Origin of the sequence: Streptomyces sp. NPDC020489, assembly GCF_044386545.1 — a bacterium.
Lineage (GTDB): Bacteria > Actinomycetota > Actinomycetes > Streptomycetales > Streptomycetaceae > Streptomyces.
Genome location: NZ_JBIRUZ010000005.1, coordinates 454,496 through 568,441, shown reverse-complemented (window position 1 = coordinate 568,441; position 113,946 = coordinate 454,496). Strand labels below are relative to the sequence as shown.

The window sequence follows — 113,946 nt, the reverse complement described above, 5'->3', positions numbered from 1 at the left end:
GACCTCGTAGACCACCTCGGGCGAGGCGTCGACGTGGATGTCGCGCTCGATGCTCCCGTACTCCATTTCCGTTCTCCCATTCGCAACCATCGGTTGCGTTTCAGTCTATGGCGGGGTCGAGTGTTGTGCAACCATCGGTTGCAGAAGGTTGGATGTCGGCGGGAGTCAGTTCCGGTTCAGGGTGCGGGTGATCCCGGCGAGCACCGCGGTCGTGAGGATCCAGCCCGCCGCGATGAGGGCGTACGACAGCCAGGCGGCCGTACCGCCCTCCCAGTACCAGGAGGTGCGCTGGCCGAGACCGCCGATGGGGATCAGCAGGTCGAGGGTGTAGACGAAGGGGTTGAACGGCGGCACCTGGCCGGGGTCGGTCGCCTTCGGCGTGTGCGCGGCGAAGACCGTGCTGCCGAGCAGGACGAGCGCCGCGAGCCACACACCCGCGCGCCAGGACCGGTAGCCGTAACCGACGGTGGCCTCCAGGAGGTAACCCCACAGCTGGGCGGGCGGGTTCAGCGTCCTCCTGCGGTGGCGCTGCTTGGCCAGCAGGACCCGGCGGGCGTCGTCGTCATGGCCGATCTGCCGGTACCAGGCCGCCAGTTGCTCGTACGGCTGGGCCGCGTAGCCCGGATGCCGCCCTATCCACGCCAGGCGGCGGTCCACGCCGGATGCCTGGTGTTCGCCGTTCTCGTGCAGGGACCCGTAGGTGAAGCCCTGGAGCCGTAGCGTCCGCGGCCAGGCGTCCGCGCGGTCGTGGAGGGCCGTGGCCCGGGCATCCTCCAGGTCGACCACGCCGGACGGCGGTTCTGCCGGAGTGAAGACGAACCCTCCCGCCTGCATACGGGCGCAGTCCAGCGCCATATCGGCGGCGCGCAGGACGGCACCGTCGAAGGTCACGTGGTCGGAGATCTGCGTGTCCCGCAGGCTGACCGTCCCCTCGGCGGTGAATTCCTCGGCCAGGGAGAGACTGCGGATCACGGCATGATCGGCGAGCAGGGCGACCCCCTCCGGGTGGTGCAGCCGCGCCCGTTCCATGTGCAGGCCGCCGGGCAGCTGGGCCCCCAGGAGTCGTATGCCGCCGTGCACCGTGGTCCGGCGGCAGAACATCGCGCCTTCGGTGACGAGCCCGCCGGCGAGGAGAGCCCAGCCGCCGGGGTGGGAGAGGACCGCGTCGGTGAGGATCACCTCGCCGGACACGCGGGCGTTGAGCAGCTCGACCCTGCCGTCGACCACGGTGCGGCGCAGGGAGAGCCTGCCGTCCACGCGGGCCGTGCTGAGGTCGAGCCCCGGCAGTCTGCTGCCCTTGACGGAGATCGTGCGGGTGGCGGCGTCGGCCAGCCCGACACCCTGCTCGAACCAGCACCCCTCGAACCGCATCGCATGCCCGATCTCGGCCCCGCCGAGCTCCAGCGCCCCGATGATCCGCGCGCCCGCGACTCGCAGCGCCGGCACGTGCCCCGGCTCGGCCGGGATCACCCCGAGGAGGAGCGCGGCCACGACGCCCGCCCTGACGGTCCGGTCCTCGCCCCACCCGTCCCCGTGCGCGGGGTCGTCCTCCGGGCCGCCCGTACGGAAGTCCACCGTGCGGCCCTTGGGATAGGCGTCCCACAACTGTCGTTCCGGCGCGGTGAGTTCCTCGTACACGTGCACGCCGGAAGAGTAGCTGGCCGGGACGTACGTGTGACCGAGCGGGCGCGCGGTCGGCCGGGTTCGGGCCCCGGACCCTGCCGTCGGCGGCGCGCGCGGGCGCGGGATGTGTCAGGTCAGGTTGAGTCCGCCGTCCAGGATGATGACCTCGCCGGTGAGGTAGGTGCTGGCGATGACCGAGGCCACGAGCCCCGCGACGTCCGAGGGCTGGGCGGGCCGGCCCATGGGCGCCCGGTCGCGCCACAGGGCGTGGGCGTGCGCCCAGTCCTCGGTCATGGGGGTGTCGACCAGGCCCGGGGCGATGGCGTTGACCCGTACGTCGGGGGCGAGGGCGGCCGCGAGGAGGCGGGTGACGTGGTTGAGCGCGGCCTTGCTCGCCGCGTAGGGCACCGAGGAGCCCTTGGGTCGCACCCCGGCGTGGCTGGTGATGTTGACGACGCTGCCACCGCCGGGGGAGCGGCGCAGCGCGGGGAGCGCGGCCGTGCAGAGCACCCAGGGGGCGATCAGGTTGACCTCCAGCACCTGCCGCCACTCCGCGGGGGTCGCGGCGGCCAGGTCGTCGTGCGGGATGGGCCGGCTGATCCCGGCGTTGTTGACCAGCACGTCCAGCCGGCCGCAGTGGTCCAGGGTCTGCTCGACCAGGGCGCGGGCCTCGTCCTCGACCTCCAGGTCGGCCCGCACGTACACCCCGTCGAGCTCCGCCGCCAGCGCCCGGCCCGCGTCCGCGCTGCGCCGCGAATGCACGACGACCCGCATGCCGTCCGCCGCCAACCGCCGCGCCACGGCCTCCCCGATGCCCGAGGTGGAACCGGTGACCAGGGCGACGGGGCGATCCGTGGATTCAGTGCTGCTCATGTCTGCGGATCCTGCCATGTTGATCAACACCGGGGGCAGGCGGCTCCTGCGGATGCGGGCGTCGAACGGCCGCACCAGAGGTGCGGCCGTTCGTGTGTGTGGGCGGCACGACCAGTACGTACGCCCGGCCGGGGGTCACTCCCGACGGCCGCCCACGGTGACGATGCCGGTGATCTTCGAGCTGGTGGCGTTGTCGTAGACGACGTCACCGCCGGACTTCTTCCAGATCCTGAGGCGGAAGCCGTCCGGGGCATCGGTGGCGGTCACGCGGAAGACGTAGCCGCCGGTGCCGTTGACGGTCCCGGAGCCCTGGTAGACGGCCTGGGAGCCGGTCACCACGAGCCAGTCGGAGCCGGTGGAGCGGAACTTCAGCTTCGCCGGGGCGAAGTCGAAGGTCAGCTGTCCGAGGGGAACGGAGCCCCACGTCGTGTAGAAGGCGGTGAAGAAGAAGCCGGCCGTGCCGGTCAGGGTCGGCTTGGCGGGGAAGGCGCCGGCCGGCGAGGTGAGGATGCCGGTGCCGAACGCGGGTCCGGCGGCGCGGTCGTAGGCGATCAGCTCGGGCAACGTGCGGCTGTCCGAGGCGCCCTCGTCGTCGGTGAGGGTGATCACCGGGTGCCGGATGCCCGCCTTGCGGTAGGTGTGTTCGGCGCGGCAGCCGTTGGCGGTGACGGTCCCGGCGCTGGGCTGGGTGCCGTCCTTCCAGTCGACCGCGCAGGTGTGGGTGTCACGGGTGCCCGGGTCGGTGAACCCGGCGGTGACGACCACCTGCTTCCCCACCGCGACCGGGGACTTGGGACCGGTGGCGGTGGTGATGGCCGGTGCCGCGTTGGTGACCTCGACGGTGGCCGTGTCGCTGCTGCGGCCGCCGGTCAGGGTCACCTCGAAGGTGCCGTCGTCGGCGCAGGTGACCGTGGTGCTCGCGGACCCGGCGTCGGCGAAGGTGCAGGGTGCCCCCTTCGCGGCCGTCCACGTGGCCTTGCCGGCGCCGGAGAGCGTGCCGTTCAGCCGGATCGCGTCGCCCTCGGCGCCCTTGGTGTCGGGGCCGGCGTGCACGATGGTCACCGGGTCGACGCCGGTCAGCGTCGGCACGACCTTCTTGATCAGGCCGTCCGCGTCGAACTCCAGCTTGTCGATGGTGGTTTCGCGGTGGGTGCCGTCACCGCCGGGGATCGCGAAGCGGTGGTAGGCGACGTACCAGTCGTCGGTGCCCGGCACCCGGACGATCGAGTGGTGGCCGGGACCCTTGACGCCGAGGGAGAGGTCCTTCTCCAGGATCACGCCCCGCTTGGTCCACGGGCCGGTGGGCGAGGGGCCGGTGGCGTAGGCGACACGGTAGTTGGGGTCGCGCGTGTCGTTCTCCGACCATGTGAGGTAGTAGGTGCCCTGGCGCTTGATGACGAAGGTGCCCTCGTTGTAGCCGCTGGGGGTGATGTCCTTCATCCTGGTGAGGTCGAGCGAGGTCATGTCGTCGTTCAGCGGGGCCACGTAGGCGTGGCCGTTGCCCCAGTAGAGGTACGACTGGCCGTCGTCGTCGGTGAACACCGCCGGGTCGATCATCTGGCCGCTGAACTGGCCCGCCTTGAGCAGCGGTTGACCCAGCGCGTCCTTGAACGGGCCCGTCGGCGAGTCGGAGACCGCGACGCCGATGTTGGCGTCGGCGCAGAAGTAGAAGTAGTAGGTGCCGTTCTTCTCGGCGATCGTCGGCGCCCAGGCCCTGCTGTCCGCCCAGGAGACGTCGGGACCGAGGTCGAGGATGACGCCGTGGTCCTTCCAGTGGACCAGGTCGGTGGAGGAGTAGGCCTTGAACTGCGTGCCGCTCCAGCCCTCGAAGCCGTCGGTGGTCGGGTAGAGGTAGAAGGTGTCGCCGAACCGCACGATGTTCGGGTCGGCGTTGAGACCCGGCAGTACCGGGCTCTTCATGACGAGGGCCGACACCGTCCAGGTGCGCTTCTTGCCGTCGGACCCGGTCACCTCGTACGTCACCGGCTTGCTGAAGTCGTGCACGCTGCCGGAGGCGGGGCTGATCGCCGCGCCGTGGGCGAGGGTGAACTCCGGTGCCAGGGACGTGAGATCGGTGCCCTCGGTGAGCGGCAGGGTGACCTTGCCGGCGGTGGCGTCGACGATCGCGTCGACCTTCAGGTCCGGGTGCGTGGCCTTGGCGATGCCCGTGGTGTTGCCGCTGAGTTCCATGACCTCCGAGGCCGACAGGGCGCGGTCGTAGATGCGGAAGTCGTCGACGTCGCCGCCGAAGTAGGGGTCGGCGGAGTACAGGGAGCGGCCGATGTAGCCGCTGTAGTCCTTGTTCGCGTCGTACAGGTCGGACGGCCTGATGGTGGTCGTGGTGCGGGCCGCCTCGATGCCGTCGACGTAGAGGACCATCGTGCCGGTCGCCCCGTCGAGGGTGACGGTGACGTGCTCCCACTCGCCCGGGGTGAGCTGCGCGCCGCCCGTCAGCTTGGACTCCGCCGACCAACTCGCCTTGGTGATGGCCGAGTAGAGGGTGGAGCCACCGTTGGAGGGGGTGGCGAACAGGTACTTGTCGCTGTCGGGGCCGAGCCCGAACAGCCACTGGAAGCTGCTGCCGCCCTTCCACTTGGCGTACGTCGAGACGGTGACGCTGCCGGCGTCCTTCAGCACGCCGTTCGGGATCTTCACGTACGGCGAGTCCGAGGCGCCGGTCATGGCGAGCGAGCCGCCGTGCACACCGGTGCCGAAGGCGGGCGTACGGACGTAGGTGCCGTGGTAGCCGTGTCCGCTGGTGTCCCGGGCGATGTTGCCGCCGGTCTCGTCGAAGTCGTACTCCAGCAGCAGGTCGGCCGGAACGTCCGGACCCTCCTCGGAGACGGTGACCTCAGCCTGGACGGGGATCGCGGCGCCGTCGGGCAGGGTGCCGGTGACCGTGAAGACTCCGGCCTGGGCGTACGCGGATGCCGGTACGTCCGCCCAGTCGACGGAGACGGGGCGCTTGACGCCGTCGGCGTACTCGGCGATCACCGTGGCCGGCAGGACCGGCGCCTGGCCGATCCTGGTCTTCACCGAGATGTCCTCGACGCCGCTCACGATCTGGTCGGGCTGGTAGGCGCGCAGCAGCCGGTCGTACTCGGCCTGCGTGACCGGCAGGACCGTGCCGTGGCGCGGCTTGGACGGCAGGTCGTAGCCGGTGGACGGCGTCCAGGTGCCGGAGTCGAGGTCGGTCGTCTCGAAGGGGATGTAGCCGCGCCCGCCGAACTCGTCCAGGAACGCGTACCACTTGTCCTCGGTGTTGGACTTGAAGACCAGCGGCCCCTCGGCCGCGCTCATCGCGCCCTTGCCTATGCCCTCCGCGACCGCCGTCCACGACGGGTCGAGAATCGAGTGGCTCTTCTCCTCGAAGATGAACTTGCTGTTGGGCGTGGAGGAGGTGTTGTTGCGCTCGTCCTTCGACAGACGGTAGTAGGTGCCGTCGTGCTGGATCATCGTGGAGTCGATGACCGAGTAGCCGCGGTCGATCCAGACCTTGGGCTCGCTGAAGGTGTAGAAGTCACGGGTGGTCGCGTACATCATGCGGTTGTACGTGTCGCCCGAGTGGGCCTCGTTGTCGTACAGCTTCGACGCCCAGAAGACCACGTACGCGCCGAGCTTCGCGTCGTAGAAGGCCTCCGGCGCCCAGGTGTTGCCCGCGCTGTCGGGGGAGACCTTCACCAGCCGCTGGTTCGTCCAGTGCACCAGGTCGGTGGACTCCCAGACCATGATGGACTTGCTCCCGGTGCGCTGGGAGGCGTCCCAGTCGCCGTTGCCGTAGATCCTCAGGTCGGTGGCGATCTGGTAGAACTTGTCGCCCTCGGGGGAGCGGATGATGAACGGGTCGCGCAGGCCCTTCTCGCCGAGCGTGGAGGTCAGGACCGGCTTGCCGTCGTTCAACTCCCGCCACTTCAGTGGGTCGTTGCCCTTGCTGAGGGCGGCGTAGAGCTGTTCGCCGTCCGCGGTGCCCTCGCCGGTGAAATAGCTGAACATGTAGCCCTTGAGGGCTTCCTGCCGCGGGAGTTCGGGAACCTTCGCGGTGAAGGACCGGCTCGTCGTCGCGGCGCCCTTGCTGACGGTGGCGGTCAGCTCGACGGTGGCGGCGCCGTCGCCGTGCGCGGGTCGGTGGACGACGCCGGCGGCGGTGATGACGTCCGGGTCCGCGGAGGCCCAGGAGACGTCCGTGCCGTAGTCGCCGCTCGCGGGGAGGGTGAGGTTGCCGCGGACGTCGTCGAAATTGTGGACGGTGAGGGCTTCGGCGGCCCGCTCGGTGGCGGTCCGGTCGTCGAAGGCGGCCTTGACCGTGACGTCGAAGGACTTGGTGTCGGTCACGGTGCCCTTCTTCAGGGTCGCCGTGAGCGTGACGTGGGCGTCCGGTTCACCGGCGGCGGGCCGGGTCACCTCCCCGGCGTCGGTCACCACGTCGGTGTCGTCGCTGGCCCAGGTCAGGGCGGAGCCGCCCGCGGTGCCGGTCCTCGGCAGGTCCAGGTCGGCGGCGACCGCGCTGGTGTCGCCGAGGCTCAGCGCGGCCTTGTCGTCGGCGACACCCTGGGTGGCCACGGGTAGGGCGAGCAGCTCGACCTCGTCGGCGTCCAGGGCGCGGTCGTAGACGCGGAAGTCGCGCATGCGGCCCTTGAAGAGCTTGTCACCGGAGTAGACCGACCTGCCCAGGTAGTTGGCGGTCGTGGTGCCGGAGCCGATGGCGCCCGGGGTGGTGGTGACCGAGGTGTTGCGGCCGACCTCCACGCCGTCCTCGTACAGCACCCCGGTGTTCCCGGTCTGGGTGTAGGTGAGGTGCTTCCAGACCGAGCGGGTGAGGTTGTGGGAGTCGGCGGGCTTGGTGGTCTGCTCCGTGGACCAGTTGCCGGTCGCGATGGAGGTGCGCAGCGAGTTGCCGGTGGTGAAGAGGTAGCCGTTGCCGTTGCCGCCGCTGGAGTTGCCGAAGCCGTAGAGGAAGTACGGCGTGCTCTGCGTCGCGTCGATCAGGACGTCCGTGGAGACGGTGATCGAGGCCATGCCCTTCATGACGTCGTTCGGCGCCTTGACGTAGGTGTCGGAGCCGTTGAAGGCGAGCCCCTGACCGGTGTCGGACCAGTTGGCGGTGCCGACCACCGTGCCGTCACGGCCGTTGCCGGAGGCGTCGGTGACCGTGCTGCCGGAGGAGCCGTCGAGTTTGTACCAGAGGGCCAGTCCGTCGGTGACGTCCGCGGCGCCCGCCGCCTGCGCGGGGAGGACGGGCGCGAGGAGGCCCAGGAACAGCGACGCGACGGTCAGGCCGGCGAGTCGGCCCGCCCGGCGTCTCGCGCGGGTGCGCGGACGTGCGAAGTACGTCATGTGGGGATTCCCTGCTGAGGCATGGCTGACGGGGGAGCGACGGCATGGGGGAGCAGGCCGGCGACGACGGGGGTGTCCGCGGCCGTGGACTCCTCGCCGTTTCGGCTGTGTGACGTCGTGTTGCGAGAGTGTCAAACGGGGTGTGGGGCAGCGTCAAGAGTTTTCGAACAATGTCCGACAGGTCGAACGGCTTTGTCTCCTGGTCAACGGCCCGGACGCGGCGCCCCGTTGCCGGCCATCGCGCCACGAACCCGCCGCACCCCTACCGGTGCTCGTCCTGCCCCAGCTGCCGCCGGCGCTCCTCGCGGTGGAGGTACCGGCTCATAGGGTCCGCGGTCGACTGCTCCCCCGTGTCCGGGCCCTCCCCGGTGAGGGCTGGGAAGGGCTGGGTGTCCTCCAGGGGATAGGCAGAGGTGGTGCTCGCCTCGACGGGCGCTTCGGCCGGCGCCGAGGACGTGATCGTGTGCGGCAGCATGATCAACGACGTCGTGCCCGACTGCGCGCCCGAAGGCCGCAGTTGGACCCGGATGCCGTGCCGGTCGGAGAGCCGGCCGACCACGAACAGGCCCATCTGCCGGGATATGTCGGCGTCGACGGTCGGAGGATGGGCCAGCTTGTGGTTGATGGCCGCGAAGTCCTCCGCCGTCAGACCGATACCGCTGTCGTGGATCTCCACCATGACCCGTCCGTCGGGCAGCCGGCCCGCGGTGACGTACACCCTGGTCTGCGGTGAGGAGAACGTGGTGGCGTTCTCCAGGAGTTCGGCCACCAGGTGCACGAGGTCGCTCACGGCCCGGCCGTGGATCTCGGCCTCCGGGATCCCGGTCAGCTCGACGCGCTCGTACTGCTCCACCTCCGAGGCGGCGGCGCGCAGCACGTCGACCAGGGCGAGTTGCTGCATGCCGTGGTGGTTGGACTCCTCACCGGCCAAGACCAGGAGGTTCTCGCCGTTGCGGCGCATCCGGGTCGCCAGATGGTCCAGACGGAAGAGGTTCTCCAGCTGGTCCGGGTCGGCCTCGTTGTTCTCCAGGTAGGTGATCAGTGCCAGTTGGCCCTCGACGAGGGACTGGCTGCGGCGCGAGAGGTTGGTGAAGATGACGTTGATGTTGCCCCGCAGCGCCGCCTGCTCGACGGCGAGCCGCACGGCCTCCCGGTGAACCTGGTCGAAGGCGCGGGCGACCTCGCCGATCTCGTCGGTCGACGTGATGGGGATCGGCGCCACCTGCGTGTCGACGCGTCCGGGAGTGGCCCGGTTCAGCTGGGCGAGCAGTGCCGGCAGCCGCTGCTCGGCGATCTGGAGGGCCGAGCCCCGCAGCGCGCTCATCCGGCTGCTCATCGACCGCGCCACCCCGGCGGCGATCAGGAACGCGGCCAGCGCCGCACCGAGGACGACGGCCGACAGGACGATGGCGTCCCGGCGCGCGCTGTCGGCGATGTCCTCGGCGTTGGCGAGCGCGGTGTCGCTCAGATAGACCTCGACCTGCCGGTAGGCGTCGAAGGACAGGGTGGAGGCGCCGAAGAAGGAGTCGGTGGTGATGCCCTGCTCGGCAAGGTCCGCGGCGGACTTCCCCGACGCGATCTCGCTGATCATCGTCGTCATGCTCGGCGGGGCGACGTACTCCTCACCGGCCTCCTCGGCCCGCGCGGCCGCCGCGGCGACCTGTCGCTCACCCTTGGTCCTGGCCTCTGCCAGCGCCTTCTTCAACCGCGCCGTGTCCTGACCGGTCGCGGCGCCGTCGAACTCCACCAGCGCGACCCGCTGGAGATAGGCGTACGAGCGGAACGAGGCCAGCTGGGAGGCGAGTTCACCCTTCTTCAGCGCGTCACGGTCCTCGGCCAGGATGTGGGTGCCGATGGCCCGGGTCAGCGACTCGGCGGCCTGGGTCAGGGAGATGGCGTACAGGGCCCGGCCGAAGCTCGCCTGATTGCTGCTGCCGAAGCCGAGTTCGTTGGACAGCTCCATCAACGGGTGCTGGATGAGGTGGTACTGCTCCTCGGTCCGCACACCCGGCAGGGCGGACGTGAACGCGGCCTTGCGGATGCCGGCGAGCCGCTCGCCCCCGCTCTGGACCACGGCCACCCGCCGGAGCAGACGCGCGGTCTGCGGCATCCGCTCGACCGCCTTGTCGAAGGCCGCCCGGTCCTGGTCGGTGACCTTGCGTGCCTCGGCCACGACCTCGGAGCCGGTGTCGCCCTTGAGCAACGGGACGACCGAGAGATCGCGCTCGTTGATCGCGTCGCTGGCGTACTTGTTCGCCGTCTGCACCAGCTCCGCGACCCGGACCGCGTCGTCGGCGCTCCGCCAGGTGTCCACGGCGCGCGCCACCCGGAACCCGCCGAGCACGAGCGTGACGAGGACCGGGATGAGGAGGATGGCCCGCAGTCGCCGGGCCACCCGCCAGTTGCGGGTGAAGGACCAGCGCCCCGAAACCGCCGCCTCGGGCGCCGCTCGCCTTGCTTTCCTCACGTGAACGACCGACCTTTCGACGGCGGTACCTTCCTGGCGGGCCGATCAAGGCCCTTCTGAAGCGTTACGGAGAACGAGCGCTCCGTGTTCAGTCCATGACAGAGGCGAGTGGCTCGGCTGGCCTGTGGCTCAGCTGCCCGCGGCTCAGGCTCAGCTGCCCGTGGCTCAGCTGCCCCGCGGGGTCGCGGCCGAGGCCCTGCCGCTCAGTGACCCGGCGCCGGAGGCGCAGCGCGCCGGAGTCCCCGCCCCTTCGCCCCCGCCCCACCGGTTTGCGGCCTCCGCGCAGTGCGATCACCATGAGGAGCAGGTAGCCCATGGAACCCGTGCCCCCGCGCACCTGGCTGCGCGCCCTCGCCTTCGCCGTGGCAGCGCTCTGCACGGTGATCGTCACCATGGCGGCCACCGCCCGCGACACGGTGGTCTCCGCGCCCTTCTACCAGTCGGTCCTCGACGAGGAGTCGGCCTACGACCGGCTCTACGACGAGGTCCTGGTCGACCCGGGAGCGGCCGACGTGACCCGGGGTCTGCTGGCGGGGCTGCCGGTTCCCGAGGCCGTGGTCACCTCCAACGTCACGCTGGTCCTGCCGCCGGCGACCGTTCGGGAACTCGCCCACGAGCAGATCGAGAGCGTCACCGGCTACCTCGCCGGTGACCGCGACGACCTCACCCTGACCGTCGATCTGCGGCCGGTGCTGGCCAACATCAACGACCTGGTGCACATCTACTTCGGTGACCTGGTCGCCGCTGTGCAGCAGCGCCCCGAGCCGGACTTCGCGGCGTTCTCGGCCGACCTGTCCGCCGCGCTGAAGAAGGTGCGGGCGGGACAGGCCCCCGGCGCGCTGCCCGCGCTGCCGCTCACCGAGGAGCAGGCGGCGAAGGCGGCCGAGGGCGTCGTGAACACCCTGCCGGAACGGGACCGCGAAGCCCTGCGCGACGAGGTCGAGGTGGCCCTGGCCGACGGGGACGCGGCGGGCGCGCTGGCCGCCGTGGCCCCCCTGGCCGTCACCGAGCGCACCACGGACGCGACCGCCCGGCTGCGCACGCTGGTCGGGGGCACCGGCTGGAACCTGGAGAAGGTGCTGGAGACGTCCGGCAACGACCTGTCGGCCCTGCACCGGGCACGCACCGGCACGGCGGTCGGCCTCGGGATCGTGGAGGCGGTCGCCGCCGCCCTGCTCGTCGGCGCGCTCGCGGCCCTGTGGCTGACCACGTCCCCCGCGCCGGGCCGGCGGCCAATGCTGCTCGGCTGGGCCCTGGCCGCAGGCGGCGCCCTCACCGCGCTCGTCGTCGTCCTGGTGCGCGTGGTGCACGGTGACCGGCTGGTCGACCCACCGGCGAGCTGGCCGTCCGGCCTGGCCCGGCTGGTCGACGACCTCCAGCGCAGGGCCGTCGACGACATGGTGACGGCGGCCCTGTCCACGGCGCTGGTCCCGGTGGTCGCCGGCGCGCTGCTGACCGGCTTCGGCTGGGCCCTGCGGACCCGGCCCACCCTGCGGACCCCGGCGCCGTATGTGCGGATGGCGGCGGTCGGGACGAGCGCGGTGACCCTGGCCGCTCTGGTCCTGGTGCCGCTCGTCGCGAGCCCCTCCGCACCGCGCCGTTGTCAGGGCAGCGTGGCGCTGTGCGACCGGCCCTACGACGAGGTGGCGTATCTGACCTCCCACAACGCCATGTCGACCACCGTGGACCGGTTCATCGGACCGCTCCAGGACCCGGCCATAAGCACCCAGCTGGACGACGGGGTTCGTGCCCTCCAACTCGACACCTACCGCTGGGAGAAGCCCGAAGAGATCGCCGCGCGGTTGGCCGAGTCCGACTTCACCGCCGAGCAGCGGGCGTTCGTCGCGGCGGCCGTGAACAAGGTCAACCCGCCCCGCGAGGGCCTGTGGCTGTGCCACGCCGTGTGCCGCGCGGGGGCGATCGAGCTGGTCCCGGCCCTGCGGCAGATCGGCGACTGGCTGCGGGACCATCCGACCGACGTCCTGACCCTGATCGTCCAGGACGCGATCAGCGCCGAGGACACCGCCGGGGCGTTCGGCGAGGCGGGCCTCTCCGACCTGGTGTTCACCCCCGACGAGGATCCCGGGCAGCCGTGGCCGACGCTGGGTGAGATGATCGACAGCGGTCGCCGCCTGATCGTCTTCGCCGAACAGGCCGACGGCCCCGCCGCGTGGTACCGCAACTTCTACCGCTACGGCATGGAGACGCCGTTCGCGTTCCGCAGCCCCGGCGAGATGAGCTGCGTGCCCCATCGGGGCGGCACCGGCAAACGGCTCTTCCTGCTCAACCACTTCATCACCGCGGGCGGCGGCAGCAGGCTGGACGCGGGCGAGGTCAACGCCCGCCGTTACGTCCTGGACCGCGTGGAGCGCTGTGAACGCGAGCGGGGCCGACCGGTCAACTTCATCGCGGTCGACTACACGACGGTCGGTGACGCCCGGGGCGCCGTGGACGCGCTCAACGCCCGCCGGTAGAGCGCGCACCTGACTTCCGGGGGTGTGACCGGAGCCTTGACCGGTCGTCGGCGCTCCACGATGCTGTGTTGCGGTTCATGGAATCCGTGCCGCAATGAGCAACTTCGACTTCGTCTCGCAGCAGCCGAGGAGTGGCCATGTCTCACCAGGTCTGTGCTGTCGTCGCGCAAGGGAAGAACGCCCCTGTCAGCCTGGAGACGATCGTCGTGCCCGACCCGGGACCGGGTGAGGCACTGGTGCGGATCGAGGCGTGCGGGGTGTGCCACACTGATCTGCACTACAAGCAGGGCGGGATCTCTGACGACTTCCCCTTCCTGCTGGGTCATGAGGCGGCCGGGGTCGTGGAGTCGGTGGGGGAGGGGGTCACGGACGTCGCCCCGGGGGATTTCGTGATCCTCAACTGGCGTGCGGTGTGCGGTAATTGCCGGGCGTGTCTGCGGGGTCGGCCCTGGTACTGCTTCGACACCCACAATGCCGAGCAGAAGATGACTCTCGCGGCGACCGGCCAGGAACTCTCGCCCGCGCTCGGTATCGGGGCGTTCGCGGAGAAGACGCTGGTGGCGGCCGGGCAGTGCACGAAGGTGGATCCGTCGGTCGCGCCCCAGGTGGCCGGTCTGCTGGGCTGTGGGGTGATGGCCGGTATCGGTGCCGCGATCAACACGGGCAGTGTCGGGCGGGGTGACACGGTCGCGGTGATCGGCTGCGGCGGCGTGGGGGACGCGGCGGTCGCCGGTTCGCGTCTCGCGGGCGCGGCGCGGATCATCGCCGTGGACATCGACGACCGCAAACTCGACACGGCGAAGAAGGTGGGAGCGACCCACACCGTCAACTCCCGGAAGACGGACGCGGTGGAGGCGATCCGTGAACTGACCGGCGGGTTCGGGGCGGACGTCGTGATCGAGGCGGTGGGCCGTCCGGAGACGTACCGTCAGGCGTTCTACGCCCGGGACCTGGCCGGTACGGTCGTGCTGGTCGGTGTCCCGACCCCGGAGATGAAGCTGGAACTGCCGCTGCTGGACGTCTTCGGGCGGGGTGGTTCACTGAAGTCCTCCTGGTACGGCGACTGTCTGCCCTCCCGTGACTTCCCGATGCTGATCGACCTGCATCTGCAAGGCCGCCTGGATCTGGGGGCGTTCGTGACCGAGACCATCCAGCTCGACGAGGTGGAGAAGGCCTTCGAGCGGATGCACGGCGGCGACGTCCTGCGCTCGGTGGTGGTGTTCTGATGAGCGCCCGTATCGAACGCCTCGTCATCGCAGGGCAGTTCAGTCTCGGCGGCGGCACCTGGGACGTCGAGAACAACGTGCGGAGCGTCGGCGACGACCACTAAGTGATCGTCATGGGCGCCGCGCCCGAACTCGCCGAGCGCACCGGGCCACTGACCGGCCCTCCCGACCACCGTCATGAAACGCCTGATCCGCCTGTTTCCGCAGGTGATTCGGGTGTTTGAGGCTGCCCGGGGGCTGCCCCACAGCGGCTCGGCGGCTGACCGGCCGAGCGGTGCGAACGGGGCCTGGGGACGCCTTGACAACGCTTCAGAACCGCCCCCAGACTGACGTTGCGCTTACCGCAATCCGTTTCGCTATACGCACCGAGGTGTCATGATGATTCCCGCGTGCCGTCTCGCGGACCTTCCGCGAGGCGAGGCTCTCAGGCTCGACATCGACCCGCCCGTCTCGGTGTTCCACACCGATGACGGCGAGGTCCTGGCGATCGACGACACCTGCACCCACCAGGACGCCTCGCTCGCCGACGGCTGGCTGGAGGGTTGCGAGGTGGAATGCCCGCTGCACGCCTCGAAGTTCGACCTGAGGACCGGTGCCGTCGACGCCCCGCCGGCGAAGCTCCCCGTCCGGACGCACGAGGTCGTCGTAGAGGACGGCATGATCTACGTCCGGGTGTCCACGGACGCCCCCAACCTGCCGCCGTGCGTGACCGCCCGGCTCGCGGGTGGTCACGCGTGAGGACCGTGGCCGTCGTAGGCGCCTCGCTGGCCGGTCTGTCGGCGGCGCGCTGCCTGCGCAAGCAGGGTTACGACGGTCGGCTCGTCGTCATCGGCGACGAGACCCACCGGCCCTACGACCGGCCGCCGCTGTCCAAGGAGTTCCTCGCCGGCACCCTCGGCGAGGCGGACCTGGCGCTGGAGACGGACGGCGAGGATCTCCGGGCGGAATGGCTGCTGGGCACCCGGGCCACCGCACTGGACGGCGCCGAGCGCGCCGTCCGCCTCGCCGACGGCCGCGAGGTCCGCGCCGACGGTGTGGTCATCGCGACCGGCGCCGCCGCGCGCACGCTGCCGGGCGGCGAAGGGCTCGCCGGGGTGCACACCCTGCGCACCCTGGACGACGCCCGCGCCCTGCGGGACGAACTGGCCCGCGGTGGACGGCTGGTGGTGATCGGCGGCGGCTTCATCGGCGCCGAGGTCGCCTCCACGGCGTACGCCCTCGGACTGGACGTGACGGTCGTCGAGGCCGCCCCGACACCGCTCGCGGGACCGCTCGGCGAGACCATGGGCGCCGTCGTCGCCGCGCTCCACGCGGACCACGGCGTACGGCTGTTGTGCGGGACGGGTGTCAAGGGGCTGAGCGGTGAGCGGCGGGTGGACGCCGTGCTCCTGGAGGACGGGCGCGGCGTCCCGGCCGACATCGTCGTCGTCGGCGTGGGCGCGAAGCCGTGCGTGGAGTGGCTCGCGGGGTCCGGCGTCGAGCTCGACAACGGCGTCAAGTGCGCTGCCGACGGCCGCACCAGCCTCGCCGGAGTGGTCGCGGTCGGTGACTGCGCCAACTGGTACGACCCCCGTGCCGGTGCCCACCGCCGCGTGGAGCACTGGACCGGCGCCCTGGAACGTCCCGCCGTAGCCGTCGCCGCGCTGCTGGCGGGCGGCGCGGGGGAGTCGGGGGTGCCCCGGCCGCCGTACTTCTGGTCCGACCAGTACGGCGTGAAGATCCAGCTCGCCGGTCACGCCGCCGACGCCGACAGCGTGACCGTGGAGGAGGGCGCCGTGGACGGCCGTGACGTCCTGGCCGTGTACCGCCGTGCCGGGCAGCCGGTCGCCGTGCTCGGGATGAACCAGCCCCGGCTGTTCACCCGTTGGCGCAAGCAGCTCGCCGCCGCGCCGTCCTGACCCGTACCCGACGCTGCGGCCCGCCGCGGTGCCACCACCTGCGGCACGCCGTCCGACGTCGCTCTTCCCGGTGCCTGAACGACCCCTCAACGACGTTTCCCGAGGAGTGCCCCGTGACCTCGTCCAGCCTGCCGGACAGCCTGATCGCCACTCTCCCCGGGTCCGCCTACACCGATCCCGGGGTCTTCGCCCAGGAGCAGGAGCGCATCTTCGAGACCATGTGGTTCTGCGTCGCCCGCGCCTCCGAGCTGGCGAGGCCCGGCGCCTTCCGGACCGTCGACGTGGGCCGCGAGAGCGTCCTCGTCACCCGCGCCCGCGACCACTCGACACGGGCGTACCTCAACGTCTGCCGGCACCGCGGCGCCAAGCTGTGCACCGAGCGCTCCGGCGAGGTCAAGCGGGCCTTCCAGTGCCCCTATCACGCCTGGACCTACGGTTTGGACGGCAAGCTCGTCGCGGCGCCCAACCTCACCAAGATGCCCGACGTCGACCGCGCCGAGTACGGCCTGGCCGGCGTCGCCGTACGCGAATGGCTCGGCTATGTATGGGTGTGCCTCGCGGAGAACCCGCCGTCCTTCGAGGAGGACGTGATGGGGGAGGTGGCGGGCCGCCTCGGGGACCTCGAGTCGATCGAGCGCTACGACATCGACAACCTCTCGGTCGGCAGGCGGATCACGTACGACGTGAAGGCCAACTGGAAGCTCATCGTCGAGAACTTCATGGAGTGCTACCACTGCGCCACGATCCACCCCGAACTCACCGAGGTGCTCCCCGAGTTCGCCGACGGCTACGCCGCGCAGTACTACGTCGGCCACGGCGCCGCGTTCGGCGAGGACGTGCAGGGCTTCACCGTCGACGGCTCGGCGGGCCTGGACCGCATACCCGGGGTGGCTCAGGACCAGGACCGCCGCTACTACGCGATCACCGTCAAACCGCAGGTGTTCATCAACCTCGTGCCCGACCACGTCATCTTCCACCGCATGTACCCGGTGGCCGTCGACCGCACGATCGTCGAGTGCGACTGGCTGTATCTCCCGCACGTCGTCGACGGCGGCAAGGACGTCAGCCGGTCCGTGGAACTGTTCGACCGCGTCAACCGCCAGGACTTCGAGGCGTGCGAGCGTACCCAGCCCGGCATGAGTTCCCGGCTGTATGCCAAGGGGGGTGTGCTGGTGCCCAGCGAGCACCACATCGGCGCCTTCCACGACTGGGTGACCGAGCGACTGGGCGGCGCCCAGGGCCGGTTCAGCCCAGGTAGCCCATGCGGTGGCTGATCTCCTCGGCGCCCTTGAGCAGCACCGGGGCGAGTTCGTGCAGCCGCTCCTCGGTGAAGCGGTAGGAGGGCCCGGAGGCGCTCAGCGCTGCGACGACCTTGCCGTCCCGGTCGCGGATCGGGGCGGCCATGGCGTGCAGGCCGATCTCCAACTCCTCGATGGTGTAGGCGTAGCCGCGCTCGCGTGCCTCGGCGAGGTTCTTCTCCAGCTTGGTCTTCGCGGTGATGGTGTGGGGGGTGACCTTCTTCGTCCCGGTCTCCGTCAGCAGCGCGGCACGCTGCTTGGCGGGCAGGTGCGCCAGCAGGATCTTGCCGCTGGACGTGGCGTGCAGCGGGGTCAGCTGGCCGACCCAGTTGTGCGCGGTGACGGCGCCCGGGCCGCGCACCTGGTACAGGTTGATCGCGTAGTGCTCCTGCATGACGGCGATGTTCACCGTCTCGCCGATCTCCCCGGCGAGGCGCTCGCAGACCGGGCGGCCCTGCTGGGTGATGTCGATCCGTCCGGTGACCGCGCCGGCGAGCCGGACGATACCGAAGCCGAGCCGGTACTTGCCGCGCTCGCCCGCCTGCTCCACCAGACCGCGTGCCTCCAGGGCGCCGAGCAGCCGGAACGCGGTGGACTTGTGAACGTCGATCTCGGCGGCCACCTCGCTGACGCCCGCCTCGCCACGCTGGGCCAGGATCTCCAGGACGCTGATGGCGCGGTCGACCGACTGCACTCCGCCGGACTGCGAAGGTGACGTTTCGGGGTCTTGGCTGTGGTTGCTCACAGCAAAACTATACGCGTAGTAAACAACGCGGCCGTATGAAACGCCGTGGAAACGAAGACCTGCAAGGTTGCGCGGTTCGCAACCTGGTGCGTATCGCGGGACCGGTACTAGCATGCCTCGCGTATCTCCGGCGCGAGTGAGACGAGGGACCATGGCTCCTCTGCACTACGACTTCGTCATCGTCGGCGGTGGGTCGGCCGGCAGCGCACTGGCGAACCGGCTCTCCGCGGACCCGGCCAACCGGGTCCTGGTCCTGGAGGCCGGCCGCTCCGACTACCCGTGGGACGTCTTCATCCACATGCCCGCGGCGCTGACCTACCCGATCGGCAACCGCTTCTACGACTGGAAGTACGAGTCGGAGCCCGAGCCCCACATGGGCGGCCGGCGCATCTACCACGCCCGCGGCAAGGTGCTCGGCGGCTCCAGCAGCATCAACGGCATGATCTTCCAGCGCGGCAACCCCATGGACTACGAGCGCTGGGCGGCCGACCCCGGCATGGAGCGCTGGGACTACGCGCACTGCCTGCCCTACTTCCGGCGGATGGAGAACTGCCTCGCGGCCGACCCCGACGACGAGTTCCGCGGCCACGACGGCCCCCTCGTCCTGGAGCGCGGCCCCGCCACCAACCCGCTCTTCACCGCCTTCCAGAAGGCCACCGAGGAGGCCGGTTACGCCCCCACCGACGACGTCAACGGCTACCAGCAGGAGGGCTTCGCCAAGTTCGACCGCAACGTCCATCGCGGCCGGCGCCTGTCCGCCTCCAAGGCCTACCTCAAGCCCGCGATGAAGCGGCCGAACCTCACGGTCACCACCCGCGCCCTGGTCACCCGCGTCCTGTTCGAGGGCAAGCGCGCCGTCGGCGTCGAGTACCGGCGCGGCCGCGGCGCCCCGCGCCAGGTGCGCGCCAAGGAGGTCATCCTCTGCGGCGGCGCCATCAACTCCCCCCAGCTGCTCCAGCTTTCGGGTGTCGGCAACGCCAAGGAGCTCGGCGCGCTCGGCGTCGACGTGGTGCACGACCTGCCGGGCGTCGGCGAGAACATGCAGGACCACCTCGAGGTCTACGTCCAGTACGCCTGCAAGAAGCCTGTGTCCATGCAGCCGTACATGGCCAAGTGGCGCGCGCCCTTCATCGGGCTGCAATGGCTCTTCCGCAAGGGGCCCGCCGCCACCAACCACTTCGAGGCCGGCGGCTTCGCCCGCAGCAACGACGAGGTGGACTATCCCAACCTGATGTTCCACTTCCTGCCGGTGGCGGTCCGCTACGACGGCTCCTCACCGGCCGGCGGCCACGGCTACCAGGTGCACGTGGGCCCCATGTGCTCCGACGCCGTCGGCTCGGTGAAGATCAGAAGCAGGGACCCGCGTGAACACCCGGCGCTGCGCTTCAACTACCTCTCCACCGAACAGGATCGCCGCGAGTGGGTCGAGGCGATCCGGGTCGCCCGCAGGCTCCTCAACCAGCCCGCGCTCGCCCCGTACAACGGCGGGGAACTCTCGCCCGGCCCGCAGGTGGACAGCGACGAGGAGATCCTCGCCTGGGTGGCGCAGGAGGGCGAGACCGCCCTGCACCCGTCCTGCACCTGCAAGATGGGCACCGACGACATGGCCGTCGTCGACCCGGCCGACCTGCGGGTGCACGGGGTCGAGGGCCTGCGCGTGGTGGACGCCTCGGTCATGCCGTACGTCACCAACGGCAACATCTACGCACCGGTGATGATGATCGCCGAGAAGGCCGCCGACCTGATCCTCGGCAAGGAGCCGCTCGTGCCGTCGAAGGCCGCGTACTACCGCCACCGCGACGCCCGGCAGGCCGGGTAGCCCGGACGACGCCGAGCCGGGTGCGGGCCCGAATCGGTAACGCAGGGTTTTCACACCGGCGTTCGGATCGGAGACGTCGAAGTGGACCCTCATGAAGAAGGGACCCGCCTCTTGACGCCGGTCCGTGGCGTTCGCCATGGTGTTCCACCACAAGCAAAAGAATGCATGATGCGCAACGCATTCCGGCTGAAGGGCTCGGCGCGTGGCAGATCTGTACGTGGGTGGCGCGTGGCGGGATCCGGTCGCCGGAGGCCGCCGGGAGATCCGCTGCCCCGCGGACGGCACGCTGAGCGCGACCGTATCGGAAGGAACCCGCGCCGACACCGAGGCGGCGATCGCCGCCGCCCGCCGCGCCTTCGACGAGGGCCCCTGGCCGCGCACCCCCGAACGGACGCGCGGCGCACTGCTGTTGCGCACCGCCGACCTGATCGAACGCGACGCCAAGGACTTCGCCCGCGCCGAGTCGCTGGACACCGGCAAGCGGCTCGTGGAGAGCGAGTACGACATCGCCGACGTCGTCGCCTGCCTGCGCCACTACGGCGGACTCGGCGGCACCGACGCAGGACGCGTCATCGACACCGGCCGGGACGACGCCGTCAGCCGCGTCGTGTACGAACCCGTCGGTGTCTGCGCACTGATCACCCCCTGGAACTACCCGCTGCTGCAAGCCAGTTGGAAGGTCGCCCCGGCCCTCCTCGCCGGCAACACGGTCGTGCTGAAACCCAGCGAACTCACCCCCTCCACCTCCATCCTGCTGATGCGGGCGTTGGAGGAGGCCGGACTGCCCGCGGGCGCCGCCAACCTCGTCCTGGGCGCCGGCCCCGAGGTGGGCGCCCCGCTCTCCGAGCATCCGGGCGTCGACATGGTCTCCTTCACCGGCGGCCTGGAGACCGGCAGACGCGTCATGGCGGCCGCCGCCGCGACCGTGAAGAAGGTCGCGCTGGAACTCGGCGGCAAGAACCCCAACGTCGTGTTCGCCGACGCCGACTTCGAGACGGCCGTGGACTTCGCCCTCACGGCCGTCTTCCTGCACTCCGGGCAGGTCTGCTCGGCCGGCGCCCGGCTCATCGTCCAGGACCCGCTGCACGACGCCTTCGTCGACGAGGTCGTCCGCCGCGCCCAACTGATCCGCCTCGGCGGTCCCTTCGACCCCGAGGCCGACACCGGCGCCCTGATATCCGCCGGGCACCTGGCGAAGGTCGAGGCCTGTGTCGCGGCGGGGATCGCCGAGGGCGCCGTCCTGCGCTGCGGCGGCGAACGCCCCACCGAACCCGCCCTCGCGGACGGCCACTACTACCCGCCGACCGTGCTCGACGAGTGCCGGCAGGACATGCGCGTGGTGCACGAGGAGTCCTTCGGCCCCGTGCTCACCGTGGAGCGCTTCACCGACGAGGACGACGCCGTACGCATCGCCAACGACACCGAGTACGGACTCGCCGGGGCCGTGTGGACCCAGGACGCGGGCAGGGCCCAGCGGGTCGCCCGGCGGCTCCGGCACGGCACGGTGTGGATCAACGACTACCACCCCTATGTGCCGCAGGCGGAATGGGGTGGCTTCGGGCATTCGGGCGTGGGCCGGGAGCTGGGACCGACCGGCCTCGACGAGTACCGCGAGCCCAAGCACATCTGGCAGAACATCCAACCCCGGCCGCAGCACTGGTTCCGCGGCTGAACGCCGAAGAGAGGTCGCTCGTGACCCCACCACAGACCGAGATGCCGCAGCGGCGCGGCACGCCCCAGGACGCGGACGGCACGCCGGTCATCTCCGTGCGCGGGCTGTGGAAGGTGTTCGGGCCCAAGGCCGAGAGGGTGCCGGAGTCGGAGGAACTGTGCGGCCTGACCCGCCGCGAACTGATGGACCGCACCGGCTGCACCGCCGCGGTGCGCGACGTGGACTTCGACGTCCGGCAGGGCGAGGTGTTCGTCGTCATGGGGCTGTCCGGCTCCGGCAAGTCCACGCTGGTGCGATGTCTGACCCGGCTGATCGAACCCACCGCCGGCGAGATCGTGTTCGAGGGCGAGAACATCCGCGAGGCGGACGCCCGACGCCTGCGCGAGCTGCGCCGCAGCAAGTTCTCCATGGTCTTCCAGCACTTCGGGCTGCTGCCGCACCGCCGGGTCGTCGACAACGTGGCCTTCGGACTGGAGATCCGCGGCATGAGCCGCGCCGAGCGCGGCAAACGGGCCTTGGACGTCGTGGAGTTGGTGGGGCTGTCCGGCTACGAGAACTCCTACCCCGACCAGCTCTCCGGCGGTATGCAGCAACGCGTGGGTCTCGCCCGGGCGCTGGCCGGCGACCCGGACGTGCTCTTCTTCGACGAGCCCTTCTCCGCGCTCGACCCGTTGATCCGGCGCGACATGCAGAGCGAGGTCATCCGCCTGCACCGCGAGGTCGGCAAGACGATGGTGTTCATCACCCACGACCTCTCCGAGGCCCTCAAGCTGGGTGACCGCATCCTCATCATGCGCGACGGCAGGACGGTGCAGTGCGGCACCGGCGACGAGCTGGTCGGGGCCCCCGCCGACGACTACGTTCGCGAGTTCGTCAAGGACGTCCCGCGCGGTGACGTGCTCACCCTGCGCTGGATCATGCGCCCGCCGGCGGACGGCGACGCGCTGGACGGCCCCGAGCTGGGCCCCGACGTCGTGGTGAAGGAGGCCACCCGCGCGGTCCTTGCGGCCGACAGGCCGGTCAAGGTCGTCGAGGACGGCGAACTGCTGGGCATCGTCGGCGACGAGGAGATCCTCGCGGTGGTCGCCGGGGAGGGCGGTGCGTGATGGCCGTCGCCCTGGAGAAGACGGCGTCGCCGGCGGGCGTACGGCAGATCAGCCGGCGCGCGGTGGTCGCGGCGATCCTGGTCGCCTGGCTGGTGCTCTTCGCCCTTCTGCGCGGCAGGCAGACGCTGACCCTGGCCGCGGCCGACCTCACCGACCTGCACCGGTGGTTCAACGACGTCAACGACTCCATCGGCGCGAACCGCGACTCCAACCCGCTCTTCCTGTACTTCTTCAACGAGATCCGGCTGGCCATCGACACCCTGGTCACCTTCGTCCAGGAGCTGATCTCCCAGCCCGCCGCGGGCCGCCCCGTGCCGCAGATCGGCTGGCTCGGCGTCGTCGGGATCGTCGGCTACGTCTCCTGGGCCGTCGGCAACTGGCGGGCCGCCCTGCTGGCCGTCGCGGGTTTCACCTTCCTCGGCCTGCAAGGCCTGTGGCAGGAGAGCATGGACACCCTCGCGCTCACCGTCTCCGCGGTCCTGGTGGCGCTGCTGTTCGCGATCCCGCTGGGCGTGTGGGCGGGGCTGTCCGACCGGGTCGACCGGATCATGACGCCCTTCCTGGACTTCATGCAGACGATGCCGACCTTCGTCTATCTCGCCCCGCTGACCCTGTTCTTCCTCATCGGCGGCGCCTCCGCGACCATCGCCACCGTCGTCTACGCCGCCCCACCCGCGATCCGCATCACCGCGCACGCCATCCGGACCGTGCCCGAGGCCACCGTCGAGGCCGCTGACTCCCTGGGCGCGACCCGGCGGCAGACGCTGCTGAAGGTCCTGCTGCCGATGTCCAAGCGGACCGTGGTGATGGGCGTCAACCAGTCGATCATGGCGGCCCTCGCCATGGTGACCATCGCCGCCCTCATCGACGCGCCCGGTCTCGGCAAGACCGTCATCCAGGCCCTTCAGTCGCTCGACGTCGGCACCGCCTTCAACGCGGGCCTCGCCATCGTCGTCATGGCGATCGTCCTGGACCGGGTCACCACCGCGGCCGGCGCCCGCCAGGACACGGCCCGGCGAGCGGGTGGCCGGTCGCTGAAGTGGCGGCGCCCGCTGCTGGGCGTGGGCGGTGTCGTCGCGGCGGTCCTGGTCTCTCTGTCGCACACCTATGTGTGGGCGGCCGAGTTCCCCGGGGACGGCGACCTCGGCAGCTCCCTCGCGAGCGGGGCCGACACCGCGACCACCTGGACGCAGGACCACGTGTCGGGCCTGACCAACGCCTTCCGTGACGCCCTCACCAACGGCCTGCTCAACCCGTTCCAGTCACTGTTCACCGACTCGCCGTGGTGGCTCGTCGCGGCGGTGCTGATCGCGCTCGGCACGGTCCTCGGCGGCTGGCGCGCCGGCGTCACCACGGCGGTCTGTGCGGGCCTGCTCGTCGGCACCGGTCTCTGGTCGGACGCCATGACGACCATGGCCTCGACGCTGGTGGCCACCGTGCTGGTCATGGTGCTCGGCGTGGTCGTCGGGGTGTGGATGGGGCGCAGCGTGCTCGCCGACCGGCTGGTGCGGCCCACCCTGGACGCCGCGCAGGTCATGCCGCCGTTCGTCTACCTGGTGCCGTTCCTGGCGCTGTTCGGCGCGACCCGGTTCACGGCCATCGTCGCCGCGGTCGTGTACGCCGCCCCGGTCGCCATCAAGATCATCGCGGATGGGGTGCGGTCGGTACCGGCGGCCACCGTCGAGGCGGCCACTTCGGCGGGCTGCACCACCTGGCAGATCATCACCAAGGTCCAGCTGCCGATGGCCCGCAGCGCCCTGACGCTCGCCACCAACCAGGGCCTGATCTATGTGCTGTCGATGGTGGTGGTGGGCGGCCTGGTCGGCGCGGGCGCCCTCGGCTACGACGTCGTGGCCGGCTTCTCGCAGGGCCAGCTGTACGGGAAGGGTCTGGCGGCGGGCCTCGCCATCGTCCTTCTCGGCGTCATGTTCGACCGGATCACTCAGGCAGCGGCGCGACGCGTGAGCGCCTAAAGGAGCACTGACCATGGCAACACACATACGACGGTGGAGAGTCGGCGCGGCCGGCACCGCGGTCCTCGCCCTCGCCCTGACCGCCTGCGGCGGCGCGAAGGTTGGTGACAGCTCGTCAGACACGGGCAGCCCGGGCACGTGCGGCACCTTCAACCTGGCCGTCAACCCCTGGGTGGGCTACGAGGCCAACGCGGCGGTCATCGCCCACGTCGCGGAGCACGACCTCGGCTGCAAGGTCACCAAGAAGGACCTGAAGGAAGAGATCGCCTGGCAGGGCTTCGGGACCGGCGAGGTCGACGCCGTCGTGGAGAACTGGGGTCATGAGGACCTGAAGAAGAAGTACATCACCGGCCAGAAGACCGCCGTCGACGCCGGCCCCACCGGCAACGAGGGGCTCATCGGCTGGTACGTCCCGCCGTGGCTGGCCGAGGCGCACCCCGACATCCTCGACTGGAAGAACCTCGACAAGTACGCGGCCGAGTTCAAGACCTCCGAGTCCGGCGGCAAGGGCCAACTCCTCGACGGTGACCCGTCGTTCGTCACCAACGACGAGGCGCTGGTCAAGAACCTCCAGCTGGACTACAAGGTGGTGTACGCGGGCAGCGAGACCGCGCTCATCCAGGCCTTCCGCAAGGCGCAGAAGGACAAGGAGTGGGTGATCGGCTACTTCTACGAGCCGCAGTGGTTCATGTCCGAGGTGCCACTGAAGAAGGTCAAACTGCCGGAATACAAGGCGGGTTGCGACGCGGACGCCGAGAGGATCGCCTGTGACTACCCGGTCTACAAGCTGGACAAGGTCGTCAGCGCGAAGTTCGCCAAGTCGGGCAGCCCGGCCTGCGACCTGGTCAAGAACTTCACCTGGAGCAACGACGACCAGAACACCGTGGCGAAGTACATCGCGGTGGACAAGATGACGCCCGAGGCGGCGGCCGAGAAGTGGGTCGAGGCCAACCGCGCCAAAGTCGACGCCTGGCTCAAGTAGCCCTGGCGGAACGGCTTTTCCGACTGCCCGGCGGGTGGTGCGCGAGCGTGCGCACCACCCGCCGGGCAGCGCCTTTCCCGGGCCGTTCCCGGCCGCCACGGCCCCCTTGACACCCCTCCCGGGGGCGGGCACATTGAGTTGCGCAGCCCGAAGCATGTTGCGCAGAAAGCAACTCGACTGGCTTTGATCGCGGAGGTGCGGCGATGGCGGGACCCCGAGTGGTGATCATCGGAGCGGGTGTCGTGGGAGCGGCGCTCGCGGACGAGATCTCCGCACGCGGCTGGACCGAGGTGACCGTGGTCGACCAGGGCCCGCTGCCCGCCACCGGGGGCTCCTCGTCACACGCCCCGGGCCTGGTCTTCCAGACCAACTCCTCCAAGACGATGACCGAACTCGCCCGCTACACCGTCGAGAAGTTCTGCTCCCTCGACGTCGACGGCGAGCCCTGCTTCCTCCAGGTCGGCGGCCTGGAAGTGGCCACCACCCCCGAGCGGCTCGCCGAACTCCACCGCCGCCACGGCTGGATCACCGCCTGGGGCGTCGAGTCACGGCTGCTGACCGCCGACGAGTGCGTCAAGCGGCACCCACTGGTCAACCGCGACCGGATCCTCGGCGGCCTGCTCGTACCGACTGACGGAATCGCCAAGGCCGTCCTCGCCGTGGAGGCGCAGATCCGCCGCGCCACCGCACGCGGCGTGCGCTTCCTGCCCCGCCACGAGGTCCTCGACGTCCAGAAGGCCGACGGCACGGTGACCGGCGTCCTGACCGACCAGGGCGAGATCCCCGCCGACATCGTGGTGTGCTGCGCCGGCATCTGGGGCCCGAAGATCGCCCGCATGGCCGGCATGCACCTCCCGCTCACCCCGCTCGCCCACCAACTCGCCTGGACCGGCCCGATCCCCGCGCTCGCCGGCCAGCGGGAGGAGGCGATCCGCCCGATCCTGCGCCACCAGGACGCCGACCTCTACTACCGCGACCGCTTCGACACCCTCGGCATCGGCTCGTACGGCCACCGCCCGATGCCCGTCCCGGCCGACGAGATCCGCGCCTTCGACGAGAACGACGAGATGCCGTCGGTCCTGAAGTTCACCGAGGACGACTTCGCGCCCGCCTGGACCGAGACCCGGTCCCTGCTCCCCGCGACCCAGGACGCCAAGATCGAGGAGGGCATCAACGGCCTGTTCTCCTTCACCACCGACAACTTCCCGCTGCTCGGCCCGTCCCCGGACCTGAAGGGCTTCTGGGTCGCCGAGGCCGTCTGGGTCACCCACTCCGCGGGCGTCGGCCGGGCCATGGCCGAGTGGCTGGTCGACGGCCACTGCTCCTCCTTCGACCTGCACGAGTGCGACGTCAACCGCTTCGAACCCCACCAGCTGTCCCCGGAATACGTCCTGGCCCGCGACTGCCGGAACTTCGTCGAGGTCTACGACATCCTCCACCCCCTCCAGCCCTCCGGCGACCCGCGCCCGATCCGCACCAGCCCCTTCCACACCCGCCAGCAGGAACACGGCGCGTTCTTCCTGGAGGCCAACGGCTGGGAACGCCCCCACTGGTACGAGGCCAACGCCCCCCTCGTCGAGGGCCGCACCATCCCCACCCCGAACGACTGGGCGGCCCGGTTCTGGTCGCCCGTCGTCGGCGCCGAGGCCCAGGCCACCCGCGAGACCGTCGCGCTGTACGACATGACGGCCCTCAAACGCCTCGAGGTCACCGGCCCCGGCGCCGCCGGCTTCCTGGAGGGGCTGGTCACCGGCAAGGTCGCCAAGTCCGTCGGCTCGGTCACCTACACCCTGCTGCTCCACCACGACGGCGGCATCCGCAGCGACATCACCGTCGCCCGCCTCGCCCCTGACCGCTTCCAGATCGGCGCCAACGGCAACCTCGACCTCGACTGGCTCACCCGCCACCTCCCCGCCGACGGCACCGTCCAGGTCCGCGACATCACCCCCGGCACCTGCTGCATCGGCCTGTGGGGCCCCCTCGCCCGCGAGGTCCTCCAGCCGCTGACGGACGAGGACTTCTCCGCCGACGGCCTGAAGTACTTCCGCGCCCAGCACGCCTACATCGGCACCGTCCCCGTCACCGCGATGCGCCTGTCCTACGTCGGCGAACTCGGCTGGGAGCTCTACACCACCGCCGACCAGGGCTTGAAACTCTGGGACACCCTCTGGCGGGCCGCCCGGCCACTCGGCGGCGTCATCGCGGGCCGCGGCGCCTTCAACAGCCTCCGCCTGGAGAAGGGTTACCGCTCCTTCGGCACCGACATGACCTACGAGCACGACCCCTACGAGGCCGGCCTCGGCTTCGCCGTCAGGCTCGACAAGGGCGACTTCATCGGCAAGGCCGCGCTGGAGCGCCGCAAGGCCGACGTCCGCCGCAGGCTGACCTGCCTCACGATCGACGACCCGAGGTCGGTGGTCCTGGGCAAGGAACCCGTCTACGACGGCGCCCGCGCGGTCGGCCACGTCACCAGCGCCGCCTACGGTCACACCATCGGCAAGGGCATCGCGTACGCCTGGCTGCCGACCGAACTCACCGCCCCCGGAACGGCGTTGACCATCGGCTACTTCGACCGACGCGTCGAGGCCGTCGTCGCCGAGGAGCCGTTGTTCGACCCCACGATGTCCCGACTCCGCAGCTGACGGGGCAGCGGCCGTGACCGGGCGTACCGCCGACGGCAAGGCAGCCGCACCCGGGGGATGCCCCTGAGCGCCCGGGGGGATCCGCCCCTCCGCTCCTCCACGGAGGCTGGACGCCGCCGCGGAATACATCCGAGGCGGGTGGGGAAGGGGTGGTGCGTGTGAGCGACTGGGAGCTGGCCGAGACATTCCGCAGCACGTCCGGTGAGGTGCGCTGGCACACCCTCGGCCCGCCCGGCCGGGACCCGGTGGTGCTGCTGCACGGCACACCCTTCTCGTCGTACGTCTGGCGCTCGGTCGCCCGGGCGCTCTCCCGTGACCACCAGGTGTTCGTGTGGGACATGCCCGGCTACGGGGCATCGGAGAAGCACGTCGGCCAGGACGTGTCCCTGGCCGCGCAGGGAAGGGTCTTCGTCGACCTCCTGGCGCACTGGGGCCTCGACGAACCCCTGGTGGTGGCCCATGACGTCGGGGGCGCGGTCAGTCTGCGCGCCCATCTCCTGCACGGAGCCCGCTACCGGGCGCTCGCGCTGGTCGACCCGGTCGCCCTGGCCCCCTGGGGCTCACCGTTCTTCCGTCTCGTCGGCGACCACCCGGCGGTCTTCGAGCGCCTGCCGCCCGCCCTGCACCGGGCCCTGGTGCGCGAGTACGTCAGCTCGGCCAGCGAGCCGGGTCTGCACCCAGTCGTCCTCGACCGTCTGGTCGAGCCCTGGCTCGGCGACCAGGGCCGGCCGGGCTTCTACCGCCAGATCGCCCAGGCCACCGAGCGCCACACCGACGAGATCCAGGACCGCTACGCCGACCTCACCCTGCCCACCCTGATCTGCTGGGGCGAGGACGACACCTGGATCCCCGTGGAGCGGGGCCGCGAACTCGCCGCCCGCATCCCGGGCGCACGGCTGGAACTGTTCGCCGGCGCGGGCCACCTGGTCCAGGAGGACGCTCCGGCCGAACTCACGGCGACTCTGGCGGACTTCCTCCGCCGGGCACACTGAAGGGCGCGCAGACCGATGACCGACTACTTCGCCGACGACCCGCGCACCCACCTGGAACGCATGCTCGCGGGTGACCTCTACATCGCCGACGACCCCGAGATCGCCCGCAGACAGCGGCACGCGATGCGGCTGGCCGCCCGCTACCAGGCCGCCTTCGTGGACGACCCCGACACGGCCCGGACCCTGCTGGCCCAACTCCTCGGCTCCGTGGGGGAGGAGGTCGAGGTGCGGCCGCCGCTGTACGTGGACTACGGCACCAACATCACCATCGGGGCCCGCACGTTCGTCAACTACCACCTCACCGCGCTGGACGTGGCCCCCATCACGATCGGCGAGGACTGCCAGATCGGCCCGAACGTCCAGCTCCTGACCCCGACGCACCCGGTCGAACCCCAGCCCCGGCGCGACAAGTTGGAGGCCGCTCGGCCCATCACCATCGGCGACAACGTCTGGCTCGGTGGCGGCGCCATCGTCTGCCCCGGGGTGTCCATCGGCGACAACAGCGTCATCGGCGCCGGCGCCGTGGTCACCAAGGACGTCCCCGCGAACGTCGTCGCCGTCGGCAACCCCGCCCGGCAGGTCCGCACCCTCTGAAGCCGGGCGCGCCGAGGCGTCCTCAGGGCAGCTCCGGGCCGCCGTACTCGCTCATCGCGTCGATGAGCCGGCGGGCGAGATGGTCGGCGAAGGAGGAGCGGGGCAGCAGGCGGTACGTCGGTTGCTCGTCGACCTGCCACAGCAGTACGGCGACGGGGCCCACCGTGGTCTGCATCGCCTGGCCGGGACCGAAGACCCGGGGGTGCAGATCCAGCGGGCAGCCCTTCTCCAGGACCTGCCGGGCGGAGGGGCCGCTGAGCTCCAGGGTCGTCCGGTGGGCGGAGACGTCCACGACGGAGCCGGGGGCACCCGCGAGAGCCTCCCGCAACCCGGCGAGGACGCCTTCGTCGTGGGACACCACGAGCCACTCGTCCGGGCCCAGCCAGCAGACCGTGTGAGGGCCGGACGCCGCCGTCTGCCCGCACCGGCCGGGCAACGGCGCCCCCAGAGCCAGACCGATGCGGTCGGCCGCTTCGGAGGCGGGGGCGACCCGCACGTTCACCATGGTGAGGAACGGCCGCTCGGTGAGCGCGACACCGCGGGGCCCGGTCACCGCGGCGGCCCGCATCCGCTCCTCCAGGTGCGCCAGCGGGCTCACCCGTGCGTCGATCGTCAGCTGGGGCTCAGCCATCGCGCTTGGTCCCTTCGGGGTCGTAGAGGACGCAGTCGGCCACCTCGACGGGCACCAGGTCCTCGCCCACCGGGGCGAGCAGGGTCTGGCCGAGCCGCGCCCGCCCGTCGGCGACCAGGGCGAGCGCGAAGGGGCGGCCGAGGGCCGGGCTGTGGTAGCTGGAGGTGACGTGGCCGAGCATCGGCACCGGCACTGTCGCCAGGTCGACGTCCGGGGCGAGGAGTTGGGTGCCCTCGGGCAACCGGGTCGCGCGGTCGGCCGGGAGCAGGCCGACGAGTTGCCTGCGGTCGCTGCGGGAGGTGTCGGCGCGGGCGTGGGACCGCTTGCCGATGAAGTCCTTCTGCTTCGACACCACCCAGCCCATGCCCGCGTCCTGCGGGGTGACCGTCCCGTCGGTGTCCTGGCCGACGATGATGTAGCCCTTCTCGGCCCGCAGGACGTGCATGGTCTCGGTGCCGTACGGGGTGATGCCGTACGGCCGGCCGATCGCGTCGACCTCCTCCCAGACCGCGAGGCCGTACCAGGAGCAGACGTTGACCTCGTAGGCGAGTTCGCCGGAGAAGGAGATCCGGCAGATGCGCGCCGGGATGCCGGCGGCGAGGGTGGTCTCGCGGAACGCCATGAACGGGAAGGCCTCGTTGGACAGGTCGAGCTCGGGGGCGAGCTGAGCGACCACCTCCCGGGACCGCGGTCCGACGACGGCGACGGTCGCCCACTGCTCGGTCACCGAGGTGCAGTGCACGTCGAGTTCGGGCCACTCGGTCTGGAGCCACTCCTCCAGCCAGTCGAGCACCGCGGCGGCGTTGCCGGTCGTGGTGGTCATGAAGTAGCGGTCGTCGTCGAGCCGGAGGGTGACACCGTCGTCGAAGATCATGCCGTCGGGTTTGCACATGACGCCGTAACGGGCCGTGCCGGGCTTCAGCTTCTTGAAGGCGTTGGTGTAGACGCGGTTGAGGAACTCGCCCGCGTCCGCGCCCCATATCTCGATCTTGCCGAGGGTGGAGGCGTCCATGAACGCCACCGCCTCGCGGGCCGCGCGGCACTCGCGGTCCACGGCCGCGTCCATGTCCTCGCCGGGCCGGGGGTAGTACCGGGGGCGCTTCCACTGCCCGACGTTCTCGAACACCGCGCCCTGTGTCACGTGCCAGCGGTGGATCGACGTCGTGCGCTCCGGGTCGAACAGCTCGCCGCGCTCCCGGCCGGCGAGGGCGGCGAAGGCGATCGGCGTGTACGGCGCCCGGTACGCCGTGGTGCCGATCTCGCCCGGGGTGCCGCCCAGGAGCTCCGCGATCACCCCGATGGCGTTGACGCCGGACGTCTTGCCCTGGTCGTTCGCCGTGCCGAGCGAGGTGTAGCGCTTGACGTGCTCGACCCCGCGCATGCCGGTGCCGGCGGAGCGCCGGACGTCGGCGACGGTGACATCGCGCTGGAGGTCGACGAAGTGGGTGTCCCAGCCGTCGTCGGGGCCGGGCACCAGCCACAGGGCCCGTGTGGGACCTGGTGCGGGCTGTGGGACGTCGGCCGGTACGGCGACCGGGAACCCGGCCCGCGTCGCGGCCACCGCGCCCGCCCGCGCCCCCTCCGCCCGACAGGAGTGCAGGTCGTACGTGCCCCGCGCCGCCCCCACGACCTGCTGGTCCCGTACGGCCCCGTCGGGCACGAAGGCGACCAGCTCGGCGTCCCACCGCAGCCTGCCCTGGCGCTGGCTGTGCAGGTGCACGACCGGGCTCCAGCCGCCCGAGACAGCGAGGAGGTCGCAGTCGAACCGGCCGGGGTCGCCGACGAGCCGGTCCTCGGCGTCGAGGCCCCGCACGGTGACTCCGGTGATCCGACGGTCGCCCGAGGTGTCCACCACCGCACTGCCGGTCAGGACCCGCACGCCGGTCGTGGCGGCGATCTCGGCGGCCCGGGGGGACAGTTCGGCGCGCGCGTCCACGACGGCGGCCACCGTGACGCCCGCCCGGTGCAGGGCGGCGACCGTGTCGTAGGCGCTGTCGTTGGTCGTGCTCACCACGGCCCGCGAACCCGGCACCACGGCATACCGGTCGAGGTAGATGCGGACGGCCCCGGCGAGCATCACGCCGGGCCGGTCGTTGCCTGCGAAGACCAGGGGGCGCTCGTGCGCGCCGGTCGCGAGGATCACCTGGCGGGCCCGGATGTGCCACAGCCGCTGCCGGGAGACGCCCTCGGGGGCGTCGGCGCCGAGGTGGTCGGTGCGGCGCTGGAGGGCGAGCACGTAGTTGTCGTCGTAGGACCCGAAGGCCGTGGTGCGGTGCAGGACGACGGTCTCGGGGGCGGCGTCGAGGGCCGCGTGCTCGGCGGTCCGATCCCCCTCGGCGGGCTCGGGCTGCTCGTCGACGAGGATCACGCGGGCGCCCGAGCCGGCGGCGACCGCGGCGGCCGCCAGCCCGGCCGGTCCGGCGCCGACGACCAGGACGTCGGTGTGGGCGTACTTCTTGTCGTAGAGGGCGGAGTCGGGGGTCGGGTCCAGGGGGCCCATGCCGGAGAGCGTGATGGCGGACAGGCCGTCGTAGAGCTCCACGGTCGTGGCGGGGAGCATGCTCTCCGCGCACGAACCCTCGGTCCGGACCAGGGCGTTGGGCTCCTCGACACCCGCGGCGACGACACCGCGCGGGCGGCCGCGGTAGAGCGAGGGGGCGACCTCGACGAGGCCGTTCGCCAGCATCGCCGAGGCGAGGGTGTCGCCGGGGTGGCCGGTCAACTCCCGTCCGTCGAGGGTGAATCGCAGCAGGCGGGTCCGGTCCACGCGGCCGCCCTGCCGGAGCCGGAAGCGCTGGTCGGTCATCGGGTCCCTCCGGACCGGGGGAGTTCGGGGCGGGGCTCGTCGGGCCGGTAGGAGGTCAGCACCTCGTGGGTGGCGGTGTCGCGCAGGACGTTGAACCAGCGGCGGCAACCCACGCCGTGCATCCACCGTTCGGCGAAAGGGCCCTTGGGGTTGTCGCGGTAGAAGACGTACGCGGCCCACTGCTCGTCGGTGAGGTCGGCGGGGGACTCGGGGTAGGGGACGTGGGCCTGTCCGCCGTAGTGGTACTCGGTCTCGTTCCGGGGCCCGCACCAGGGGCAGTCGATCAGCAGCACGGTGTCCTCCTCAGTGGGCCACGGCCGCGGCGCCGTGTTCGTCGATCAGCGCGCCGGTGGTGAACCGGTCCAGCGCGAAGGGGGCGTTGAGCGGGTGCGGTTCACCGGTGGCGAGGGTGTGCGCGAAGGTCCAGCCGGCCGACGGAGTGGCCTTGAAACCGCCCGTCCCCCAGCCGCAGTTGACGAAGAGGTTCCCGACGGGCGTGGCGCCGATGATCGGCGAGGCGTCCGGGGTGACGTCGACGATGCCGCCCCAGGTGCGCAGTACGTGCGCGCGGGCGAAGACGGGGAACAGCTCGACCGCGGCGGCCATCTGACGCTCGATCACGTGGAAGGAGCCGCGCTGCCCGTAGCCGTTGTAGGAGTCCACGCCCGCCCCCATCACCAACTCGCCCTTGTGGGCCTGGGAGACGTACACATGGACGTGGTTGGACATGACCACCGTCGGGTGCACCGGTTCGTGCAGCTCGGAGACGAGCGCCTGGAGCGGATGGGACTGCACCGGCAGCCGTACGCCCGCCCGCTCGGCCAGCACGCTGCTGTGTCCGGCGGCGGCGAGGCCGACCAGCCCGGCGAGGATGCGGCCGCGGTCGGTCTCGACGCCCACGACCCGGTCGCCGTCCTTGAGGAAGCCGGTGACCTCGCAGCCCTGGATCAGGTCCACGCCCAGCTCGTCCGCGCGGCGGGCCAGCGCCCAGGCGACGTGGTCGTGCTTGGCGATGCCGGCGCGCGGCTGGAAGGTGCCGCCCAGGACCGGATACCGGGTGCGGGGCGAGACGTTGAGGATGGGGCAGACCTTGGCGACCTCGTCCGGCTCCAGCCACTCGGCGTCGACCCCGTTGAGCCGGTTGGCGTTGACGCGGCGCACGCCCTCGCGGACGTCCTGAAGAGTGTGCGCGAGGTTGAGGACACCGCGCTGGCTGAACAGGAAGTCGTAGTCCAGCTCCTCGGGGAGCCGTTCCCACAGCTTGAGCGCGTGCTCGTAGATCGCCGCGCTCTCGTCCCAGAGGTAGTTGGAGCGGATGATCGTGGTGTTGCGGGCCATGTTGCCGCCGGCCAGCCAGCCCTTCTCCAGAACGGCGACCTTGGTGATGCCGTGGTTCTTGGCGAGGTAGTAGGCGGTGGCCAGGCCGTGCCCGCCGCCGCCCACGATGACGACGTCGTAGGACCGCTTCGGCTCGGGGTTGCGCCACAGGAAGTCCGGGTGCTCCGGCAGGGGTTCGGCGCTCATGCTGGGGCTCCGTCCAGGGGGAGGGGAGAGGCGGCCGGGGTGGACGACGGGTCGGTTGCCATCGGTGCACCGTCCTGGGTGTCAACTAATCCGCAACTGATATATCAGGCTGTCCGGTAAGGTATGGGAGTTCGCCAGGACCGGTCAAGGGGACATCGCATGCAGCATTCGGCGGCCGAGCCCGGGGGCGGGGAGCCGTCCCTCGCTGAGCGGGCCTACCGGGCCATCCGCGACCAGCTCGTCATGCTGGAGATCCGGCCGGGCGCGCCGATCAACGAGGAACACCTCGGGCAGTCCCTCGGCGTCGGCCGGACCCCCGTGCGCGAGGCGCTCAAGCGGCTCCAGTACGAGCGGCTCATCACGACCTACCCGCGACGCGGCACCTTCGCCACCGAGGTCAACATCACCGACCTGGCCCACATCTCCGAGGTGCGCCAGGAACTGGAGCCCCTCGCCGCCGCCCGGGCCGCACGCCGCGCCACGGCCACCGACCGCGCGACCCTCACCGAGCTGCGGCGCGAGCTGGAGAGCGCGGACCCCGGCCGGCGGGACGCGACCGAGCTGATGCGCCTGGACCTACGCATCCACCGTGCCCTGTACGCCGCCACGCACAACCCGTACCTCCAGGACACCCTCGTCCGCTACGACAACCTGGCCACCCGCATCTGGTGCCTGTTCGTCGACCGGCTTCCCGACATGGCCGGCCATGTGCACGAGCACCAGCCGCTGGTGAGCGCCGTCGTCGACGGCGACGCGGAGAAGGCGGCGGCGCTTGCCGCGAGCCATGTGCGGGGCTTCGAGACGGCGATCCGCGGGCTCATCTGACCGGCGCGCCCTCGGGCGATCAGGGGGCGGATGGACGTGGCGCTCGGCCCCTGGGGAGGGGCCCGTGCGTCGGCTGCGGGCGGCCCGCGACGCGGACCTGATCAGCGCGCGCGGAGGTAGGCGTCCAGCTCCGCGGCCCCGGTCAGCATCGCGCGACCCCGGGTGGCGAGCCGGTCGCGCCAGTCGCGCAGGACGACCTCCAGCGGTTCCGTCCCGCCGGCCGCCCGCACCTGGGCGATCAGCGGGGCGATCTGCTCCAACAGGTAGCCGCCGCGCCGGAGTTGGTGGGCCATACGGGCATCGCGCACGTCAGCCTCGTCGTAGACGCGGTATCCGGTGCGCGGGTCGCGGCGCGGGCGCACCAGCCCGGCGCGCTCCCAGGCGCGCAGGGTCGCGGGGCGCAGGCCGAGCCGCCGCGCCAGCGGTCCGATGAACAGGTCGGCGGGCGCGGGGTCGGGACCGGGATCGGGCTCCAGGTCCCGGAGGGCGCGCTCCACGGCGTCGAGGGTCCGCCGGTCGTCGAGGAGTTGGGCGTGACTCTCGTCGACGAGGCGCAACGCCCCCTCGGCGTCACCGCCGTTCACCGCCCGCATGATCGAGGTCGCAGTCCGGTGGCCGTGGGCGGGCACCAGGGCGAGGAACGTGCGCAGGGCCCGCGCGTGCAGCGGGGTGTAGGTGCGGTAGCCGTGCGGGGTGCGGTCGGCGGTCGGGAGGATGCCCGCCTCTTCGTAGTTCCTGACCGCCTGCGTGGACAGGCCGTGCCCGCGAGCCAGGTCGACCGGCCTGAGCCCTCGCGTGGTTTGAAGGTTTCGTCCCATCGCACCGCTGATTTCGTACAGAAGTTTCAACCGGGACTTCAACGATAGCGTTGAAGGCATGGCAACCGACCTCACATCCGCCGTCCGTCCCGTCGAAGCGGCCGCAGTCATGGGGCTGTTCCCGAGCCGGCCGCGGGTGCTCGCGCTGGGGGAGCCCACCCATGGCGAGGACCTGCTGCTCGACGTGCGCAACGACCTCTTCCGGCAGCTCGTCGAGCAGGAGGGCTACCGGACCGTCGCCATCGAGAGCGACTGCCTCATGGCCCTGACCGTCGACGACCACGTCACCTCGGGCACCGGCACCCTCGACGAGGTCATGGAGCGAGGGTTCAGCCACGGCTTCGGCGCCTCCGCCGCCAACCGCGCTCTCGTGCGCTGGATGCGTGCCCACAACGAGGACCGCCCCGCGTCCGAGCACGTCCGCTTCGCCGGTCTCGACGGCCCACTGGAGATCACCGGCGCCGCGAGCCCCCGCCAGGCCCTCACCGCACTCCACGACCACCTCTCGGCCCGGCTGGACCCGGACCTGCTCCCGTGCACCGCGGACACCCTCGACCGGCTCATCGGCACCGACGAGCGCTGGACCGAGCCCGCCGCGATGACCGACCCGACCCGCTCAATCGGACGGTCGCCCGAAGCCGCCCAACTACGTCTGCTCGCCGACGACTTGGTGGCACTGCTCGACGCCCGGACCCCGCACCTGATGGCCACGGGCACACCGGACGAGTGGTACCGGGCGCGCCTGTACGGACGTACCGCCGTCGGCCTGCTGCGCTACCACCACTGGATGGCCGACCCCACACCGCGGCGCATGGCGCGTCTGCTGAGCCAGCGGGCCCAGTTGATGGCCGAGAACCTCCTCGCCCTCGCCGACCGCGGCCCAGTCCTCGTCCACGCGCACAACGCCCACCTCCAGCGTCACCTGAGCACGATGCGCATGTGGGACCAGCCCCTGGTGGAGTGGTGGAGCGCCGGCGCGATCGTGAGCTCCCGCCTGGGCGAGGAGTACGCCTTCCTGGCCACGGCCCTCGGCACCCTCCGGCGCCAGGGCGTCGACACCCCGCCCCCGGACACCGTCGAGGGCCTGCTGTACGCCCTCCCGGAGCACCCCTGCGTCATCGACGCGCCCCGCCTGGCCACCACCCTCGCCCCGACACCGCCCGCCGCCCGGGTGTCCCCGTACTTCGGCTACGCCCCGCTCGACCCGGCGCACCTGGCCGACCAGAACGGGATCGTGTTCGTCGGGGACGTCCCGCAGACCTGACCGCGCCCTGACCGGTGTCGCTCTGCACGCGGCGTACACCCTCTGTGCGGTGTCACTCCGTACGCGCGCGCAGGCGGCGCAGCATGCGGGGATCCGTGAAGCCCACCGAGCGGGCCGCCGCGTCGAGTGTGGCGCCGTGGCTGATGAGGTGCTGGGCGCGTTCGAGGCGGAGGGCCTGCTGGTAGCGCAGCGGGGTGAGTCCGGTGGCGCGGGTGAAGAGGCGGGTGAGGGTGCGTTCGCTGACGCCGACGGCCGTGGCCAGGGCGGGCAGGGGCAGCGGCTGGTCGAAGCGGGTGTCGATGAGGTCCTGGGCGCGGTGCACGGTGTCGTCGAGGTGGGCGCGGTGCCGGAACATCGCGCTGGACTGCGGCTCGTGACCATTGCGGCGGGCGTAGACGACCATCTCCCGGGCGACCTGGGCGGCGACGGCGGGGCCGTGCCGGTCGGCGACCAGGTGCAGGGCCAGGTCGATGCCGCTGGCGATGCCGGCCGAGGTGATCACCCGGTCGTCGGAGGTGAACAGCACGTCGCGGACGACGAGCGCGCCGCGATGGCGCCGGGCCAGTTCGTCCTGCACGTCGTGGTGGGTGGTGCAGCGCCGCCCCTGAAGGAGTCCGGCCTGCCCGAGCGCCTCGGCCCCGGCGCAGACGCTGGCCACCGTCCCGCCCCGGGCATGGTGGTCCCGCAGCATCCCGAGGGCCGCGGCGCCGATGACGGGCGAATCGGCCAGCGTGACCGCACGCCAACCGGGCACCACGACCAGGTCCTCGGGCCCGAGCCGGGGCCACTCCAGCCCCGCCACCAACGGCACCCCCTGAGCGGTGGGGACCTGCGGCTGCTCGGCGACGTAGGACAGCGTGTAGGGGTGCCCGAAGCCGGCGGCCGTGGAGAAGACCTGCGCGGGGCCGGCCAGGTCCAGCAGATGGACTCCGGGCACCAGGAAGAAGACGACGTGGCTCACGATCCGGTCATCATGCCGTACGGTCGGCCGCGGCTTCCAGCTCGTCGACCGTGGCGATGGTGGCGAAGCGCCCGGCGAGGACGTACTCGGTCCGCCGGACGACCTCCTGGGCGGGCAGGGTCCGGGGGTCGGCGAGGAGTTCGGCGACGCTCTGGTCCTCGGGGGCGTCGCGGTGCGGGATCGGGTTCGTCGCGGTCGCGTCCACGACGAAGGTGACCTGGAACCCGAGGTCGCTGCCCACGCGCGCGGTGGTCTCCACGCACTGCTCGGTGCGGATACCGCAGACCGTGAGCTCCCGGACACCCCGCTCGGTCAGGAGCTGGTGCAGATTGGTCGTGGTGAACGCGTTGTGCGAGGTCTTGTGGAGCAACGGCTCGCCGTCGGCGCGCTCCAGCTCCTCCAGCAGCCGCACCTGGCCGAGCGCCGGGTCGAAGACGCCGCCGCTGCCCGGCTCGGAGTGCAGCACCCACACCACCAGGTCCCCGGCGCGGCGCGCGAGCCGGACCAGACGGTTCACCTTGTCGGCGATCTTCGGATCGGAGATGGCCTCCCACAGCGGCCGGGCGCGGAAGGACTCCTGGACATCGATGACGATCAGTGCTCGGGTCATGTCCCCAGCCTGGCCCGCCCGGGCCCGCCGACGACAGGCCGCATCGGGTCCGGAGGCGGACCGATCCGGTCACGGCCGCTCCTTCCGGGGACGGGGCGCGACACGGACCCCCGCGCCCTCGGCGTCCTGGAGGTCCCGGGTGAGGTCCGCGATCCTGCGCCGCTTCGCCGCGATGGCGCGGGCGAGCAGACGGACGTGCGTGGCGGACTCGGGCACGGCGGCCTCCAGCTCCGCCAGGCGCCGTCGCTCGACGGTGAGGCGGGTCCTGGGACGCGAGGCGGGATCGGGCGGCGGAGGCGCGACGGGGCCGTTGAACACCACGTTGTGGCGCGGCTGTTCGGCGCGGACGGCTCGACGCTCGGCCGCCTCCGGGTCGTCGGGGTAGTCGATCCGGACGGCGATGACGCGCGAGCCCCAGGGCTGTTCGCGCAGATGGGTGCGGATACGGGTGAGAGGACAGATCGTGATCCCGACGTACAGCAGGCCCTCGGGCCCGTAGAGCCGGTACAGCGCGGTCCGCCCGGCGGTGTGCAGGCTCCCTTCCTCGTCGAACAGGCTGCGCAGGAACTGTGCGTCCACGTCGGCCATGACCGGCCCTCCTACGACAGAGCGATATACCGATGTGTCGATGTACGACCGCTGCCCTGCCCCCACGGTGGCACGGGGGTCTGACAACGGGACGTCGACGGGTCTGGCGCGTGGCAACGGGCCGGGCGCGGATAATCGCTGCCCGCCGGTGAGCGCGGTGGGTGCAATGACCGGCATGATCAGCCAGGTGCGCCTGTCGCGGCGGGGCGGGATGTACGCGTACGAGCGGACGGACGCGGCGTACGCGGGCGTGCGGCGGGGCGGGAGGACGTACATGTACGTGCGACGGGGCGGGACGACGTACGCCTACGGTCGGCGGGGCGGGGCGACCGCGTACGGTCGGCTCTCGTCCGGCGGCGAGCCGGGCAGCCTGCGACCCAAGCGCCACTCGGGAGACGCCGTATGAAGACGCCCTCATCGCCCCCGGAGCGCGGCGGACCGACGGGGCATCCGTCCAGGTCGGCGTGCTCGCCCCGCTGACGCGGCCCGGTTGGGCCGAGGCCGGCCGGCATCTGCTCGGCGGCCTCGAACTGGCCGTCGGTGAGGTGAACGACGCCGGGGGCATCCTCGGACGCCCGCTGGAACTGGTGGTCCGGGACACCGCGGCGGATCCGCTGAAGGCCGCGGCGGCCGTGGACGAACTGGCGGACCTGGGCGTCGTCGCCCTGGCGGGGGAGTACCACAGCGTCGTGGCGCGTGCCGTCGCCGCAAGGGCCCACGCCCTCGGTCTGCCGTATCTGTGCTCGTCGGCGGTGCTCGACGCGCTCACCGACCGGTCGACGCCCTGGGTCGCGCGCCTCTCCCCGCCGCAGTCCCGCGGCTGGCAGGCGTACGCGGACTTCCTGCTCGGCGCGGGCCACCGGCACATCGCCGTGGCGGTCCAGCCGAGTGTCTACTGGGCGTCCGGCACCCGCGTTCTGCGCGATCACCTCGGCCAACGCGGCGGCACGGTCAGCGAGTTCGACATGAACGCGCTCACTCCGGCGGCCCTGTGCGAGGAACTGGCCGACAGCGGCGCGACCGCCCTGCTGCTGTTGGTGGGCCACCCGGACCCGGCCGTACCGGTCGTCCGGGCCGTCCGCCGGGACCAGCGCCTGACCGACGTGCTCATCGGCGCCCCGGCCGGGCAACCGGAGTTCGCCGAATGGGCGACGCTGCTCGGGGAGGACGGCGCCGGGGTCCCGTTCCTGCGCTACCTTCCCGAGCGCCTCACCGCGCTCGGCGCACGAGCCGAGAACGGATTGCGTGAACTGCTGGGCGGGACACCCTCGTTCGTCGCCTTCGAGGGGTACGACACGGTCCTCGTCCTCGCCGAGGTGCTGCGCTCTCACGGTACGGACCGGGGGCGCGTCGCCGAGTCCTGGCCGCGGGTGTCGGTCGAGGGTACGCGGGGGACGATCCGCTTCTCCCGCGTACCGGGCATCGGCGTGTGGCAGTGGGCCGAGGCGCCGATCCAGGTCGTCGAGCGGGATGTGGCGGAGCCCGGCCGTTTCCGGGTCCGGCACACCGGGTGAGCCGGGTAGCCCGAACGGGGCCGAGCGCGGGCCCCGTCAAGGTGAGACGGGACCGGTCCCTCAGATCTTCGTGTCCTGCTTCCAGTCCCGGGCGAGGAGCCCGAGCAGCACCTCGTCCATGAACTGGCCCATCACCCAGGCCGAGGAGCGCAGCACACCCTCGCGAACGAAACCGTTGCGCTCGGCGGAGCGCAGCATCGCGGCGTTGTCCGACAGGGTCTCGATCTGGAGCCGTTGCAGACCGCGCACGACGAATCCGTAGTGGCACAGCACCGCCACCACGTCCGTGCCGTATCCCTTGCCACGGGCGGACGGCAGCAGGCCCAGCCCGATGTGCGCGAGGCGGTTGTGGGTGTCGATGCCCCACAGCGTCGCCGTGCCGATCAGGGTGCCGCCCTCCAACTCCACCACGGAGAACGGGACATGGCCCTGCTCCTTGTCGTCCACGACGAGCCGCGGATCCTTCGACCCCGGAGAGACGGGCCGCCACGGACCGCTCTCCGCCGCGGGAGGAGTTGACCACGTCGTCGTAGAGCTCGGCCCGCAGGATCGGGACGTCTTCCTCGTGGCGGGCCCTGAGCCCGACCTTGCTGCCTCGAAGCATGCGGGATTCCTATCGGCCGCAGCGCACGACGGCAAACGAATATGCGACCGCTCGGAGCCGTATCCCGTGGCTCCTGGCCGGGAGCCGAGTGCAGGAAACTCGCCGGCGCACCGAGTCGCGGCCGTGTCGAACGCGCCGCTTCCCGATCGACGGGAGAGTGAAGACAGCGCGTCCCGAGCACCGAGGAGTTCCCATCGTGACCGTCACCGCGGATCTGGCCATGTCCCTCGACGGCTTCGTCGCCGGCACCGACGTCAGCCTCGACAACCCGGGCGGCGACGGCGCCGAGCCGCTCTTCGAGTGGATCCACAACCTGGCGAGCTGGCGCGAGCGCCAGGGGCTGAGCGGCGGAGAGGAGAACCGTGACTCGGAGCTGATGCGGGAGTGGTTCGACGTCACCGGAGCGGTGGTCATGGGGCGGATGATGTACGACACCGGGGAGGAGTTCTGGGGCGACAACCCGCCGTTCCGCACTCCGGTCTTCGTCCTCACCCACCGACCCCGCCGGACCCTGGTCAAGCAGGGAGGCACCGTCTTCACGTTCGTCACCGACGGCATCCACAGCGCCCTCGACCAGGCGAAGGCCGCCGCCGGTGAGCGCAACGTCGACATCGCGGGCGGCGCGAGCACGGTACGGCAGTACCTCGCGGCGGGCCTCATCGACGAACTCCAACTGCACGTCGTACCGGCGCTGTTGGGGGAGGGCGTGCGACTTCTCGGCGGGCTGGACACGGGGCGGCGGACCCTGGAAGTGGTGCGAGTGGTCGACACCCCGCTGGCCACCCACCTCAAGTACCGCTTCACCAGGTGAAGTTCGCACGAGATCGAGGAGACCCCGCGTGACGCTCCAGCGGATGGACAACGTACTCATCGTGGGGCCCCGGCCCGCTCATGGTGGCCGGGACGGGGCGCGTCCTGGACCGGGCCGGTTTGACCACAGCCCGCGTCCAGGACGCGCTCGGTGAGGTGCTTACAGGTGGGTGACCCGGCGCGGCGTCAGCTGTAGCGGCGCCTGGTGCGACGCAGGAGGACGAACCCGCAGATCAGCAGGACCGCTCCGGCCGCGGCCGGCCACAGCTGGGTGCCGGTCTCGGCGAGGGAGTCGCTGCCGCCCTGCGGTTCGGTCTCGGCACCGGCGGGAGGCTGTGCCACGACACCCGTCGAAGGGGACTGCGACGCGTTCGACGGGTTGTCGTCCTGGGGGTAGGACGTGGCGTCGGGGGACTGCGTCGCGGGCCGCTGGGTGGCCGAGGGCGAGCTGTACGTCTTGGGCTCGTCCTTGTCGGGTGCGGGGGCGGGTGCCGGTGCGGTGGAATCGTCGGCGGTCGGTGTCGCCTGCGGTTCGTCGTCGGACCCGCCGTCGCCCTCCGCGCCGTTGCCGGGCGGGGGAGTGGAGCCGTTGTCGGTACCGGGTTCCTGACCGGAACCGTTGTCGGAACCAGGCTCCTGACCGGAACCGTTGCCCGAGCCGTTGTCGGCCCCGTCGTCTGAACCGTCGTCGTTGTTGCCGTTGCCGTTGCCGTTGCCGTTGCCGTCGTCGCCGGAGCCGGGCTCCTCGTCGGCGGCCGCGCCGCACGTGCGGCCGTCGTTGATGCAGCCGACCATCTCGTTCATCAGGTTCTCGTCGAAGACGTTGATGAAGTCGCCGTGGTCGGTGACGGGCTTGTGCAGCTGCTCCGGGAAGGCGTCCACGGCGAAGAGCGGAGCGGTGCGGCCGCCGTCCTGGAGGCTCGGCGCGTCGACGTCGTAGACGATGCGCTGGACCAGTTGCGGGATGGCCTGGAAGCCGGCCGGGCAGGAGCCGTCGGCCTGGGCGAACGCCACGTGCGTACGGTGGTTGGCGCTGTCGATGTTGCGCCCGTCCCAGCAGCTCTGGAACCTGAACGTACGGACCACGTCACTGCCCTGCGGACACACCGGGTACTTGTCCTTCAACTGGCGGTCCTCGAACCCGGTGCAGCTCCAGGACGCGTTGGCGTTGGCGGTGCCGTTGACGAACGCCTTGGCGTCGCCGGTGATGATGCGCAGCAGCCGCGGCATGGCCGTGACTTTGCTCGTCGGGTTGCCGACGAAGGTCAGGGTGACCTCCTTGGGCGTGACGATCTCACCGGCGTTGCCCTCGGTGCCGCCGCCGGGGGCGCCCGCGTCCTGTTCCTGGGTGCCGTTCTGCAGACGCAGGACGGGCCAGTAGTAGGAGGACCTGTCGCCCTGGTCCACGCAGCTGGTGGCAGCGGCGGCCAGTTCGTTGTCGTCGGCGAAGGCGTTGTTGGCCTGGTTGCCGATGTAGTCGTGGAAGTGGTGGGCGCCGTTGGACACACCCGGGGCCACGATCACGTTGTCCGAGTTGAACAGGCCGTTGGCGTTGACTCCGCAGCTCGTGACGAAGGTGCCGCGGGAGGCGCCGGCTGCGGCGTTCGGCGGTTGCGCGGCGGGCGGGGCGGAGGTGATGTCGGCATAGTCGGCGGCGACGGGGCCGTTGCCGGACTGCCCGCCGTTGCCCTGTTGTTGCTCGCCCTGACCGTTCTGCTCCTGGCCGTCCTGGCCGTCCTGACCCTCTTGGCCGCCCTGGCCGTCCCCGCCCTCCTGGCCGTTCTGGGCGCCGTCCTCCCCGTCGACCGAGTCGTCGGACTGACGCAGGGTGCAGGTCGCCAACTCGTCGATGCCCTCGGGACGCTCGCCCCCCGCGCGGTCGAGGGCGGCGGTTATGCGCTCGATCGTCGCCGCCCGGTTCTCCGCCAGCGGCTTCATGATCTGGCTCTCGGCGGCCTCACGGTCCTGCACCGGCCCCTGCAACTGCTGGTAGGCCTGGGCAGTCTGCTGGTCCAGACCGGCGAGCTCCTTGTCGACCTCCGCCCTGGCGCCGTCGGGCACGCTGGTCAGCGCGTCACCCACGTCCGGGCAGCCGATCGTGCCCGCGCCCCAGCCGTCAGCGGACTGGCTGGACCCGGATCCGCTCTCGGTCGCGGAGGCGTACACATTCGCGGCGACCAGGCCACCACCTCCCAGCATGAGAGCTACGGCGGCAAAGGTGGCCCGCCGCGCACCTGTTGGGCGTCTGCGCTTGTTGCGTCCCACGGAAGTACTCCTGCGCGTGTCGTCCGTCCCGGCATGGAAATCCCCCGCCCCATACGGATCCCGGACCACGACTGTTCAACCGGCTCGGAAATTCACAGCACCCTGATAGGTAACACGGGCACCGTCGGGTGCCACGGACCCTTCCGACCTGCCCAGCAACAGGGCGTCGATCACCGATCCGCACTCCGCCTTTGACTCCGCCTTCGGCGTCCCCTCTTCCGCGCCCCGCCGTCCGCACCCCGCCTCGCCCCAGGGCCCCGCCCCCCGCCTCCCGCCGAGTCCCACCCCCGTCACACTTCCCACGCGATCAGCTCGTCCAGGGGCACACCCTCCGCCCAGCGAAGTAACCGCGCGTTGTCCAGCAGATAGGTCCTGCCGTCTCGTTGGGCCCACCGAACGTCCCTGGGCCGGAACACGCCCCGGTGCACGACCAGGTGGAGAAGCGACTCCGGGTCCTCCCCATGGGTGTCCGGGTGGGGCAGGTTCTCGTCGGGCAACGGCTCGGCCACCGGCCGGAAGGCCACGTCGAGCCGGCGGCCGTCCGGGTGCCGGGCACACAGACGCGGCCGGTCGGGTGCGGGCAGCAGCCGTACCTTCCACCGGTCGCGGCGCAGCATCCGCGCCACCGCCAGGGCCAGACCCTGGGTGTCCAGCTCGGACAGTTCCTGCGGGGTGTAGCGGCCGCGACGGCGCCGCGCGTCCGGGCGACGCCGTCTGATCACGAGCACCAGGACGAGCGTCAGCAGGAGGAGACCGGTGACCGGGACGACCGCCCCGGCCGCCCGCGAACCCACGACAAGGGCGGCCACGACCGCGCACACCACCACCGCCAGACCCACGAACGCGGGCAGGACGTCCCGGAACCGGGGCCCGTAAAGCCCTTGGGCACGCAGTCGGCGTACCGTGTCCCGTTTCGCGTGACGCTGTTCCTCAGCCGGATCGGACGTCCATAACGGGCGTGCCACCGTGTCAGCCCCCTGCGTCTGCTGCCGCCGATGCAGGGAGGGATACCCAACAAAGCGAACGGATGCTCGATCGGCGGACCCGGAACCGCCCCGAGCGCCGGGCGCACGGAGGCACGGGGCGGCGCGAAGAGCCGAGGGCGACCGCTCAGTGCGCCCGGCCGCTGATCGGTGTGACATGGATCATGAAGAGCGGACCGGGATCTTGGAATGTTCGGTTCCGTTCCGCTGCTGGACTTCTTACGGGCTCACCATGCCCAGGGGGCGCCGGGCAACGATGCCAGGCGTGACGGGCCAGAGAAGCCGCGCCACCGCGGCCGGCCACCACCCCGCGCCCACGCGCCCCTCGACTGCTTCTCGCACGCTGCCTCTGAAAGGTTCTCCTGCGCCATGCCACTGGCTCTCCTGGCCCTGGCTGTTGTCGCTTTCGGCATCGGCACCACCGAGTTCGCCACGATGGGCCTGCTGCCCCAGATCGCCGACGGCATCGGAGTGTCCGTGCCGCAGGCAGGCAACATCGTCTCCGCCTACGCCCTCGGCGTCGTCGTCGGTGCCCCCGTGCTGACCGGCATCGGCGCGCGCATGCCGCACAAGCGCTTGTTGCTGCTCCTGTCGGGGCTGTTCGTCATCGGCAACGTCGCGTCCGCGCTCGCCCCCACCTTCGGGCTGCTCTTCGCCGCACGCTTCCTGGCAGGCCTGCCCCACGGAGCCCTGTTCGGCGTGGGCGCGGTCGTCGCCTCCCGCCTGGTGGCCCAGGACCGGGCCGCACGCGCGGTGTCGAAAATGTTCCTCGGCCTGACCATCGCCAACATCGTCGGCGTCCCGGCCGGTACGGCCCTCGGACAGCAGCTGGGCTGGCGGTCCGCCTATGTCGCGGTGGCCGTCATCGGCGTCATCGCGCTCGCCGCGCTGGCCGTCTTCGTCCCCCACCAGCCCCGTGGCGAGCAGTCCGGCGTCCGGCACGAGCTGCGGGCGATGGGCAACAAGCAGGTGATGATCGGCCTGGCCACCGCGGTCGTGGGCTTCGGCGGGTTCTTCGCCGTCTACAGCTACCTCGTGCCCATGCTGACGAATCTGACGGGCCTGTCCGACTCCTCGACCACCCTGGTCCTCGCGCTCTACGGCGTCGGCATGACGCTCGGCACGCTGCTCGCGGGCCCGCTCACGGACCGCGCGCTGCGCCCCACGCTGTACGCGGGGCTCGCGCTGCTGTCCGTGGCGCTGGTGGTGTTCTACTTCACCGTGCACAGCACCGTGCCGGCCCTCGTGACGATCACCTTCATCGGCGCGCTGGGCGCCCTGATCACCACGCCTGTCCAGATCCTGCTCATGGCCAAGGCGAAGGACGCCCCGACCATGGCGGCCGCCTCCAACCACTCCGCCTTCAACCTGGCCAACGCCGGCGGCGCCTGGCTCGGTGGTCTCGCCATCTCGGCGGGCTGGGGCTGGGCCTCGCCCGCCCTGGTCGGTGCGGCGCTGGGCGCGGCCGGGCTGGGGCTGGCGTTCATGGGCGGTGCCCTGGACCGCGGCGGACGGCGCTCCGAGGTGATCACGTCCTCAAGCAAGCAGACCGAGCAGGTCACCGTCGGCCGCTAGCTGGATACGGGGACGCGGGCCGCGACACCGACACGTCACGGCTCTTCCCGCGCGACCGTACGGAAACAGGCGCTCCCAGCCCCAGCGGGCCCCAGCCGGCCCAGCCCCAGCTGAACCCAGCCCCGGCGGGCCCCAGTCCGAGGTGGCCCTCAGTCCGACAGCGGATACGACACGACCCGCGGGACCCGCTCCGGTCGGTCGTCCGCGTACACGAGCGTGATCCGGGAGTAGTGCGAGACTTGCGGCCGCGTCTCCCAGGGCTGCGGACGGTCGAGCTTCACGCTCACGCGATACGCGTGGAAGCGCCCGACCGCGCAGTACGGCTTGCAGTCGTTGACCCAGTTCACACCCTCGGCCCGCGCCGCACCCGTACCCCAGCGGGACCAGTGCAGCGAGGCCAGACGACTGTTGCCGTCGCCGCAGGCGAGCAGGAAGTCGGACGGCCGCACCTGGGCGTGCCCCAGACAGTCGACGAGAACCGGCAGACCGACGCGCTGCTGCGCGCTCTGCGCGGCCCGTACCGGTTCCGGTTCCGACCGGGCCGCGGGCGCGGTGCCTGCCGCCGTGGCGAGCGCGGCGACCGCGAAGAGCGTGACGGTCGTGGTGAATGCCCGTGTCTGCATGGCCGGCCCCCGCTGCCGCTCGTGGGCGTATGTCCCGCTTCCGACGCTACGACCGAGGCCCCGAACGCACCACTCGAACGGAGCAGCGGTCGGTCGACCACGGCTCACGGGCACCGCGGAAGCGGGCGCGCTGCCCGTCCCGGCGGCCAGGCTGCCGCGCGCTGCCCGAAGGGGGCGCTGCCGACCCGGCGGCCACGCTGCCGAACGCCGCCCGGTCGCAGGAGATGGTCGCCCGGCGACAGCCTGCACCCCCGCACGGCCCGCATCGCATCCGATGACTTTCCGCCGCCCCGTGAGTCGTAGCCCACGACCTCACTCGACGGGAAGGCCAGACCCCCATGAACACCCTGCGCGACACCCTTCACCGGTACGTCGACGACGGAAGCGTTCCGGGCGCCGTGGCCCTGGTGGCCCGCGGCGCAGACGTGGAGGTGGTGACGGCCGGTTCGATGGACGCCGACGGCCCCGCCCCGATGGAGAGGGACTCGCTGTTCCGGATCGCCTCCCTCACCAAGCCGATCACGGCGGCGGCCGTCCTGATGCTGGTGGAGGAGGGACGGCTGACCTTGGACGCGCCCGTGGAGACGTGGCTGCCGGAGCTGGCGAAGCCCAGCGTGGTCCGTACCCCTGACGCCCCGATCGACGACCTCGTCCCGGCCGCCCGCTCGATCACCGTCGAGGACCTGCTCAGTTCCCGCGCGGGCTGGGGCTTCCCGGACGACTTCTCACTCCCCGCGGTGCAGTCCCTGTTCGCCGTGCAGAAGGACGGCCGAGCGCTGCGGGACTGGCCGGATGCCGACACCTGGCTGCGCCTGCTCGCACGGGCACCGATGGTGTGCCAGCCGGGGGAGGCCTGGCTGTACGGAACCTGCTCCGACCTCCAGGGCATCCTCATCGCCCGGGCGTCGGGCCGTACGCTCCCCGAATTCCTCGCGGAACGGGTCTTCGAGCCGCTCGGCATGAAGGACACGGCCTTCGAGGTCCCCGAGCCGAAGCGGCACCGCTTCACCTCGGCCTACGCCCCGTCCCCCGACGGCACCCCGCACCTCGTGGACGCCCCCGACGGACAGTGGAGCAGCCTCCCGCGCTTCCACTCCGGTGGCGGGGGCCTGGTCTCCACCGCCGACGACTGGCTGGCCTTCGCCCGCATGCTGCTGAACGGTGGCGAGGCGGCCGGCCACCGCCTGCTCGGCCCCGACTCGGTCCGCCGTATGACCACCGACCACCTCACGCCCGCCCAGCGCGCGAACGCCACCCTCTTCCTGGAGGGCCAGGGGTGGGGATACGGCGGCCAGGTCGACATCACCTCGACGGAACCCTGGAACATCCCGGGCCGTTACGGCTGGGTGGGCGGCACAGGCACGACAGCGCACCTCGTGCCGTCCACGGGAACGGTCGCGATCCTCCTGACCCAGGTCGCGATGGAGAGCCCGACCCCCACACCGCTGATGCGGGACTTCTGGCGGAGCACGGCGAGCGGTCGACCCTACGAGGGCGCGGCGCCCGCCCCGATCCAGCCGCGGTAGGCGTCCACGTCCACGTTGCTCCCGCACACCACGGTCACCACGTGCCGACCGGCGAAGCGGGCGCGGTCCTCGAGGATCGCCGCGACGCCGAGCGCGGCCGACGGTTCGACGACGAGCCCCGCGTGGTCGAGGAGCATCCGCATCCCGGTGACGATCGACTCCTCCCGGACCAGGACGGCGTCATCGGCGACCAGGAGGAGGTCGTCCAGCACAGCCGGGATGGGGCGCCGACCGGCGACACCGTCGGCGATCGTCTCGGCCGACTCGGTGGTGACGACGCCCCGTTGACGCCACGACAGGGTCAACGCCGGTGCGCCGAGCGGCTGGACGCAGATCACCTCGACCCCGGGTGCGAGGGCCTTGACGACGTGACCCACGCCCGTGGCCAGGGCGCCACCGCCGAGGGCGACGAGCACGGTGTCGAACGGGGCCGCGCCGTACGGCGGTTCGACCAGTTCCAGCCCGATCGTCGCCGCGCCCTCGCAGGTCTCGACGTCCAGGCTGTCCTCCACGAGCCGGATGCCGTCGGACCGCGCGATGGCCGCCGCCCGGTCGCGGGCCAACTCGTGGTCGCCGTCGACCAGTTCCAACCGGGCGCCCAGCGCGCGGATCCGATCGAGCTTGGCGGCGGTCGCGAAGCGGGACGCCACGACGGTCACCGCGAGCCCCCGGCCTCTCCCCGACCAGGCGAGGGCCTGACCGAGGTTGCCCGCGCTCGCACACACCACGGCCCGCTCCCCACGGCCGGCCAGCGCACTCGCGACGAGCTCGGTGCCCCGCCCCTTGAAACTGCGCACCGGGTTCGCCGTCTCGAGCTTCACACTCACCGCGCACCCGAGCAGCGGCTCCAGCGCCTCGCAGCGGTACAGAGGCGTGTTGAGGAACACCGGGTCGATCACCCGACGAGCGGCCCGGATCCGAGCGGTGTCAAGGCGCGTCTGCTGCACGGCGCGCCAGCCTAGCGACAGGCGCAGACCGCCCGCACCGCAGCCATGACTACGACCTCCACCTCCGACCACCACGGTCCGGGCGTTCGCACGGCAGCCTGTCCCATCCCGACGCGTGGTGTCGGAACGCGGTCCGGTGCGACATCGTGTGAGACACGGGCCGGTCGGTGAGGGGATGGGGCGGATGAGGGTCGTCGTGACGGGCGCGTCCGGGTTCCTGGGCCGTCTGCTGGTGAGGGAACTGCTCCGGACGCGGAGCTTCGCCGGGACCCCGGTCACCGGGCTGGTGCTGGTCGATCGGGTGGACCTGCCCGACCAGCCGGGCGGAACGGACCCGGTCGTGCGCACGGTCACAGGCGACCTCGTCGAGCACCTCGCTGAGGTGTTCGCGGAGCCGGTGGACGTGGTGTTCCATCTCGCGGCGGCGGTGTCCGCCGAGTGCGAGGCCGACTTCGACCTCGGGATGCGGGCCAACGTGGATGCCACGCGCGCTGCTGGAGGCGGCGCGGGTACAGGCGGCGCGGGGCGGCTCGGTGGCGCGGGTGCTGTTCACCAGCAGCCTCGCCGTGTACGGCCCGCCGGCGGGGTCCGAACCTGGGTCGCCGGTCAGCGAGGCGACCCTGGCGGTCCCCCGGTCGAGCTACGGCACACAGAAGTTGATGTGCGAGCACCTCATCGCGGACATGACCCGCCGCGGGTTCGTCGAGGGGCGTGTGGCGCGGTTGATGACCGTCGCGGTACGGCCGGGCAGACCGAACGCGGCCGCCTCCGGTTTCGTCTCCGGGATCATCCGTGAGCCGCTCGCCGGCCGGCCCACCGTCTGCCCCGTCGCCCTCGATCTGCGGGTGGCGCTGGCCTCACCGCGCACCACGATCCGGTCCGTGCTGCGGATCGCGGAGACCGAGCGCGGCAGCACGGGAGGCGCGGAGGCGGCGCTGCCGGTCAACGTGCCCGGTCTGACCGTCTCCGTCGCCGACATGCTCGCCACCCTGCGGCAGGTGGCCGGTGCCGCGGTCGCCGACCTCGTGACCGTCGCACCCGACCCGGCGGTGACGGCCCTGGTCGGCTCCTGGCCCGCGCATGTCGACAACCGCCGCGCCGCGGAGCTGGGCCTGCTGCCCGACCCGGGCTTCGAAGCGGTCGTACGGGACTACCTCGCCGCGCACCCCGAGGCGGTGTCGCGGCCGCCGCGTCCCTGAGCCGGCGCCCTCACCGGCCGCTGCTCATGGCGGAGGCCTGTTGCCGAGGTCCGCGGCGGTCGCGTGCGATGCCGGGCCGTGCCCCAGCCGGGCCGCCAGGAGGGTGACGTCGTCCTCGGAGCCGACCGGGGCCAGCCCGCCCAGCACGAGGTCGAGGACGTGCGGCAAAGGATGCCCCGGGGTGACGGGTGTGGCGGCCAGTGCGGTCAGCCCGGCGTCGATGTCCCGGCCGCGCCGTTCGACCAGCCCGTCGGTGTAGAGGAGCAGCAGCGAGCCCTGCGGCATGGGCAGGCACCGGCTGCCGTACCCGCCGGTCCCCGTTCCCAGGGGAGGGCCGACGGGGAGGTCGGCGAGTTCGGGGACGCTGTCGGGGCGGGCCAGCAGGGGCGGGACGTGTCCGGCCGTGGCCAGGACGGCGTGACCGGCCCCGGGGTCCAGGAGGGCCAGTACGCAGGTGGCGACCCGGTCCAGGTCGAGCGCGTGGGCCGTACGGTCCGCCTCGGCGAGGAGCCGGTCGGGGGCGAGGCCCTGAAGGGCCAGGGTGCGGATCAGGGACCGGTACTCGCTCATGGCGGCCGCCGCACGCACTCCGTGCCCCATGACGTCGCCGACGACGAGCAGGGTGCGCCCGCCGGGCAGGGTGACGGTGTCGAACCAGTCGCCCCCGACCTCGGCCCCGCGCCCGGCCGGCAGATAGCGGCTGGCGATCTCCACACCGGGTCCGGTCCGTTGCGGGGTGGCGAGGAAGGCGCGCTGCATCTCCAGGGTGGTCTCGTGCTCGTGGGTGTAGCGCAGCGCGTGGCCGATGCCCGTCGCGGCCCGCGCGGTGACCTGTGCGAGGACCTCGACGTCGGCGGGGGCGAACTCGGGGGAGTCGCCCCGGCGGCCGACGATCACGGCCCCGATCGGCTCGCCCGCGTGCATCAGCGGGAGATAGGCGACGGAGTGCAGGCCCATCGCCCGGTAGCGCTCCAGGCGCTGCCGGGTGGGAGCCATGAGGCGGACGGCGTCGTCGTCGGGCCGATTGAGTACGACGGGCTCGTGCTCGGTGAGGACCCGGGCCATCGACGAACTGGCCTGATGGAAGATCACCTCCCCGCCCCTGGTCACGGGGGCCGGCAGGGGGCCGTGGGTACTGGGAGCGGCGGTCACGGCCATGCGCCGCAGCCACACGGGGGCGGGGGTGGCAGGCGCCCTGGGGGTGCCCTCGGGGTCGACGACGTCGACGGCGGCGTAGTCGGCGAAGCGGGGCACGAGGAGGTCGGTCAGGGCCCGGCAGGCCTGTGCCGCGTCGAGGGTGCCGCCGACCCGGGTCGCGGTCTCGGCCAGCAGCTCGAGGCGGTCCTGGGCGCGGCGCAGCGTCTCGTTCTGCCGGATGCCGTCGGTCACCTCCATCACGATGGCGGCGACGCCGAGGACCTCGCCGTCGTCGGCGTCCAGCCGCTGGAAGGCGCCGAGCCAGTACCGCGGTACGTCGACGGGGTCGGCCGGTGGGCGGCCGTCGAACACGACCACCTGCGGTCGGCCGGTGCGGAGCACCTCGCGGGCCACCTCCGCCGACGGGCCGGAGCCGGGGATCACCTCCGGCATGGGCCGGCCGAGGTGCTCCTCGACCGGCAGGCCGTTGGCCTTCGCCAGCGCGTCGTTGACGTACAGGTAACGCAGCCGCTGGTCCAGGATCCCGATGCCCGCGGGTGTCTCGTCCAGTAACCGTCGCCCGAGTCGCAGCTCGTCCACCACACGGTCCGCCTGCGGAGCGCGGCCCGCCGCGTCGCGGACCGCCTCCGACAGCGCCCTCAGCGCCGCCGACGTCAGGAACGGATCGGGGGGCGCGGTCGGGAAAGGGTCGAGGGCGTTCATCCGGTGGGTCCCCCGCTCCTGACATGGCCGGCCCGGTCACACCGTGGCCACCCCTGCGCCTTCCGATCACCGGGGTCCGTTTAGTCCTACTTGACCAGCATTACAGCGCATCTCGTACGCCGTGGCTGTGACCTAGGTCTCATTCTGCCGCCGTGGCACCGCCCAGGACGCCGACCGGATGTGACCGCTGTCGTCAGGCCGGGGCCACTCGGGTGAACGTTCTAATGCGCGGATCTTCCTGTTCGCCCGTTTCCGGGGTTCGCCTTGCCGCACGATAGGTGGGTCATGACGCCGGACCCGGAGCACGTATGAACCCACCGCGTATCGACGTCGTACACCCGGACGCACTCGGCGCCGACGACGTCGACCTGTGGAACGAGTTGCGGGCCCGGGGCACGGATGCTCCCAACCCCTTCATGAGCGCGGAGTTCACCCGCGCGGTCGGACGAGTGCGGTCCGACACCCGGGTCGCCGTCCTGCGCCGCCAGGGAGAGACGGTCGGCTACTTCCCCCACCAGAAGGGGAGATGGGGCCACGGCTACGCGGTCGGCCTCGGAGTCTCCGACAGCCAGGGCGCCGTGCTGAGCCCCGACCTCGACCTGGACCTCCAGCACCTGATGCGCGCCTGCTCCCTCACTGCCTGGGAGTTCAACCACCTGGAGGACGGCGGCCAGGAGCTGTTCCTGCCCTACGCGACGGGTCGGTTCGCCTCACCCGTCATCGACCTCACCGGCGGCTTCGAACGCTACGAGGAGCATCTGCGGGCGCACTCGCGCAAGTTCCTCAAGGCGGCGCGCGCACAGGAACGGCGCATGCACCGCGACCTCGGCCCCCTGCGCTACGTCCACGACGAGCGGGACCCCGCGGCCCTGCGCACCCTCATCGCCTGGAAGTCCGCCCACTACCGGCGCACAGGCCGCCGCGACCCCTTCGCCCAGCCCTGGATCGCCCGGCTCGTACACGACCTGGCCGGCTCCAGGTCCCCGCACTGCTCCGGCATCCTGTCGGTGCTCTACGCCTCCGGCAGCCCCGTGGCCGCCCACTTCGGTCTTCGTTCCCGTACGGTCTTCTCCTGCTGGTTCCCCTCCTACGACCGGGCCTTCGCCGTCTTCTCGCCCGGACGCGTGCTCTACCTCCGCATGATCGAGGCGGCTGCCGCCACCGGGATCCGCGTCTTCGACTTCGGCAGGGGGCAGGCCGCGTACAAGGACTCCTTCAAGACCGGGGACCTCCTGGTCCACGAAGGCGCCGTGCGCGCGGCGGGACCGGGCGCCGTCCTGCACTGGCTCCGTCGCGAACCGGTGCGGGCCGTCCAGGGGTTCGTCCGCGAGCGGCCCGCGCTCAAGGCGGCGGCGGCCCGGACCCTGCGGACGTTCGGTGCGGCACGGGCGCGCTGACCTCTCCTCGGACCTCTCGGCCGAGCACGGGCCGGTGTCCGCGGGCCCGGCGCAGGAACGGCGCCTCGATGATGTAGTACGACAGGAGAGCCATCACCACGGTCAGCACCACGGTGGCCGACAGCAGCTCGTCCTTCACACCGAGGGAGGCCAGCAGTCGTACGACCGGGTAGTGCCACAGGTAGATGCCGTAGCTGAGGTGGCGTCCCGTCCAGGCGAGCGGCGGGAACGCGAGCAGGCGGGACAGCCGGCCCTCCGGCCGTAGCTCCAGCCCCGCGACGAGCGTGGCGGACACCACCGCCACGCCGAGGAACCCGACCGTGTACCACAGCACGGTCCAGGCGCCGAGGTCCCCGGTCACCGGGACCCGCCAGGCCACCAGTGCCAGCAGCGCGAGGGCGGGGCCGGCGAGCCGGCCGGACCAGGTGCGCAGCAGGGCCAGCCGAGGATCGTCCGCGCGCAGCCGCGCCAGCACCACGGCGACCAGGGCACCGGCCAGCAGTTGGTCGGCGCGGGTGTCGGTGCCGTTGTAGATGCGGTGGGTCGCGTCCGGGGCCCACAGGGCGCAGCGCCACAGGAAGGGCAGGACGCACAGGGCCGCCGTGCACAGCAGGACCGTGCGGGCCCGCAGCCGGCGCAGGAAGAGCAACAGGAGCAGCGGCCACAGCAGATAGAACTGCTCCTCCACACCCAGGGACCAGGTGTGAGCGAGGGGTCCCCCGGAGTACGGCCCGGACTCCACGGCCCGTACGACGTTGGTCACGAACGTCGCCGCGAGGCCCACCGCCTGCCACGAGCCGTCGAAGGCCCACAGCGAGGTCGTCGCCGCCAGCACCAGGCAGACCGCGCACAGCGCCAGCAGCGCGGGCACGAGTCGCAGCCAGCGGCGCCGGTAGAAGGGCAGCAGGGCGATGGTGTCGTGGCGTGTGTACTCGGCGAGGAGCAGGCGGGTGATCACGAAGCCGCTGATGGTGAAGAAGACGTCCACGGCCACCGAGCCGCCGGGGACCAGCGTGTGGTCGACGTGGTAGACGAGGACCAGCGCGACCGCGAGGGTCCGCAGACCGTCCAGTTGGCCGACCCGGCCGCTGTGCAGGGTGGCCGAAGGAAAGCCCCGGCGTGCGCCTGCCGCCGGGGCCTTGGATCTCCGGACGCCGACCGCCGCCTCTGTCCTCGTTGCTTCCAGGGCCGTCGAGTCCGGTGCGTTGACCATGAAGGAGATCGCTTCCCACCTGCCCGCTGATTCCAGGGTGACTTGATGCACCTGTCCGTAAAGCACGGTCACATGCCTTCCTGGCAGCCACCTGTTTGAATCACGGAGTACGGCTCGGCACGCGGGCGGGCTCCTCGGCGAGCCGCACACCTGCTCGCCCCGCGGGCACCCGGGACAGGGGGCGTAACCCGGCGTGCTCCGATCGCGCTGCTCAACACGCCACGGTCGGCGTGGAGTTGGGGCCGAGACGCGCACATGTGGGCAGCGGGATCCGCATCGCCGACCACGCGGCTGCGGCCTGCGCCCTCCAACGGAGGAAACCTCATCCGTCCCGTAAGGTCGGCGGTGTTCGTGTGCCCGGGCCTGGGCTACACCACGTTGAAGCCGCGCGACGCGTCGTAGATGTCGGTCTCGATGAAGACGACGAAGAACGACGTCACGACGTACATGACCATGACGCCGTCCTCCCAGGCGGAGCGGGTCACGCTGTCGTCGAGGTAGGCGAGGTGGCTGTCGGGGCCTTCGGGGTCGGCCGCGATCCTGTCGACGAGTCGCAGGAACTTCTGCCGGTCGTCGGCCGGCATGTAGTCACGGAACCGCGCCACCTGCTCGGTGAACTGCACACGCTTCTTCATCGAGGCGGCAGTTTAGGGACCCGGCCAGCAGTCTGCCGGGAATTTCGGCCGGGCCCATGGGGGCGCGGCGAAGGGCTCCTCCAGGAACGGGACTTGGAGGAGCCCTTCGGCTTCGACGTTACGAGAGCGCGGGAAGTACGTGGTCACCGACCTTGTCCGTGCTCAGGCACAGGGAGCACACCACCGCGTCATGGGTCTGGCAGGCGGCCAGGTCGGGACGCTCGTACGGCTGGTGGCACACGTGGCAGTCGAGGGTGACACCGCTCGGGTTGCCCTCGCCGTCGAGCATCGGTTCGGCGATGCCGTCGTCGGTGCGGCGCAGGTAGTACCTGCCCTTGGTGGCGATCGCCATGACCGGGGTGAGGACGAAGGCGATCACCGCGGCGGCGACCGGCGAGTACGGCTGGAGGGTGTCGCCCAGCGCGTGGAAGTACAGGGCGATGGACAGCCCGGAGGCGGCGAGGAAGGAGACCACCCCGACGGGGTTGACGGCGTAGAGCATGCCGCGGCGGAACTCCGGTGCGTGCGGGGAGAGTTTGAGCAGGTACTTGTTGACGCCGATGTCGGTGGCGACGGTGACGACCCAGGCGATCGCGCAGTTGGAGTAGAAGCCCAGGATGCTGTTGAGGAAGCTGAACATGTCGGCCTCCATCAGCGCGAGTGCGAAGCCCAGGTTGACCAGGACGAAGACCATACGGCCCGGGTAGCGCTTGGTGACGCGGGTGAAGGAGTTGGTCCAGGCGAGCGAGCCGGAGTAGGCGTTCGTCACGTTGATCTTGATCTGGCTGATGACGACCAGCGCCACGGCGAGCGGGAGCACCATCCAGGACGGCATCATCGCGTCGAAGGCGCCCTTGAACTGCTGGATCGGCTCGGGGGCCACGTCGGGGCCGACCTTGGCGAGGATGTAGACGGCGAGGAAGACGCCGATGGCCTGCTTGAGGGCGCCCAGGACGACCCAGCCGGGGCCGGCCATGATCACCGCGGTCCACCAACTGCGCTTGTTCGCCTCGGTCTTGGGCGGCATGAAGCGCAGGTAGTCGATCTGCTCGCCGATCTGTGCGATCAGGGACAGGCACACGCCCGCGCCGAGCAGCACGGAGGCGGTGTTCACCCCGCCCTCGCCGTCGGTTCCGGCGTAGGAGAGGAAGCGGTCGACGGTGCCGGGGTCGGTGGTGATGAGGTAGACCAGCGGGGCGACCATGAGGATCAGCCAGATCGGGGTGGTCCACACCTGGAGCTTGCTGAGCGCCGTCATGCCGTAGATCACCAGCGGGATCACCATCAGGGTCGACACCAGGTAGCCGAGCCAGAGCGGCAGTCCGAGGCCCAGTTTGAGGCCCTGGGCCATGATCGAGCCTTCGAGGGCGAAGAAGATGAAGGTGAAGCTGGCGAAGATGACGCTGGTGAGGACCGAGCCGTAGTAGCCGAAGCCGGAGCCGCGGGTGATCAGGTCCAGGTCGATGTTGTAGCGGGCGCCGTAGTAGGCGAGCGGGAAGCCGGTGACGAAGATGACCACGGCGGCGACGGCGATCGCCACGAGCGCGTTGCCGGTGCCGTGGGCGAGGCCGATGCCGGCGCCGATGGAGAAGTCGGCCATGTAGGCGATGCCGCCGAGGGCGGTGGTGGCCACGACCATGGGGGTCCAGCGGCGGTAACTGCGCGGGGCGAAGCGGAGGGTGTAGTCCTCCAGCGTCTCCTTCACCGCCTGGTCGGTGCCCGGCGCCGCCTTCCGCGTGGGGCCCGGCGACTGTGGCTCGGTGACGTCTGCCAGTTGTGGCTCAGCGCTCATGCCACGCCTCCTTGCCGCGGGGTGGGGAGGCGCCTCGCGCGGCGGGTCGTATACGGCCTCATGTCCATGGCGAGGGACGTTAGGCAGGAGGGGTTACCCCTAAATACTTCCTGCATGAAGGAAGTGTTTCGGAAGGCTCTCATCCGTGGGCTATGCTGGATCTTGAGCTGGTCGCCGCAACTCCGGTCGACTGGTGATGCGTTGGTGGTCCAAGGAAAGACGCCCCACTTCCTGTGGGGAGATGCAGGTGCAAGGCCTGCCCGGCGCTCGACTCACGGGGCCCGTCCCGCACCTGGTGCGAGGCGGGCCCCGCTCGTTGTCCAGCGGCGACGCACGGACCCGGCTGGACGGGGGGAACCAGCCGGGGCCGTGACGCGGTGACACGCGGAGGGCGGTCGCCTCGCGGCGAAGGGCTCCATGGGGCTTCAGCCGAACGATCGTCCCCATGGGCCAGGGGTGAGGCCCGGGGACACTGTCCCCTCCGCGGCCACATGGAGTTGAACGGTCAACCTGTCCGGGTTGTTCCGGACCCCGTCCGCGTGCCGCAGTGATGTGCGGCACTCCGCCCGGGCGTCGGTCAGGTGAGGAAGTCGGCGACGAGAGCGGCGAACTCGTCGGGACCGGCGAGCCGGACCCCGAGGGACTCGGCCTTGGCCCGCTTGGACCCGGCGCCCTCTCCGGCGACAACGAGGGTGGTCTTCTTGGAGACGCTGGAGGAGGAGCGCCCACCCGCCCGTTCGATGAGTTCGTTCATCTGGTTACGGCTGAGCTTCTCCAGCGCACCGGTCATCGCCCCGGTCACGACCACCGTCATCCCCGCCAGGGGCCCGGCCGCCGCCTGTGGGCTCTCCGCGTCGGCGCCGGTCTCCTCGGCCGCGGGGGAGGGCGGGGTGGCGCCGGGCTCGGTCATGTTCACCCCGGCCGCGGCGAGCTTGTCGATCAGGGGGGCGAGTTCGGCGAGTTCGGCCACGATGGAGGGGGCCTTCTCGGTGCCGATGCCCTCGACCTGCTGCATCGCCTCGGCGTCGGCGGCCCGGACGTGGTCCATGGTGGCGAAGTGGCGGGCGATCCGGCGGGACATGGACCGGCCGGTGCCGCGCACCCCCAGTGCGCACAGCACCCGGGACAGCGGCTGGCGCTTGGCCGCGGCCAGTGCGGCGAGGAGGTTGTCGGTGGACGTCTCGCCCATCCGCTCCAGAGCCAGGAGCTGTTCACGGGTGAGGGCGAACAGATCGGCGAGGTCGGCGACCAGCCCGGCGTCGACGAGCTGGACCACGCGGGTGTGCCCGAGCCCCTCGACGTCGAGCTGGTCACGGCCGGCCGCGTAGGACAGGGCTGCCACCAGGTGGCAGTTGCGGCCGCTCTCGCACCGCCAGCGCTGCTCGCTGGTGTCGATGGCGGAGCCGCAGCGCGGACAGGCCTCGGGGAAGACGATGGGCTGCTCCTCCCCGGTCCGCAGGTGCGCGACGGGGGCCTCGATGCGGGGAATGACGTCGCCGGCCCGGTGCACCATCACGTGGTCGCCCAGGCGCAGGTCGCGGCGGGTGATGTCGGCCGGGTTGTGCAGCGTGGCGTAGGTGATGGTGGCGCCGTCGATCTCCACCGGCTCCAGCACGCCGCGGGGAGCGATGATGCCGGTCCGCCCGACGTTCCACTCCACCTCCAGCAGCCGGGTGATCTTCTCCACGGCCGGCAGCTTGTAGGCGATGGCCCAGCGTGGCGCGCGTGTCCCGGATCCCGCGGTGCGCTGGTCGGCGGCGAGGTCGGCCTTGATGACGATGCCGTCGATCCCGAACGGCAGCTCGGCCCGCAGCGCGGCGATCTCCCGCACCCGCTCCAGGACCCGCTCGACGGTGTCGGCGGTGATGCCGGGCACGGCCGTGCCGGCGGTGGTGTTGATGCCGTACGCGGCGGCCTGGACCATCAGGTCGCTGTGTGCGAGCTCGCCGAGCCGGGCGGCGAGCTCGGCGTCGGTGTCGGGGAGGGGGAGCAGGCCGTAGCCGAAGAACGTCATCGGCACCGTGTACGCCCGCTCCCTGGCGCGCAGGGTGCCGGCGGCGGCGCCCCGGGGATTCGCGAACGGCTGACCGCCGTGCGAGGTGCGCACGTCGTTGCCGTGCTCGAACTGGGCCGTGGTCATGAGGACTTCACCGCGCACCTCGACGGTGACCGGCTCGGACAGCTGGTCCGGCAGCCCCTCGATGGTGCCGATCGCGTGCGAGACGTCCTCCCCGGCCGTCCCGTCGCCCCGGGTGATCAGCTGTCTCAGTCGGCCGCGGGTGTAGCGGGCGGCGATCGCGAGACCGTCCAGCTTGGGCTCGACGCTGAACCGCTCCACGTCGTGGCCGATCCTGCGGGCCAGCGAGGCCGTCCACGTGGTGAACTCCTCCGGCGAGAACACGTTGTCCAGGCTCAGCATCGCCACCGTGTGCGGGACGTCGCCCTGCACGGCGCCACCGGCGACCTTTCCGGTCGGCGAGTCGGGCAGCACCTCCTCGGGGTGTTCGTCCTCCCACTGCGTGATGGCGCGCACCAGCCGGTCGTAGCTGTCGTCGTCCAGCGGTGAGGACCCGCCGGCGTAATAGGCGGCCGCGGCCTTCACCGCGTGCTCGACGGCCTGCGCGTAGGCGGCGGCGTCCACGATCTGTGCAGCTGGTGTCGTCATGTCCCACATCCTGCCTGCCACCACTGACAATGCCCCGTCGCCGGTCGGTCCGCCGTGCCGGACGCCCCGGTCGGACGTCAGGAGTGGGGGAACCCTGGCGGGTCGCGAGGCCCGGCCGAAGGGCAAGACCCCTCACAGGGGTCCGGCCCTGACCGCTTCCGCATTTCGAAGAACTGTTCCATTTGTCAGGGGTGACGGGTTAGGGTCGTGTTCTGCGGATCTTGAACGGAGGTGCTCCGGAGATGGAGAACGACACACCCGCACGCCGGGGCCGCCCTCCCGGCTCCCGGGCCGCCGAAGGGCAGCTGACCAGGCGTCAGGCGGCTATCGTGCGGTGCATCATGGAGGCGGTCGACCGACAGGGCTATCCGCCCTCGATGCGGGAGATCGGCCAGGCGGTGAACCTCGCCAGCACGTCCTCGGTGGCTCACCATCTGATGACCCTCGAACGCAAGGGCGTCCTCTATCGCGACCCGCACACCCCTCGCGCCTACCGCGTAAGGCCGTCCTGGGCGCCCGACCTGGGGGACCGCAGCGAGGTGCTGGTCGACGTACCCCTCGTCGGCCGGATCGCCGCCGGTACGCCCCTGCTCGCCGAGGAGATCGTCGAGGACGTCTACTCCCTGCCGCGCCAAGTCGTCGGCGACGGTGACCTGTTCGCCCTGACCGTGACCGGCGACAGCATGATCGACGCGGCGATCTGCGACGGCGACATCGTCACCGTGCGGCGCCAGGACAGCGCCGACCACGGCGACATGGTCGCCGCGCTCCTGGACGACGAGGCCACCGTGAAGATGCTGCGCCGGCAGGACGGCGAGGTGTGGCTGATGCCCCGCAACCCCGCCTACCGGCCGATCCGCGGCGACCAGGCGCAGATCCTCGGCAAGGTCGTAGGAGTCCTGAGGCTCCTGTGACCGGCCGGCCAGGCAACTTCGGCCATCCGATGGGCCGTTGAGACTCGGCTTCGCAGCACGGACAGGTGCCACCGGACTACCGTTGCCGTCCATGACCACCACCGAGACGGACATCACCGAGGACCTGGTCCGGGAACTCCTGCGCGAGCAGCACCCCGACCTGGCGGACCTCCCTCTGAAGCTGGGTGCGCTCGGCTGGGACAACCAGGTGTGGCGGCTCGGCGACGACCTCGCCGTCCGGCTCCCGTGGGCGACGGGGTCCGCGGACGAACTGCTGCGCAAAGAGCACACGTGGGCGCCCGTGCTGGCCCCACGCCTGCCCCTGCCCATTCCCGTCCCGCAACGCCTCGGTGAGCCCTCGGAGCGGTTTCCGCGGCCCTGGCTCGTGACCACGTGGGTGCCGGGTGAGCCCGCCGACCGTGCCCCCGCGACACGTGGCGCGGAAGCGGCCGTGACCCTGGCCGCCTTCCTCGCGGCACTTCACCGCCCGGCGCCCGACGGGGCACCCGCGGGACGGGATCGCGGAGGACCGTTGTCCGGTACGGCAGCACACCTCGACCATGGCCTCGGCTCGGCCGTCGAGCTGGGGCTGATTCGCGAACCGGACGCCGTACGAGCGGTCTGGGAGGACGCCGCTGCCGCGCCCGAGTGGTCAGGTCCGGCCCTGTGGCTCCACGGCGACCTTCATCCGGCCAACGTCCTTACCGCGGACGGCACTTTCTCCGGGGTGATCGACTTCGGCGACCTCTTCGCGGGCGATCCCGCGCTCGACCTCGCCGCCGCCTGGATCCTGCTGCCCGACGGTGCCCTCGACCGCTTCCACGAGAGCTACGAGCCGAGCCCGGACGCCGCGACGCTGCGCCGCGCCCGTGGATGGGCGGTGCTCAAAGCGCTCGCGTGCATCCACATCGCGGACGCCGGCGACCACGGCCGCCCAGGCGGAAAGTCCAGCTGGGGGCCGCCGGCACACGCCTCACTGCGACGCCTGGCCTCCTCGGTCGGCCGGTGATCATCGGAGCCGACACCGCCCCCTCCGTCTCCCCGGCAGCCTGAAGGGCCTGGTCGGACCCCGCGCTTCGCGTGGCGACCGACCAGGCACAGTCCCCGATCAGAGATAGGGACGGGTGATCAGCTCGATCGCGTGGCCGGAAGGATCCTTGAAGTACACCCCGCGACCGCCGTGTTCGGTGTTGGTCTCGCCGGAGCGCCGCATCTGCGGATCGGCCCAGTGCTCGATGTCGCGATCACACAGGCGCTGGTACGCACGGGCGAACAGCTCGTCGTCGACGAGGAACGCGTAGTGCTGCATCTGGATCTCCACCGGCGGCTCGGCGAACTGCAGCAGTACGCCGTCGTCGAGCTGGATGTTGACGAACGGGCCCCACGACGGTGCTTCGGGGAGTTCCAGCAGTTCGCGGAAGAACCGAGCCGACTCGTCGCGGTCCTTGGAAGCGATGATGGTGTGGTTGAACGTGACTGTCATGCAGCTGACCTCTTGGTTGTTCGACACGGTGGACGGACTCGCGGTGCGCGAGTGCCGGGAGGTCCGCGTGCCGAACCGAGGGGGTGCCTGGTACGCACCCGCTGTGCGATCAGTCCACCACCGGGTGGCCAATCCGTGCGTGGCGTAGCGCCGGTCCGGTGTTCACGCAGGCGACGTTACTTGATCGCCGCGATCGCCACAACAGCGTTCGGTTCAGGCGCTGTTGGGTCGCGACCGAAGTCGCTGTTCGGCGCGCCCCGAAGTCCGATGCCTCGGGGCGCGGTTGGGGCGCGCGAGGGTCCGCCGGTGCCGAAGTCGCGCGGATGCCGGCCCGGGGTCGTACGGCCCCTCAGGCGTTACGTTGGTCGAGTCGGCACGCTGTCCGGTGCCGGGGCCGATGGGAAGGGGCCGGGGATGAGGGGACTGCGCGGGTTTCGGCGGACGTGGTTCGTCGTCGTGATGCTGCTGGTCGGCGGATTCGCCGCTCTGGCGCCGGTGAGCCACGGCGGCTGATGCCGTGGGGGCGGCGCCTCGGGTCAGTCGGTTCGTTCGTCGGCGGTGTGCAGCTGGTAGACGTTGAACGCGCGACGGATGACGGGCTGGGCCACGTTGCGCACCCGTACGCCACAGGCGGTCATGCCGTGCTCGGTGCCCATGTGGGCGTGGCCGTGCACGGCGAGATCCGCGCCCGCCGTGTCGATCGCCTCCGCGAGCAGGTAGCTGCCGAGGAACGGGTAGATCTCCCGGGGCTCCCCGGCGAGGGTGTCGGCGACGGGGGAGAAGTGGGTCAGCGCGATCCGGGCGTCGCAGGTGTCCTCGCGCAGGCTCTCCAGAGCACCGCGCAGACTGTCGGAGCAACGCCGGGTGTAGCGGACGAACTCCTTCATCAGCGGCTCGCCGAACTCACCCGCACTGCGACCCACGAACCCACCGCCGAACCCCTTCGTACCGGCGACGCCGATGCGCTTGCCGCCACAGTCCAGAACGGCCGCCTCGCCCTCGAGGACGGTCACCTCGGCGTCCCGGAGGATGTCGGTGACCTTGTCGGGCTGGTCGTCGTGATGGTCGTGGTTGCCGAGCACCGCGACGACCGGTACGCCGAGTCCCTGGACCTCCCGGGCGACGACACGAGCCTCGTCGGGCGTGCCGTGCCGGGTCAGGTCGCCGGCGAGCAGGAGCAGGTCGGCGCACTCGGGGAGGGTGTCGAAGGCGGGTCGCAGCATCCCCTGGCTGTCGGGGCCCATGTGGATGTCACCCACGGCCGCTACACGGATCACGGCAGCTCCTCGGCATGGTCGGGCGTGGTGTTCTCGGCGACCACGACATCGCTGTGCACGGCCAGTCCGGACAGTTCTTGCCGGGCGGTGCGCAGCAGGGTGTCGCGGCACTCGGCGGAGGAGACCGTACCGGTGATCACCACGGTCTGTCCCCGCAGCTCCAGGCGTACGCCCAGCTCACCGAGTTCCCCGGCGGCCAGCCGGTCGCTCAGATGGGCTACCCGGTACTCGGCGTTCTCCGGAGTGCCGGGGGCTTCGGAGGGGTCGTTCATCGCTGGTCCTCCTGCGGTTGGATGACGTCCAGCCGCTCCAGGAAGTAGAGGAAGGCCTCGGGCATCGCCGCGCCCGCGCAGGCACCGCGCACCTCGTCCCAGTCGATCTTCTCCCGCAGGACGCGGGCGATCGGCAGGACAGCGCCGAAGTCGCAGTGGTGCTCCGAGAAGGCGGCCATCAGGCTGCCCATGAGGTCGGTCGGCGACAGCACCGGCATGTGTACGGAGTCCACCGAGAGCTCCTGGGCCCGTCCCAGCAGCTCCGTCGTGACCGGCTGGTGCGCCAGCTCGAAGATGAGGTCGACCTGCTGTCCTAGGCAGCTGGCCTTGAGCAGCCAGTCCTCGGGCGGGCGGTAGACGGCCAGTCCGTTTTCGCGCAGTGCCGCCGCGACGGCCTCCGCGTCCTCGGGCCGGATGCAGAAATCCACGTCGTGCTGGAGATTCCGGGCGCCGCCGTGGGCGTACACCGCGACGCTGCCGGCGAGGGCGAACGGGAACCCGGTCTGTTTCAGCAGCGCGCCGGTCCGCTTCGCCGCCTCCAGGATCGCCTGGTTGCGATCGACGGGGAGTTCCTCCGCCAGCGGATCGCTGCGGAGGGTGAGCTCCGTGTCCCCCGAGGGCAGAGGCAACTGGGCCGCATCGACCTGCCGACCGGGTGCGTCGTCGGCGTACTGCGTCATCGTTGCCCCTTCCTGTCCGAGCCAGGTGTGGGGTCCCCGCCGGCGGGCCGCCCGCGAGGACCGTGTCGGTCAACCCCGAGTACCCGGCGTCGGCGGCGTCCACACCGGGGCGCATCCGGCGGACAGTCGTTCGATCACGTGAGGGCGGGGGCGGGGCCAGGGCGAAGGCCGGGGCGAGGGCGAAGGCGGGCGCCACCCGCCCGCCGGCCCCCGAACGTCTCAGCCGCCGACCCTCAGCAGCTCTCAGCTCTCAGCTCTCCGCGACCGCGACCACGTCGGAGCCGTCGCGGCGAATGCGCTCCACTCCCCAGGCGCCGAGCGGTTCGAGTGCCTGGTTGAGGGTGTGCCCGTGCTCGGTGAGGGAGTACTCCACGCGTGGCGGCACCTCGGCGTACACCTTGCGGTGGACGAGTCCGTCCTCCTCCATCTCGCGCAGGTGCTGGGTCAGCATCTTCTCGCTCACCCCCGGCAGGCCGCGGCGGAGTTCGGCGAAGCGGCGTACCCCGTGGGTGTCGAGCTCCCACAGGATCAGTCCCTTCCATTTGCCGCTCACCACGTCGAGCGCGGCATCGATGCCGCAGATGTAAGGCCCGCATCTCGGCGCCCTGGCCATCCCTGGTCCCCTTACTAAAAGGTAAGTACCGCAGAAAAAAGTGGGTACTTCCGAGATTAGCGGTGCTCTTCGAGCATGGAGGGGTGAACGAGCAACCGAACCGCACCACCAGGCAGAACAGCCCCGTTACCGTGATCGGGCTCGGCCCGATGGGTCAGGCGATGACCCGCACCCTCCTCAACTCCGGTCACCCCGTGACCGTTTGGAACCGCACCGCCGCCCGCGCCGCCGACGTCGTCGCCGCCGGAGCGACGCTCGCGGCCACTCCGGGGGAGGCGGTCGAGGCGAGTGACCTCGTGATCCTCAGCCTCACCGACTACCAGGCGATGTACGACATCCTCGACGGCGCCACCGCGTCCCTCGCCGGCCGCACCCTGGTCAACCTGAGCTCCGACACCCCCGAGCGCACCCGCGAGGCTGCGGCCTGGGCGACGGGCCACGGTGCCGCCTTCCTCACCGGCGGTGTCATGGTGCCGGCACCGATGGTCGGCACGGAGGCGTCCCTCGTCTACTACAGCGGCCCCGACCAGGTCATGGAGCACCACCGGCCCGTGCTGGCGCCGATCGGGACATCGAGGTACCTGGGCACCGACCCGGGCCTGGCCCAGATGATGTACCAGGCCCAACTCACCGTGTTCCTCGCCACGTTGTCGTCCCTGATGCAGGCCACCGCGATGCTGGGCGCCACGGGCCTGAAGGCCAAGGACGTGCTGCCGGAGCTGATCTCCACCGTCGATTCGATCGGCGCCATGCTGCGGGCGGGTGAGGAGAACCCCGGGAGCGCGCTGGACGCCGGAGAGCACCCCGGCGACCTCAGCACGATCACCATGATGGGCGCGACCGCCGACCACATCGTCGAGACCAGCACGGCGCTCGGGCTCGACCTCGCGCTTCCGTCGGCCGTGCAGGCGCACTACCGGCGAGCCATCGAGGACGGGCACGGCGGTGACAACTGGACCCGCATCATCGACGGTATCCGTGAACCGCGCTGACCGACGCTGAATCCGCCGGGCGTATGCCGCCCAGGACGGGGCGGCCTCCCGGCCTGCCGAAGGGGTGGGAATCGGCAGGGGGAGGCCGTCGGCTGTGCGCGCTCCGCGTGTGTCGCCCGGCGGTCTACTCGTCGATGGTCGAACCGAAGTGGGCGCCGCGGGCGCTGCCGCCGAGGGCCGACGCGCCGTACGAGCGTGAGCCCTCCGCGAGCAGCCCCTCGCCGCTCGCGGGCAGCAGCCAGACCGCGCCGTCCCCGGCGTTCTCGTCGGGCGCGGCGGCCACCAGCTCGGCCCGGCCGTCTCCGTCGGTGCCCACGAGCCGCACCTGGGCGCCCCAGGCGTCACCGGCCTCGGCGGTGCCCGGAACGGCGGGGGAGTTCTGGTCGAAGGACTGGGCGCGGGTGCTGGTCAGGCCGGTGTCCGAGCCGCGCAGCAGCCAGACCGCGCCCGCGTCGGCGACGGAGCCGATGTCCTCGCCGGGCGCCCCCACGGCCACGTCGGCCCGGCCGTCGCCGTCGACGTCGGCCACCGACAGGTCGTTGCCCCAGGCATCACCGTTCTCGGCGGTACCGGGCACGCCCGGGGAGTTTTGGGACCACCACTGCGGGGCGGTGCCGGGGCCCTGGGTGCCGACCGGGCCCTCCTCGCCGCCGTAGTAGACGCCGACCAGACCGCCGGGCGCGTCCGCGTCACCCGCGGTGTCGTCCACACCGCTGCGCTGTCCGACGACGAGGTCGTCGTAGCCGTCCCCGTTGATGTCACCCGAGGCCGTGCCCAGGCCGCCGCGCAGATCGCGCTGGTAGCCGAGGCCCTCGGCGCCGCCCGCGTAGAGGGCGGACCAGCCCATGACGTGGTCGTCGTCGGGGCTGTATCCGGAGACGACGAGGTCGGCGAAGCCGTTGCGGTCGTAGTCGCCGGTGGTCAGGTAGGCGGCCTGGAGGGTGTGACCGGTGGAGTGCGGAGTGCCGACCTGGCGCAGGACGCCTGCGTGGTAGGTGAAGACGTTCAGGCCCGACTTCTGGTCCAGGACGACGAGTTGGTCGGCGTCGACGTCTCCGGTGAACCTGGCGGCGGCCACCGCGAGGCCGAATCGCGCGCCCGCGGTCGGCTTGGCGGCGGTGACCGAGGCGGTCTGCTCGGCACCGAGTCCCTTCGCGGATCCGTACAGCACGCTGACCCGGCCGGCGTCCTCGACGCCGCCCTCGTCCTCGCCGGGTGTGCCGACGACCGCGTCGTCGTAGCCGTCGCCGTCCAGGTCACCGGTGGCGACGGCCCGTCCGAAGCCGTCCCCCGTCTCGGAGGTGCCGGACACTCCGGCGGTCGACTGGCTGACGACCTGGACCCGGCCCTTGGGCACGGTGGCGTTGGTGCCGATGCCGTTGGGTGCGCCGTACTGGACGGTGACGTAACCGGCGCCCTCCTTGCCGTCGACGGTGCCCTGCGGGACGCCGGTGAGGAGGTCGGCGTACCCGTCGCCGTCGAAGTCGTTGTTGCGGTCGGCGGCGGAGGTGCCGCCGGGAACGCCCGCGAACGCGCTCGGCGCGGCCACGATGCCCGCCCCCGCCAGCAGCAGGAAGGAGGCCGCGGCGACGGCGGCGGAGCCCGCGGTACGGCGGGTGGCGTGCCTGGAGATACTCATGTCTGGTTCCCCCGTGAAGAGTTGACGTTGCGTCAGTCCGCTGGTCGGGGCGGGCTGTTCTTGGTTCCGACGCAGGGTTCGACACGGGTGGCGGGGGTTGAGTTGTGGGGACCCGGCGTGCTGTGACACCTCAGTGACATCCGTTGCGCCACCACGACACACCAGGCCCCGGCGAACGACCGGACGGAACGGTCGAGTTGTGGCTGGGCGGCGTCGGCCTACTCGCGGGTCCGCGTGTTCACGGGGCTCCGCGCGTCACCGTCGTCCGAGCCCAGGCCCGCGAGCAGGCGCAGTCCGTCCTCGGCGGGGGAGCCGGGGGCCGCGGACAGCACCAGCAGCTCCATGCCCGACGCGTCAGGCAGCGCGAAGTTCTCCTGGTGCAGTTCGAGCACGCCGACCAGCGGGTGCCGGTACACCTTGCGGCCGTGCGTGCGGGCGCGTACGTCGGCGCGGGCCCAGAGGCGACGGAAGCGCTCGCTGCCCATCGCCAACTCGCCGATGAGGGAGGCCAGACGGGGATCGTCGGGGTACTTGCCGGCGGCCAGGCGCAGATGCCCGACCACGTCGAGGGTGCACTGCTCCCACTCGGCGTAGAGACCGCGCTCGGCCTCTTCGAGGAAGATGTGCCGGGCGGTGTTCAGACCCGGGAGGGGCCGGCCGAAGAGGAGCCCGGCGAGGCGGTTGCCCGCGAGGACGTCGAGACGATGGTCCATGATCAGCGCGGGCGCGTCGACGACCAGGTCGAGGACGCGGAGCAGTTCCGGGCGGACCCGCCCGGCCGGTGCCTTCGCGCGGCGCCGGGGCTGCCGGGCGAGCCGGGAGAGGTGCTCGCGTTCCGTCTCGTCGAGGCCGAGGACACCGGCGAGCGCGTCGAGGACCTGCTCGGAGGGCTGGGTCGCACGGCCCTGCTCCAGCCGGACGTAGTAGTCGACGCTGACACCCGACAGGTGCGCGACCTCTTCGCGGCGCAGCCCCGCCACCCTGCGGCGGCTGTCCGTGGGGATGCCGACGGCCGCCGGGTCGACCCGGGAACGCCGGGTGCGCAGGAAGCCCGCGAGATCGTCCATGCCTCCCAGTATGGCCGCGCCCGCGCCCGCGAAGGTGGTACCGCCATTACCAGGAAGTCCGGTCCGACGGAAAAGGAGCCCCTGAACAGCCGCTGCCGAAGCGCCCAGGATCGAAGGCATCCGATCCGAAGGAGTTCCCGTGAAGACGCTGATCGTCCACGCCCACCCGGAGCCGAAGTCCCTCAACAGCTCGCTGAAGGACCTCGCCGTGTCCACGCTGGAGAACGCCGGGCACGAGGTGCGGGTGAGTGATCTGTACGCGATGAACTGGAAGTCGGTCGTGGACGCCGCGGACTACGGCCCGCACGCCTCGAAGCCGCTCCAGGTCGCACGCGACTCGGGCCGGGCCTTCGACGCCGGTGCGCTCACCCCGGACGTCCGCGCCGAGCAGGAGAAGCTGCTGTGGGCCGACATGATCATTTTCCAGTTCCCGCTGTGGTGGTACACCATGCCCGCGATCCTCAAGGGCTGGGTGGACCGGGTCTTCACCTTCCACTTCGCGTACGGGGTCGGCGAGCACAGCGACACCAAATACGGCGAACGCTTCGGCGAGGGAACCCTCGCGGGCCGCAGGGCCCTGCTGTCGGTGACGGTCGGCGGCCCGGAGTCGCACTACGCCGCCCGCGGGATCAACGGCCCGATCGACGACCTGCTGTTCCCGATCCACCACGGCATCCTCTACTACCCGGGCATCGAGGCCCTGCCGCCCTTCGTGCTCTACGGCGCCGACCGGATGACGGACGAGGAGTACCCGGACGTCGCCAAGGCCTGGGAACAGCGCCTGCTCACCCTGGAGTCGACCGAGCCGATCCCGTTCCGCCGACAGAACTTCGGCGACTACGAGATTCCCTCCCTGCAGTTGAAGGAGGGACTGGAGGTGCCGGGCCGCACCGGGTTCGGATTGCACGTGCGGGGTTGAGGGTGGGCGCGGGACGAACTCCCGTGCGGCTGCTCCCCCCGGACCACTGCACGCTCTTCGCGATGAACCCCCGGGGCTCCCGCCCGAGTGCCCGGGCCCCTGGGGATTCCGCCAGGTCGGCTCTCAGCCGGCCCCAGGCCCGTCCTCCCGCGTCCCCGTCTCGTCCACCGGGGGCGTGTCTCCCCAGCTCAACCGGATCACCGCGTACGTCTCGCCGTTCTCGGGGGCACGGGTCCAGGAACGGGTGGTGAACGTGTGCAGGCGCCCGTTCACGATGGCGTGACGGGGCAGCGAGGCGCCGAACTCCTCGGCCACAGCCTCCAGCAGAGGCCGCTCCACCTCGGCGCCCGCCGCCTCCGCGGTCTCGAAGAACCGGGTCGGGTCGAGGCGACGGGGTATCTCCCCGCTCCGCCGGAGCTCGCCGTCCGCGTAGGTGAACGCGTACTCCTCGGCACCGTCGCGAGCGACGGACAGGTGGAAGAAGGGCTCCTGGTGCGGTTCCCTGAGGCCGCTCCACACCACGACCGCGCGGGTGCCCGAACTGGCGCATGTGGCAGGGGAGACGAACCTCTGCCGGCTGAACTGCGCGGGTTCGCCGTCGAAGGCGAAGCTCCAGTCGGCGCCGGCGCGGCCGACCGCCATGAGGGCCTTGTCGTCGAAGGAGGAGAACTCCCTCTGATCACGGACCGACCTGCGGCGCGCTTCCCAGAGGGTCATGGGGGAGTCCAGCACGGTCTCGTGCTCGTCCTCGTGCTCATGTTCGTGCTCGTCCGCCAGGCGTTCCGCCAGCTCTCGCGGATCCACCCCCTCCACCAGGACGAACCGGTAGGACGTGCGGTTGTTGCCCGGGTCCGGCACCGCCAGCCAGGCCATGCCGCTCGCGTCGAGGCCGTCCACCGGACTCGGCGGGTCACCGACCTGGCCCGCTCTGGGTGTGGACAGCAGCTGGCGCCCGCGCTCCGGTGTCAGCAAGGGGCCGAGGACGGGGTCGGCCACCCAGCCCAGCGGTGCCAGGTGGTCGGGTCCCAGAGGGTCCCACAGGGGCAGTGCCGCCGTCAGTTTCCACCAGGCCCCGTCGGTGTCGCCCCACCGCGCCAGCTCCCGTGCCTGCTCGACCGCCTCACCGAACGGCCCTGTCGCCGTGTACCGGTACGTGCCGGCGCGCACCTGCTCCAGGGTCGCGTACGCCTGTGCCACCAGGGCCTCGTCGGCGCCGCGGAGAGAGAACTTCAGGGTGGAGTCGTCCCGGTACGAGTGCGCCGCGTGCTCGGCGACCAGCGACGGCAACAGCTCGGCCGCGTACCGCGGGTCCGTCACCAGGCCGTCGAAGGACAGCCCGGAGGTCTGTCCGAGCAGGCGTCGGATCTGGTCGCCCAACCCGGCGGCCCGCGGCCGGCCGTAGGACGTGGCCTCGTCGAACTGCCGCACGGCCTGCTCCCAGTTGCCGCGCAGCGCCTCCAGCCGGGCCGCGTCCACCAGGTCGTCCAGCTCGCGCGTGGTGTCGTTGACGAACTCCGGCTGCTCCGTGCCGTTACGGGACCGCAGGCTGTGGAACTCGCGGTACATCTCCTGCATGAACTCCAGGAAGTTCGCATGACGTTCGGGTGCGGAGGCCCGCCAGCTCGCCCATGTGAAGACGGCCCACTCGCCGTCCTCGTCCACGTCGTCGGGGTCCAGGAGGACGTAGGTGGCGTCGGACTCGACGTCCAGTTGGAGCCCGCGCCGCCACAGCTCCGCCTCCTGCTGCTCCTCGGGGTCCGCGTCCTCGTCCAGGTCCTCCTCGAACATGTCGGCGAGCCCCGACTCGTTCTCGTGCCAGCGCACACTCTCGGTCCCCGCCAGCAGCCACACGAACCCGCCCGCGTGCCGCCACCCGTCGCTGACTTTGAGGAACTCCCGGTACGACGGGGGCATCCGTCGGCCCAGGCGCTCCTCCATGGCCGCGATGCGCTCCTCGGAGGCGGGCGGGAACCCCAGCCACCGCGCCTCCCGCGCGGCTTCGTCGTCCTGCCCGCGTGTCTCGTCGTCGGAGAGGGAGTCCGCCCACTCCCCGCTCCACCGGAGCAGGAAGGAACGCCAGTCGAATGCCGAGGTGTCCGTCATGGGCTCGATGCTGCCACCCGCCACTGACAATCAGGCAAGCAACCAGGACGCCCGCCGATGCCGCGGCGCCCGCAACCGGCGCCGCCCGCAAGCCCGTTCACGCCGACGCGTGGTGGGACGCGGTGAGCAGGGCGCGCAGGGACGCGGTGTCGGGGGTGTCGGCGACGGCCGCGTCGATGGCGTCGTCCATGGCCTTCTCCCACGACTCGGGGAGCGACAGTCCGGGCTGCTCCGACCAGCCGATGTCCGGCCTGGCCTGCCCGGACTCGGCAAGGCGCAGGTGCACCAGACCCGCGAGGGCGTCGAAGATCCTTGGCCGGATGAAGTTGCGTGCGGACTGCCCGGTCAGTCGTGTCGCCTGGTGCGGCTTGGGCATGCGGTCGGCGATCTCCGGCCAGAGCAGGCCGCGGTCGAAGGCGTCGAGTATCTCCTCCAAGCCGGGCAGGAGGTCGTCGGTCACCTTGCCGGTCGTGCCATCCCGGCGTACGGCATCCGTCACCGCGCCGCCCGCTCCCCGCGCCGAGGATCGAAGTGCCCTCGCCACGGCGACCCGCAGTGGGTGGGACCAGCCCTCGGCGTCGGCGATCGCGCGGGCCATGGTGAGTTCGTCCCAGCTCACGCGCAGCGACAGCGCCGACTCCCCGGACAGCGTGCGCGCCTCCAGTTCAGTGAACAGCCGGTCGGTGTCGCGCAGCAGGGCGAGGCCGGTGGTCTCGTCGGTGGGCTCGTCGGGCCGGTCGTCCGCCGGGAGCTGTTCGAGCCGGGCGATGCGTTCGGCTGTCGGAGGGTGCGAGTCGTACGGGTGCGGTCGCGGCGGACGCTGCCCGGCGGAGAGGGCGGCGAGTCGTTCCCCGGTGCGTGCGGCGAGCAACTGGCGGAAACCGCCGTGCACTTCGCCCACCGGCGGGAGCGCACCCAGCGAGATGCCCATCGCGGCGTACGTCTCCAGGTAGTGGGTGTGGGCGCCGGTGAGCACCGGAATGGCGCGTAGGGCGGCGACCGTGGTGTCACGACCGGCGTGCCGGGCCGCCATCCGGTCCGCGGCGAGTTCCTGGTGGCGAGCCACGGACTGGGTGGTCCGCAGATACAGCCGGGCGTAGCCGACGTACAGGGCGCCGATCGCCTGATGGAACTCGGTGCTGCCCTCCTGGAACGCCTCCACCGTGTGCAGGAGCGCCGCGCGGCCGCGCATGGTGACGCCTCCGAGCCGGGTGTCGAGGTTGCCGTAGTGCCCGAACTCGTGGGCGAGGACGGCGCGCAGCTGTGGGACGGTCAGTCCGGCGAGCAGCGGGAGCCCCAGATACATCCGGCGTCGTCCGTGCAGCAGTCCGAGCATGCGGCTCTGTTCGGCGACGGCCGCATTGACCTCGGCGACGAGGTAGAGCTCGTCCGGCGGCCGCTGTCCCGTCACCTCGGCTGCCGCCCGTACCTGCTCCCACAGCACGGGCTGGTCCTTGGGGGTGACCGCCACCCCCTCCGGGACCGGCCCCAGCCGGCCGGCCCGCAGGAACGTGAACAAGCCACGCAGAATCGCCGCGGCCAGCAGGACGGTGACCGTCAGCACCGTGCCCCCGATCCACGCCGCCCTGTCGGTGACCGGGTGGGTCAGCACCAGCCAGTCGAGCACGGCCATGGCCGACAGCAGTGCCAGGCCCATGAGGAAGAAGCCGAGCAGCAACACGAACGCGCGGACCGCGCGCAGCCGAAACGCCATCGAGGAAATCCCCCACCCACCTGGTTCACCAGCCCGAACGGGCCGGAAGCGCTCGGGATACTACCCGCGGCCCGCCGAGCCGTGTCCGCCGCGTGGGCCGGGGAAACGCCGTCCGGCAGGGGAGCGTGGTGAGGGCGCCCGGGGCGGGGCGGTCTGGAGGTCGCTGCGGGTCCCGGAGGATCGGTGAACCGCGCGCGCCACTATGGTGATCCGATGGCATCGATCAAGAAAATCCAGGTCACCTTCGACTGTGCCGAGCCGGAGCGTGTCGCTCGTTTCTGGTGCGAGGTGCTGGGGTACGTCCTCCCGCCGCCGCCCAAGGGCTTCGCTTCCTGGGGGGACTTCGATCGCTCACTGCCGCCTGAGCGTCGGGGGGCCGCGTTCGCCTGCATGGACCCGGAGGGTGTGGGTCCGCGCCTGTTCTTCCAGCGCGTTCCGGAAGGCAAGGTCGTCAAGAACCGGGTTCATATCGATGTGCGGGTCGGCACCGGGCTCGTGGGCGAGGAGCGTGTCGCCGCCCTCGAGGCCGAGTGCGCGCGCCTGGTCGCCCTGGGCGGGGTGCGCGTACGGCTCCTGACGGCCGACGAGTACAACGAGTCGTGCCTGGTGATGCAGGACGTCGAGGGCAACGAGTTCTGCCTCGACTGAGGGGCCGCGCACCGTCGCAGCGGTGGAGCCTCAGGGGCTCGCCCGTCGGTGAGCCGGCTGGGCGTGGGCAGGAACGTATCGGTGCTCGCCGAGTCGTAGGCGATGTGGAATGTGTCCAGCCCCGTCACGCCGGCGGCTGGGCGAGTTTGGCGGCCACGGCGTCCAGGACCCAGTCCAGGCCGGTCGTGAAGGTTGTCTCGGCGTCCACGTCCGCGCCGTCGTGGACGGCCTTGCTGAGCGCGGGGAAGCGGCCCGTGGCCAACATCCTTGTCACGTGCGGGCCGTTGGCGCGCTGCCAGTCGTGCTTGGACAGGCCCGTGGCCTGCTCGGCGCGCAGGTTCGCGATCTCACGTCTGATCGCACCGGTGACATAGGCGCTGACCGTCTCCACGGCACGCATGACGGTGTCGATGTCGGCGAGGCCGTCGAGGGCGGACAGCGTGGCCTCGGCGACGGCGAGCCCGTTCGGGCCCAGGGCCGGGCGACCGCCCAGCAGGTCGGCCAGCCAGGGGTGCCGGAGAGCGGCCGCTCTGGTGCGGTGGGCCAGCTCGCGCAGCGCTTTCCGCCAGTCGGCGGGCTGCTCCTCGGGGACGATCTCGGCCTGAACCGCGTCCACCATGAGGTCGAACAGCTCGTCCTTGGTGGAGATGTACCCGTACAACCGCATCGGGCCGGCGTCGAGCCGGGCGGCGACCTTCCGCAACGACACCGCTTCCAGTCCGCCCTCGTCGGCGAGCGCGACGGCGGCGGCGACGATCCGCTCCCGGTCGAGCGGCACGGGTCGAGTCGGCGGCTCCGGCCGGTCCCACACAGTCATGGGCACATCGTACTGTTGCGATGCACTGTATAGCAGCAATACAGTGTATCGACATGAGACAACGCATCGCGGTGGTCGGGAGCGGTCCCGCCGGCCTCACCTTCGCCCGTGTCCTGCATCGCCACGGCCACCGGGTCACCCTCCTCGAACGCGATCCCAGCCCTGATGCCCGTCCGCCGGGCGGCACGCTGGACCTGCACGAAGGGCTGGGTCAGCTCGCCCTGGACAAGGCCGGGCTGCTGTCGGAGTTCCAGAGGCTGTCCCGCCCCGAAGGGCAGGCCATGCGCATCCTGGACACCGACGGGACCGTCCTGCGCGACTGGCATCCCGGCCCGGAGGAGCGAGCCAATCCCGAGATCGACCGAGGGCAACTCCGTGCCCTGCTGCTCGGCCCGCTCGACGTGCAGTGGGGGCGGGGCGTGGCGCGGGTGGTGCCCGGGACCGGGGACGGCGCACTGGTCCGGTTCGCGGACGGGCGGCAGGAGGCCTTCGACCTCGTGGTCGGCGCGGACGGCGCCTGGTCCCGGGTCCGCGCGGCCGTCTCGTCGGCGACGCCGCAGTACACCGGCGTCACCTCGGTCGAGACCTCCCTCGACGAGGTCGACACCCGCCACCCCGACCTCGCCCGGCTGATCGGCGACGGTTCCGTGGCCGTGTACGGAGCCAACCGCTCCCTCGTCGCCCAGCGCAACAGTGGCGGACACGTCAAGGTGTACGCCAAGTTCCGCGCGCCGCTGGGCTGGCACACGGCATCGGATCCGGCCGACGCCGAGGCCCTGCGGGCGAAACTGCTGACTCTGTTCGATGGCTGGGCGCCGCCCGTCCTCGACCTCCTCCGGCACGGCACCGCCTTCGTCCACCGCCCCATCCACGTTCTGCCCGTGTCCCACACCTGGCCCCACGTCCCCGGGGTGACGCTGCTGGGCGACGCCGCCCATCTGATGCCTCCGTTGGGAGCGGGCGCGAACCTCGCGATGCTGGAGGGTGCCGAACTCGCCGAGTCCCTGGCCGCCGCCCCCGAAGATCCAAACAAGGCCGTCCGCGCCTTCGAGGAACAGATGTGGGCACGGGCCGGCAGATGGGCGAGGATCACGGCGGCCGGTCTGGAACGCCTCGTGAGCCCGGACCCCGCCGAGGCCCTCGCGCTCTTCGACGAGGTCCAGCCGTCCTGACCGCCACGCGCGAGGGCGTCGCGGCGGTTCCGCACAAGCTCGACGGGCCGAACGCGCCCCTCTGTCAGGGAAGTTGGGCGTGCCACGCGAGTATCGAACACGCGGGGCGCCAGCCGGTTTCGGGGCCCCCAACCGGCCCTTCACGCACCGCCCCTGACGCCGGACGGCCCCGCATCCGCCTGCTCGGCGAGCCATGTGGCGCACTCCCTCATCCGGTGGCGATCCTCCGGGAACCAGCTCTCCCAGGGTTCGTCCAAGGTCAGCCAGGCCGCCGTCTGTCCCTCTTCCGGCGTGAGCGGCGTATGCCGATCGACGATCGCCAGGAACGACAGCCCCAGGGTCGCCGACCAGCCACGGCGATACGAGCGCACAGTGACCGCCGCCGGGCGCGCGAGGAGGTCCGTCCGCACGCCGGTCTCCTCGAACAACTCGCGGCGGGCAGCCTCGCGTTGCGTCTCGCCGGGGTCGACCTTGCCGCCCGGCGGCACCCAGCCGCGCCAACGGTGATGCACCAGCAGCACGTGCGTCCGGCCCGGGTCGAACACCCACACCTCGGCGGCGAGCGGCCCCTCCAGGGCCGCCTCGGGGCGAGCGAACCAGGCCAGGGCGTCGTCGTACACGGCACGCGCGGCCCGCGCCTCGTCCAAGGCGGCTCGCAGGGCACGTTGCTCGATCGATAAGCGGGTCATCTGCCGCACCCTACGAAACCCCACTGACAACGCCCCGCCGGCGACGCGAGGCGAGGCGAAGGCCGTGTTCGGTAGCCCGGATGAGGGCGCCGCGCGGGCCCGCCGAAAAAATATGCGCGAGCGTGTCGATCCCGGCAGGCTCTGTACGACGCAGAGGTGAGAGCAGGACCCCACACGAGAGGCGAAGGCCATGCCCAAGGTGCGCGTACACAACGTCACGATCTCCCTCGACGGCTTCATGGCCGGTCCGAACCAGCGACTGGACGCCCCGTTCGGCGACGGTGTCGGCTGGGGCGACGAACTGCACAGCTGGTTCATGTCCGCGTCGCAGGACGCGGCGGCCGGCAAGACCGGGATCGACGTGGACTACTTCGTCCGCGGCGATCAGAACATCGGCGCCACGATCATGGGCCGGAACATGTTCGGGCCGCAGCGCGGTCCGTGGCAGGACGAGTCCTGGCAGGGCTGGTGGGGCGACAACCCGCCCTACCACCACGACGTCTTCGTGCACACCCACCATCTGCGCCCGTCGCTGGAGATGGCCGGCGGCACCACCTTCCACTTCACCGACGAGTCACCGCAGGCGGTGCTCCAGCGCGCGTTCGACGCAGCGGGCGGCAAGGACGTGCGGATCGGCGGCGGCGCGGCGATCATCCGGCAGTACCTGCGTGCCGCGCTGATCGACGAACTCCATCTGGTGATCGCGCCGATCCTCGTCGGACGCGGGGAGCGGCTGCTGGAAGACCTGGGCGAAGGAATCGACGGCTACCGGGTCTCCGAGCTGGTCGGCTCGCCGAACGTCACCCACGCGCTCCTGGTCCGCCGCTGAACCGGCGGGCCGGGCAGGGGTTGTCGCGGGCGGAAGCGCGCCCCGCGAGGCGGCTGGTATTACTGGTGCATGCAGGAGGAGGCCGCGCGGTCCGCGATCGACACGTTCATCTCCGCTTTCAACGCCTCGGAGGACACCTATGTCACGGCGCTGCTCTCCCAGGCTCTGACCGCGGACGTCGTCTTCTGGGGACCTTTGGGTCGCAGCGAGGGGATCGAGGCGGTCGAACGGTTCGTGCTGGACATCCGGCACCATCCGGCGGGGGCCGGCACGATGGTGCGCTGCTCGGCGGTGGACATGCCTGACGAGTGGGCCCGCTACCAGTGGGTCTTCACCACGCCGGACGGCGGCCCCCGCCTGGCGGGCACGGACGTCGTCCATCTGCGCCGAAGCCTCATCGACCAGATCATCGTCTTCGCGGGGGAGATCAAGCCGTCCGGCTCCTGACCCGGCCCGACCCGGCACGGGGTCGGCTGCCGGCCTTCGGGAGCGGGGCTGCCGAAGATCCGGTGCTCCGGCATGATCGCTCACAGGGTGCCCGGGCCGCGCCGGACCGTGGTGCCGTTCCCGGTCCGGCGCGGCCCGTTCGAGGTGCCTGGTCACCTTCCCGCGGTGGTGCGGGGGCGGCTCAGCAGCGCGCCCAGGGCGATCATGCCGATGCCGAGGACGAAGTGCAGCCAGTCGTCCGCGTCGTTGAGCGGTACGAAGTTGGCGTCGCTGCCGTGGTCGATGAGCAGGCCGTACAGCCACAGCACCAGGTAGATGGCGCCGCCGGCGAGCAGGAAGGTGCGGGCGCCGGAGGCGGTGCGGGCCATCACGACGCCGGCCACTCCGAACAGCAGGTGGACGAGGTTGTGCAGGACGGAGACCTGGAAGATCCCGAGCAGTTCGGCGCCGGAGTCGTGCGAGGCGAACTTCATGGTGTCGTAGTCCGTGGTGATCCCCGGGATGAAGCCCAGGACCGCCACCAGCAGGAACACCGCTCCGACCAGCAGCGCTGCTTTCTGGACCGGGGTTCGGGCGGAACTCGCGTTGCGCGTGCGTGTCGTCATGGCCTGTCGGCTTTCCGCGAGGGGCGCCGGGACGGCACCCGTTCGCACTGAGTACCCCTGTCTCGCGGCTCGGCACACGGTCGCGGGGACGAGTTCCGCACTGTGTGTAGGGGGCAGCGTTTATCGCGGCGGGGCCGGGGCATTCGGGAGTTGCGCTTCGGACCGATGGCGCCGCCCGGCAGGGATCTCTCCTGGCTGCTGGGGCCCCCTTTCCCGGGCGGTCCAGGCAGGTCCTCCACGGGCACCGGAAGACAGCATCCGGAACATGTTCGCAAGGGCCTGCCCGAGACCCGCGTTCAGGAGTGACCACTGTGCTCATGGACATGACGACGCGCGCCGCCGTGCCGCACCTGGCGTCCTCGAACCGACTCGCGTGCCGTGCCCGCGCTCCCGTTCCCGTATGCATGGGGACCTTTCGAGGTGCCCCGGCGCCGTTTCCCCATCGTGATGAGTGCCCGCATCCCCTCAAGCCTCGCATTCCAGGAGCCCTGCTGATGTTGATGCCCCTTCCCGCCACCCTTCGTCGGCTCGTGGCGGAATACGAGAAGCTGGCGGCGACGGCGAACCCGGGTTCGCGACTGAGCGATCTCGAGTACACCCTGTGCGTGTCCACGGGGACGCGAAAGGTCGAGGCGGCTCTCGAGACCGCCCGCGCCTACCTCGCCGGCACCGCGGCCGCCTCCGCGGGCAAGTCCACGGTCGGGGCGTCGAAGGGGGTCGCCGGACATGACGGTCAGCCGACCGCCGGGGAACGCGTCTTCGTGCGCGACGGTGGCCCGTCGACCGCCCGCCGCAGCCCGATGACCGTCCCCACTCCGGCCCGTCGCCTCGCGACGATGCCGGCCGCCAAGGACCTCGGGGAGCGCGTCGGCGACGGCTGAACCGACCTGTCGACGGGCGGGCACCGGCGTGAGCGCCGGTGCCCGCCTCGTCATCGGCCCGTAGGGTTTGGGTCCCGCCGCCCCTGAGCGACGGGGCCCAGCCGTCAGCAGGTCGAGTTGGTCTGCGTCAGCAGGCCGAGCCGCCATGGCAGGCTGTTGTAGTCACCGCCCGCGTTCGGGTCCTTGCCCTGGTACAGGTACTGGAGCCTGCACGCCGGGATCGTGAGGGTCTGGTCGTTCCCGGCGCGGATCATCTCGCCGTGACTGATGTCCCGGGTCCAGGTACCGGCCGGGAACGCCACGTTGTTCGACTTGGCGAACGGATTGCTCTCGGACGCGGCCAGGGGCGACCAGGAGCCGGCGAGGCTGCTCGACGTCCAGGAGCGGAAGTACCGTCGCCCGTCCGAGGCGATGGCCTCGACCAGGAGCAGGTACTGGTTGCTGCCCTGGACCTTGTACACGTTGCTCGCCTCGAACAGGGCGTACTTGGAGTCCTGGGCCGCGATGACGGTGTCGGTGAAGCCGTTCGGGAACTGGCCGACCGTGGTCCGCGAGCGGTAGAGGTGGCCGTTGTCGTCGGAGGAGAACAGGTAGCAGTTGGCGCTGTCGCAGATCACCCACATGTCGACCCAGTAACCGTTGCCGATGTTCTGCCGGATGATGTCGGGCATCGACGAGTAGAAGTTGCGCGGGGCGCTCCACCCGTTGGGGTTGCTGATGTCGGGGTTGGTGGAGTACGACGCGTTGCCGGTCTGGTAGACGAGGTACCACAAGCGCTGCGGCGCGTAGTAGAAGACCTGCGGGGCCGCGCGGTACCCGGTGCCGATGGCGCTGCGGTCGAGGTAGTGGTGGGTGGCCGAGCCGGCCTGGGACCAGTCACTGAAGTTCAGGTACACGAGGTTGTAGCCGGAGGCGTTGGCGGTGCTCGCGAACACGTGGTACTTGCCGTTGTGGTGGACGACCGTCGGGTCCTTGATCCCGGCGATGTTGTGCGTGGCGTCGGACTTGGGGGAGACGAGGGGTCCGCTGGAGTTCCAGCGGAAGGAAGAAGGGAGCGCCGCGGCCGACGGGGCGGTCCGCTGTGCTGCCGAGGGTGTGCCGCCCATGGTGGTGAGCGTCGACCGGTAGGCGGGCTTCTTGTTGCCGCCGCGGTCGAAGAGGAGGGGGTTCTCGCCGCTGCGCCAGGAGTCGCTGTCGCGGATGCCCCAGACGGTGATGCCGTTGCAGCGTGCCACGTTCAGGCAGGCCCGCACCGTGTTCGCGTAGGCCGCCGTCGGTGCCTGCGCGATGTCGAGCTCGGTGATCTGGACGTCGACACCGAGCGCCGCGAAGTTCGACAGCGTCGTCTGGAAGCTTGCCGGTGGGCCGCCGGTGCCGAAGTGGGCCTGGAAGCCGACACAGTCGATGGGCACGCCGCGCGCCTTGAAGTCGCGTACGAGGCGGTAGACGCCCTGGGTCTTGGCGTCGCTCCAGTTCTCGATGTTGTAGTCGTTGTAGCAGAGCTTGGCGGAGGGGTCGGCCGACCGTGCGGTGCGGAAGGCCTGCTCGATGAAGCCGGTGCCCAGTACGTCGCGGAAGACCGAGCCGCGCATCTGGCCGCTGCCGCCGTCGGCGAAGGCCTCGTTGACCACGTCCCAGGCGAAGACCTTGCCCTTGTAGCGGTTCATCACCGTGGTGATGTGGTTGTTCATCACGCCGCGCAGGGTGTTGGCGTCCCTGATGGAGCTGACCCAGCCGGGCAGTTGGGAGTGCCAGACCAGGGTGTGCCCGCGTACGCGCTGTCCGCGCGCGGTGGCCCGGTTCACGATCTGGTCGGCGGCGCCGAAGGTGAACGAGCCGCGGGTCCGCTCGGTCGCGTCCCACTTCATCTCGTTCTCCGGCGTGACCGAGTTGAACTCCCGGTCCAGGATCGCGGTGTACGTGCCGTCGCCGAGTCGTCCGGCGGCCACGGCGGTCCCGAAGTACCGGCCGGACTGGGCCGCCTGGGCGCCCAGGGTGGAGGCGCGGATGTCGTCGGGGGCGGCGGTCGCGGCGACGGGTGTCACCAGGGCGGCCACGGCCAGGAGTGATAACACCGAGGCGCGGCGGCGGCCGAGCCGTTGCAGCGGGTTCATGGTTCTCCTCGTGCGGGTGGGTGGGGGGTTGCTCCGTGCGCTCGTCGGGAGGTGATGCGGGAGGTGATCAGGGCGTCGACAGGTCGAACCGCGCGATGCGCACCGAGCCGCCGAGTGCTTGAGTGGCGTGGTTGAAGAGGGCGAAGCGGTACCCCATGAAGAAGCGCCAGTCGTTGCCCAGGGAGAAGGAGGGGCCGAGCCGGGTGAAACGGGTGCCGTCCGTGCTGTAGGAGAAGGTGCCCGGGCGTGGTGCTCCGGGGCGGATGTCGGCGGTCGCGCGCAGCCAGATCCGGCCGCCCGACACCGCTGCCGCGGCGGCCTCCGTGCCGGTGCCGGTGGTGTTCCAGTTGCCGTCCATGGTCAGGCCGTTGACCATCGCCACCCGGGTCGTCCCGCCGTCGCGTCGGACACCGATCCAGGCGGAGGAGTCGCGCAGCAGGGCGAGCCCGGCCCGGTCGCCGTCCCGCATCGCCGAGTAGTCGAGTTCGATGGTGGCGGTGGAGGTGGGGCCCTGGATGCGGTGAGTGAGGGTGTTGCGGGCCCAGTACAGGTCGTTGGTGACGGTCGCGGTCCGCAGGGTCAGGCCGTTGCCGGCCGACCATTTGGCGGGGTCCGGGTTGTGGTTCCACTCCCACCTCGGTGAGAGAGTCGTGACGTCGAAGGTGTCGACGCCGGTCATGGGCGTGACCGGGCGGGGTGGAGGGGGCACGGCCGGGCTGGGATAGGAGGTGCCCCATGCGCCGTTCACGAGCTGTACGACGGGCCAGCCGTCGGAGGTCCAGCTGACCGGTGCGAGGACGGGTACCCGCCCGCCGGGATAGGCGTCCACGAAGGCCAGGTAGTACCAGGAGCCGCTCTGCGTCTGCACGAGCCCACCCTGGTGCGGTACGCCCCCGCCGGGGATCGGACCGCGCAGGTCGAGCAGGACCTGGCGCATCGTGTACGGGCCGAAGGGGCCGCTGGTCGACTTCAGGATGTACTGCCCGTTCGCGGGCCTGGTCAGGAAGATGTAGTACTGCCCGTTGATCTTGTAGAAGCGGGAGCCCTCAAGGGTGCCGACACTCGACGGTGTGCTGAACACCTGCTGTGTGCGCACCTGTTGGCGGCCGTCGGCGGAGAGCTGGGCCACGCTGATGGTGGTGTTCCCGTACGCCACGTACATCGTGTCGTCACTGTCGACGAGCAGTCCCGCGTCGTAGTACGGGGTGTTGATCGTGGTCAGCCTGCTCCAGGGCCCCTCGGCGGCGGTGGCGGTGTAGACGTAGGTCCGGGCGAAGTCGATCTGGCCGAGCCAGTAGAAGGTCCTGTTGCTCGGACGGTAGGCCAGCGACGACGCCCAGATCCCTCTGACGTAGCCGCGGCCGCCGTTCAGGTCGTACTTGGCGCCGAAGTCGAGAACGGGCACCGAGTGCCCGACGATCTCCCAGTTCACGAGGTCGTACGAGCGCAGGACGGGCGCGCCCGGTGAGTAGTGCATGGTCGAGGCCGAGGCGTAGTAGGTGGCGCCGACGCGGATGACATCGAGGTCCGCGAAGTCCTGCCAGACCACCGGGTTGGTGTACGTCGAGGCGGCCGCGAGAACCGGTTGCGCGCCGGTTCCGGCAGCGGAACTCGGGGAGGCCGAGCCGAGTGGCGCGAAGGCCCCGGCGACGAGGCCGCCGGCAGCGGTCAACGCCCGGCGGCGATTCATGAATTGGCGAGGGCATGACATATCGAATGCCGTTCTCTGCGGGGGGAGTGCGGCGGATGGTTGGCCCGTGCTTGTTCGGTATGGCGAACGCTGACTGGTGTGTCGGGCAATCAGGATGATAGGAGGCCGACACATCCCGTCAATACCCTTCGCAGGATTCGCTTGGCTGGGCGAAAGCTTTCGGTGTCGGAAGTGGAATTCATCGGAGGGATCCTTGGCTCGTGTCCCCGCTCGACAGCCAACTCGATGCCGACAGGGCGGCTGACCGGCTGCTTGGTCTCGACAGGCCATGAAGTCTCTCCAGTGTCCGTGCGGCCGACGAACCGAAAGTTGACCGGAGGATCGAACACCTCGGCACGGACATGTGGGTGTCATGGGCATGGAGACTGCGGTGGTCATCCGACAACTCCTCCACCGCGGCCGGGGCCACGGCGCGGCTCCCGTGGCTGTCACCTTCGCGTCAGGTCCACGGAGGGCCCCGCGACGTGCTGTCGGGGCCACGGCAGAGAGGTAGGTCATCCCTCGGACACGGCATGTCTGTCCGTCGAACGCCTCCCGTATCATCGGCGCCACCTGGAGCTGATCAGGTCGGACGTGCCCGTGCCGCGCGTCCGCGGGGAGGGAGTCACGTTGTCCCTGACGGACAAGGCCATCGAGCGGATCCGGGAACTGATTCGGACCGGTGCCCTGCCGCCGGGCTCGAAACTTCCCGCCGAGCCGGAGCTGGCCGCGCAGCTGGGGCTCTCCCGGAACCTCGCCCGTGAGGCGGTCAAGGCGCTGGCGGTCGCGCGGGTCCTGGAGGTCCGGCGGGGCGACGGCACCTATGTGACCAGTCTGCAGCCGAGCGTGCTCCTGGAGGGGCTCGGCGGGGCGGTGGAGCTGCTCCAGGGGGACTCGGTCGCCCTGCGGGACCTGATGGAGGTGCGGCGCCTGCTGGAGCCGGTCGCCACGGCCCTTGCCGCCACCCGGATCACCGAGGCCCAACTCGCCGAGGTGGAAAGACACTTGGGCGCAATGCGCGAGGCTCGCGATGACGTGGAGCGGCTCAACGCCCATGACGTGGCCTTCCATCGTGCCGTCGTCACGGCCACGGGCAACGAGACCCTCCTGGCGCTCCTGGAGGGCATCTCGGGCCGCACCCTGCGCGCCCGCATCTGGCGGGGCCTGGTCGACGACAAGGCCGCCGCGCGCACTCTCGCCGAGCACGAGGCCATCTTCCATGCCCTGTCCACCCGTGACGCCGCCCTCAGTCAGGCCGCCGCACTGCTGCATGTGAGCAACACCGAGCAGTGGCTGCGGGAGCACCTGCGGGCGGGCGGGACGGTCCCCTTCGAGGTGGACGGAGGGGTGGACGGCGAGGTGACGGCGGGGTGAGGCCCGGGGGCGCGTGGCCGGCGCGTCGTCATGGCAGGGGGAGGACCCCGGGAGGCAGGTGACGGCCGGGCTCCGCGAGGAGAGCCTGCGGCAGCTCTCCGGTGTCGGCCTGCCGGAGTTGTGTCAACAACTGGTTCTGTCCGGCGAGAAGTTCGGTGAGGATGCGGCGGGCGGCGCGCAGGAGGTCGGCGACGTCGCCACCCGCGAGCGCGTAGCTGACGGTGGAGCCCTCTCGGATGGACACCACGATGCCCGAACGGCGCAGTACGGCCAGTTGCTGGGAGAGGCTGGAGGGCTCGACGGCGGTGTCGGCGAGCAGGTCGCGCACCGGGACGGGCCCGTGCTGGAGCAGCTCCAGGACGCGGATGCGCACCGGGTGCCCGAGCATGCGGAAGAAATCCGCCTTGGCCTGGTAGAGGGGGACCTGCATGAGTGCTCGCTCCTTGCCGGGGTGGGTCGGAGGGTCTGACGGGTGGGACGAGGCCGCGTGCGGCGGCACCTGGCAGGGTGCCGCCGCGGCGGGACGGTCCGGTGAGTACCGATCCTTCTGGTCGGGGGCTCCGGGCGACCACGGATTGGGCTCATGTTGATGTGGTGACTTGAAGAAGTCTTCACATCATGGGCGCGCGCAGCCCCGGCTCGGTCGGCGGCTAGACCTCCAACTGCTCCTCGATGCGCTTGAGTTGGTGGCGGGCCATCGCCAGGTTCGCACGGGCCTTGTCCAGGACGAGATAGAGGAACAGCCCGTTTCCGTCGCGGCCCGTCACCAGACGGATGAGGTGGTATTGCCTGTCCATCGTGATCAGGATGTCCTCGATGCGGGTCGTCAGCCCCAGCTGCTCCATGGTGCGCACCTTGGCCCGGATGACGTCCGTGTTGCCGGCCGCCGCGACCGTGACGTCCAGGTCCTTGTCCCCGCCCAGCGTGCCCAACGCCATCCCGCTGGTGTAGTCCACGACCGCGGCCGCCACCGACCCTTCGATGCCGGCCATCATCTCCTTCAGCGAAACTTCCACTCCTGCCACGGCGCCTCCCCTTGTGCATGGGTTGTGGCGGGACCGGTGCTGCTCGGCCCGCCCGATGGCCGGACCGTACGGCCGCCGCGAGTGGTCCTGCGGGAGGTCTTCGTGACTGCCCCTCGATGACAGTTCGGCGACCTGCCGAGATCGTCGGCCTTCGGTAACTGGTCTGCCGGAGAAAGAAGATGACGATGTCACGGTCGGGCTGAAGGAGGAAAACAGCCGCCGGAATTTCCGGATCTTCGAGTTCCGGTTTTCCCTTCGAGAAAGCGCCGTAATGACAGGTGCCCATCCCCGAACTCCCTGCACTCCCCAAAATGTCCGAAGGCCGGCCCGGGAACCCCTCTGAACCGGCCAATCACCCCCTCAACTGCGCCTATGGGAAGGCTTCCGGGGCACTCACTGGGCGAACCGGCTTTATGCCAGAGGCAGTTGAGTCAGTGTGAGGAGAGAGGGAATTCATGCGGGGCAGGGGAGTGAAGGCGTCTGCGATCGGAACGGCCCTCATCATGGGCAGTGTTGTCCTTTCGGGCTGCGGAGGCGACAGTGACGCGAAGGACGAGAAGCCCGCGGCCGCGGCGAGCGCGAGCGGCGGTCAGGAGCAGAGCACGACCGCCGTGCGCAGCGCCTACGACAAGACTGCCGACGCCGAGACGGCGAAGATGACCGTCAAGGTGAAGGCCTCTGCGGACGGTCAGTCGATCACGTCCGACGGCAAGGGGGCCATCGACCTCGCGGACGGCGACAGCACCATGACCGTCACGGCCCAGGGCAAGAGCGTCGAGCAGCGCGTGGTCGACCAGGTGCTGTATCAGAAGGCCCCTGGCCAGGAGAAGCCCAACGGCAAGTCCTGGATGAAGATCGACCTGAAGAAGGTCGCGGAACAGCAGGGCTCGGATCCGGCACAGATCGGCGACCCGGCCCAGTCCGCCGCCTACGCCAAGGCGATCAACGACGACGACGTCACCGAGGCCGGTAGCGAGAAGATCGGCGGCGTCGACACCCACCGGTACAAGGTCTCGGTGGATGTCGCCCGGCTGCCCGGCGGTGCGAAACTGCGCCAGCAGATCGGCCCGACGCTGCCCATGCAGCTCTGGCTCGACGACGAGGGCCGGATCCGCCGTCAGCAGATCGACCTGACCGTCAAGGCGCCGGCTTCCGCCCAGCCGAAGGCTAGTTCCTCGAACCAGCAGGTCAAGGTCAGCACCGTGCTGGAGTTCTCCGACTTCGGCACCGAGGTCGACGCCGAGGCTCCGCCGTCCGACCAGGTTGCCGACATGACAGACCAGGCCCTGCGGAACGGCCAGAAGCAGAGCTGACCCCCGCGCGGGCCCGGCCGGACGGCACCGGGCCCGCAGCAGCCCCAGCCCGCCCTCCTCGGTCGCCTCGACCTCCGGTCGACCGAAGAGGGCGGGCGCAGTCGTGTAAGGCCGCCCCCTCTCGGGCGTCACGCCACGCCACGCGCCGGCTCGGCACGCCATCGGAGGGCCCGGCTCGCCACGGGAGGGCCCGGCACGGCCTCGCCGAGGTTCAGCCCCGCGCGGGCACGCTCGGCACCGAAGCGGATCGCGATGGCGTAGCTCGCGCTCGACAAGGAGGAGGCAGCCACCCGCCGGATCGCCCGGCTGGGACACGCGCCGTCCGACGCACGCCATGCCGCCCCCACGCACCTGGACATGAGCCACTGCGGCGGCCTTCCCGACCGATGCCCAGGCGCACGTGCACGCCTCCGGCTCCCACACCGCTCGGGCCCGTCCGGCGGGTGAACGCCGCTGCCCCACCTACGAGTTGAAGCGTGGCCGAGGCGCAGCCCCTCGCTGCAACCGACGTGATCGAACCGTCGTCCTAGTGTTCGTGTCCCGCGCTCTCACGCGCCCATCGACCGGTAGGCGGCGCCGGGCAGGGACTACGGCGTTCCGGTGCTGTCCGTGCGCGTTGTGACCACACGCGCGAGCCATCGGCAGGGGCCGGGCGACGCGGTGCTGAAGGGGGCGAGTGTGATGGGAACGCGCGCCCTGCCCGGTGCGTCGACTCAGGGCCGACGGCAAGCGGAACCGCCCTTACACTTTTGGCGACCACATCGGGGGAGTCGATATGGAAACGATCATCGTACAACCACCCGGTCCGTCGCGGCAGGGTGCCGTCGACGCGGGCGGGTCCGAACTGCTGCACATGGGGCCGGGTGACGTGGCCGACTTCGGGCGCGGGCTGCCCGGCGGCCGGGGCGTCTCCATCGTCCTGCCCGACCCCGGGATCTCACGGCGGGCGGGGCGGCTGGAGGCGGCCGAGGACTACTGGCGGCTGTCGAACTTCAACCGGGACACGGCGTACGTGGTCGAGAACCTGGAGGGGGCCGGCGAGTACATCACCGTCGCCCCCGGCCGACTCGGCGCGCCGGTGCCGTTCGAGTTCTCCCGGGTGGTCCTGCCCGCCCTGAACGGGACCGTCGACTTCAAGGTGTTCGCCCCGCAGCACGCCTACCTGGACGAGCGCTCCGCACCCGGCGCCGGGGAGCTGACCGTACATCCCTACGCGCTCGACACCACGGCGAAGTACTTCCTCGTGCTGGTGGCGCTGTGCGAGCCGCGGTTGCGTGATCCCTCGGACAGCGCCCTGCCGGGCGCCGGGGACATCGCGGAGCGGCTGCGCGCGCTGGAGAGCTGTCGGGGCCTGACCCGTTCCGCGGTGAACTACCACATCGACTACCTGGCCTTCACCAAACTGCGCCTCGACATCGGCGAGGAGCCCGGAGCGGACGGCGGCGGCCGCACCGGCGCCAAGCGCGCGCGCCTCGCCTCCCTCGCCCTGCGCTTCGGCCTGGTGCGCGAGGAGCACCTCGCCCTCCTGCCGCCCCGTCGGCGGACCGTGCAGCAGGAGAGCGGGACGTGACCTCCTCCGGCGCCGGGGAAGGCGCTCTCGAAGCACCGCGGCTCCCGGCCGGATTCCGCGTCGACGGCTGGGAGTTGGGCACGGTCATCGGGTCGGGCGGCTGGGGAACGGTGTACGAGGCCCGGCCGGTGGCGGACGATCCGACGGCCCGGGCTGTCGCCGACGGCACCACCGTGGCGGTGAAGGTGCTGCCGACCGGCGCCCTGGCCCCCGGTCAGCGGGCCGCGCTCGGTGAACTGGTCGCGCGCGAGGTGCGGTTCAGCGCCGAGGCCGACCATCCCCACCTCGTGCGGACGCACGCCGTGTGCACCGTGGACGCGCCCGACCTGCCCGCGTTGGACGGCGCGATCGCCCTCGTCATGGACCGCGCCGAGGCCAGTCTGCGTCAGGTGCTGGACGCTGCCGCGACCGGCCGCCCGATCCCGGACGCCGTACGGATCCTGCGCGGCGTCGCCGCCGGACTCTCCCACATGCACGACGCCGGCTGGGTGCACGGCGACCTCAAACCAGCCAACGTGCTGCTGGGCGCGGACCAAGGGGTCTGGCTCGCCGACTTCGGCCTGGCCACCGAACTGGAGGGCACGCACGCCTATGTGCCCCCGCTCGGCACGCTCGACCACGTGCCGCCCGAGTGGTGGTCGCAGCGCACCGGCGCGGATGGCACGGTGGTGCGCCCGACCGCCGACATCTGGGCCTTCGGCGTCCTCGCCCACCAGGTGCTCACCGGGGGCCTTCACCCGTTCCCCGGCGCCACCGCGCGCGCCCGTTCGCTCGCCGCCCAGACCTACGCCCGCGGCACCGCGCCCCTGCGTCTGGACGCCGGGCTGGAGGAGGGTTGGCGCCGTCTCATCGAGGACTGCCTGGCCCCCGACCACGCGGGCCGCCTGCGCCACACCGCCGCGAGCGTGGTCGCCCGGATCGAGCAACTCGCCGTCCCGCGCCGCCGATACCGGCTGCTGCCCGTCGCCGCGGTGGCGCTTGCCGCCCTGTCCGCCGCGGCGGTCGCGGGCACCGCGCTGCTCGGGGGCGGCGGAGGTGACGGCCGCGGTGACGAGGGGCAGGGCCGCACCGCCCCCGCCGTCGTCACGGGCGCCCGCAGCCCGGCGGCCACCGGTGAGATCCCGGAGGATTCCGACGTACCCGAGGCCCTGCGCCCGGTCATCGTGAAGGCCGCCCACCGCTGCACCGACGCCGAGGTCACCCCCGCGCTGCTCGCCGCCATGCTCAAGGCGGAGAGCGGGTTCGACGTGAACGCCGCCCGTCCCAAGAGCGAGGAGTACGGCATCGCCATGTGGACGCCGTCGGTGTTCCGGGCCTGGGCGGTGGACGGCGACGGCGACGGGGACAAGGACTACCGGTCGCCCCCGGACGCGATCTCCACGATGGCGGTGTACGTGTGCTGGCTCGACCAGCAGTTCAAGCAGGCGCACATGCCGGCCGAGGAGCTGCCCGCGCTGATCGCGGCCGGCTATCGCACCAGCGACCGTACCGTCATCTCGGAGGGCGGGGTCCCCGAGCGGGTGCGCCCGCACGTCGACAAGGTGCTCCGCTTCCTCGCCGCCTACCAGCGCTGAGGAGGCGGAGCACGCGTCCGGGACTGCTAGCAGTCCTTCACGTCCGGCATCTTGTTGTCGGGCGAGGTGATGTAGATGTTGGAGATCCAGCCGCCGTACTGGGGCAGATACGCCCACCAGTCGTTGCTGTACGGCGGCACCTGGACCAGTTGCCCCCGCGCCTGACAGCCCACCAACACCTCGACGCCGGCCGGGAGTTGAGTGAGCGCGGCATCGGCGGTCGACGGGTTCGGGCGGACGTTCACATGGTCGCTCCAGGTGCCGTACCACCACCCCGCCGGCCGGGTCGCCCCGGGAACGTTCAGGGAGCGGGTCAGCCGCCCGATGTCCGTGTACGCCTTCCCGTACGACGTGCCGACCGGATGGAGCGTGAACACCGCCACGATGGACCGGTCACCAGCCCCCACCGTGCCCGTGCTGTGCAGCGCGGGCCGGGTCAGATCCACGTCCGCGGCGGCGGCGGGGCTCGCCGTCCCTGTCGCGCTCGCGGTGCGCGCCGAGCCGCAGGTGCCCTTCTCGTACGAGGAGCCCGCCCAGCCCTGCTTCACCGCCCACGGTTTCTCGAACGCCCCGGCGATGCCGAAGTGCTGGTCGAAGCCGTCGGAGGCGCAGCGGGTGGACTGGCGCAGGTTGCCCATGACGACGTCGCGCACGGCGCCGGGGGCGGAGTCCAGGAGGTAGCGGTAGATCGTCACGGTGTCCCGGGCGGAGAGCGCCGTGTAGCCCCAGTAGCCCGGGTAGCCGCTGGGCGGCGGTGCGGTGTCGCGCAGACCGAGGCGGCTCACCATGCGGGTGATGATCGCGGAACCGCCGTTGTTCGACCAGTAGGTGTTGGCGGCGGTGTCGTTGCTGCTGCGCAGCATCGGCTCCAGCCATGCCCGGTCGGCGGCGGGCACGGTGTAGTCGGGGCCGCGGTTCCACAGGTAGTCCAGTGCCAGCAGCAGTTTGACGACGGAGGCGGACCGGAAGGTGGCGGCGGCGTTGAGCTGCTCGGTGAAGGTGCCGGTCTGCCGGTCGAAGACGGCGACCCCGGCGGTGACGCCGGCGGGCACCTGGACGGACGCGGCGTCGACCGATGCAGGGCGCCCGGCCGGGGCGTCGGCGGCAGCGGACCCCATCGCGCCGCCGAGCAGGAGCAGGGCGAGCGTGGTCGCCAGCAGGCGCCGCCTCACAGGTCGTACTCCCGAGAGCCGAGCGCGTCGCCGGGCCGGGACGGGAGTCCGCGGCGGACGCGGGTGATCCGGACGCTGTCGAGACCGACCTCGCCCGGCCTGTCGGCGAACGTGGGCGGCGTGGAGGGGAACGGGCGCATGCGAGCTGTCGCTTCCTGTGTGGAGGGGTGCCCCCGCGATACCGCCGGGGACTGGAAGACGACTCGAACCATAGAAAGGCGAGCGGTGCCGGCGGTCCTGACGGATGTCAGGGTGGCGTCCCCGCTCCACCGGCGCACCGCGTGCGGCCCTCGCCTACCAGCTCATCGCGTGTGGCCTCCGGCGGACCAGCCCACCTCAACCCGACAACAACCCCACCAGCGCCGCGCCCGACGTCGTGCGCCGGGCCATCACATGCTGTCCTCGGCGTTCCCGGGTGAGCAGGCCGGCCGCCTCCAACTGGCCGCAGTGGTAGGTGACCGTCGCCGGCGTGCAGTTGAGGGCGGAGGCCAGTGAGCCCATGGTGCACGGGCGCGTCAGCTCCCGCAGGATCCGCGCCCGCAGGGAGCCCACCATGAGCTTGAGCGGGTCCTTCGCCGGGGCGGCCTGCTCGGCCTTCCACAGCGTGTCCAGGCCGGGCACGGGATAGCCGAACCACACGGCGTCGTGGCGGTCGAAACTGAAGACCGAGGCCGCGTTGCCCGAGACGATCGGCACCAGCACCACGCGGCGGGTGCCCCGCTCGAACGTCTCGGGGTGCGGATCCGGCACGGACAGCGTCTGCCCGGAGAAACGGATCTTGGGTCCGAGCCCGGACAGGACCAGCGGCAGGGCGTTGCTCACGGCCGCCACTCCCACCCGCTCGGTCTCCCGGGCCAGCAGCGAGCCGGCCCGCGCCCAGATCGGTCCGAACGCCTCCCACACGGCACCGAGAATGGCCGCGTAGGCATGGATGAAGGCCTTCGGCCGGTCGACGACCCCCTGCCACTGCCGGGGGACCGTCCCCGCGAAGTCCGTCTCCAGCTCCCGCAGCAGCACGTCGGAGGGGACCTCCGCCAGCCGTTCGAGCTGGACCGACAGGTCGGTCTCCCACAGCGGTGCGGTGGGGGTGAGGCAGTCGGGGACCATCGAGTACTCGCGGGCGAACAGCGGCCGCAGCACCGCCTCGGCCCTCTCGGGCACCGCGGAGCGCAGCGCGCGCCGCCAGCGGGGGTGCACACCTTGGGAACGGCCGCCCAGCGCATCCGCGACGAGCGACATCAGGGTGACGCCGGGCTGCGCCACGACGGACACCGGGACCGTCTCCAGCGGCCCCAGGCGCAATTCGGAGAACCGGGACATGAACACTCCCCATCGACGTACTGCCACCCCGTCTGACGCGCGGGCCCGGGCAAAAGTTTCGACCGGCGCGGCAAGGACGGGCCGGGACACGTTTTGAAGCCCTTCGAAATGCTGGGCAGCGCTCCTGACCCTGCACAGACTGTCTCCGACCACGGGGGCGGCGGCCGACCGCGCACATCGCCGTGCCCCGCGCACCACACGTCACAGAGACGGGGCACTGATGAACCTTCGACGCCGTGCCGGCACCGGGCTGTTCGCCGCGGCGGCGGCCCTGGCCGCCACGCTGGGGCTGGTGACTCCGGCCGAGGCCGCCATCCACGACTGCCGGGTGTCGGGCGACCGCGCGATCTGCGCGTACGTCACCGGCATCGACTCCGGCTCCTGGCTGCAGATGCGCACCGGCCCCGGATACGGCTACGCCGACGTGCCGAACGGCCGCCTGAACAACGGGCAGGAAGTGGGCCTGGCCTGCTGGACCACGGGCGACGGGGCCGCGGACAACCCGAACTACCGCTACTGGATGCGGGTCGACGTCGGGGTCCGCTCGGGCTTCGTCAACGACTGGTACCTGGACACCGGCAACCCGGACGTGTGGAAGCAGCGGATCCGGCAGTGCTGAAAGACCTGACCACGACACAGAGGGGGACCCCCATGAACTCCGTACGCCGCAAGATCCTCGGCCTCGGCACCGTCTTCGCGACCGCCGCGACCGTGATGGTCACCGCCGCCCCGGCGAACGCCGTGACCTACCCGTGCGAGAGGTCCGGTTCCATCATCCCCTGCACCACGGTCACCGGCATCGACCCGGGGTCCTGGCTCCAGGTGCGGACCGGCCCGGGCTACGGGTACGGCCCCATCGAGCAGGCGTACAGCCGCCTGTACAACGGCGACGAGGTCGGCCTGGACTGCTGGACCACGGGCGACGGCGCCGTCGACAACCCCAACTACCGGTACTGGATGAGGGTCGAGCTCTCCAACAGCCGCGGCGGCTTCGTCAACGACTGGTACCTGAACACCGGTAGCCCGGACGTGTGGAAGCAGCAGGTCGAACAGTGCCGCGCCAGCTGACGCGGCTGCCCGCTCCCGCCGCCCGGCGCACCGCTCAGCGAACTTGAGGAACTGACGTGACGTTGAACAACCGCCGACGCCTGGCCGTCGGCGCCACCCTGATCGCCGCGCTCGCCGCCGGAGTGCTCCCCGCCGCCGGCGCGCACGCCGCGCCCGCCGCTCCCGGCGCCGTGCGGGAGACCACGCCCGCCCCCGACATGGACGGCGTGTCCGCCGCGCTGAAGGCCGCCATGGCCCAGGGCGCCCCGGGAGCGATGGCCCGGTTCATCGGCCCCGGCGGCATCGAGACCCGGACCCTGGGCGTGCGCGACCGGGAGTCGGGCGCCGCCATGGACATCCGCGCCCGCTTCCGGATCGGAAGCGTGAGCAAGACCTTCTCCAGCGTGGTCCTGCTCCAGCTGGTGCAGGAAGGGAAGCTGGAACTCGACGCCCCGGTGAACCGGTACCTGCCCGGGCTGCTGCCCGACGACCGGATCACGGTGCGTCATCTGCTCACCCACCGCAGCGGTCTGTGGGACTACACGAACGCGATGTTCGAGCAGACCGTCCCCGGCTTCGAGGCGGTGCGCAACCGGGTCTTCAGCTACCAGGAGCTGGTGGATCTCTCGCTGAAGGAGCCCCGCACCACCGAGCCCGGCGTGTCGTACCAGTACTCCAACACGAACTTCGTGGTCGTCGGCATGCTCATCGAGAAGCTCACCGGGAAGCCGGTCGCCACCGAGTACCGGCGCCGCATCATCGAGCCGCTGGGCCTGCGCAACACCTCGTACGTCCACCCCGACGCCCGCATCGAGGGGCTGCACGTCCGCGGTTACCTGCATCCCGACGAGGAGGGCGGCCCGCTGGTCGACTCCACCGAACAGACGGTGTCCTGGGCGCAGTCGGCGGGCGCGGTCATCTCCAACCCGACCGACCTGAACCTCTTCGTGATCGCGCTGATGCGGGGCAAGCTGCTCTCACCGAAGATGCTGGAGGCGATGACCACCGTCACGCCGACCGACACCACCAACACCCGCTTCTACGGCCTGGGCCTGCGCCGCTACGACCTGTCCTGCGGTACCCAGGTCTACGGCCACACCGGCACCGTGCAGGGCTACTACACCTACGCCTTCGCCACCCGCGACGGCCGCCGCAGCCTCTCGGCGATGGCCAACACCTCGAACAAGGGGTCCGCCAACACCGCGCTCGGCGGCACGCTCGAGGCGGCGTTCTGCGGCAAGAAGCCGGCCGCGACGGCGTCGTCGTCCGTGCGGACCGGGTCGTCGGTGCTCCCGGCCGAGTCGGACCTGGCCGAGCACCGCTGACCCGCCCGGGGCCACCATGACGCGGCGGTCATGGTGGCCCCACCGCTCTCACCCGGCGACGAGCTTCTCGAAGAAGAACTCGTGCTTCAGGAACGAGGTCTCGTGCTCCGCCCCCGGGTACGGGGGGATGAGCTGGGAGGCCTGCAAGAGCCGCCAGCCGTCGAGCAGGGCGGCGACCCCGTCGCGGTACGGGGGTTCGTCGCCGTCGCCGGTGGTGGGGCGGGTGGCGCCGGTGCCGTCGTAGCGGGCCCAGCCGACCACGTCCGAGTCGAGCGCGGAGGTGGCCAGGTACAGGACGAGGACCTGCTGTCGGGTGGTGCTCGGGGCGGTCGCGGTCGTCTCGCGGTCCGTGACGGTCATGCCTGGCTCCTCAGGGCGGGCCGGTTGGAGATACGGGTGACCCAGTGGTCGACGTCGAACTCGGGGTCGGCGGTCAGGGAACGCCACAGCCGGATCCGGTTGTGGATCTCCAGCCGCCCGGTGGCCGGTTCGTACCAGGGGAAGGTGTGCCGCAGCTCCGAGGCCACCTCGGGGGAGTCCAGATCCGCGGTGTCCCACAACCGGACCTGGGGCACGGTCGGGTTGAAGCGGATCTTGTACATGTGGCGGACCGTGTCACTGTCGTTGCGCCGCCCGCCGTGCCAGATGCCGTGGTGCAGAAGCATGACGGTGCCGGCGGGACAGGTCAGCCGGGTCTGGCCGAGCAGGTTCTGGTAGCGGCCGGTGTCGGACTCGTTGGTGCGGCGCAGATGGCTGCCCGGCACGACGAGCGTGCCGCCCATGTCGGCGGTGACCTCCTGCGGGTAGTACATGAGCTGCACGTCGAAGGCGTCGGTCCGCACATCGATCAGGGCGTCGGCATGCAGCGGCTGCGCGCTGCCCTCGCGGGGCAGGCGGGAGTGCACGAAGTGGTGGTCCACGGCCGGGTCCGGACCCACCAGACTCTCCAACGCCCCCGCCACCGCGGCGAGTTCGACCAGCCGGCGGGCGAAGGAGCCCTCGGGGAACGCCTTCGGCACAGGGGTGCCGTACGGCACGCTCGGCAGCCCGGCGGCGAACACACCGAGCGCCTCCTCGTTCATCTCCCGGGGCACGATGCCGTCGAGACGCAGGAAACCATGGGACACGAACCGTGCCACCTGGACGGAGTTCAGCAGCTGTCGTGTGGTTGACATACGACGACCGTAGAAGCCGCCCGCAGAGCTGTCGTGGGCTGTAATCGGCGACCACTGGTAATTTCTCGCCATGCGGCACGACGTGGAACTCGCCCTGGACCTCCCGCCCCACGTGGCGAACGCGGGCGTGGGCGTGCACGGCGCGGCCGGACCGCACGAGGTGTTCCGGCTGCCGCGGCTGTGGCAGCTCCACCTCTACACCTACAGCGGCACACTGGAGTTCGGCGGTGTCACGCACCCCATCCGCCCCGGCCACATGAGCCTGGTGCCGCCCGACACCGAGGTGCACTTCCACTACGACGCCCCGCGCAGCGAGCACCTCTACGCCCACTTCCGACTGCCGGGCACCGGAGAGCGACGCCGTGTCCCCGCGATGCAGGACGCCGGCGACGACGCGGCGGTGCTGAGCGGACTGCTGCGGCAGACGGTCGCGGCGAGCGCGCAGTCCCCGGTGCGGGCCTCGGCGGAACTGTGGACGGTGCTGTGGCGGATGACCACCCTGACCGGTCCCGCGGCGGACAGCGCGGGCCCCCGGCACCCCGCCCTCCAGGCGGCCATGGCCCACATCGAGGAGCACCTGGCCGGCCCGCTGAACGTCCCCGACGTGGCCCGCGCCGCGGGCGTCTCGCACACCCACCTGACCCGGCTCTTCCGCGAGGACACCGGGCAGACGGTCGTCGGCTACATCAGACACCGCCGCATGGAGCGCGCCCGCCACCTCCTGATCGCCTCCACGCTGGCCATCCCGGCGATCGCGGCCGCCGTCGGCATCGGTGACCTACAGGCCTTCAACAAGACCTGCCGCCGGGAACTGGGCGCCTCACCACGCGCGGTGCGGCGGGCGGCGGGCGGCTGAGCACCCATTCCGGGACGCGCCCCGCCGGGCGGCCGCATGGAGGGCGCGGAAGGGTGGTAAACCCGGGTGCGTACGAGATCCCGGCCGTGCCACGATGGCGGCGGAAAGCGAGGTGCCGTGGACGAGTTGGGGCGTTTCCGCCGCTCGGTCATCGCCTGGGCGGCCGGCGGGCCGCGGACGGACGAAGCCGCCGCGGCGTCGCGGGAACTGGCCGACGGCGTACGGACGGTCGTCCTCGTCGAGGGCGCCAGCGATCAGCTGGCCCTGGAGACGCTCGCCCGGCGCCACGGCCGCGACCTGGACGCGGAGGGCGTCGCGGTCGTCCCGCTCGGAGGCGCCACGAACATCGGACACTTCCTGGACGTGTGCGGCCCGGCGGGCCTGGGGCTGCCGCTCGCCGGCCTCTACGACATCGGTGAGGAACGGCACTTCCGCCGCCATCTGGAACGCGTCGGTCTGACGACCCCGCACGCACCGGCCCAACTGGAGGCGCTCGGGTTCCACATGTGCGTGGCCGACCTGGAGGACGAACTGATCCGCGCCCTCGGGGCCGACGCCGTCCGGCAGGTCATCGACACCCAGGGGGAGACCCGCCCCTTCCTCACCTTCCAGGGCCAACCGGCCCAGCGGGAACGACCCGTCGAGCACCAACTGCGCCGCTTCATGGGCACCCACAGCGGCCGCAAGGCCCTCTACGCCCAGGCACTCGTCTCCCACCTGGACCTCGACCGTGTCCCCGGGCCGCTGGACCGTCTCCTCGCGCACGTCTGACGCGTGGACTGCCCCCGCCGATCACTCCGCCTGCGCCCGGCGAGCGGTGGCGAACCGGCGTTGGTAGGCGGCGGGGCTGATGGACAACTCCCGTGCGAACACGCGGCGCAGGCTCTCGTAGCTCGGGAAGCCCGCCAGGGACGCGGCCTGCGTCGCCGTGTGCCCCTGGTCGAGAAGTGACTTGGCGATGTCGAAGCGGATCGACTCCACGTATCGCCCCGGCGTGGTGCCCAGTTCCTCGCGGAACAGCCGGGTCAGGTGGCGCGTGCTGACGTTGAGCCGCCCGGCGAGCTCGGTCAGGGAGTAGTCGCCCGCGGGATCCGCCGTGACCAGGTCGACGATCCTGCGCAGGGCGGGTGACCGGGGCGGCGGGCCTTGCAGGGGCGCGGAGAACTGCGACTGGCCTCCCGCCCGGTGCAGGTACACCACCAGGGAGCGGGCCACCTCCCGGCTCAGGTCGGGGCCGTGGTCCTCCTCGACGAGGGCGAGGGCGAGATCGATGCCCGCGGTGACCCCCGCCGACGTGTAGACGCTGCCGTCGCGGACGTAGATGGCGTCGGGTTCGACGCGGGTCCTGGGGTGCCGGGCGGCGAGTTCACCCGCGATCTTCCAGTGGGTGGTCGCTCGTCGGCCGTCCAGCAGGCCCGTCGCGCCCAGGACGAACGCACCGGAGCACACGGAGGCGACCCGGCCGGCGCGCCCTGCCAGGTCCCTGGCGGCCTCCGTGAGGTCGTGGCCGACCGGGGTCCTGGGGTAGACGTCCCCGCCCGGCATCAGGAAGCTGTCCGGGTCCGCTTCGTCGGCGGCGCTGCCGTCGACCGCGATGCGCATGCCGATCGAGGAGACGACGTCGGCGCCCGTCGCCGACACCAGGGTGATCCGGTAGTCGGCGCCGAGCAGGTTCGCCTCTCCGAACACCTCGGCGGGCCCGGCGACGTCCAGCAGTTTGACTCCGTCGTAGACGAGGATCGCGACCCGGTGCATGGCTGAGTTCACAGCCCCCTTCTGGGATGACCCGATTCGAGTGGTTCATGGCCGGACCGAGGCGGCGCCGAAGCTCGCGTGGGCGGCACCGTGGAGAACGGACACACGATTCTCTCGCATCGGAAAGCGCGGACGTCATGACCGACATCATCGCAGGGGTGGAAATACCCGGGACCGCGGCTGTCGCGGAGGCCACGGACTTTCTCCGTGAAAGGACGAACCCTTTGCTCTACCACCACTCCCGGCGGGTGTTTCTCTTCGGTTCCCTGCACGCGCGGGCCAGGGACCTGACGCCGGATCCCGAGTTGCTCTACATCTCGGCGATCTTCCATGACACGGGCCTTCTGATCCCGTTCTCCGGCACACAGCAGCGTTTCGAACTGGACGGAGCCGACCACGCGCGGGCGTTCCTCCTCGACCGCGGGTTCTCCGAGCGCGCCGCCGAGGTGGTCTGGAGGGCTGTCGCCCTGCACACGACGCCGGGAATCCCGGGCCGGATGGAACCGGAGGTCGCCGTCACGAACTACGGCGTGCTGACCGACGCCCTCGGCTGGGGGCTGGACGAGCTGCCGGACGATCAGGTGGAGGAGATCGTGGCCGTTCATCCGCGCGGTGATTTCAAGAAGGAATTCCTCCAGGCATTCGTCGACGGCCTCAAAAACCGCCCCGACACCACCTACGGAACCGTCAACGCGGATGTCCTGGAGCATTTCGTTCCCGGTTTCCGCCGTGCGTCCATGGTGGAGCGCATCATCGACGCTCCCTGGCCACGGTGACCGGACCGCGGCGCGGATCGATTCGATTTCACGGAGAATCTCCGCCGTTTCTCCCTCGTCACACACCAAGAAAGGAATGACCGTGCGAGCCATCACTGTCCGGGACCGTGAGGCCGGGGTCAGAGGGCTGTCCATCGAGGACCTGCCCCGTCCCCACGCCGCCGAGAACGACGTCATCGTGCGCGTCCACGCCGCCGGATTCACCCGAGGAGAGCTCGACTGGCCCGCCACCTGGACCGACCGCGCCGGCCACGACCGCACGCCCAGCGTGCCCGGCCACGAGGTCTCGGGGGTGGTGACGGAGCTCGGCTACGGAACGACCGGCCTCAGCGTCGGCCAGCGGGTCTTCGGACCGACCGACTGGGCACGCGACGGCTCGCTCGCCGAGTACGTCGCCGTGGAGGCCCGCAACCTCACCCCGCTCCCCGCCGACGTGGACCACACGGTGGCCGCGGCGCTGCCGATCTCCGGGCTGACCGCCTGGCAGGGCCTCTTCGACCACGCGCGTCTGGCCACCGGCCAGACCGTCCTGGTGCACGGCGCCGCGGGCGCTGTCGGCTCGATCGCCGTCCAGCTCGCGCACCAAGCCGGAGCCCGCGTGATCGGCACGGGGCGCTCCGCGGACCGGGGCACCGTGCTGGACCTGGGTGCGCACGCATACCTCGCCCTGGACGCCGAACGCCTGGAGGACGCCGGACAGGTGGACGTGGTGTTCGATGTGATCGGCGGTGACGTCCTCGACCGCTCGGCCGCCCTCGTACGCCCGGGCGGCACGCTCGTCAGCGTCGCCCACCCGCCCATGGTGCGCCCCGACGACGGACGGGCCGTGTTCTTCGTCGTGGAGCCCGACCGCGCTCGCCTCGCCGACCTGGCCGACCGACTGCGGTGCGGCCGACTCCGGGTACGGGTCGGCGCGGTACGGCCGCTGGACGAGGCACCCGCCGCCCTCACCTCGCGCGAGCGCGTTCCCGGCCGCACGATCATCCGCGTCGCCGAGGACTGACGACACGACGGCGGCCGACCGGACGCCGGTCGGCCGCACCCGTCAAAGGTCGTACTGCCTGGGCGTCGAGCCCAGGAGCCGCACCCGGTCGCAGGCCACGATGACGACGACCTCACCGCCCGTCGCCGCTACTCCGCCCACGGCGAGTCGAGGATGGTGCGGACGAAGTCGCCGCGCCGGAATCCCGGGACGTAGTGCTCGAGGACATCGGCCTTGACGTTGCCGAAGGTGGTCTCCGGCCTCGGGCGGACGCCGTCGGTGAAGGCGCCGAGGATGCGTCGCTTGAAGTCGGGGCGGGGATGCAGCGCGACGACGTCCTGACGGTCGGTGTCGGAGATGTCCGCGTACCCGATGCCGAGGACGTCGTACTCCACGCCCGCGGTCACGAGCGCGACCTCCGGTTCCATGAACTCGGGGATGCCGGGAGTGGTGTGCAGCGCGATGGCGGTCCACACCCGGCGCACGCTGTCCTCGGGCACGCCGTACGACTGAAGGAAACGACGGGCCTCGTCGGCGCTGTCGACCTCGAAGCGACGTCCACTGCCGCGGAACTGCTCGTTCAGGCCGAGGTCGTGGAACATGGCACCGACGTACAGCAGCTCCGGGTCGAAGCTCAGGTCCCGGTTGCGGCCCTGGAGAGCGCCGAAGAAGTACACGCGGCGGGAGTGGTGGTAGATCAACTCACCGGTGCTGTCGCGAACCAGCTCCGTCGCCTCGCGGGCCAGCTTCGTGTCGGGCACCTGGATCCCGGACGTGGGGCTCGTGTCCATGGGCATGGCGGGTCACCTCGTTCAGTGCGGATGGGGGCGCCGGGATGTCGGCGCGGCACCAGTTTTCGGGGCGGGCAGCCGTGCCGGCCATGTCCGTCGAGCCATGTATCCCTCGGATACGGACATCGGTCTGCGGAGACCGAAGGACTTAATGAGGTGCCCGTGGCCCGCGGCCTGCACTACGGTCGGCGGTGGTTCAGGTGCGACGGCTGCGGCTACTTCTCCTGTAAAGAGAGCAACGCGGGTTCGAATCCCGTCGCCGGCTTCGGCCGGTGTCGTCCAGCGGCCCAGGACGCTTATGTGCCGCCGCCGAACTTGATCTCTGAACCTCTGACGGCGTCAGCCGTCCGCCGCGGGGGAGAGCGGGCGGACGGCTCGCCGGATGTCGACCCCCCCCGCCTCGAGGCCGTCGTTCAGTGACGGCGATACGCGGCCGTACGGCCGACCGTCGCGGCCAGCTTGCGCAAGGTGCGCCAGTCCAGGCGGGGTTGCGGCCGGACCACCCCTGGGCGCTTGCGGGGCACGCGGACGCGGAGCGCGCCGGGTGCGATACGGCAGCGGACCGGCGAGGGAAGGACGAGCGCCTCTCCGTCGAGGCCCACCTCCACCTCCCCGCCGTCCGCCTCGACGACGACCTCGCGGGCGGCGAGGACGGTGAGCGCGGCGGGCTCCGGGCCCAGCAGCAGCGCGGCGGCGTCGACCGCGCCCTCCACCCGTATCCCGAGGACCCCGAGGGCCCCGGTGTCGAGCCGGTCGCGTCGCCCGAACCCGAAGGGATCGCCGGTCCGGTAGGGGTTGTTGCTCACCAGGACCGCCTGCGGGGACTCGAGCACGGTGTCCCCCGCCCGCACGACGAGCCGGGCGCCCTGCTGTCCGGTGAGCAGGTCGGGCAGCAGCTCCAGGCTGGTGCCGATCTTGTCGTCGCGGTAGGAGGGGCTCTGCACGATCGCCGCGTACGCGCCGAAGGAGGCGTTGTTGACGAAGGGGCGGTCCCCGGCGAAACCGAGGTCGACGCGCAGCTCGACACCGTCCCTGAGCGCGTCGAGGCAGGCGCCGGGGTCCTCACGGTCGAGGCCGAGGTCCAGGGCGAAGTGGTTGCGGGTGCCGGCGCTGATCACGAGGAACGGCAGGCCGTGCTCGGCGGCGACGGCCGCGACCAGCGCCTGCGTCCCGTCACCGCCCGCGGCCCCGAGCAGATCCGCGCCCTCCGCGACGGCCTGGCGGGCCAGCGCCGTGACGTCCTGACGGTCGTCGGGATCGAGCAGCACCACCCGCGCGCCGAGCCGCTCGGCCTTCTCCTTCAGCCCGAAGCGGTCCACCTTGCCCCCGCCGGAACGCGGGTTCATGATCAGGAACGGTCGGCGCGGCGGAGGCGTACGCCGCTCCTTTCTCCGTATCCGATCGGTGCCGGCGTCCCGCAGCGCGTACCGGCCACTCCACACGGCCACGCTCCACAGCGCCAGCGACACCGGCAGAGCCCAGAACAGGGTGGTGGCGAACAGGGCGATCAGCCCGGCGGGGACGGCCAGGGTCAGCAGGCCGGCCGCCCAGCGCAACGGCCCCCGCAGCGTCAGCGCCCACCACAGCGCCGCCGCGGCCATCGCCAGGCCGAGGGCCCCGCACACCAGCAGCAGCAGACCGGCCAGGCCGCCGTACCCCAGGGGGACCAGGACCGCGAGGGCCGCGGTGGCCAGCGCGGCCCTCGCCGCCCACCGCTGCGCCCGATACGCCCGCGCGTTCACATCCACGACCCGCCGCCTCTCTCACCACAGGACATCCGCCCGGACCTCGTACGACGGAACACTGGCAGATCCTCTGGGGATCCTCTGCCCCGGTAGACCCCGCACGCACGTCGTCACCGCCGCCGTTACGGGACGGCGACCGGCGGCCGGTCTGTCCGCGCCGGACGCGGGCAGCAGCACCCCATGACACCCGCACCGCGATACACGCTGGCCGCGACCACGCTCGACGCCCCCGACCCGCATGAGCTGGCGCGGTTCTACCGCAGCCTGCTGGGGTGGCCGCTGCGGAAGGAGGAGGCGGACTGGGTCGAGATCGCGCCGCCCGACGGCGGTGCCGGGCTGTCGTTCCAGGCGGAGCCGCACTTCACCCGCCCGCGCTGGCCCGCCACGCGGTCCGAGCAGCAGATGATGATGCACCTGGACATCGAGGTGGCGGATCTGCCGTCCGCCGTCGAGCACGCGGTCGCGCTGGGGGCGACCGTGGCGGACTTCCAGCCCCAGCCCGACGTGCGCGTCCTGTGCGACCCGGCGGGCCATCCGTTCTGCCTCTTCACACGCACGGCCCCGAGCGCCTGACGGGCCCCTGCCGGTACCTGCCCGCGCATGGGGCAGGGCCGGCGTATGGGTGACCCGTCGGCCTCCGCGCGGGTAGCCGGGGCCGAACGCCGGAAGAACAGACATGAGGACGCATTCCTCCGGCGAAAGGGAGACGCGCATGTCCGAGTCCGAGGCCCATAGGACCGCGCGAGTCGAGGGGCCGATCCCGTCGCAGCCGCGCCGGTTCTACGACGGTGGCGTGGACGCGGTCGACGGGCAGCCGGCGGCCCCGCCCGACCCCGGCCGCGATCCGCGCATCGAGCTGGTCCGGGTCGTCGAGGACGGCTGCGAGAAGTTCTGGATGCGGCGCCGTATCGCCTACCTGGACCGGCACCTCGGTGAGCTGCTCGTGCCCGGGGAGACGCGCACCTTCCGCAGCGATCTGACCTCGGTGCCCGCGTTCTTCACCTGGCTGGTGCCGAAGACCGGGGAGCACCTTCCCGCGACACTGCTGCACGACGGGCTGATCCACTGGCCGGGCGCCCCGACGTACCTCTCGACCGACGGGCACACGGTTCTGCGTGCGGATGCCGACCGGGTCCTGCGTGACGCGATGGCGGACGCCGGTACGGGGCTGATCCGGCGCTGGCTGATCTGGTCGGCGGTGGCCACGGCGACGATGTTCAGCGGCGCGGGCACGGGGTGGTCCACGGCACGCGCGTGGCGCTACCGCGTGACGGCGGCCCTGCCCCTGCTGTCGGTCGTCGCGCTGGGTGTCTGGGCGAGCGTCGACCTCCTCGACGTCACGCCCTGCGGCTTCCCGGAGCTGCCCTGGATGGCGGACCGCTCCTGGCCGGTGGAGCTGGCCGGAGGGCTGTCGGGCGCGATCGCGATCCCGTTGGCACTGGCGCTCCTGTGGGGACGCTTCCGGATCGCCGGTGCCGTGGTCGGGGTGAGCCTGGCGCTCCTGCTGCACGTCACGGTCGTCCTGCTGACCCTCACCGGCCTCTACCAGGCACTGGAGTGGCTCACCGCGAAGACCCCGAGACTCGCGCTCGCGCTGGCGTGGGCAGGGGTGCCGGTGGTGGTGCTCGTGTTCGCCGCGGTGCTCCTCGCGGGGTGAGCTCCCTGACATCTGTCAGGGACCGCGCGGGGCGGTGGCCCGTTAGGTTCCCCGGTGGCGGTTCTCCTGTTCCACAGCAACCGCCGCTGTCTGTCGGACCGTTGTGACATGGAGGCCTGCGATTTTCGGCAAACTGGCGAGGGCGGCGGCTTCGGCCGTCGCGGTGGCGGGGACACTCGTGGGCGTGACCGCCGGACCCGCATCGGCGACGCACACCGACTACGGATGCCCGTACGGAGCCGTGTGCCTCTACAACACCGAGAACCCCAACTCGGGTATCCAGAGCGGCGGTGTCTACTGGGCGTACGGCCCGCACAACCTCAGCAATCAGTACGGCTACCACTACGTGATGAACAACCAGTACGACGACGCCTGGGTGGAGTTGTGCACCGGCTACAACGGCACGGGCCGGGGAACGACGATCATCTCGGCGGGCTGGGGGTTCGCCCAGAACCTGTCTCCGATCAACTCGATCGCGCTGGGAACCGGCAACACCTACCCGTGCAGCCCTCCGTGACCCGAACCTAGCCACCGGCAACGGGGCCTGACATGACGTCAGGCCCCGGTGCGAGGGGCGGCGCGGGCCGCTGTCCGAGCGCGAGCATCGCCTCCGTGACCTCGTCGACCGCCGTGGCGGGGAGTGCGGTGGCGGCCTCGTCGAGGACGAGCAGCCGGGCCCCGGGGATCTCGCGTGCGAGCGCCTCGCCGTTGCCGACGGGGAAGAACGGGTCGTGACGGCCGTGGACGACGAGCGTGGGGACGGCGATCTCCGGCAGGCGTTCGCGCCAGCGGGGTGTGCAGTCGAGCCTGGCGAACACCATGCCCAGCTGGTTGGCCATCTGGACCGGGGGCGCGGTGCCGGGCGTCCGGTCCCAGACCCGTGCGGCGAGGGCGTGCGCGGCGGCGGGGTCGTCGCCGCGGATCTGCGCACCGGCGGCGGCGAACTCCGCGACCGCCGCACGGTCGGCCCAGTCGGGCATCGCCCGCGCGAAGAGCCGGCTCATCGTGTCCCCGTCATGGTCCGGGAGGTCGGTGTCGACCGGGCCGGGGGCGACCGCGCGGGTGCCGACCAGGGTGAGGGCGCGGAAGGCGTCCGGATGGTCGAGCACGGCGACCTGGGCGACCATCCCGCTGACGCCGATCCCCGCCAGGTGCGCGGGCACGCCGCCGAGCACCTCGGCGAGGGCCGCCGCGTCGTCGGCGAGGTCGCGCAGGGTGTACGCGGGCGCCCCCGGGTCCGCCGTCGTCGACTCCCCGCTGTCGCGCAGGTCGTAGCGCACCACGCGGCGTCCACCGGCGGCGAGGCGCTCGCACAGCGCGTCCGGCCAGGAGAGCATCGTCGTCCCGCCGACGAGCAGGACGAGCGGCGCGTCGTCGTCACCGAACGACTCGATGCCCAGGGCGATTCCGTTCGCGTGGACGGTGGTCATCGGATCACCGGGCCACGTCGTAGGTCAGATGCGTCGCGGTCGAGGTCGCGATCACCTCGCGCTGCACCAGCGTGCGCGGCGCTCCGCCGGTGAACAGGGGGGTCCCGGCGCCCAGTACGACGGGTGCCAGGTGCACGATCAGCAGGTCGACCAGACCTGCCTCCAGTGCCGAGGCGATCGTGGCGCCGCCGCCCATGAGGACGACGTCGAGGTCCTCGCCGCGGTCCGAGGACGCCGCCTCGGCTCGCTCGCGTGCGGCGGCGACGGCGTCGGGCAGGCCGGTCGTGACGAAGGTCCAGTCGAGGTTGGTGGTCCGCACCGACCGCGGCGGCGAACTCGTCACGACGACGAACGCGGGCCTGCCGACCTCGCCGGCGCCGTAGCCGGTGGTGTCGTCCCAGCCCTTCGGCCCGTCGACCACGTCGAAGAGGCGGCGCCCGAGGACGACGGCGCCCGAGCGGGCGGTCGCCTCGCGCAGGATCCGGCGGTCGTCGGGGTCGGCGGAGAACGCCCACGTGTGCAGGGCCTCGCCGCCGGTGCCCAGGCCGCTGTCCGGGCCGGGGTCGGGCCCGGTGACGAAGCCGTCCAGGGAGATCGAGATGTCAGCGATGATGCGCGTCATACCAGGGCAGACCCGGTCCGCGGGCAGAACTCATCGCTTGCGGGTGAGGAGCTTGCGGGGGAGGACGGCGATTCATCGGATCCGCGGGCAACCCTTCGCGGCCCGGACGGGTGGTTAGGGGCAACGCGTAAATGTCGGTGAGAGCGGGGGAACGAAGTGGGATCCACAGCACGGGGGAGAACGGCGGCCATGGCCGCCGTGGTGGCCGGGGTACTGGTCACCGGAGTGATCACGGCGGGAGGCCAGTCGGCGGGCGCCGCGGACGGCGCGGGACTCGACCGGACGAAGGCCACGGCGACGGCGAAGGCCTCGACGGTCACGCTGATCACCGGGGACCGAGTGAGCGTCGGTTCCGGCGGCCAGGTGGTCTCGGTCGACCGTGGCAAGGGGCGGGAGGGGATCGGGATCTCGGTACGGCGTGCGGCCGGCCACACCTACGTCGTCCCACAGGACGCGCTGCGTCTGGTCGCCGACGGGGTGCTGGACCGCAGGCTCTTCGATGTCGCGGGGCTCGTGAAGGACGGCCACGACGACGGGCACCGCTCCACGCTGCCGTTGATCGTCGGCTACCGCCAGGACGGCGCGGGGACGGCCCTCGGCACCGCCCGCGACCCGTTCGCGAGCGTCGTCGTACGGGAGCGCCGCGCCCTGCCGGCGGTCGGCGGCGAGGCCTTCAAGGCGCCCAAGTCCGGCGCCGCGGCGCTGTGGGCGGCCGTGACCGCCCACGCCCCGGCCCGTACCGGGGCCACCGCCTCCACGCGGTCCGTCGCCCACGTCTGGCTGGATGCGAGGGTCCGGGCCTCCCTGGCCGAGAGCGTCCCGCAGATCGGCGCACCCACCATGTGGCGGTCCGGCTACACCGGCAAGGGTGTCACGGTGGCGGTCCTGGACACGGGGGTGGACCAGACCCACCCGGACCTCAAGGGTGTCGAGATCGCGCAGAAGAACTTCTCCGAGGCCCCGGACACCAAGGACCGCTTCGGGCACGGGACGCACGTGGCGTCCATCCTCGCCGGCAGCGGCGCGAAGTCGGGCGGCCGCCTCAAGGGCGTGGCCCCAGACGTGCGGCTGCTGGACGGCAAGGTCCTGGCCGACAACGGCTTCGGAGACACCTCGGGCATCGTCGCCGGCATGCAGTGGGCCGTCGACCAGGGCGCGAAGATCGTCAACATGAGCCTGGGGTCCCTCGACCTCCCGGGGGTCGACCCGATGGAGGCGGCCGTCGCCCGGCTGTCCTCCAAGGCGCTGTTCGTGGTGGCCGCCGGGAACGAGGGCGACAAGCCCAGCACGCTCGGCACGCCCGGCAGCGCCCCCGCGGCGCTCACCGTCGGTGCCGTGGACAAGCAGGACCAGATCGCCGACTTCTCCAGCCGGGGTCCGACCCTGGACGGCAGGCCCAAGCCGGACATCACCGGCCCCGGCGTCGACATCACCGCCGCCCTGACGACACAGCGCGAGGAGCCCTCGGGCGAGGGGTACTGGGCGCAGTCCGGGACGTCGATGGCCGCTCCCCATGTCGCCGGAGCCGCCGCCCTCGTGCTCCAGCAGCGCCCGGGTCTCGGCGGAGCCCGGCTGAAGGCGCTGCTGACGGGTTCGGCCAAGCCCAACCCCCTGCTGAACGCCTATCAGCAGGGCGCGGGCCGGGTCGATCTGGAGCGGGCCGCCACCGCCGCGGTGGTCTCCGAGCCGGGCTCGGTGGGCTTCGGCCTGCAGTCCTGGCCGCACGCGGACGACAAGCCGGTAGCCAAGACCCTCACCTACCGCAACCTCGGCACCCAGGCCGTCACCCTGAAGCTCACCACCACCGCGGTCGGCCCCTCCGGCGCCCCGGCTCCGGCGGGCATGTTCACCCTCAAGGACGCCCAGCTCACCGTGCCGGCGGGCGGCACCGCGAAGACCACCGTCACCGCCGACACCACCAGGGGCACCGTCGACGGCGTCTTCGGCGGCACCGTACTGGCGTCGGGCGACGGCCAGCAGGTCCGCACCGGCCTCGCCGTCGAGCGCGAGGTGGAGTCCTACGACGTGACGGTCAAGCACCTCGACGCCGCCGGGACGGCCCCGGCCGGCTACACCACGGTGATCAACCGCGCCGACGGTGAGGGCGGGTACGTCGAGCTTCCCTCGCGCGCGAACGGCACGGTCGTCCAGCGGCTGCGCAAGGGCACCTACCAGTTGGACAGCATGGTCCTGGGCGAGGACAACACGCTCGGCTTCTTCGTCCAGCCGGTGCTGAAGCTCACCGGGAACGTCACGGTCACCCTGGACACCCGCAAGGCGAAGCCGTTCGCGGTGAAGGCCCCGGACCGGGCCGCGAAGATCGTCTCCTCCGTCGTCGGGTACTACGACGAGACGGTCGGCGTGAGCAACGTCTGGTCCACGATCGGAGTGCCGCAGATCCGCACCGCTTCCCTCGGCCCGGCGTCCGACGCGATGCGCGCCCAGTTCCACGGCGTGTGGAAGAACCCCGGCACGGCCGGCAAGAACGTCGACCACCGGCTCGCCTTCCACCGCAAGGGCAGCTTCTTCACCGGGCTGAACCGCACCGTCACCCGCGCCGAGGTCGCCGAGGTGAAGCTCGGCTTCGGTGCGTCCGTCACCGACGCCAAAGGGCGGGTGGACATCAGGCCCCTGGACGAGCGCGGGAGCAGCTTCGACATCGAGGAGCCGCGCGCCCAGAAGCTGCCGCAGTCGACCACGCACTACCTCAGCACGGAGGGCGTGCGCTGGTCCTGGACGGCCACGCAGCTCAACGCCCGCAACGAGGAACGCATGGTCTTCACCAAGCAGAAGGTGACCTACAGGCCGGGCTCCAGCCAGACGCTGAGGTTCAACACCGGTGTGGTCGGTCCCGACCTGGCGGCCAAGAGCCCGGACGGGAAGGGCGCCGAGCGGACCGGTGACCACATCAGTGCCAGGATTCCGCTGTTCAACGACGGCAGCGGCAACACCGGGTCGTCGGTCGTCACCGGCGGCTTCGCCCGGCTGGAATCCGGCGGGCAGGTCCTCGGGGAGGGCCCGGCCACGGAATGGCTCAGCGCCCAGGTCCCCGCCGCCAGTGCCGCGTACCGACTGACGGTCCAGGCGAGCCGCTCCGCCGCGGACACCTCCACCAGTACGAAGGTGACAGGGGTGTGGACGTTCACCTCGGTCCGGCCTACGTCGGACGTCGCGACCTGGCTGCCGCTGTCGACGGTACGGTTCGCGCCGAAGCTCAGCCTGCGCGGCACCGCTCCCGTGGGCAGCACGCTCAAGGTGCCGCTGAAGCTCGCCGGCCCGGCCGCCGCGACCGGTCAGGTCGCCGCGCTGAGCGTGAACGTCTCCTACGACGGCGGCCGGACCTGGAAGCCGCTCACCGTGGTGACCGACGCGCAGGGCGGGCGGTCGGTGAGCGTGAAGCCTCCGGCGAGCGCCAAGGCCGTGTCCCTGCGGGTGGACCTGAAGGACCGGGCCGGCAACACCGTCCGCGAGACGATCACGAACGCCTACCGGCTCACTCCGTGAGCTGACCGCACGACGGTGACCGCCAGGCGCCGGTGAGTGCTCCCGCCCCTCGGGCAGGAGCACTCACCGGCGCCTGCTCGTTTCCCAACGCCAGGCTGCGGCTGTGCGGGTGGCGGTGACCGCGCGCTCGGGCGGAGTGGCGAGGTCCCTCGTCCAGGCCCAGGGTGAGGGAGTGGATGTCGATCAGGTCGCCGGAGAGCTGTACGCGCTGAGGCCGCAGGATTTCGTCGCGGCGCGGGACGCGCGGGTCGCCGAGGCCCGGCGCGCCAAGGACATGGCGGCGGCGCGGGGGATCGGCGCACTGCGGCGGCCGACGACGGCGGCGTGGGCCTCGAACCTGTTCGTGCGCGAGCGCCCCGAGGAGGCCGAGCGGCTCCTCGCGTTGGGACAGACGCTGCGGGAGGCACACCGCACACTGGACGCCGGGCAGTTCCGGGAGGCCAGCCGGCGACAGAACCAGATGATCACCGCGTTGGTCCGGGAGGCCGCCGCCCTCGCCCAGCAGGCCGGACAGCCGCTGACCGAGCCGGTACGCCACGAGGTCGAGCAGATCCTGCACAGCGCCCTCGCCGACGCCGCCGTCGCACAGGAGTGGGCGGCGGGCCGCCTGACCAAGGCACCCGACGCCACGGTCGGCTTCACCGCCGTCACCCCCGACACGGTTCCCAGCCGACCCGAACCCCGGCCCCCGAAGAAGCCGCCGGCGAAACGCCCGAACCGCCGGGACACCGCCCGCCGCGAGCAGCTGGACGCCGCCCGGCGAGCCGCGCGGGACGCCGCCGCGGAGGCGGCCCGCAGCGAGAAGGAACAATCCAGGGCCGAACAGGCCCAGGAGTCCGCCGCCGCCCGAGCAGAGCAGGCCGGGGCCCGGGTGAGGGAGCTGGAGGAGCAATTGCGGCAGGCCCGCGAGGACGACCGTGCGGCACGCGCTGCCGCGAGCTCGGCCCGGGACGCGGCACAGCGGGCCCGCCGCACCGCCACGACCGCCCGACGCACCGCTGCCCGCGCCGCCGAGAAGCTGGCGGAACTCGGCGAAGCCACGGAAGGCAAGTAGCGCAGGGCGGAGGATTGTTCTGTGGCCGCCCGGCGCCCGCTTCACAGGGGCGGCGGGGTCATTGCGCCGAGGTCCGGCAGACGGTGCGGGTGGTAGGTCGCCAGGGCCGCGCCGGTGAGCCACCAGCCGCGGTGGACCAGGGCCCGGCACAGGGGTTCGTCGAGCCGGTCGAACACGGTCGGTACGAGGGACAGGTCACGGCCGTCGTAGGCGCGGTGCTCGGGAAAGGCCTCCCGCCACGTGTCCAGGCGCCCGGGGCCGTGGTCGGGGAAGTCCGTGGCCAGGGCCATCAGAACGCCTCGGCGGGAGCCGGGAGGCACCGGTTCGCCGGGCCCGGCGCCGTGACCGCGCTGGAAGCGCTCGACCATCAACCGGGTACGCAGCGCCGTACTTTGGCGGTACAGCAGAGAGTTGGCGCGGGCCAGGTCCCGGACGATCGGCAGCCCGCCGTACGCTCCCGGACGCAACAGCCCGCCGGAGTTGAGGACGAGCAGGAAGACCTCGCGGTAGCGCTCGCTGTCGAGAGCCTCCGAGCCGGTGTTGTCGTAGACACCGCCGTCGAGGAGGGCGGGTGCGTCGGTGGCGCAGGGAAAGTCCGCGCGGTGAAGGACCAGGGGCGGGAAGGCGCCGGGGACCGCGGCCGAGGCGGCGACCGCGACGCTGAGCCTCAGGCCCGTTCGGGCCGTCGGGGTCAGACCGATGGTGTAGTCGCCGTGGACGTCACGTTCGAAGGTGAAGCGGGCCCCCGTCGTGAGGTTGGCGGCGTTGAGGATCCACCGGACCTGCGGGTCGAGATCCGCCAGCTCGATGCCGTCGAAGAACCACTCGTCCAGGCGCCGGGCGAGGAGCTCGGTGCGGGTCGCGGAACCCACGGTCCGCCACAGACCGCGCAGAAGTGCCTTCTTGAGCGAGCGGGAGCTGATCTTACTGATCGTCGGGTCGGTGAGCAGTTCGTCGACCG

General features: G+C 71.5%; 95 protein-coding genes, 1 tRNA gene and 4 pseudogenes (2 of these 100 only partly in view). 49 read left to right on the top strand and 51 right to left on the bottom strand.

Translation table 11 applies throughout. The annotated features are described in order from the left end of the window. The 5 genes from ACH41F_RS16500 to ACH41F_RS16480 all read right to left on the bottom strand — a co-directional run. Positions 1–66, bottom strand: the start of a protein-coding gene (locus ACH41F_RS16500) for an SRPBCC domain-containing protein (protein WP_398836167.1). Its footprint begins 393 nt before the window's first position; only the first 66 of its 459 coding nucleotides appear in the window; its start codon is at positions 64–66; its stop codon lies off the left edge, out of view. A 99-nt stretch (positions 67–165) separates the two neighbouring features. After that, on the bottom strand, positions 166–1,644 hold the full coding sequence (locus tag ACH41F_RS16495; RefSeq protein WP_398836164.1) for an oxidoreductase: 1,479 nt from the start codon (positions 1,642–1,644) through the stop codon (positions 166–168). 108 nt (positions 1,645–1,752) lie between these two features. Then, positions 1,753–2,496: an SDR family oxidoreductase gene (locus tag ACH41F_RS16490; RefSeq protein WP_391230765.1), complete on the bottom strand. Its 744-nt coding sequence runs from the start codon at positions 2,494–2,496 to the stop codon at positions 1,753–1,755. Positions 2,497–2,631: 135 nt separating this feature from the next. Beyond that, positions 2,632–7,830 carry a family 43 glycosylhydrolase gene (locus ACH41F_RS16485; RefSeq protein ID WP_398836161.1) on the bottom strand — a complete coding sequence of 1,733 codons (5,199 nt, stop codon included), beginning with the start codon at positions 7,828–7,830 and terminating at the stop codon, positions 2,632–2,634. A gap of 262 nt (positions 7,831–8,092) precedes the next feature. Next, the gene (locus ACH41F_RS16480) at positions 8,093–10,297 is read right to left on the bottom strand and encodes a nitrate- and nitrite sensing domain-containing protein (protein WP_398836158.1); all 2,205 of its coding nucleotides are present in this window, start codon (positions 10,295–10,297) and stop codon (positions 8,093–8,095) included. A gap of 314 nt (positions 10,298–10,611) precedes the next feature. Here ACH41F_RS16480 and ACH41F_RS16475 point away from each other — a divergent pair, with 314 nt between their 5' ends. The 6 genes and pseudogenes from ACH41F_RS16475 to ACH41F_RS16450 all read left to right on the top strand — a co-directional run bounded on the left by ACH41F_RS16475 (position 10,612) and on the right by ACH41F_RS16450 (position 17,169). Further along, positions 10,612–12,771 carry a hypothetical protein gene (locus ACH41F_RS16475; protein ID WP_398836156.1) on the top strand — a complete coding sequence of 720 codons (2,160 nt, stop codon included), beginning with the start codon at positions 10,612–10,614 and terminating at the stop codon, positions 12,769–12,771. A 137-nt stretch (positions 12,772–12,908) separates the two neighbouring features. Then, positions 12,909–13,997 carry an S-(hydroxymethyl)mycothiol dehydrogenase gene (locus ACH41F_RS16470; protein WP_398836153.1) on the top strand — a complete coding sequence of 363 codons (1,089 nt, stop codon included), beginning with the start codon at positions 12,909–12,911 and terminating at the stop codon, positions 13,995–13,997. Continuing rightward, positions 13,997–14,098: pseudogene (locus ACH41F_RS16465) on the top strand (MBL fold metallo-hydrolase); the annotation flags it as partial. The gene ACH41F_RS16470 and the pseudogene ACH41F_RS16465, both read left to right, overlap by 1 nt. A gap of 274 nt (positions 14,099–14,372) precedes the next feature. Beyond that, positions 14,373–14,735, top strand: a complete 363-nt coding sequence (locus tag ACH41F_RS16460) for a bifunctional 3-phenylpropionate/cinnamic acid dioxygenase ferredoxin subunit (protein ID WP_391230770.1) — start codon at positions 14,373–14,375, stop codon at positions 14,733–14,735. Next, positions 14,732–15,895, top strand: coding sequence for an NAD(P)/FAD-dependent oxidoreductase (locus ACH41F_RS16455; RefSeq protein ID WP_398836150.1), 1,164 nt, complete (start codon positions 14,732–14,734; stop codon positions 15,893–15,895). Before ACH41F_RS16460 ends, ACH41F_RS16455 begins: the two co-directional genes overlap by 4 nt. A gap of 113 nt (positions 15,896–16,008) precedes the next feature. Next, a complete protein-coding gene (locus tag ACH41F_RS16450; RefSeq protein ID WP_398836148.1) occupies positions 16,009–17,169 on the top strand; it encodes an aromatic ring-hydroxylating dioxygenase subunit alpha in 1,161 nt (386 codons plus the stop codon). On the opposite strand, the gene ACH41F_RS16445 is transcribed toward ACH41F_RS16450, so the two are convergent. Continuing rightward, positions 17,141–17,887 (bottom strand): IclR family transcriptional regulator C-terminal domain-containing protein, encoded by a 747-nt coding sequence (locus ACH41F_RS16445; RefSeq protein WP_391231524.1) that lies wholly within the window; start codon positions 17,885–17,887, stop codon positions 17,141–17,143. The genes ACH41F_RS16450 and ACH41F_RS16445 overlap by 29 nt on opposite strands. 202 nt (positions 17,888–18,089) lie before the next feature. On the opposite strand from ACH41F_RS16445, the gene betA reads away from it, so the two are divergent. The 8 genes from betA (at position 18,090) to ACH41F_RS16405 (ending at position 29,718) form a co-directional block, all read left to right on the top strand. After that, positions 18,090–19,757: a choline dehydrogenase gene (betA, locus tag ACH41F_RS16440; protein WP_398836145.1), complete on the top strand. Its 1,668-nt coding sequence runs from the start codon at positions 18,090–18,092 to the stop codon at positions 19,755–19,757. Positions 19,758–19,959: 202 nt separating this feature from the next. Further along, positions 19,960–21,429, top strand: coding sequence for an aldehyde dehydrogenase family protein (locus ACH41F_RS16435; RefSeq protein ID WP_398836142.1), 1,470 nt, complete (start codon positions 19,960–19,962; stop codon positions 21,427–21,429). Positions 21,430–21,449: 20 nt separating this feature from the next. After that, positions 21,450–22,535 (top strand): betaine/proline/choline family ABC transporter ATP-binding protein, encoded by a 1,086-nt coding sequence (locus ACH41F_RS16430; protein ID WP_391230776.1) that lies wholly within the window; start codon positions 21,450–21,452, stop codon positions 22,533–22,535. After that, positions 22,535–24,508, top strand: coding sequence for an ABC transporter permease (locus ACH41F_RS16425; RefSeq protein ID WP_398836140.1), 1,974 nt, complete (start codon positions 22,535–22,537; stop codon positions 24,506–24,508). The genes ACH41F_RS16430 and ACH41F_RS16425 overlap by 1 nt, the downstream gene beginning before the upstream one ends. 13 nt (positions 24,509–24,521) lie before the next feature. Then, a complete protein-coding gene (locus tag ACH41F_RS16420; protein ID WP_398836138.1) occupies positions 24,522–25,490 on the top strand; it encodes an ABC transporter substrate-binding protein in 969 nt (322 codons plus the stop codon). Positions 25,491–25,693: 203 nt separating this feature from the next. Beyond that, positions 25,694–28,132 carry an FAD-dependent oxidoreductase gene (locus ACH41F_RS16415; protein WP_398836136.1) on the top strand — a complete coding sequence of 813 codons (2,439 nt, stop codon included), beginning with the start codon at positions 25,694–25,696 and terminating at the stop codon, positions 28,130–28,132. 158 nt (positions 28,133–28,290) lie between these two features. Next, complete coding sequence (locus ACH41F_RS16410) at positions 28,291–29,124, top strand: alpha/beta fold hydrolase (RefSeq protein ID WP_398836133.1); 834 nt, start codon at positions 28,291–28,293, stop codon at positions 29,122–29,124. Between the two features lie 15 nt (positions 29,125–29,139). Next, positions 29,140–29,718, top strand: coding sequence for a maltose acetyltransferase domain-containing protein (locus tag ACH41F_RS16405; RefSeq protein ID WP_391230782.1), 579 nt, complete (start codon positions 29,140–29,142; stop codon positions 29,716–29,718). Between the two features lie 22 nt (positions 29,719–29,740). Here ACH41F_RS16405 and ACH41F_RS16400 read toward each other — a convergent pair whose 3' ends face one another. The 4 genes from ACH41F_RS16400 to ACH41F_RS16385 are packed head-to-tail and all read right to left on the bottom strand — an operon-like array spanning position 29,741 to position 34,679. Beyond that, on the bottom strand, positions 29,741–30,349 hold the full coding sequence (locus ACH41F_RS16400) for a sarcosine oxidase subunit gamma family protein (protein WP_391230784.1): 609 nt from the start codon (positions 30,347–30,349) through the stop codon (positions 29,741–29,743). After that, on the bottom strand, positions 30,342–33,155 hold the full coding sequence (locus tag ACH41F_RS16395; RefSeq protein WP_398836129.1) for a 2Fe-2S iron-sulfur cluster-binding protein: 2,814 nt from the start codon (positions 33,153–33,155) through the stop codon (positions 30,342–30,344). Before ACH41F_RS16395 ends, ACH41F_RS16400 begins: the two co-directional genes overlap by 8 nt. After that, a complete protein-coding gene (locus ACH41F_RS16390; RefSeq protein ID WP_391230786.1) occupies positions 33,152–33,448 on the bottom strand; it encodes a sarcosine oxidase subunit delta family protein in 297 nt (98 codons plus the stop codon). The genes ACH41F_RS16395 and ACH41F_RS16390 overlap by 4 nt, the downstream gene beginning before the upstream one ends. Before the next feature lie 10 nt (positions 33,449–33,458). Continuing rightward, positions 33,459–34,679, bottom strand: coding sequence for a sarcosine oxidase subunit beta family protein (locus ACH41F_RS16385; RefSeq protein WP_391230787.1), 1,221 nt, complete (start codon positions 34,677–34,679; stop codon positions 33,459–33,461). A 159-nt stretch (positions 34,680–34,838) separates the two neighbouring features. Between ACH41F_RS16385 and ACH41F_RS16380 the strand changes: the two genes are divergently transcribed. Further along, positions 34,839–35,504, top strand: a complete 666-nt coding sequence (locus ACH41F_RS16380; RefSeq protein WP_391230788.1) for an FCD domain-containing protein — start codon at positions 34,839–34,841, stop codon at positions 35,502–35,504. A 101-nt stretch (positions 35,505–35,605) separates the two neighbouring features. Here the strand turns inward: ACH41F_RS16380 and ACH41F_RS16375 are convergent, their stop codons facing one another. Beyond that, positions 35,606–36,322: a TioE family transcriptional regulator gene (locus tag ACH41F_RS16375; protein WP_398836126.1), complete on the bottom strand. Its 717-nt coding sequence runs from the start codon at positions 36,320–36,322 to the stop codon at positions 35,606–35,608. A gap of 58 nt (positions 36,323–36,380) precedes the next feature. On the opposite strand from ACH41F_RS16375, the gene ACH41F_RS16370 reads away from it, so the two are divergent. Continuing rightward, positions 36,381–37,586 (top strand): erythromycin esterase family protein, encoded by a 1,206-nt coding sequence (locus ACH41F_RS16370; protein WP_391230790.1) that lies wholly within the window; start codon positions 36,381–36,383, stop codon positions 37,584–37,586. Between the two features lie 52 nt (positions 37,587–37,638). Here the strand turns inward: ACH41F_RS16370 and ACH41F_RS16365 are convergent, their stop codons facing one another. From ACH41F_RS16365 to ACH41F_RS16355, 3 genes are all read right to left on the bottom strand, one after another. Beyond that, entirely contained in the window at positions 37,639–38,547 is a 909-nt protein-coding gene (locus ACH41F_RS16365; protein ID WP_391230791.1) for a DJ-1/PfpI family protein, read from the bottom strand. A gap of 10 nt (positions 38,548–38,557) precedes the next feature. After that, positions 38,558–39,157, bottom strand: a complete 600-nt coding sequence (locus ACH41F_RS16360; RefSeq protein WP_391230792.1) for an isochorismatase family protein — start codon at positions 39,155–39,157, stop codon at positions 38,558–38,560. Positions 39,158–39,226: 69 nt separating this feature from the next. Further along, entirely contained in the window at positions 39,227–39,745 is a 519-nt protein-coding gene (locus ACH41F_RS16355; RefSeq protein ID WP_398836122.1) for a GIY-YIG nuclease family protein, read from the bottom strand. Positions 39,746–39,911: 166 nt separating this feature from the next. On the opposite strand from ACH41F_RS16355, the gene ACH41F_RS16350 reads away from it, so the two are divergent. After that, positions 39,912–40,151, top strand: coding sequence for a hypothetical protein (locus ACH41F_RS16350; protein WP_398836119.1), 240 nt, complete (start codon positions 39,912–39,914; stop codon positions 40,149–40,151). Beyond that, positions 40,148–41,259, top strand: a pseudogene (locus ACH41F_RS16345) (ABC transporter substrate-binding protein). Before ACH41F_RS16350 ends, ACH41F_RS16345 begins: the two are co-directional and overlap by 4 nt. A 60-nt stretch (positions 41,260–41,319) precedes the next feature. On the opposite strand, the pseudogene ACH41F_RS16340 reads toward ACH41F_RS16345, so the two are convergent. Then, a pseudogene (locus ACH41F_RS16340) lies at positions 41,320–41,863 on the bottom strand (GNAT family N-acetyltransferase). Positions 41,864–42,059: 196 nt separating this feature from the next. Here ACH41F_RS16340 and ACH41F_RS16335 point away from each other — a divergent pair. Beyond that, positions 42,060–42,674, top strand: a complete 615-nt coding sequence (locus ACH41F_RS16335; protein ID WP_398836116.1) for a dihydrofolate reductase family protein — start codon at positions 42,060–42,062, stop codon at positions 42,672–42,674. Between the two features lie 185 nt (positions 42,675–42,859). On the opposite strand, the gene ACH41F_RS16330 is transcribed toward ACH41F_RS16335, so the two are convergent. Both ACH41F_RS16330 and ACH41F_RS16325 read right to left on the bottom strand, forming a co-directional pair. Continuing rightward, the gene (locus ACH41F_RS16330) at positions 42,860–44,872 is read right to left on the bottom strand and encodes a DUF1996 domain-containing protein (RefSeq protein WP_398836398.1); all 2,013 of its coding nucleotides are present in this window, start codon (positions 44,870–44,872) and stop codon (positions 42,860–42,862) included. A gap of 356 nt (positions 44,873–45,228) precedes the next feature. Continuing rightward, entirely contained in the window at positions 45,229–45,903 is a 675-nt protein-coding gene (locus ACH41F_RS16325; protein ID WP_391230798.1) for a hypothetical protein, read from the bottom strand. A 387-nt stretch (positions 45,904–46,290) separates the two neighbouring features. On the opposite strand from ACH41F_RS16325, the gene ACH41F_RS16320 reads away from it, so the two are divergent. Continuing rightward, positions 46,291–47,496, top strand: a complete 1,206-nt coding sequence (locus ACH41F_RS16320) for an MFS transporter (protein WP_398836112.1) — start codon at positions 46,291–46,293, stop codon at positions 47,494–47,496. A 149-nt stretch (positions 47,497–47,645) separates the two neighbouring features. Here ACH41F_RS16320 and ACH41F_RS16315 read toward each other — a convergent pair whose 3' ends face one another. Continuing rightward, positions 47,646–48,119 (bottom strand): hypothetical protein, encoded by a 474-nt coding sequence (locus tag ACH41F_RS16315; RefSeq protein ID WP_398836109.1) that lies wholly within the window; start codon positions 48,117–48,119, stop codon positions 47,646–47,648. Positions 48,120–48,457: 338 nt separating this feature from the next. Here ACH41F_RS16315 and ACH41F_RS16310 point away from each other — a divergent pair, with 338 nt between their 5' ends. After that, on the top strand, positions 48,458–49,645 hold the full coding sequence (locus ACH41F_RS16310) for a serine hydrolase (protein WP_391230801.1): 1,188 nt from the start codon (positions 48,458–48,460) through the stop codon (positions 49,643–49,645). Here ACH41F_RS16310 and ACH41F_RS16305 read toward each other — a convergent pair. Further along, positions 49,606–50,592, bottom strand: a complete 987-nt coding sequence (locus ACH41F_RS16305) for a threonine/serine dehydratase (protein ID WP_398836106.1) — start codon at positions 50,590–50,592, stop codon at positions 49,606–49,608. The two genes, ACH41F_RS16310 and ACH41F_RS16305, sit on opposite strands and share 40 nt — an antisense overlap. A gap of 184 nt (positions 50,593–50,776) precedes the next feature. Between ACH41F_RS16305 and denD the strand changes: the two are divergent. Then, positions 50,777–51,791: pseudogene (gene denD, locus ACH41F_RS16300) on the top strand (D-erythronate dehydrogenase). Between the two features lie 24 nt (positions 51,792–51,815). On the opposite strand, the gene ACH41F_RS16295 reads toward denD, so the two are convergent. Continuing rightward, complete coding sequence (locus tag ACH41F_RS16295; RefSeq protein WP_398836103.1) at positions 51,816–53,651, bottom strand: SpoIIE family protein phosphatase; 1,836 nt, start codon at positions 53,649–53,651, stop codon at positions 51,816–51,818. A gap of 308 nt (positions 53,652–53,959) precedes the next feature. Here ACH41F_RS16295 and ACH41F_RS16290 point away from each other — a divergent pair, with 308 nt between their 5' ends. Then, positions 53,960–55,048 (top strand): GNAT family N-acetyltransferase, encoded by a 1,089-nt coding sequence (locus ACH41F_RS16290; RefSeq protein ID WP_398836100.1) that lies wholly within the window; start codon positions 53,960–53,962, stop codon positions 55,046–55,048. Here ACH41F_RS16290 and ACH41F_RS16285 read toward each other — a convergent pair. The 4 genes from ACH41F_RS16285 to ligA form a co-directional block, all read right to left on the bottom strand. Beyond that, complete coding sequence (locus ACH41F_RS16285; protein ID WP_398836097.1) at positions 54,993–56,333, bottom strand: acyltransferase family protein; 1,341 nt, start codon at positions 56,331–56,333, stop codon at positions 54,993–54,995. The genes ACH41F_RS16290 and ACH41F_RS16285 overlap by 56 nt on opposite strands. Before the next feature lie 296 nt (positions 56,334–56,629). Continuing rightward, complete coding sequence (locus ACH41F_RS16280) at positions 56,630–56,896, bottom strand: hypothetical protein (RefSeq protein ID WP_391230807.1); 267 nt, start codon at positions 56,894–56,896, stop codon at positions 56,630–56,632. A gap of 118 nt (positions 56,897–57,014) precedes the next feature. Continuing rightward, positions 57,015–58,688: a purine-cytosine permease family protein gene (locus tag ACH41F_RS16275; protein WP_391230808.1), complete on the bottom strand. Its 1,674-nt coding sequence runs from the start codon at positions 58,686–58,688 to the stop codon at positions 57,015–57,017. A gap of 577 nt (positions 58,689–59,265) precedes the next feature. Continuing rightward, complete coding sequence (ligA, locus tag ACH41F_RS16270) at positions 59,266–61,353, bottom strand: NAD-dependent DNA ligase LigA (protein ID WP_391230809.1); 2,088 nt, start codon at positions 61,351–61,353, stop codon at positions 59,266–59,268. A 242-nt stretch (positions 61,354–61,595) separates the two neighbouring features. On the opposite strand from ligA, the gene lexA reads away from it, so the two are divergent. Together lexA and ACH41F_RS16260 are read left to right on the top strand one after the other, a co-directional pair. Next, on the top strand, positions 61,596–62,267 hold the full coding sequence (gene lexA / locus ACH41F_RS16265) for a transcriptional repressor LexA (RefSeq protein ID WP_391230810.1): 672 nt from the start codon (positions 61,596–61,598) through the stop codon (positions 62,265–62,267). Between the two features lie 91 nt (positions 62,268–62,358). After that, positions 62,359–63,276: an aminoglycoside phosphotransferase family protein gene (locus ACH41F_RS16260; RefSeq protein ID WP_398836093.1), complete on the top strand. Its 918-nt coding sequence runs from the start codon at positions 62,359–62,361 to the stop codon at positions 63,274–63,276. Between the two features lie 99 nt (positions 63,277–63,375). Here the strand turns inward: ACH41F_RS16260 and ACH41F_RS16255 are convergent, their stop codons facing one another. From ACH41F_RS16255 to ACH41F_RS16235, 5 genes are all read right to left on the bottom strand, one after another. Next, on the bottom strand, positions 63,376–63,750 hold the full coding sequence (locus ACH41F_RS16255; protein WP_398836091.1) for a VOC family protein: 375 nt from the start codon (positions 63,748–63,750) through the stop codon (positions 63,376–63,378). Between the two features lie 536 nt (positions 63,751–64,286). Next, complete coding sequence (locus ACH41F_RS16250; protein WP_398836089.1) at positions 64,287–65,027, bottom strand: metallophosphoesterase; 741 nt, start codon at positions 65,025–65,027, stop codon at positions 64,287–64,289. Continuing rightward, positions 65,024–65,299: a hypothetical protein gene (locus ACH41F_RS16245; RefSeq protein WP_391230815.1), complete on the bottom strand. Its 276-nt coding sequence runs from the start codon at positions 65,297–65,299 to the stop codon at positions 65,024–65,026. The genes ACH41F_RS16250 and ACH41F_RS16245 overlap by 4 nt, the downstream gene beginning before the upstream one ends. Beyond that, positions 65,296–65,979, bottom strand: coding sequence for a nucleotidyltransferase family protein (locus tag ACH41F_RS16240; RefSeq protein ID WP_391230816.1), 684 nt, complete (start codon positions 65,977–65,979; stop codon positions 65,296–65,298). Before ACH41F_RS16240 ends, ACH41F_RS16245 begins: the two co-directional genes overlap by 4 nt. A 250-nt stretch (positions 65,980–66,229) precedes the next feature. Then, positions 66,230–66,592 (bottom strand): winged helix-turn-helix transcriptional regulator, encoded by a 363-nt coding sequence (locus ACH41F_RS16235; protein WP_391230817.1) that lies wholly within the window; start codon positions 66,590–66,592, stop codon positions 66,230–66,232. 83 nt (positions 66,593–66,675) lie between these two features. On the opposite strand from ACH41F_RS16235, the gene ACH41F_RS16230 reads away from it, so the two are divergent. Next, complete coding sequence (locus tag ACH41F_RS16230) at positions 66,676–67,584, top strand: NAD(P)-binding domain-containing protein (protein ID WP_391230819.1); 909 nt, start codon at positions 66,676–66,678, stop codon at positions 67,582–67,584. Between the two features lie 124 nt (positions 67,585–67,708). Here the strand turns inward: ACH41F_RS16230 and ACH41F_RS16225 are convergent, their stop codons facing one another. Further along, entirely contained in the window at positions 67,709–69,223 is a 1,515-nt protein-coding gene (locus ACH41F_RS16225) for an FG-GAP repeat protein (RefSeq protein ID WP_398836086.1), read from the bottom strand. Between the two features lie 218 nt (positions 69,224–69,441). Next, positions 69,442–70,290, bottom strand: a complete 849-nt coding sequence (locus tag ACH41F_RS16220; RefSeq protein WP_398836083.1) for a helix-turn-helix transcriptional regulator — start codon at positions 70,288–70,290, stop codon at positions 69,442–69,444. A gap of 139 nt (positions 70,291–70,429) precedes the next feature. On the opposite strand from ACH41F_RS16220, the gene ACH41F_RS16215 reads away from it, so the two are divergent. After that, complete coding sequence (locus tag ACH41F_RS16215) at positions 70,430–71,209, top strand: NAD(P)H-dependent oxidoreductase (protein ID WP_398836080.1); 780 nt, start codon at positions 70,430–70,432, stop codon at positions 71,207–71,209. A gap of 123 nt (positions 71,210–71,332) precedes the next feature. On the opposite strand, the gene ACH41F_RS16210 is transcribed toward ACH41F_RS16215, so the two are convergent. Both ACH41F_RS16210 and ACH41F_RS16205 read right to left on the bottom strand, forming a co-directional pair. After that, positions 71,333–73,312: an SMI1/KNR4 family protein gene (locus ACH41F_RS16210; RefSeq protein WP_398836078.1), complete on the bottom strand. Its 1,980-nt coding sequence runs from the start codon at positions 73,310–73,312 to the stop codon at positions 71,333–71,335. 97 nt (positions 73,313–73,409) lie between these two features. Then, positions 73,410–75,026, bottom strand: a complete 1,617-nt coding sequence (locus ACH41F_RS16205) for a M48 family metalloprotease (RefSeq protein ID WP_398836075.1) — start codon at positions 75,024–75,026, stop codon at positions 73,410–73,412. 213 nt (positions 75,027–75,239) lie between these two features. On the opposite strand from ACH41F_RS16205, the gene ACH41F_RS16200 reads away from it, so the two are divergent. Further along, a complete protein-coding gene (locus ACH41F_RS16200) occupies positions 75,240–75,674 on the top strand; it encodes a VOC family protein (RefSeq protein ID WP_398836073.1) in 435 nt (144 codons plus the stop codon). A 124-nt stretch (positions 75,675–75,798) separates the two neighbouring features. On the opposite strand, the gene ACH41F_RS16195 is transcribed toward ACH41F_RS16200, so the two are convergent. Continuing rightward, the gene (locus ACH41F_RS16195) at positions 75,799–76,491 is read right to left on the bottom strand and encodes a TetR/AcrR family transcriptional regulator (protein ID WP_398836070.1); all 693 of its coding nucleotides are present in this window, start codon (positions 76,489–76,491) and stop codon (positions 75,799–75,801) included. Between the two features lie 53 nt (positions 76,492–76,544). On the opposite strand from ACH41F_RS16195, the gene ACH41F_RS16190 reads away from it, so the two are divergent. Further along, positions 76,545–77,663, top strand: coding sequence for an FAD-dependent oxidoreductase (locus ACH41F_RS16190; RefSeq protein ID WP_398836068.1), 1,119 nt, complete (start codon positions 76,545–76,547; stop codon positions 77,661–77,663). A gap of 140 nt (positions 77,664–77,803) precedes the next feature. Here ACH41F_RS16190 and ACH41F_RS16185 read toward each other — a convergent pair whose 3' ends face one another. Next, entirely contained in the window at positions 77,804–78,352 is a 549-nt protein-coding gene (locus tag ACH41F_RS16185) for an NUDIX domain-containing protein (RefSeq protein ID WP_398836065.1), read from the bottom strand. A 190-nt stretch (positions 78,353–78,542) separates the two neighbouring features. Here ACH41F_RS16185 and ACH41F_RS16180 point away from each other — a divergent pair, with 190 nt between their 5' ends. Together ACH41F_RS16180 and ACH41F_RS16175 are read left to right on the top strand one after the other, a co-directional pair. After that, positions 78,543–79,181, top strand: coding sequence for a dihydrofolate reductase family protein (locus tag ACH41F_RS16180; RefSeq protein ID WP_391230831.1), 639 nt, complete (start codon positions 78,543–78,545; stop codon positions 79,179–79,181). Between the two features lie 69 nt (positions 79,182–79,250). Further along, positions 79,251–79,628, top strand: a complete 378-nt coding sequence (locus ACH41F_RS16175) for a nuclear transport factor 2 family protein (RefSeq protein ID WP_391230832.1) — start codon at positions 79,251–79,253, stop codon at positions 79,626–79,628. Positions 79,629–79,780: 152 nt separating this feature from the next. On the opposite strand, the gene ACH41F_RS16170 is transcribed toward ACH41F_RS16175, so the two are convergent. Continuing rightward, entirely contained in the window at positions 79,781–80,233 is a 453-nt protein-coding gene (locus tag ACH41F_RS16170; protein WP_391230833.1) for a DUF4383 domain-containing protein, read from the bottom strand. Positions 80,234–80,727: 494 nt separating this feature from the next. Here ACH41F_RS16170 and ACH41F_RS16165 point away from each other — a divergent pair, with 494 nt between their 5' ends. Next, positions 80,728–81,114: a DUF5133 domain-containing protein gene (locus ACH41F_RS16165; protein WP_398836061.1), complete on the top strand. Its 387-nt coding sequence runs from the start codon at positions 80,728–80,730 to the stop codon at positions 81,112–81,114. Positions 81,115–81,218: 104 nt separating this feature from the next. Here the strand turns inward: ACH41F_RS16165 and ACH41F_RS16160 are convergent, their stop codons facing one another. Then, positions 81,219–83,228 (bottom strand): non-reducing end alpha-L-arabinofuranosidase family hydrolase, encoded by a 2,010-nt coding sequence (locus tag ACH41F_RS16160; protein ID WP_398836058.1) that lies wholly within the window; start codon positions 83,226–83,228, stop codon positions 81,219–81,221. A 67-nt stretch (positions 83,229–83,295) separates the two neighbouring features. Beyond that, entirely contained in the window at positions 83,296–84,918 is a 1,623-nt protein-coding gene (locus tag ACH41F_RS16155; protein WP_398836055.1) for a glycoside hydrolase 43 family protein, read from the bottom strand. Between the two features lie 630 nt (positions 84,919–85,548). Between ACH41F_RS16155 and ACH41F_RS16150 the strand changes: the two genes are divergently transcribed. Then, entirely contained in the window at positions 85,549–86,292 is a 744-nt protein-coding gene (locus ACH41F_RS16150; RefSeq protein ID WP_398836053.1) for a FadR/GntR family transcriptional regulator, read from the top strand. 28 nt (positions 86,293–86,320) lie between these two features. Here the strand turns inward: ACH41F_RS16150 and ACH41F_RS16145 are convergent, their stop codons facing one another. Then, positions 86,321–86,722 carry a metalloregulator ArsR/SmtB family transcription factor gene (locus tag ACH41F_RS16145; protein ID WP_391230838.1) on the bottom strand — a complete coding sequence of 134 codons (402 nt, stop codon included), beginning with the start codon at positions 86,720–86,722 and terminating at the stop codon, positions 86,321–86,323. Between the two features lie 220 nt (positions 86,723–86,942). Further along, positions 86,943–87,317: a hypothetical protein gene (locus ACH41F_RS16140; protein WP_398836051.1), complete on the bottom strand. Its 375-nt coding sequence runs from the start codon at positions 87,315–87,317 to the stop codon at positions 86,943–86,945. A gap of 503 nt (positions 87,318–87,820) precedes the next feature. Between ACH41F_RS16140 and ACH41F_RS16135 the strand changes: the two genes are divergently transcribed. The 3 genes from ACH41F_RS16135 to ACH41F_RS16125 all read left to right on the top strand — a co-directional run bounded on the left by ACH41F_RS16135 (position 87,821) and on the right by ACH41F_RS16125 (position 91,774). Then, positions 87,821–88,630 (top strand): LppX_LprAFG lipoprotein, encoded by an 810-nt coding sequence (locus tag ACH41F_RS16135; RefSeq protein WP_398836048.1) that lies wholly within the window; start codon positions 87,821–87,823, stop codon positions 88,628–88,630. 775 nt (positions 88,631–89,405) lie between these two features. After that, on the top strand, positions 89,406–90,200 hold the full coding sequence (locus ACH41F_RS16130; RefSeq protein WP_391230841.1) for a serine/threonine protein kinase: 795 nt from the start codon (positions 89,406–89,408) through the stop codon (positions 90,198–90,200). Next, the gene (locus tag ACH41F_RS16125; protein WP_398836046.1) at positions 90,197–91,774 is read left to right on the top strand and encodes a serine/threonine-protein kinase; all 1,578 of its coding nucleotides are present in this window, start codon (positions 90,197–90,199) and stop codon (positions 91,772–91,774) included. Before ACH41F_RS16130 ends, ACH41F_RS16125 begins: the two co-directional genes overlap by 4 nt. 26 nt (positions 91,775–91,800) lie before the next feature. Here the strand turns inward: ACH41F_RS16125 and ACH41F_RS16120 are convergent, their stop codons facing one another. The 3 genes from ACH41F_RS16120 to ACH41F_RS16110 all read right to left on the bottom strand — a co-directional run bounded on the left by ACH41F_RS16120 (position 91,801) and on the right by ACH41F_RS16110 (position 94,266). Next, entirely contained in the window at positions 91,801–92,946 is a 1,146-nt protein-coding gene (locus tag ACH41F_RS16120; RefSeq protein WP_398836043.1) for a hypothetical protein, read from the bottom strand. Continuing rightward, a complete protein-coding gene (locus tag ACH41F_RS16115) occupies positions 92,943–93,086 on the bottom strand; it encodes a hypothetical protein (protein ID WP_391230845.1) in 144 nt (47 codons plus the stop codon). The genes ACH41F_RS16120 and ACH41F_RS16115 overlap by 4 nt, the downstream gene beginning before the upstream one ends. A 196-nt stretch (positions 93,087–93,282) precedes the next feature. Then, a complete protein-coding gene (locus tag ACH41F_RS16110; protein WP_398836040.1) occupies positions 93,283–94,266 on the bottom strand; it encodes an ArsR/SmtB family transcription factor in 984 nt (327 codons plus the stop codon). A gap of 220 nt (positions 94,267–94,486) precedes the next feature. Here ACH41F_RS16110 and ACH41F_RS16105 point away from each other — a divergent pair, with 220 nt between their 5' ends. From ACH41F_RS16105 to ACH41F_RS16095, 3 genes are all read left to right on the top strand, one after another. After that, positions 94,487–94,885, top strand: a complete 399-nt coding sequence (locus ACH41F_RS16105) for a hypothetical protein (RefSeq protein WP_398836038.1) — start codon at positions 94,487–94,489, stop codon at positions 94,883–94,885. A 32-nt stretch (positions 94,886–94,917) separates the two neighbouring features. Then, entirely contained in the window at positions 94,918–95,334 is a 417-nt protein-coding gene (locus ACH41F_RS16100; protein ID WP_398836036.1) for a hypothetical protein, read from the top strand. Between the two features lie 62 nt (positions 95,335–95,396). Continuing rightward, entirely contained in the window at positions 95,397–96,638 is a 1,242-nt protein-coding gene (locus ACH41F_RS16095) for a serine hydrolase domain-containing protein (protein ID WP_398836395.1), read from the top strand. 48 nt (positions 96,639–96,686) lie between these two features. Here ACH41F_RS16095 and ACH41F_RS16090 read toward each other — a convergent pair whose 3' ends face one another. Together ACH41F_RS16090 and ACH41F_RS16085 are read right to left on the bottom strand one after the other, a co-directional pair. Then, positions 96,687–96,998 (bottom strand): hypothetical protein, encoded by a 312-nt coding sequence (locus ACH41F_RS16090; RefSeq protein WP_391230850.1) that lies wholly within the window; start codon positions 96,996–96,998, stop codon positions 96,687–96,689. Next, positions 96,995–97,813 carry a phytanoyl-CoA dioxygenase family protein gene (locus ACH41F_RS16085; protein WP_398836033.1) on the bottom strand — a complete coding sequence of 273 codons (819 nt, stop codon included), beginning with the start codon at positions 97,811–97,813 and terminating at the stop codon, positions 96,995–96,997. Before ACH41F_RS16085 ends, ACH41F_RS16090 begins: the two co-directional genes overlap by 4 nt. Positions 97,814–97,883: 70 nt before the next feature. Here ACH41F_RS16085 and ACH41F_RS16080 point away from each other — a divergent pair, with 70 nt between their 5' ends. Next, entirely contained in the window at positions 97,884–98,669 is a 786-nt protein-coding gene (locus tag ACH41F_RS16080) for a helix-turn-helix domain-containing protein (protein WP_398836030.1), read from the top strand. Between the two features lie 117 nt (positions 98,670–98,786). After that, the gene (locus ACH41F_RS16075) at positions 98,787–99,440 is read left to right on the top strand and encodes a TOPRIM nucleotidyl transferase/hydrolase domain-containing protein (protein ID WP_391230854.1); all 654 of its coding nucleotides are present in this window, start codon (positions 98,787–98,789) and stop codon (positions 99,438–99,440) included. Between the two features lie 21 nt (positions 99,441–99,461). On the opposite strand, the gene ACH41F_RS16070 is transcribed toward ACH41F_RS16075, so the two are convergent. Next, positions 99,462–100,436, bottom strand: coding sequence for a DJ-1/PfpI family protein (locus ACH41F_RS16070; protein ID WP_391230855.1), 975 nt, complete (start codon positions 100,434–100,436; stop codon positions 99,462–99,464). Positions 100,437–100,561: 125 nt separating this feature from the next. Here ACH41F_RS16070 and ACH41F_RS16065 point away from each other — a divergent pair, with 125 nt between their 5' ends. Together ACH41F_RS16065 and ACH41F_RS16060 are read left to right on the top strand one after the other, a co-directional pair. Then, entirely contained in the window at positions 100,562–101,200 is a 639-nt protein-coding gene (locus ACH41F_RS16065; protein ID WP_398836026.1) for an HD domain-containing protein, read from the top strand. A gap of 82 nt (positions 101,201–101,282) precedes the next feature. Then, entirely contained in the window at positions 101,283–102,203 is a 921-nt protein-coding gene (locus tag ACH41F_RS16060; RefSeq protein ID WP_398836024.1) for an NADP-dependent oxidoreductase, read from the top strand. Positions 102,204–102,331: 128 nt separating this feature from the next. Here ACH41F_RS16060 and ACH41F_RS16055 read toward each other — a convergent pair whose 3' ends face one another. Continuing rightward, positions 102,332–102,979 carry an HD domain-containing protein gene (locus ACH41F_RS16055; protein WP_398836022.1) on the bottom strand — a complete coding sequence of 216 codons (648 nt, stop codon included), beginning with the start codon at positions 102,977–102,979 and terminating at the stop codon, positions 102,332–102,334. Between the two features lie 178 nt (positions 102,980–103,157). On the opposite strand from ACH41F_RS16055, the gene ACH41F_RS16050 reads away from it, so the two are divergent. Further along, positions 103,158–103,238 (top strand) — tRNA-Tyr (locus ACH41F_RS16050). Between the two features lie 148 nt (positions 103,239–103,386). Here the strand turns inward: ACH41F_RS16050 and ACH41F_RS16045 are convergent. Further along, positions 103,387–104,721 carry a diacylglycerol/lipid kinase family protein gene (locus ACH41F_RS16045; protein ID WP_398836019.1) on the bottom strand — a complete coding sequence of 445 codons (1,335 nt, stop codon included), beginning with the start codon at positions 104,719–104,721 and terminating at the stop codon, positions 103,387–103,389. Positions 104,722–104,898: 177 nt separating this feature from the next. Here ACH41F_RS16045 and ACH41F_RS16040 point away from each other — a divergent pair, with 177 nt between their 5' ends. From ACH41F_RS16040 to ACH41F_RS16030, 3 genes are all read left to right on the top strand, one after another. Then, positions 104,899–105,291 carry a VOC family protein gene (locus tag ACH41F_RS16040; RefSeq protein WP_391230883.1) on the top strand — a complete coding sequence of 131 codons (393 nt, stop codon included), beginning with the start codon at positions 104,899–104,901 and terminating at the stop codon, positions 105,289–105,291. 139 nt (positions 105,292–105,430) lie between these two features. Continuing rightward, entirely contained in the window at positions 105,431–106,375 is a 945-nt protein-coding gene (locus ACH41F_RS16035; protein ID WP_398836016.1) for a DUF1353 domain-containing protein, read from the top strand. A 184-nt stretch (positions 106,376–106,559) separates the two neighbouring features. Beyond that, the gene (locus tag ACH41F_RS16030; RefSeq protein ID WP_391230886.1) at positions 106,560–106,892 is read left to right on the top strand and encodes a hypothetical protein; all 333 of its coding nucleotides are present in this window, start codon (positions 106,560–106,562) and stop codon (positions 106,890–106,892) included. Between the two features lie 7 nt (positions 106,893–106,899). Here the strand turns inward: ACH41F_RS16030 and ACH41F_RS16025 are convergent, their stop codons facing one another. Both ACH41F_RS16025 and ACH41F_RS16020 read right to left on the bottom strand, forming a co-directional pair. Then, a complete protein-coding gene (locus tag ACH41F_RS16025; protein ID WP_398836013.1) occupies positions 106,900–107,805 on the bottom strand; it encodes an alpha/beta fold hydrolase in 906 nt (301 codons plus the stop codon). Between the two features lie 4 nt (positions 107,806–107,809). Further along, entirely contained in the window at positions 107,810–108,427 is a 618-nt protein-coding gene (locus ACH41F_RS16020; RefSeq protein WP_391230888.1) for a dihydrofolate reductase family protein, read from the bottom strand. Between the two features lie 189 nt (positions 108,428–108,616). Here ACH41F_RS16020 and ACH41F_RS16015 point away from each other — a divergent pair, with 189 nt between their 5' ends. Together ACH41F_RS16015 and ACH41F_RS16010 are read left to right on the top strand one after the other, a co-directional pair. Then, entirely contained in the window at positions 108,617–111,931 is a 3,315-nt protein-coding gene (locus ACH41F_RS16015) for a S8 family serine peptidase (RefSeq protein ID WP_398836010.1), read from the top strand. A gap of 172 nt (positions 111,932–112,103) precedes the next feature. Beyond that, complete coding sequence (locus tag ACH41F_RS16010) at positions 112,104–112,985, top strand: hypothetical protein (protein ID WP_398836008.1); 882 nt, start codon at positions 112,104–112,106, stop codon at positions 112,983–112,985. 41 nt (positions 112,986–113,026) lie between these two features. On the opposite strand, the gene ACH41F_RS16005 is transcribed toward ACH41F_RS16010, so the two are convergent. Continuing rightward, positions 113,027–113,946 carry the 3' portion of a patatin-like phospholipase family protein gene (locus ACH41F_RS16005; RefSeq protein WP_398836006.1) on the bottom strand. 316 nt of this gene lie beyond the right edge of the window, so the window shows 920 of its 1,236 coding nt (coding positions 317–1,236); the start codon falls outside the window, past its right edge; its stop codon occupies positions 113,027–113,029.

Excerpts from the sequence above, each read along its gene's own strand:
- ACH41F_RS16490 (WP_391230765.1), bottom strand. The coding sequence starts at position 2,496 with ATGAGCAGCACTGAATCCACGGATCGCCCCGTCGCCCTGGTCACCGGT.
- ACH41F_RS16485 (WP_398836161.1), bottom strand. The coding sequence starts at position 7,830 with ATGACGTACTTCGCACGTCCGCGCACCCGCGCGAGACGCCGGGCGGGC.
- ACH41F_RS16475 (WP_398836156.1), top strand. The coding sequence starts at position 10,612 with ATGGAACCCGTGCCCCCGCGCACCTGGCTGCGCGCCCTCGCCTTCGCC.
- ACH41F_RS16470 (WP_398836153.1), top strand. The coding sequence starts at position 12,909 with ATGTCTCACCAGGTCTGTGCTGTCGTCGCGCAAGGGAAGAACGCCCCT.
- ACH41F_RS16460 (WP_391230770.1), top strand. The coding sequence starts at position 14,373 with ATGATGATTCCCGCGTGCCGTCTCGCGGACCTTCCGCGAGGCGAGGCT.
- betA (WP_398836145.1), top strand. The coding sequence starts at position 18,090 with ATGGCTCCTCTGCACTACGACTTCGTCATCGTCGGCGGTGGGTCGGCC.
- ACH41F_RS16425 (WP_398836140.1), top strand. The coding sequence starts at position 22,535 with ATGGCCGTCGCCCTGGAGAAGACGGCGTCGCCGGCGGGCGTACGGCAG.
- ACH41F_RS16420 (WP_398836138.1), top strand. The coding sequence starts at position 24,522 with ATGGCAACACACATACGACGGTGGAGAGTCGGCGCGGCCGGCACCGCG.
- ACH41F_RS16415 (WP_398836136.1), top strand. The coding sequence starts at position 25,694 with ATGGCGGGACCCCGAGTGGTGATCATCGGAGCGGGTGTCGTGGGAGCG.
- ACH41F_RS16405 (WP_391230782.1), top strand. The coding sequence starts at position 29,140 with ATGACCGACTACTTCGCCGACGACCCGCGCACCCACCTGGAACGCATG.
- ACH41F_RS16400 (WP_391230784.1), bottom strand. The coding sequence starts at position 30,349 with ATGGCTGAGCCCCAGCTGACGATCGACGCACGGGTGAGCCCGCTGGCG.
- ACH41F_RS16395 (WP_398836129.1), bottom strand. The coding sequence starts at position 33,155 with ATGACCGACCAGCGCTTCCGGCTCCGGCAGGGCGGCCGCGTGGACCGG.
- ACH41F_RS16385 (WP_391230787.1), bottom strand. The coding sequence starts at position 34,679 with ATGAGCGCCGAACCCCTGCCGGAGCACCCGGACTTCCTGTGGCGCAAC.
- ACH41F_RS16380 (WP_391230788.1), top strand. The coding sequence starts at position 34,839 with ATGCAGCATTCGGCGGCCGAGCCCGGGGGCGGGGAGCCGTCCCTCGCT.
- ACH41F_RS16375 (WP_398836126.1), bottom strand. The coding sequence starts at position 36,322 with ATGGGACGAAACCTTCAAACCACGCGAGGGCTCAGGCCGGTCGACCTG.
- ACH41F_RS16370 (WP_391230790.1), top strand. The coding sequence starts at position 36,381 with ATGGCAACCGACCTCACATCCGCCGTCCGTCCCGTCGAAGCGGCCGCA.
- ACH41F_RS16360 (WP_391230792.1), bottom strand. The coding sequence starts at position 39,157 with ATGACCCGAGCACTGATCGTCATCGATGTCCAGGAGTCCTTCCGCGCC.
- ACH41F_RS16355 (WP_398836122.1), bottom strand. The coding sequence starts at position 39,745 with ATGGCCGACGTGGACGCACAGTTCCTGCGCAGCCTGTTCGACGAGGAA.
- ACH41F_RS16350 (WP_398836119.1), top strand. The coding sequence starts at position 39,912 with ATGACCGGCATGATCAGCCAGGTGCGCCTGTCGCGGCGGGGCGGGATG.
- ACH41F_RS16330 (WP_398836398.1), bottom strand. The coding sequence starts at position 44,872 with ATGCTGGGAGGTGGTGGCCTGGTCGCCGCGAATGTGTACGCCTCCGCG.
- ACH41F_RS16320 (WP_398836112.1), top strand. The coding sequence starts at position 46,291 with ATGCCACTGGCTCTCCTGGCCCTGGCTGTTGTCGCTTTCGGCATCGGC.
- ACH41F_RS16315 (WP_398836109.1), bottom strand. The coding sequence starts at position 48,119 with ATGCAGACACGGGCATTCACCACGACCGTCACGCTCTTCGCGGTCGCC.
- ACH41F_RS16310 (WP_391230801.1), top strand. The coding sequence starts at position 48,458 with ATGAACACCCTGCGCGACACCCTTCACCGGTACGTCGACGACGGAAGC.
- ACH41F_RS16295 (WP_398836103.1), bottom strand. The coding sequence starts at position 53,651 with ATGAACGCCCTCGACCCTTTCCCGACCGCGCCCCCCGATCCGTTCCTG.
- ACH41F_RS16290 (WP_398836100.1), top strand. The coding sequence starts at position 53,960 with ATGAACCCACCGCGTATCGACGTCGTACACCCGGACGCACTCGGCGCC.
- ACH41F_RS16280 (WP_391230807.1), bottom strand. The coding sequence starts at position 56,896 with ATGAAGAAGCGTGTGCAGTTCACCGAGCAGGTGGCGCGGTTCCGTGAC.
- ACH41F_RS16275 (WP_391230808.1), bottom strand. The coding sequence starts at position 58,688 with ATGAGCGCTGAGCCACAACTGGCAGACGTCACCGAGCCACAGTCGCCG.
- ligA (WP_391230809.1), bottom strand. The coding sequence starts at position 61,353 with ATGACGACACCAGCTGCACAGATCGTGGACGCCGCCGCCTACGCGCAG.
- lexA (WP_391230810.1), top strand. The coding sequence starts at position 61,596 with ATGGAGAACGACACACCCGCACGCCGGGGCCGCCCTCCCGGCTCCCGG.
- ACH41F_RS16260 (WP_398836093.1), top strand. The coding sequence starts at position 62,359 with ATGACCACCACCGAGACGGACATCACCGAGGACCTGGTCCGGGAACTC.
- ACH41F_RS16255 (WP_398836091.1), bottom strand. The coding sequence starts at position 63,750 with ATGACAGTCACGTTCAACCACACCATCATCGCTTCCAAGGACCGCGAC.
- ACH41F_RS16245 (WP_391230815.1), bottom strand. The coding sequence starts at position 65,299 with ATGAACGACCCCTCCGAAGCCCCCGGCACTCCGGAGAACGCCGAGTAC.
- ACH41F_RS16240 (WP_391230816.1), bottom strand. The coding sequence starts at position 65,979 with ATGACGCAGTACGCCGACGACGCACCCGGTCGGCAGGTCGATGCGGCC.
- ACH41F_RS16235 (WP_391230817.1), bottom strand. The coding sequence starts at position 66,592 with ATGGCCAGGGCGCCGAGATGCGGGCCTTACATCTGCGGCATCGATGCC.
- ACH41F_RS16225 (WP_398836086.1), bottom strand. The coding sequence starts at position 69,223 with ATGAGTATCTCCAGGCACGCCACCCGCCGTACCGCGGGCTCCGCCGCC.
- ACH41F_RS16220 (WP_398836083.1), bottom strand. The coding sequence starts at position 70,290 with ATGGACGATCTCGCGGGCTTCCTGCGCACCCGGCGTTCCCGGGTCGAC.
- ACH41F_RS16210 (WP_398836078.1), bottom strand. The coding sequence starts at position 73,312 with ATGACGGACACCTCGGCATTCGACTGGCGTTCCTTCCTGCTCCGGTGG.
- ACH41F_RS16205 (WP_398836075.1), bottom strand. The coding sequence starts at position 75,026 with ATGGCGTTTCGGCTGCGCGCGGTCCGCGCGTTCGTGTTGCTGCTCGGC.
- ACH41F_RS16200 (WP_398836073.1), top strand. The coding sequence starts at position 75,240 with ATGGCATCGATCAAGAAAATCCAGGTCACCTTCGACTGTGCCGAGCCG.
- ACH41F_RS16195 (WP_398836070.1), bottom strand. The coding sequence starts at position 76,491 with ATGACTGTGTGGGACCGGCCGGAGCCGCCGACTCGACCCGTGCCGCTC.
- ACH41F_RS16190 (WP_398836068.1), top strand. The coding sequence starts at position 76,545 with ATGAGACAACGCATCGCGGTGGTCGGGAGCGGTCCCGCCGGCCTCACC.
- ACH41F_RS16185 (WP_398836065.1), bottom strand. The coding sequence starts at position 78,352 with ATGACCCGCTTATCGATCGAGCAACGTGCCCTGCGAGCCGCCTTGGAC.
- ACH41F_RS16180 (WP_391230831.1), top strand. The coding sequence starts at position 78,543 with ATGCCCAAGGTGCGCGTACACAACGTCACGATCTCCCTCGACGGCTTC.
- ACH41F_RS16175 (WP_391230832.1), top strand. The coding sequence starts at position 79,251 with ATGCAGGAGGAGGCCGCGCGGTCCGCGATCGACACGTTCATCTCCGCT.
- ACH41F_RS16170 (WP_391230833.1), bottom strand. The coding sequence starts at position 80,233 with ATGACGACACGCACGCGCAACGCGAGTTCCGCCCGAACCCCGGTCCAG.
- ACH41F_RS16165 (WP_398836061.1), top strand. The coding sequence starts at position 80,728 with ATGTTGATGCCCCTTCCCGCCACCCTTCGTCGGCTCGTGGCGGAATAC.
- ACH41F_RS16160 (WP_398836058.1), bottom strand. The coding sequence starts at position 83,228 with ATGAACCCGCTGCAACGGCTCGGCCGCCGCCGCGCCTCGGTGTTATCA.
- ACH41F_RS16155 (WP_398836055.1), bottom strand. The coding sequence starts at position 84,918 with ATGAATCGCCGCCGGGCGTTGACCGCTGCCGGCGGCCTCGTCGCCGGG.
- ACH41F_RS16145 (WP_391230838.1), bottom strand. The coding sequence starts at position 86,722 with ATGCAGGTCCCCCTCTACCAGGCCAAGGCGGATTTCTTCCGCATGCTC.
- ACH41F_RS16135 (WP_398836048.1), top strand. The coding sequence starts at position 87,821 with ATGGGCAGTGTTGTCCTTTCGGGCTGCGGAGGCGACAGTGACGCGAAG.
- ACH41F_RS16130 (WP_391230841.1), top strand. The coding sequence starts at position 89,406 with ATGGAAACGATCATCGTACAACCACCCGGTCCGTCGCGGCAGGGTGCC.
- ACH41F_RS16115 (WP_391230845.1), bottom strand. The coding sequence starts at position 93,086 with ATGCGCCCGTTCCCCTCCACGCCGCCCACGTTCGCCGACAGGCCGGGC.
- ACH41F_RS16110 (WP_398836040.1), bottom strand. The coding sequence starts at position 94,266 with ATGTCCCGGTTCTCCGAATTGCGCCTGGGGCCGCTGGAGACGGTCCCG.
- ACH41F_RS16105 (WP_398836038.1), top strand. The coding sequence starts at position 94,487 with ATGAACCTTCGACGCCGTGCCGGCACCGGGCTGTTCGCCGCGGCGGCG.
- ACH41F_RS16100 (WP_398836036.1), top strand. The coding sequence starts at position 94,918 with ATGAACTCCGTACGCCGCAAGATCCTCGGCCTCGGCACCGTCTTCGCG.
- ACH41F_RS16090 (WP_391230850.1), bottom strand. The coding sequence starts at position 96,998 with ATGACCGTCACGGACCGCGAGACGACCGCGACCGCCCCGAGCACCACC.
- ACH41F_RS16085 (WP_398836033.1), bottom strand. The coding sequence starts at position 97,813 with ATGTCAACCACACGACAGCTGCTGAACTCCGTCCAGGTGGCACGGTTC.
- ACH41F_RS16080 (WP_398836030.1), top strand. The coding sequence starts at position 97,884 with ATGCGGCACGACGTGGAACTCGCCCTGGACCTCCCGCCCCACGTGGCG.
- ACH41F_RS16065 (WP_398836026.1), top strand. The coding sequence starts at position 100,562 with ATGACCGACATCATCGCAGGGGTGGAAATACCCGGGACCGCGGCTGTC.
- ACH41F_RS16055 (WP_398836022.1), bottom strand. The coding sequence starts at position 102,979 with ATGCCCATGGACACGAGCCCCACGTCCGGGATCCAGGTGCCCGACACG.
- ACH41F_RS16040 (WP_391230883.1), top strand. The coding sequence starts at position 104,899 with ATGACACCCGCACCGCGATACACGCTGGCCGCGACCACGCTCGACGCC.
- ACH41F_RS16035 (WP_398836016.1), top strand. The coding sequence starts at position 105,431 with ATGTCCGAGTCCGAGGCCCATAGGACCGCGCGAGTCGAGGGGCCGATC.
- ACH41F_RS16025 (WP_398836013.1), bottom strand. The coding sequence starts at position 107,805 with ATGACCACCGTCCACGCGAACGGAATCGCCCTGGGCATCGAGTCGTTC.
- ACH41F_RS16020 (WP_391230888.1), bottom strand. The coding sequence starts at position 108,427 with ATGACGCGCATCATCGCTGACATCTCGATCTCCCTGGACGGCTTCGTC.
- ACH41F_RS16015 (WP_398836010.1), top strand. The coding sequence starts at position 108,617 with ATGGCCGCCGTGGTGGCCGGGGTACTGGTCACCGGAGTGATCACGGCG.